Source organism: Terrabacter aeriphilus, assembly GCF_039542985.1.
In the GTDB taxonomy this organism is placed as follows: Bacteria; Actinomycetota; Actinomycetes; order Actinomycetales; family Dermatophilaceae; genus Terrabacter; species Terrabacter aeriphilus.
In genome coordinates, this window is sequence record NZ_BAABIW010000017.1 from 56216 (window position 1) to 169505 (window position 113290).

General features: G+C 72.5%; 98 protein-coding genes, 7 tRNA genes, 1 other RNA gene and 1 riboswitch (1 of these 107 only partly in view). Of the genes, 62 read left to right on the forward strand and 44 right to left on the reverse strand.

Going from position 1 to position 113290, the window contains the following annotated elements; genetic code table 11:
* The first annotated feature begins 90 nt into the window (after nt 1-90).
* Nucleotides 91-1002, forward strand: a complete 912-nt coding sequence (locus ABD979_RS13290; protein ID WP_345507969.1) for a LysR family transcriptional regulator — start codon at nt 91-93, stop codon at nt 1000-1002.
* Here the strand turns inward: ABD979_RS13290 and ABD979_RS13295 are convergent.
* Both ABD979_RS13295 and ABD979_RS13300 read right to left on the reverse strand, forming a co-directional pair.
* On the reverse strand, nt 984-1805 hold the full coding sequence (locus tag ABD979_RS13295) for an oxidoreductase (protein ID WP_345507970.1): 822 nt from the start codon (nt 1803-1805) through the stop codon (nt 984-986). The two genes, ABD979_RS13290 and ABD979_RS13295, sit on opposite strands and share 19 nt — an antisense overlap.
* A 139-nt stretch (nt 1806-1944) precedes the next feature.
* A complete protein-coding gene (locus tag ABD979_RS13300) occupies nt 1945-4101 on the reverse strand; it encodes an MDR family MFS transporter (protein ID WP_345507971.1) in 2157 nt (718 codons plus the stop codon).
* 74 nt (nt 4102-4175) lie between these two features.
* Here ABD979_RS13300 and ABD979_RS13305 point away from each other — a divergent pair, with 74 nt between their 5' ends.
* The gene (locus tag ABD979_RS13305; protein WP_345507972.1) at nt 4176-4784 is read left to right on the forward strand and encodes a TetR family transcriptional regulator; all 609 of its coding nucleotides are present in this window, start codon (nt 4176-4178) and stop codon (nt 4782-4784) included.
* 55 nt (nt 4785-4839) lie between these two features.
* Here ABD979_RS13305 and ABD979_RS13310 read toward each other — a convergent pair whose 3' ends face one another.
* Nucleotides 4840-5202, reverse strand: a complete 363-nt coding sequence (locus tag ABD979_RS13310) for a TraR/DksA family transcriptional regulator (RefSeq protein WP_345507973.1) — start codon at nt 5200-5202, stop codon at nt 4840-4842.
* Between the two features lie 75 nt (nt 5203-5277).
* On the opposite strand from ABD979_RS13310, the gene ABD979_RS13315 reads away from it, so the two are divergent.
* From ABD979_RS13315 to ABD979_RS13340, 6 genes are all read left to right on the forward strand, one after another.
* A complete protein-coding gene (locus ABD979_RS13315) occupies nt 5278-6744 on the forward strand; it encodes a hypothetical protein (protein WP_345507974.1) in 1467 nt (488 codons plus the stop codon).
* 65 nt (nt 6745-6809) lie between these two features.
* Nucleotides 6810-8072: an Nramp family divalent metal transporter gene (locus tag ABD979_RS13320; RefSeq protein WP_345507975.1), complete on the forward strand. Its 1263-nt coding sequence runs from the start codon at nt 6810-6812 to the stop codon at nt 8070-8072.
* Nucleotides 8073-8216: 144 nt separating this feature from the next.
* Complete coding sequence (locus ABD979_RS13325; protein ID WP_345507976.1) at nt 8217-9365, forward strand: acyl-CoA dehydrogenase family protein; 1149 nt, start codon at nt 8217-8219, stop codon at nt 9363-9365.
* Entirely contained in the window at nt 9365-10486 is a 1122-nt protein-coding gene (locus ABD979_RS13330; RefSeq protein ID WP_345507977.1) for an acyl-CoA dehydrogenase family protein, read from the forward strand. Before ABD979_RS13325 ends, ABD979_RS13330 begins: the two co-directional genes overlap by 1 nt.
* On the forward strand, nt 10483-11301 hold the full coding sequence (locus tag ABD979_RS13335; protein ID WP_345507978.1) for an enoyl-CoA hydratase-related protein: 819 nt from the start codon (nt 10483-10485) through the stop codon (nt 11299-11301). The genes ABD979_RS13330 and ABD979_RS13335 overlap by 4 nt, the downstream gene beginning before the upstream one ends.
* Before the next feature lie 104 nt (nt 11302-11405).
* Nucleotides 11406-12605, forward strand: a complete 1200-nt coding sequence (locus ABD979_RS13340) for an MFS transporter (RefSeq protein WP_345507979.1) — start codon at nt 11406-11408, stop codon at nt 12603-12605.
* A gap of 176 nt (nt 12606-12781) precedes the next feature.
* Here ABD979_RS13340 and ABD979_RS13345 read toward each other — a convergent pair whose 3' ends face one another.
* Nucleotides 12782-14524 carry an MDR family MFS transporter gene (locus ABD979_RS13345; protein ID WP_345507980.1) on the reverse strand — a complete coding sequence of 581 codons (1743 nt, stop codon included), beginning with the start codon at nt 14522-14524 and terminating at the stop codon, nt 12782-12784.
* A 1-nt stretch (nt 14525) separates the two neighbouring features.
* Nucleotides 14526-15038: a MarR family winged helix-turn-helix transcriptional regulator gene (locus tag ABD979_RS13350; RefSeq protein ID WP_345507981.1), complete on the reverse strand. Its 513-nt coding sequence runs from the start codon at nt 15036-15038 to the stop codon at nt 14526-14528.
* A 244-nt stretch (nt 15039-15282) separates the two neighbouring features.
* On the opposite strand from ABD979_RS13350, the gene ABD979_RS13355 reads away from it, so the two are divergent.
* The gene (locus ABD979_RS13355) at nt 15283-16044 is read left to right on the forward strand and encodes an ANTAR domain-containing protein (protein ID WP_345507982.1); all 762 of its coding nucleotides are present in this window, start codon (nt 15283-15285) and stop codon (nt 16042-16044) included.
* A gap of 57 nt (nt 16045-16101) precedes the next feature.
* On the opposite strand, the gene ABD979_RS13360 is transcribed toward ABD979_RS13355, so the two are convergent.
* The gene (locus ABD979_RS13360) at nt 16102-16890 is read right to left on the reverse strand and encodes a sigma-70 family RNA polymerase sigma factor (RefSeq protein WP_345507983.1); all 789 of its coding nucleotides are present in this window, start codon (nt 16888-16890) and stop codon (nt 16102-16104) included.
* A gap of 151 nt (nt 16891-17041) precedes the next feature.
* Nucleotides 17042-17905: a maleylpyruvate isomerase family mycothiol-dependent enzyme gene (locus tag ABD979_RS13365; protein ID WP_345507984.1), complete on the reverse strand. Its 864-nt coding sequence runs from the start codon at nt 17903-17905 to the stop codon at nt 17042-17044.
* 26 nt (nt 17906-17931) lie between these two features.
* On the opposite strand from ABD979_RS13365, the gene ABD979_RS13370 reads away from it, so the two are divergent.
* The 7 genes from ABD979_RS13370 to ABD979_RS13400 all read left to right on the forward strand — a co-directional run bounded on the left by ABD979_RS13370 (nt 17932) and on the right by ABD979_RS13400 (nt 27056).
* Nucleotides 17932-20034 (forward strand): bifunctional copper resistance protein CopD/cytochrome c oxidase assembly protein, encoded by a 2103-nt coding sequence (locus tag ABD979_RS13370; protein WP_345507985.1) that lies wholly within the window; start codon nt 17932-17934, stop codon nt 20032-20034.
* 327 nt (nt 20035-20361) lie between these two features.
* The gene (locus ABD979_RS13375; RefSeq protein ID WP_345507986.1) at nt 20362-21168 is read left to right on the forward strand and encodes a nitrilase-related carbon-nitrogen hydrolase; all 807 of its coding nucleotides are present in this window, start codon (nt 20362-20364) and stop codon (nt 21166-21168) included.
* Complete coding sequence (locus tag ABD979_RS13380; RefSeq protein ID WP_345507987.1) at nt 21165-23108, forward strand: NHL domain-containing thioredoxin family protein; 1944 nt, start codon at nt 21165-21167, stop codon at nt 23106-23108. The genes ABD979_RS13375 and ABD979_RS13380 overlap by 4 nt, the downstream gene beginning before the upstream one ends.
* Before the next feature lie 13 nt (nt 23109-23121).
* Nucleotides 23122-24009, forward strand: a complete 888-nt coding sequence (locus ABD979_RS13385; RefSeq protein WP_345507988.1) for a hypothetical protein — start codon at nt 23122-23124, stop codon at nt 24007-24009.
* Nucleotides 24010-24099: 90 nt separating this feature from the next.
* Entirely contained in the window at nt 24100-24411 is a 312-nt protein-coding gene (locus ABD979_RS13390) for a DUF6458 family protein (protein ID WP_345507989.1), read from the forward strand.
* 121 nt (nt 24412-24532) lie between these two features.
* The gene (locus ABD979_RS13395; RefSeq protein ID WP_345507990.1) at nt 24533-25957 is read left to right on the forward strand and encodes an acyltransferase family protein; all 1425 of its coding nucleotides are present in this window, start codon (nt 24533-24535) and stop codon (nt 25955-25957) included.
* Between the two features lie 94 nt (nt 25958-26051).
* A complete protein-coding gene (locus tag ABD979_RS13400) occupies nt 26052-27056 on the forward strand; it encodes a GNAT family N-acetyltransferase (protein WP_345507991.1) in 1005 nt (334 codons plus the stop codon).
* A 38-nt stretch (nt 27057-27094) separates the two neighbouring features.
* Here the strand turns inward: ABD979_RS13400 and ABD979_RS13405 are convergent, their stop codons facing one another.
* Nucleotides 27095-28957 carry an acyl-CoA dehydrogenase gene (locus ABD979_RS13405; RefSeq protein ID WP_345507992.1) on the reverse strand — a complete coding sequence of 621 codons (1863 nt, stop codon included), beginning with the start codon at nt 28955-28957 and terminating at the stop codon, nt 27095-27097.
* Nucleotides 28958-29180: 223 nt separating this feature from the next.
* Nucleotides 29181-29254, reverse strand: a tRNA-Gly gene (locus ABD979_RS13410).
* A 294-nt stretch (nt 29255-29548) separates the two neighbouring features.
* A riboswitch (cyclic di-AMP (ydaO/yuaA leader) is annotated at nt 29549-29694 on the forward strand.
* Between the two features lie 4 nt (nt 29695-29698).
* Between ABD979_RS13410 and ABD979_RS13415 the strand changes: the two genes are divergently transcribed.
* Nucleotides 29699-30268 carry a C40 family peptidase gene (locus ABD979_RS13415; RefSeq protein ID WP_345507993.1) on the forward strand — a complete coding sequence of 190 codons (570 nt, stop codon included), beginning with the start codon at nt 29699-29701 and terminating at the stop codon, nt 30266-30268.
* Nucleotides 30269-30366: 98 nt separating this feature from the next.
* Entirely contained in the window at nt 30367-31473 is a 1107-nt protein-coding gene (locus ABD979_RS13420; protein ID WP_345507994.1) for a fatty acid desaturase family protein, read from the forward strand.
* Nucleotides 31474-31798: 325 nt separating this feature from the next.
* Here the strand turns inward: ABD979_RS13420 and ABD979_RS13425 are convergent.
* A tRNA-Gly gene (locus tag ABD979_RS13425) sits at nt 31799-31872 on the reverse strand.
* A gap of 78 nt (nt 31873-31950) precedes the next feature.
* Here ABD979_RS13425 and ABD979_RS13430 point away from each other — a divergent pair.
* Together ABD979_RS13430 and ABD979_RS13435 are read left to right on the forward strand one after the other, a co-directional pair.
* A complete protein-coding gene (locus ABD979_RS13430) occupies nt 31951-32412 on the forward strand; it encodes a hypothetical protein (protein ID WP_345507995.1) in 462 nt (153 codons plus the stop codon).
* Nucleotides 32412-33251 carry an SMP-30/gluconolactonase/LRE family protein gene (locus ABD979_RS13435; protein WP_345507996.1) on the forward strand — a complete coding sequence of 280 codons (840 nt, stop codon included), beginning with the start codon at nt 32412-32414 and terminating at the stop codon, nt 33249-33251. Before ABD979_RS13430 ends, ABD979_RS13435 begins: the two co-directional genes overlap by 1 nt.
* Before the next feature lie 97 nt (nt 33252-33348).
* Here the strand turns inward: ABD979_RS13435 and ABD979_RS13440 are convergent, their stop codons facing one another.
* Nucleotides 33349-34911 (reverse strand): AAA family ATPase, encoded by a 1563-nt coding sequence (locus tag ABD979_RS13440; RefSeq protein ID WP_345507997.1) that lies wholly within the window; start codon nt 34909-34911, stop codon nt 33349-33351.
* 82 nt (nt 34912-34993) lie between these two features.
* Between ABD979_RS13440 and dcd the strand changes: the two genes are divergently transcribed.
* The 7 genes from dcd (at nt 34994) to rpmG (ending at nt 40243) form a co-directional block, all read left to right on the forward strand.
* Nucleotides 34994-35572 carry a dCTP deaminase gene (gene dcd, locus ABD979_RS13445; RefSeq protein WP_345507998.1) on the forward strand — a complete coding sequence of 193 codons (579 nt, stop codon included), beginning with the start codon at nt 34994-34996 and terminating at the stop codon, nt 35570-35572.
* A 29-nt stretch (nt 35573-35601) separates the two neighbouring features.
* A complete protein-coding gene (locus ABD979_RS13450) occupies nt 35602-36309 on the forward strand; it encodes a serine aminopeptidase domain-containing protein (protein WP_345507999.1) in 708 nt (235 codons plus the stop codon).
* Nucleotides 36310-36362: 53 nt separating this feature from the next.
* Nucleotides 36363-37502, forward strand: a complete 1140-nt coding sequence (locus ABD979_RS13455) for an ABC transporter ATP-binding protein (RefSeq protein ID WP_345508000.1) — start codon at nt 36363-36365, stop codon at nt 37500-37502.
* Nucleotides 37499-38140 carry an ABC transporter permease gene (locus tag ABD979_RS13460; RefSeq protein ID WP_345508001.1) on the forward strand — a complete coding sequence of 214 codons (642 nt, stop codon included), beginning with the start codon at nt 37499-37501 and terminating at the stop codon, nt 38138-38140. Before ABD979_RS13455 ends, ABD979_RS13460 begins: the two co-directional genes overlap by 4 nt.
* The gene (locus ABD979_RS13465) at nt 38137-39003 is read left to right on the forward strand and encodes an ABC transporter permease (RefSeq protein ID WP_345508002.1); all 867 of its coding nucleotides are present in this window, start codon (nt 38137-38139) and stop codon (nt 39001-39003) included. The genes ABD979_RS13460 and ABD979_RS13465 overlap by 4 nt, the downstream gene beginning before the upstream one ends.
* Nucleotides 39000-39938: an ABC transporter substrate-binding protein gene (locus ABD979_RS13470; protein WP_345508003.1), complete on the forward strand. Its 939-nt coding sequence runs from the start codon at nt 39000-39002 to the stop codon at nt 39936-39938. The genes ABD979_RS13465 and ABD979_RS13470 overlap by 4 nt, the downstream gene beginning before the upstream one ends.
* Nucleotides 39939-40075: 137 nt before the next feature.
* Nucleotides 40076-40243 (forward strand): 50S ribosomal protein L33, encoded by a 168-nt coding sequence (gene rpmG / locus ABD979_RS13475; RefSeq protein WP_345508004.1) that lies wholly within the window; start codon nt 40076-40078, stop codon nt 40241-40243.
* A gap of 63 nt (nt 40244-40306) precedes the next feature.
* Here rpmG and ABD979_RS13480 read toward each other — a convergent pair whose 3' ends face one another.
* Nucleotides 40307-42649, reverse strand: coding sequence for a S8 family serine peptidase (locus ABD979_RS13480; RefSeq protein WP_345508005.1), 2343 nt, complete (start codon nt 42647-42649; stop codon nt 40307-40309).
* Nucleotides 42650-42851: 202 nt separating this feature from the next.
* Nucleotides 42852-43583 (reverse strand): hypothetical protein, encoded by a 732-nt coding sequence (locus ABD979_RS13485; RefSeq protein ID WP_345508006.1) that lies wholly within the window; start codon nt 43581-43583, stop codon nt 42852-42854.
* A 130-nt stretch (nt 43584-43713) separates the two neighbouring features.
* Between ABD979_RS13485 and ABD979_RS13490 the strand changes: the two genes are divergently transcribed.
* From ABD979_RS13490 to ABD979_RS13500, 3 genes are all read left to right on the forward strand, one after another.
* Nucleotides 43714-44940, forward strand: coding sequence for a GAF domain-containing protein (locus ABD979_RS13490; protein WP_345508007.1), 1227 nt, complete (start codon nt 43714-43716; stop codon nt 44938-44940).
* A gap of 192 nt (nt 44941-45132) precedes the next feature.
* Complete coding sequence (gene exaC / locus ABD979_RS13495) at nt 45133-46656, forward strand: acetaldehyde dehydrogenase ExaC (RefSeq protein ID WP_345508008.1); 1524 nt, start codon at nt 45133-45135, stop codon at nt 46654-46656.
* A 13-nt stretch (nt 46657-46669) separates the two neighbouring features.
* Entirely contained in the window at nt 46670-47104 is a 435-nt protein-coding gene (locus tag ABD979_RS13500; protein WP_345508009.1) for a DUF779 domain-containing protein, read from the forward strand.
* A gap of 30 nt (nt 47105-47134) precedes the next feature.
* Here ABD979_RS13500 and ABD979_RS13505 read toward each other — a convergent pair whose 3' ends face one another.
* The 3 genes from ABD979_RS13505 to ABD979_RS13515 form a co-directional block, all read right to left on the reverse strand.
* A complete protein-coding gene (locus ABD979_RS13505) occupies nt 47135-47869 on the reverse strand; it encodes a transporter substrate-binding domain-containing protein (RefSeq protein ID WP_345508010.1) in 735 nt (244 codons plus the stop codon).
* Nucleotides 47870-47898: 29 nt separating this feature from the next.
* Nucleotides 47899-49902, reverse strand: coding sequence for a glycosyl hydrolase family 28-related protein (locus ABD979_RS13510; protein WP_345508011.1), 2004 nt, complete (start codon nt 49900-49902; stop codon nt 47899-47901).
* Between the two features lie 139 nt (nt 49903-50041).
* Nucleotides 50042-52378: a heterodisulfide reductase-related iron-sulfur binding cluster gene (locus tag ABD979_RS13515; RefSeq protein ID WP_345508012.1), complete on the reverse strand. Its 2337-nt coding sequence runs from the start codon at nt 52376-52378 to the stop codon at nt 50042-50044.
* A 220-nt stretch (nt 52379-52598) separates the two neighbouring features.
* On the opposite strand from ABD979_RS13515, the gene cysK reads away from it, so the two are divergent.
* Both cysK and epsC read left to right on the forward strand, forming a co-directional pair.
* Nucleotides 52599-53528 carry a cysteine synthase A gene (gene cysK / locus ABD979_RS13520; RefSeq protein WP_345508013.1) on the forward strand — a complete coding sequence of 310 codons (930 nt, stop codon included), beginning with the start codon at nt 52599-52601 and terminating at the stop codon, nt 53526-53528.
* A gap of 75 nt (nt 53529-53603) precedes the next feature.
* Complete coding sequence (epsC, locus tag ABD979_RS13525; RefSeq protein ID WP_425583976.1) at nt 53604-54296, forward strand: serine O-acetyltransferase EpsC; 693 nt, start codon at nt 53604-53606, stop codon at nt 54294-54296.
* An 86-nt stretch (nt 54297-54382) separates the two neighbouring features.
* Here the strand turns inward: epsC and ABD979_RS13530 are convergent, their stop codons facing one another.
* The 3 genes from ABD979_RS13530 to ABD979_RS13540 all read right to left on the reverse strand — a co-directional run bounded on the left by ABD979_RS13530 (nt 54383) and on the right by ABD979_RS13540 (nt 57888).
* Nucleotides 54383-57121 carry a multicopper oxidase domain-containing protein gene (locus ABD979_RS13530; protein WP_345508015.1) on the reverse strand — a complete coding sequence of 913 codons (2739 nt, stop codon included), beginning with the start codon at nt 57119-57121 and terminating at the stop codon, nt 54383-54385.
* Complete coding sequence (locus ABD979_RS13535) at nt 57118-57537, reverse strand: hemerythrin domain-containing protein (protein ID WP_345508016.1); 420 nt, start codon at nt 57535-57537, stop codon at nt 57118-57120. The genes ABD979_RS13530 and ABD979_RS13535 overlap by 4 nt, the downstream gene beginning before the upstream one ends.
* Before the next feature lie 63 nt (nt 57538-57600).
* Complete coding sequence (locus tag ABD979_RS13540; RefSeq protein WP_345508017.1) at nt 57601-57888, reverse strand: DUF2249 domain-containing protein; 288 nt, start codon at nt 57886-57888, stop codon at nt 57601-57603.
* A 38-nt stretch (nt 57889-57926) separates the two neighbouring features.
* On the opposite strand from ABD979_RS13540, the gene ABD979_RS13545 reads away from it, so the two are divergent.
* From ABD979_RS13545 to ABD979_RS13560, 4 genes are all read left to right on the forward strand, one after another.
* Nucleotides 57927-58715: a helix-turn-helix transcriptional regulator gene (locus ABD979_RS13545; protein ID WP_345508018.1), complete on the forward strand. Its 789-nt coding sequence runs from the start codon at nt 57927-57929 to the stop codon at nt 58713-58715.
* Nucleotides 58716-58768: 53 nt separating this feature from the next.
* Nucleotides 58769-58855, forward strand: a tRNA-Ser gene (locus ABD979_RS13550).
* A gap of 543 nt (nt 58856-59398) precedes the next feature.
* Nucleotides 59399-60382, forward strand: a complete 984-nt coding sequence (gene folP / locus ABD979_RS13555) for a dihydropteroate synthase (protein WP_345508019.1) — start codon at nt 59399-59401, stop codon at nt 60380-60382.
* Nucleotides 60383-60608: 226 nt separating this feature from the next.
* Nucleotides 60609-60812, forward strand: coding sequence for a cold-shock protein (locus ABD979_RS13560; RefSeq protein WP_013491183.1), 204 nt, complete (start codon nt 60609-60611; stop codon nt 60810-60812).
* A gap of 110 nt (nt 60813-60922) precedes the next feature.
* On the opposite strand, the gene ABD979_RS13565 is transcribed toward ABD979_RS13560, so the two are convergent.
* Nucleotides 60923-62434 carry an LCP family protein gene (locus ABD979_RS13565; protein ID WP_345508020.1) on the reverse strand — a complete coding sequence of 504 codons (1512 nt, stop codon included), beginning with the start codon at nt 62432-62434 and terminating at the stop codon, nt 60923-60925.
* Between the two features lie 195 nt (nt 62435-62629).
* On the opposite strand from ABD979_RS13565, the gene ABD979_RS13570 reads away from it, so the two are divergent.
* Nucleotides 62630-62719: transfer RNA gene (locus tag ABD979_RS13570), tRNA-Ser, on the forward strand.
* Nucleotides 62720-62947: 228 nt separating this feature from the next.
* Here ABD979_RS13570 and ABD979_RS13575 read toward each other — a convergent pair.
* Nucleotides 62948-63457 (reverse strand): DUF6328 family protein, encoded by a 510-nt coding sequence (locus ABD979_RS13575; RefSeq protein ID WP_345508021.1) that lies wholly within the window; start codon nt 63455-63457, stop codon nt 62948-62950.
* Between the two features lie 115 nt (nt 63458-63572).
* A complete protein-coding gene (locus ABD979_RS13580) occupies nt 63573-65417 on the reverse strand; it encodes a phosphoenolpyruvate carboxykinase (GTP) (protein WP_345508022.1) in 1845 nt (614 codons plus the stop codon).
* 345 nt (nt 65418-65762) lie between these two features.
* Between ABD979_RS13580 and ABD979_RS13585 the strand changes: the two genes are divergently transcribed.
* The 8 genes from ABD979_RS13585 (at nt 65763) to ABD979_RS13620 (ending at nt 74479) form a co-directional block, all read left to right on the forward strand.
* A tRNA-Arg gene (locus ABD979_RS13585) sits at nt 65763-65835 on the forward strand.
* A gap of 212 nt (nt 65836-66047) precedes the next feature.
* A complete protein-coding gene (locus ABD979_RS13590) occupies nt 66048-67700 on the forward strand; it encodes an AMP-binding protein (protein WP_345508023.1) in 1653 nt (550 codons plus the stop codon).
* Nucleotides 67701-67797: 97 nt separating this feature from the next.
* Complete coding sequence (locus ABD979_RS13595; RefSeq protein ID WP_345508024.1) at nt 67798-69072, forward strand: sunset domain-containing protein; 1275 nt, start codon at nt 67798-67800, stop codon at nt 69070-69072.
* 112 nt (nt 69073-69184) lie between these two features.
* A complete protein-coding gene (argS, locus tag ABD979_RS13600) occupies nt 69185-70945 on the forward strand; it encodes an arginine--tRNA ligase (RefSeq protein ID WP_345508025.1) in 1761 nt (586 codons plus the stop codon).
* 49 nt (nt 70946-70994) lie between these two features.
* Nucleotides 70995-71714, forward strand: a complete 720-nt coding sequence (locus ABD979_RS13605; RefSeq protein WP_345508026.1) for a flavodoxin family protein — start codon at nt 70995-70997, stop codon at nt 71712-71714.
* 113 nt (nt 71715-71827) lie between these two features.
* A complete protein-coding gene (locus tag ABD979_RS13610; protein ID WP_345508027.1) occupies nt 71828-72208 on the forward strand; it encodes an SHOCT domain-containing protein in 381 nt (126 codons plus the stop codon).
* A gap of 23 nt (nt 72209-72231) precedes the next feature.
* Nucleotides 72232-73569, forward strand: coding sequence for a DUF2252 domain-containing protein (locus ABD979_RS13615; RefSeq protein ID WP_345508028.1), 1338 nt, complete (start codon nt 72232-72234; stop codon nt 73567-73569).
* 67 nt (nt 73570-73636) lie between these two features.
* Nucleotides 73637-74479: a DUF4328 domain-containing protein gene (locus ABD979_RS13620; protein WP_345508029.1), complete on the forward strand. Its 843-nt coding sequence runs from the start codon at nt 73637-73639 to the stop codon at nt 74477-74479.
* A 12-nt stretch (nt 74480-74491) separates the two neighbouring features.
* On the opposite strand, the gene xylB is transcribed toward ABD979_RS13620, so the two are convergent.
* The 6 genes from xylB to ABD979_RS13650 form a co-directional block, all read right to left on the reverse strand.
* Nucleotides 74492-75913 carry a xylulokinase gene (gene xylB, locus ABD979_RS13625; RefSeq protein WP_345508030.1) on the reverse strand — a complete coding sequence of 474 codons (1422 nt, stop codon included), beginning with the start codon at nt 75911-75913 and terminating at the stop codon, nt 74492-74494.
* A complete protein-coding gene (locus tag ABD979_RS13630; RefSeq protein ID WP_345508031.1) occupies nt 75910-77430 on the reverse strand; it encodes a mannitol dehydrogenase family protein in 1521 nt (506 codons plus the stop codon). Before ABD979_RS13630 ends, xylB begins: the two co-directional genes overlap by 4 nt.
* A gap of 47 nt (nt 77431-77477) precedes the next feature.
* Entirely contained in the window at nt 77478-78233 is a 756-nt protein-coding gene (locus ABD979_RS13635; protein ID WP_345508032.1) for an SDR family oxidoreductase, read from the reverse strand.
* Nucleotides 78230-79063: a carbohydrate ABC transporter permease gene (locus ABD979_RS13640; protein ID WP_345508033.1), complete on the reverse strand. Its 834-nt coding sequence runs from the start codon at nt 79061-79063 to the stop codon at nt 78230-78232. The genes ABD979_RS13635 and ABD979_RS13640 overlap by 4 nt, the downstream gene beginning before the upstream one ends.
* A complete protein-coding gene (locus ABD979_RS13645; protein WP_345508034.1) occupies nt 79060-80025 on the reverse strand; it encodes a carbohydrate ABC transporter permease in 966 nt (321 codons plus the stop codon). The genes ABD979_RS13640 and ABD979_RS13645 overlap by 4 nt, the downstream gene beginning before the upstream one ends.
* Before the next feature lie 92 nt (nt 80026-80117).
* The gene (locus ABD979_RS13650; protein WP_345508035.1) at nt 80118-81485 is read right to left on the reverse strand and encodes an ABC transporter substrate-binding protein; all 1368 of its coding nucleotides are present in this window, start codon (nt 81483-81485) and stop codon (nt 80118-80120) included.
* Nucleotides 81486-81713: 228 nt separating this feature from the next.
* Here ABD979_RS13650 and ABD979_RS13655 point away from each other — a divergent pair, with 228 nt between their 5' ends.
* The 4 genes from ABD979_RS13655 (at nt 81714) to ABD979_RS13670 (ending at nt 86660) form a co-directional block, all read left to right on the forward strand.
* Complete coding sequence (locus ABD979_RS13655) at nt 81714-82724, forward strand: AraC family transcriptional regulator (RefSeq protein ID WP_345508036.1); 1011 nt, start codon at nt 81714-81716, stop codon at nt 82722-82724.
* 157 nt (nt 82725-82881) lie between these two features.
* Nucleotides 82882-84444, forward strand: a complete 1563-nt coding sequence (locus ABD979_RS13660) for a Re/Si-specific NAD(P)(+) transhydrogenase subunit alpha (protein WP_345508037.1) — start codon at nt 82882-82884, stop codon at nt 84442-84444.
* Nucleotides 84445-84450: 6 nt separating this feature from the next.
* On the forward strand, nt 84451-85839 hold the full coding sequence (pntB, locus tag ABD979_RS13665; RefSeq protein WP_345508038.1) for a Re/Si-specific NAD(P)(+) transhydrogenase subunit beta: 1389 nt from the start codon (nt 84451-84453) through the stop codon (nt 85837-85839).
* Nucleotides 85840-85943: 104 nt separating this feature from the next.
* Nucleotides 85944-86660 carry a helix-turn-helix domain-containing protein gene (locus tag ABD979_RS13670; protein ID WP_345508039.1) on the forward strand — a complete coding sequence of 239 codons (717 nt, stop codon included), beginning with the start codon at nt 85944-85946 and terminating at the stop codon, nt 86658-86660.
* Between the two features lie 50 nt (nt 86661-86710).
* Here ABD979_RS13670 and ABD979_RS13675 read toward each other — a convergent pair whose 3' ends face one another.
* The 3 genes from ABD979_RS13675 to ABD979_RS13685 all read right to left on the reverse strand — a co-directional run bounded on the left by ABD979_RS13675 (nt 86711) and on the right by ABD979_RS13685 (nt 89429).
* The gene (locus ABD979_RS13675) at nt 86711-88210 is read right to left on the reverse strand and encodes an amino acid permease (protein WP_345508040.1); all 1500 of its coding nucleotides are present in this window, start codon (nt 88208-88210) and stop codon (nt 86711-86713) included.
* Nucleotides 88211-88290: 80 nt separating this feature from the next.
* Entirely contained in the window at nt 88291-89241 is a 951-nt protein-coding gene (locus ABD979_RS13680) for a PH domain-containing protein (protein WP_345508041.1), read from the reverse strand.
* A gap of 17 nt (nt 89242-89258) precedes the next feature.
* Nucleotides 89259-89429, reverse strand: coding sequence for a hypothetical protein (locus ABD979_RS13685; protein WP_345508042.1), 171 nt, complete (start codon nt 89427-89429; stop codon nt 89259-89261).
* Nucleotides 89430-89587: 158 nt separating this feature from the next.
* Between ABD979_RS13685 and ABD979_RS13690 the strand changes: the two genes are divergently transcribed.
* The gene (locus tag ABD979_RS13690; RefSeq protein ID WP_345508043.1) at nt 89588-90568 is read left to right on the forward strand and encodes a small ribosomal subunit Rsm22 family protein; all 981 of its coding nucleotides are present in this window, start codon (nt 89588-89590) and stop codon (nt 90566-90568) included.
* 46 nt (nt 90569-90614) lie between these two features.
* Here the strand turns inward: ABD979_RS13690 and upp are convergent, their stop codons facing one another.
* Nucleotides 90615-91253, reverse strand: coding sequence for a uracil phosphoribosyltransferase (gene upp, locus ABD979_RS13695; RefSeq protein WP_345508044.1), 639 nt, complete (start codon nt 91251-91253; stop codon nt 90615-90617).
* A 17-nt stretch (nt 91254-91270) separates the two neighbouring features.
* On the opposite strand from upp, the gene ABD979_RS13700 reads away from it, so the two are divergent.
* The 3 genes from ABD979_RS13700 to ABD979_RS13710 all read left to right on the forward strand — a co-directional run bounded on the left by ABD979_RS13700 (nt 91271) and on the right by ABD979_RS13710 (nt 92829).
* Complete coding sequence (locus ABD979_RS13700) at nt 91271-91774, forward strand: nucleoside deaminase (protein ID WP_345508045.1); 504 nt, start codon at nt 91271-91273, stop codon at nt 91772-91774.
* Between the two features lie 10 nt (nt 91775-91784).
* A tRNA-Ser gene (locus tag ABD979_RS13705) sits at nt 91785-91874 on the forward strand.
* A gap of 118 nt (nt 91875-91992) precedes the next feature.
* Nucleotides 91993-92829: a helix-turn-helix transcriptional regulator gene (locus ABD979_RS13710; RefSeq protein WP_345508046.1), complete on the forward strand. Its 837-nt coding sequence runs from the start codon at nt 91993-91995 to the stop codon at nt 92827-92829.
* Nucleotides 92830-92833: 4 nt separating this feature from the next.
* On the opposite strand, the gene ABD979_RS13715 is transcribed toward ABD979_RS13710, so the two are convergent.
* On the reverse strand, nt 92834-93130 hold the full coding sequence (locus ABD979_RS13715; RefSeq protein ID WP_345508047.1) for a hypothetical protein: 297 nt from the start codon (nt 93128-93130) through the stop codon (nt 92834-92836).
* A gap of 189 nt (nt 93131-93319) precedes the next feature.
* Nucleotides 93320-94918, reverse strand: a complete 1599-nt coding sequence (locus ABD979_RS13720; RefSeq protein WP_345508048.1) for a helicase HerA-like domain-containing protein — start codon at nt 94916-94918, stop codon at nt 93320-93322.
* A gap of 50 nt (nt 94919-94968) precedes the next feature.
* Here ABD979_RS13720 and ABD979_RS13725 point away from each other — a divergent pair, with 50 nt between their 5' ends.
* Both ABD979_RS13725 and ABD979_RS13730 read left to right on the forward strand, forming a co-directional pair.
* On the forward strand, nt 94969-95265 hold the full coding sequence (locus ABD979_RS13725) for a type II toxin-antitoxin system VapB family antitoxin (protein ID WP_020145941.1): 297 nt from the start codon (nt 94969-94971) through the stop codon (nt 95263-95265).
* A 45-nt stretch (nt 95266-95310) separates the two neighbouring features.
* A complete protein-coding gene (locus ABD979_RS13730) occupies nt 95311-95847 on the forward strand; it encodes a LytR C-terminal domain-containing protein (protein ID WP_345508049.1) in 537 nt (178 codons plus the stop codon).
* A gap of 119 nt (nt 95848-95966) precedes the next feature.
* Here the strand turns inward: ABD979_RS13730 and argF are convergent, their stop codons facing one another.
* Complete coding sequence (argF, locus tag ABD979_RS13735) at nt 95967-96974, reverse strand: ornithine carbamoyltransferase (protein WP_345508051.1); 1008 nt, start codon at nt 96972-96974, stop codon at nt 95967-95969.
* Between the two features lie 93 nt (nt 96975-97067).
* Between argF and ABD979_RS13740 the strand changes: the two genes are divergently transcribed.
* A tRNA-Ser gene (locus tag ABD979_RS13740) sits at nt 97068-97152 on the forward strand.
* 51 nt (nt 97153-97203) lie between these two features.
* Here ABD979_RS13740 and ABD979_RS13745 read toward each other — a convergent pair.
* Nucleotides 97204-97713, reverse strand: coding sequence for a hypothetical protein (locus ABD979_RS13745; protein WP_345508052.1), 510 nt, complete (start codon nt 97711-97713; stop codon nt 97204-97206).
* A 117-nt stretch (nt 97714-97830) separates the two neighbouring features.
* On the opposite strand from ABD979_RS13745, the gene ffs reads away from it, so the two are divergent.
* Nucleotides 97831-97927, forward strand: an RNA gene (gene ffs, locus ABD979_RS13750) — signal recognition particle sRNA small type.
* A 23-nt stretch (nt 97928-97950) separates the two neighbouring features.
* Here the strand turns inward: ffs and ABD979_RS13755 are convergent.
* Nucleotides 97951-99033 (reverse strand): LacI family DNA-binding transcriptional regulator, encoded by a 1083-nt coding sequence (locus ABD979_RS13755; protein WP_345508053.1) that lies wholly within the window; start codon nt 99031-99033, stop codon nt 97951-97953.
* 73 nt (nt 99034-99106) lie between these two features.
* Here ABD979_RS13755 and ABD979_RS13760 point away from each other — a divergent pair, with 73 nt between their 5' ends.
* A complete protein-coding gene (locus tag ABD979_RS13760; RefSeq protein ID WP_345508054.1) occupies nt 99107-100321 on the forward strand; it encodes an MFS transporter in 1215 nt (404 codons plus the stop codon).
* Between the two features lie 177 nt (nt 100322-100498).
* Here the strand turns inward: ABD979_RS13760 and ABD979_RS13765 are convergent, their stop codons facing one another.
* The 6 genes from ABD979_RS13765 to egtB form a co-directional block, all read right to left on the reverse strand.
* Nucleotides 100499-101686, reverse strand: a complete 1188-nt coding sequence (locus ABD979_RS13765; protein ID WP_345508055.1) for a GNAT family N-acetyltransferase — start codon at nt 101684-101686, stop codon at nt 100499-100501.
* Nucleotides 101687-101741: 55 nt separating this feature from the next.
* Nucleotides 101742-103154: a hypothetical protein gene (locus tag ABD979_RS13770; RefSeq protein WP_345508056.1), complete on the reverse strand. Its 1413-nt coding sequence runs from the start codon at nt 103152-103154 to the stop codon at nt 101742-101744.
* Nucleotides 103155-103168: 14 nt separating this feature from the next.
* Entirely contained in the window at nt 103169-103825 is a 657-nt protein-coding gene (locus tag ABD979_RS13775) for an ABC transporter ATP-binding protein (protein ID WP_345508057.1), read from the reverse strand.
* A 111-nt stretch (nt 103826-103936) separates the two neighbouring features.
* The gene (locus ABD979_RS13780) at nt 103937-104398 is read right to left on the reverse strand and encodes a DUF3817 domain-containing protein (protein ID WP_345508058.1); all 462 of its coding nucleotides are present in this window, start codon (nt 104396-104398) and stop codon (nt 103937-103939) included.
* Between the two features lie 109 nt (nt 104399-104507).
* Nucleotides 104508-105488, reverse strand: a complete 981-nt coding sequence (gene egtD / locus ABD979_RS13785) for an L-histidine N(alpha)-methyltransferase (RefSeq protein WP_345508059.1) — start codon at nt 105486-105488, stop codon at nt 104508-104510.
* The gene (gene egtB / locus ABD979_RS13790; RefSeq protein WP_345508060.1) at nt 105485-106774 is read right to left on the reverse strand and encodes an ergothioneine biosynthesis protein EgtB; all 1290 of its coding nucleotides are present in this window, start codon (nt 106772-106774) and stop codon (nt 105485-105487) included. The genes egtD and egtB overlap by 4 nt, the downstream gene beginning before the upstream one ends.
* A gap of 197 nt (nt 106775-106971) precedes the next feature.
* Between egtB and ABD979_RS13795 the strand changes: the two genes are divergently transcribed.
* The 4 genes from ABD979_RS13795 to nicT all read left to right on the forward strand — a co-directional run bounded on the left by ABD979_RS13795 (nt 106972) and on the right by nicT (nt 112474).
* Nucleotides 106972-109788 (forward strand): DNA polymerase III subunit gamma and tau, encoded by a 2817-nt coding sequence (locus ABD979_RS13795; protein ID WP_345508061.1) that lies wholly within the window; start codon nt 106972-106974, stop codon nt 109786-109788.
* Between the two features lie 82 nt (nt 109789-109870).
* Nucleotides 109871-110629 (forward strand): class I SAM-dependent methyltransferase, encoded by a 759-nt coding sequence (locus tag ABD979_RS13800; RefSeq protein WP_345508062.1) that lies wholly within the window; start codon nt 109871-109873, stop codon nt 110627-110629.
* 23 nt (nt 110630-110652) lie between these two features.
* Nucleotides 110653-111327, forward strand: coding sequence for a lysophospholipid acyltransferase family protein (locus ABD979_RS13805; protein WP_345508063.1), 675 nt, complete (start codon nt 110653-110655; stop codon nt 111325-111327).
* Nucleotides 111328-111373: 46 nt separating this feature from the next.
* Nucleotides 111374-112474, forward strand: coding sequence for a Nickel transporter NicT (nicT, locus tag ABD979_RS13810; protein WP_345508064.1), 1101 nt, complete (start codon nt 111374-111376; stop codon nt 112472-112474).
* 25 nt (nt 112475-112499) lie between these two features.
* On the opposite strand, the gene ABD979_RS13815 is transcribed toward nicT, so the two are convergent.
* Nucleotides 112500-113290, reverse strand: partial view of an aminotransferase class I/II-fold pyridoxal phosphate-dependent enzyme gene (locus ABD979_RS13815; protein WP_345508065.1) — the 3' portion only. It continues 430 nt past the right edge of the window; 791 of the gene's 1221 nt are visible here — the last part of the coding sequence; its start codon lies beyond the right edge, outside the window; it ends in the stop codon at nt 112500-112502.

Below are 113290 nucleotides of genomic sequence, written 5' to 3' on the forward strand. Positions count from 1 at the left end.
CGCGTGCAGCACGGGTCCGCGGTAGCCGTCGCCTGCGCATTCATCCATATCGATCGGATATGCCAGGGCGGCACGTCATATGCTCAGCGCATGTCTCGCCCGTGGCCCGACCTCGCCGTCCTGGCCGTGCTCGTCGGCGTCGACGACCTCGGCAGCCTCGGTGCGGCTGCTCGCCGCGAGGGCATGGCCCAGCCCAACGCGAGCCGGGCGGTGCGTCGGCTCGAGGCTGAGCTCGGCGTGCCGCTGCTGCGGCGGGGTCCGCGCGGCTCGCTGCTCACCCCGCAGGGCACCGTGGTCGTGCACTGGGCGCGCGAGGTCCTCGCCGGCGCCGGCCACCTGCTCGATGCGGCGGAGGCGTTGCGCGAGGAACACCGTTCGGAGCTGTCGGTCGGTGCGAGCATGACCATCGCCGAGCACCTCGTCCCGGGCTGGCTGGGGGAGCTGCGCCGTCGGCACGACGGGCTGCGCATCCAGCTCCAGGTGCACAACTCGCGCGAGGTCGTCGAGCACGTCCTCGCCGGCCGGTGCCACGTCGGCTTCGTCGAGTCCCCGAGCGTCCCGCGCGGGCTGCACAGCGCGACGGTGGCTCACGACCGTCTGGTCGTCGTCGTCACGCCCGAGCACCCGTGGGCCCGTCGACGTCGGCCACTTCGGGCCGGGGAGCTGGCCGCCACGCCCCTGGTCGTGCGGGAGCCCGGCTCCGGCACCCGCACCACCCTCGACGAGGCCCTGCGCGACCTCCCGCGGCCCGAACCCCTGCTCGAGCTGTCGAGCGGCGCCGCCGTGCGGGCGGCGGTGCTCGCCGGCGTGGGCCCCGCGGTCGTCAGCATCCTCGCCGTGCGCGAGCAGGTCGAGGCGGGAACGCTGCGCGTCGTCGAGGTCGAAGGCCTTGTGCTGGCCCGCCGCCTGCGGGCGGTGTGGCGTGAGCCGCGTCGGCTGACCGGCCCCGCCGGCGACCTGGTCGCGACGGCGCGCCGGCGCGGTCAGCTCGTGAACGCCTGACGCACGACGAGGTCCATCGCCCGGTCGGGCAGCAGGCGACGGGCCACCACGGCGGCGCGGGCGCCACGTCCGGCGGGGTAGCGCGCGGCCGGGTTCGTCGCCTCGAGGGCCTTGAGCACCTTCTCGGCCACCGCCTCGGGTCCCGAGGTCATCCGCGAGGTGTCGACGCGCTCGAGGAGCACGGCCATCCGCCGGGCCGCGTCCTCGTAGACGGTGCCCACCGACCGTTCGACGAGGCTCTCGCGTGCGATGGTGTTCCACTCCGACAGGATCGGCCCGGGCTCGACGATGACGACGTCGATCCCGAAGGGCGCGAGCTCGATGCGCAGGCTGTCGCTGAAGCCCTCGACCGCGAACTTCGTGGCGTGGTACCACGCGCCCAGCGGTTCGTAGATCTTGCCGCCGATACTGGAGATGTTGACGATCCGTCCGCGCCGACGGGTGCGCAGGTGGGGCGTGACGAGCTGGGTGAGCCGTGCCAGGCCGAAGACGTTGACCTCGAACTGGCGGCGCGCCTCGTCGATCGGCACGTGCTCGACCGGTCCGTAGGAGCCGTAGCCGGCGTTGTTGACGAGGGCGTCGATCTGGCCCTGCTCCTCGATGATCCGGTCGATGCCGGCGACCATCGAGGCGTCGTCGGTGACGTCCATCGCGAACGTCGTGACTCCGCGTGCGGCCAGGCCGGCCATGCGGTCGACCCGGCGGGCGACGGCATGCACGGTCCACCCCGACTCGACGAGGTGGACGGCGATGGACTCACCGATGCCGGACGACGCGCCGGTGACGAGGGCAACCTTGGTCATGCCGACACCGTATGCCGCGCCGCTCCCCACCGTCGAAAGGCCATCCCTTGCGGGTGCGCCAACGTCGAAGGGCCAGAACTCGTCACGAGTTCTGGCCCTTCGACCTGGCGAGACCCACGAGAAGTGGCCTCTCGACGGGTCAGCGGATGGCGGCCTCGGCCCGCTCCGCGACCCGGGCGTTCTGCCGGTCGACGAGGTAGGCGGCCGTCAGGTCGTCACCGACGGCCGCGAGCAGGCGGATGTCGACGGCTTCGTGCCGCTCGGCCACCGTGGGCTCGCGGGTCGCCATGACGGTGTCGGCGTCGCGCTCGGCGACGGCCGTCGTCAGCTCGCGCTTCAGCTCCTCGTCGAGGATGCCGCCGGCCACCTTGGCGCGTGCCGCCACCTCGACGGCGAACCGCTCGGTCTCCGCGGCGAGCGCGGCGTCCTCGGTCGTCAGCATCCGCGAGGTGCGGTGCAGCAGCGCCGCGCCGGCGTCGAGGTCGCCCTCGCCGAGCCGGGTCACGGCCCGGGTCAGCAGCGGGCGGTCACCACGGAGCGCGGAGTCGGCGAGCAGGCCGAGGCGAAGGCCGAGCAGGCGCTCGTGGGTGCGGGTGTTGCCGGTCTCGCGGCCGAGCGGCACCTTGAGCTCGTCGTCGACGGCCGACTGCGACATCGTGTCGAGCAGCTCGATGCCGGCCTCGTCGGGCGTGTGCACGGTGTCGCGCAGCGGCACCTCCTTGATGAAGAGCGCGGCGAGCAGGGCGAACGCGAAGGGCACGAGGCCCCAGACGAACACGGTGTGGAGCGAGTCGGCGAGACCCTGCTGCACGCCGGTCGCGACCTGCGGGGGCAGCTTCGCGAGCGCCGACGGGTCGAGCACCGAGCCGGCGCTGACCTGCTGGCCCGAGGCCTGCATCTGCTGCACGACCGAGGCCGGCAGGTGCGAGGCGATGTTGCCGGCCAGGCCGCTCGTCATGATCGTGCCGAACACCGCGGTGCCGACCGTGGAGCCGACGTTGCGGAAGAACTGCGTCGACGCCGTGGCGACGCCGAGGTCCTTGCGCTGCGACGAGTTCTGGATGATGAGCGTGAAGACCTGCAGGGCCATGCCGAGGCCGACGCCGAAGACGATCATCGACAGCGTGAGGTCGAGCTGGCTCGAGCCGTAGTGCAGCTGCGTGAGCAGCCAGAAGCCGACGCCCATGATGAGGATGCCCGCGATGGTCTGCAGCTTGTAGCGGCCGGTCTTGGTGATGACGAGGCCGGAGATGATCGACAGGCCGATCATGGCCACCGACATCGGCATGAGGATGAGGCCCGAGTTCGTCGCCGACGCGCCGAGCACGCCCTGTGCGTAGACGGGCAGGTAGATCATCGCGCCGAACATCATGACCGAGACCATGAAGGCCGCGATGTTCGAGAGCGTGAAGAGCGGGCTCTTGAAGAGGCGGAGCGGCAGCACCGGCTCGACGGCCCGGCGCTCGATGGCGATGAAGACGCCGAGCAGGACGAGGCCGGCGACGTACATGCCGATGATGGCGGGGGAGCCCCACGCGAGCGTCGTGCCACCGAGGGAGGTCGGCACGAGCAGCAGGATGAGCGTCATCGACAGCGCGGCGATGCCGGCCTTGTCGACGACGGTCTCGCGCGGCGTGTGCTCGAGGTGGAGGAAGCGGCTGATGCCGAAGAAGGCGAAGACGCCGACGGGCAGCGTGATGAAGAAGAGGTAGCGCCAGCCCCAGTTGTCGGTGACGAAGCCGCCGACGAGCGGGCCGAGGATCGAGGCGAGCCCGAAGACGCCGCCCATGAGGCCCTGGTACTTGCCGCGCTGACGCGGCGGGATGATGTCGCCGATGATCGTCTGCGACAACGGCATCAGGGTGCCCATGCCGGCACCCTGGATGGCGCGGGCGGCGATGAGCCACCAGAAGTTCTGCGCGAAGCCGGAGAGGATCGAGCCGGCCATGAAGACGACGAGCCCACCGAGGTAGAAGCCGCGGCGGCCGTAGAGGTCGCTCATCTTGCCGACGATCGGCACGGTGATCGCGCTGACGAGCATCGCGGCCGTCGCGAGCCACGAGTAGTGGTCGATGCCGCCGAGCTCGGCGACGATGCGCGGCATGGCGGGCCCGACGATCGTCTGGCTGATCGAGGCGACGAGCATGCCGAGCATGAGCGCGATGAAGATGTTGCGCGTCGGGCGGTCGAGGCCGGGGGCCTTGGCCGCGTGCTTGGCCTCGTGGCGCGCACTGCGGGTCTGCGTGGTGGGGTCGCTGGCGGAGTTCGTGGCTACCCCCTGGGTCGTCTGTGGCATGCGGGCCACGGTACGCCGATTGTGCAGTGACTGCAAAATTGCAGTCCATGCAGTGAGCGTGTCACCATGGGTGCATGAGCACGGACCTGCTGACCGACGAGTCCTGCGGCCTGCGGGAGCGCAAGAAGCGCGAGACGCGCCGCGCGCTCAACCTCGCGGCCCTCGACCTCGTGGAGGAGCGCGGCTTCGCGGCCGTCACCACCGAGGAGATCGCCACCCGCGCCGGTGTCAGCGCCCGCACGTTCTTCAACTACTTCCCGTCCAAGGAGGCGGCCGTCATCGGCACGACGGCCGAGGAGCTCGAGTCGTATGCCGCCGCGCTCGAGGAGGACGTGGAGGGCGAGTCGCCGCTCGACTCCCTCCGCCGGATCCTCGCCGGCATGCTCGCGCCGGCCTCGATCGACCGCGAGCTGCGGGCCAAGCGTCGCCGCATCCTGCTCGGCGAGCCCTCGCTCGCGCCCGCCCTCGTGGGCAACAACATCCGCATCGAGAACGCGCTGACCGCCGCGCTCGAGCGACGTACCGGCGTGCGCGCCGGCGCCTCCCTCGAGCCGCGCCTCACCGTCGCGGTGGCCATCGCCGCGGTGCGCGCCTGCATCGAGCACCAGCAGAACGGTGGCTCCGGCCGCCTCGAGCGCAACATCGACCAGGCCTTCGACCGCATCGCGGCGGGCCTGCGCTGAGCCGCGGCCCCGGTCGCTGCCGCGGCCGACAGGCGCAGCGCGGCGGCCGAGGAGCTCAGCGGCGCAGCGCCGACCCGGCGTGCGCGACGCAGGTGCGTGCGGTCGGCCGGGCCTCGAGCCGCTCGGCGGGGATGTCGTCACCGCACACCTCGCAGCGCCCGTAGGCGCCGTCCGCGAGGCGTGCGAGAGCCGCGTCGATCTCCGCCAGGTGCGCCTCCGCCTGACGGATGAGCGCGTCGATCTGGGTGCGCTCGTAGGCGATGGTCGAGCCTTCCGGGTCGTGCTCGTCGTCAGCGATGTTGGCCTCCGAGGCCTCGACGACCTCGTCGAACTCCCGGCGCAACCCGGCGATCCGCTCGACCTCGTCGGCGCGGTCCCGGGCCAGGTCTGCCGCGTAGGCGGCCGTCTGCGTGCTCATGCCTCCATCGTCCTCCGGTTGCCACGGGTCGGCGGCGGCGAGTGGCGCACCCCACCCCTCGGGCAGGATGGGCGCATGAGCGACCCCAGCGGAGTGGTCTTCCCCCTCGACCCGGCCTCCGGGCGCCGGAGCACGACCGCGACCGGACGGGCCGTCGTGGCCGACGCCCTGCGCGCGGTCGACCCCGTCGGTGCCGCCTCGGCCCAGCGCGAGACGAACTGGCGCCAGGGCTACCTGCCGCACTTCCGCCGTCTCGTCGAGGCCGGGCTCACCTCCCCCGCGTCCGCCCGCACCATCGCCCACGACGGGCTCGACGCCCTCACCTCGCGGATGCGGTGGGTGGGCCCCGGCGGTGAGGAGCGCCCGCTCGACGACGCCTTCGCGCCGGCCGGCGGCGCGCCCACCCTCGGCTCCGAGACCGTGCGCGGGCGCGGCCGCCCCGACCGCACGCTGACGATCCCGTATGCCGGTCGCCGCCTCGCCGGCGACGAGCTGCGTCGGCAGCTCGACCGGTGGGTCGAGTCGGGCGTCGTGGAGCCGTCCTGCGCGGTCGCGGTCGGGCTCGTCGTCGACAACCCCGACTGGCTCGACCTCTCCGACCGGACCGTCGTCGTGCTCGGCGCCGCCGCGGAGATGGGCCCGCTGCGGTCGCTGCTGCGGTGGGGCGCCGACGTGGCGGCTGTCGACCTGCCACGGAAAGAGCTGTGGGACAGGCTCTTCACCGACACCGCCCACCTCGCTGGGTCGATCACCGTGCCGGTCCGGCGGGGCGACGGTCCCCTCGTCGAGCGGGCCGGCGGCGACCTCGTGCACGACGTGGGGGCCGTGGCGCGGTGGGTCGCCGCGCTCGAGGGCCGGCTCGTGCTCGGCAACTACGTCTACGCCGACGGCGAGACGAACGTGCGCGTCTCGACCGCCGTCGACGCGCTGACCCGCCACGTCGTCGGCGCGAAGGGCCGCGACGACGTGGCCCTCGCCTTCCTCGCCACCCCCACCGACGTCTTCGCCGTGCCGGGGAGCGCCGTCGCGCGCTCCGTCGACAGCTACGCGCACCGGCGCACCTCGAAGGTGCTGCGGGTGCCGCTGCGCACGGTGAGCGGTGGGCGGCTGCTGCGCCGCAACTACGTGCCCGGGGAGGACCCCGGCATCAACGACAGCGTCGTGCTCCAGCAGGGACCCAACTACCTGCTGGCCAAGCGGCTGCAGCGGTGGCGGGCGACGGCATACCGGCACGGCGGCGGTCTCGTCTCGTTCAAGGTCGCGCCGCCGACGCGCACCCGGTCGGTCGTCAAGAACCGCGCGCTCGCCGCGGCGTACGCGGGCGCGCACCGCTTCGGCATCGAGGTCTTCGAGCCGGGCACGGCCAACACGCTCATGGCGGCCCTGCTCGTGCACGACCTGCGCACCGGCGCCCCCGCCCGGACGGCTCCGTGGGAGGACGAGGCGCACGCCGCCGCGCACGGCGGGCTGTGGACGACGGCCTACGACCCGCGCAGCGCGCTGGGGCTCGCGGCCCTGCTGGGACTCGCCTCGGCGCGCTGACCCCGACCGCGGGCGGCTCACCCGCGGAGGTGGCGCTCGCAACCGGGAGGCTCGATGCTGTCCCCATGGACGAGCAGGTGGCGCAGCGGCCGCGCCGCACGGACGGTCGGCCGGCCCAGCACCGCCTCGGCGGCACGCTGCGGGCACCCCGCACGCTCGTGCCGGCGCTGCTCGCGGCGATCGCCTACGTCGACCCGGGCAACTTCGGCGTCAACATCAGCTCGGGTGCGCAGCACGGCTACGCCCTCGTCTGGGTCGTCGTCTTCGCGAGCGCCTCGGCCATGGTCATCCAGTACCTCGCGGCCAAGCTCGGCATGGTCACCGGCAAGAGCCTGGCCGAGCACAGCGCCGAGCGGTTCCCCGGCGTCGGCCGGCTGCTGCTCTGGGGCCAGGCCGAGCTCGTCGTCGTCATGACCGACCTCGCCGAGATCGTCGGCGGCGCCATCGCGCTCCGGCTGCTCTTCGGCATGCCGCTCACGGCGGGGGCCGTGTGCGTGACCCTCTTCAGCCTCGTCGTGCTCGCGCTCAAGGTGCGTGGGCGCAGCCACTTCGACTCCGTCGTGCTCGTGCTGCTCGTCGTCATCATCGCGTCGCTGCTCTGGCAGGTCCTCGTCGCCGAGGTCGACAGCGCGGCGCTGCTCGCCTCGGTCGTGCCCGGGCCGCTCGACGCGTCGGCCGCGCTGCTCGCGGTCGGCATCGTCGGAGCGACCGTGATGCCGCACGCCCTGCACTTCCACTCCGCCGCGTCGCGGGGCCACGACGACGGCTCGGCGCCCGCCAGCCAGGCCGACCGCCTGCGGAGCGGCCGCCGCACCGTGCGCAGCGTCGTGCTCGCGATGACCGTGGCCGGCTGCGCCAACGTCAGCCTCGTCGTCTTCTCCGCCGCGCTGCCCGCCGAGGCGGGCGCGAGCATCGAGAGCGCGTACGCCGCCCTCGGCGCCCACGCGGGCCAGCTCGCCGCCACCATGCTCGCCGTGGCGCTGCTCGCCTCGGGCCTCGCGTCGACGCTCGTCGGGGTGCAGACCGGCGACGTCGTCATGCAGGGCTTCGGCCGGCGTCCCATCCCGCCCCTGCTGCGCCGGCTGCTCGCCGTCGTGCCCGCCCTCGTCATCCTGGGCCTCGGGGTGGAGCCGACGTCCGCGCTCGTCTGGAGCCAGGTCGTGCTCTCCTTCGCCCTGCCCGGCACGCTCGTGCCGCTGCTGCTCTTCACCCGCGACCGCACCGTCATGGGGGTGCTCGTCAACCACCGGCTCACCACGGCCGCGGCCGCCGTCATCACCGCCGTCATCGTCGGCCTGTGCGGCTACCTCGTCGCCACCGGTCTCTGAGCCCGGTCCCTGGACCCCGGTCCCTGGGCTCCGGGGCCCGGACCCGGGGCCCGGGGCCCGGACCCGGCCGGTGTGGCGGCGCGGGCTCCGACGCCGTGTGGGAGAGTGGCGCACGAACTGCTGCGACGTCGCGAGGGAGTGGGAGTGGACCACCGTCTGGTGCCCCCGGTGGCGACCGAGGGGCCGGCCCTGGCCGAGCTGCGGCTCGAGGTGCGGGCCTTCCTCGCCGAGCAGGTGGCGGCCGGCGTCTTCGTGCCGCACGTCGACACCTGGCTGACCCGGTGGGACCGCGACTTCACGCGTGAGCTCGGCCGGCGCGGCTGGCTCGGCATGGTCATCCCGACGGAGTACGGCGGCCAGGGCCGCAGCTACGTCGAGCGGTTCGTCGTCACGGAGGAGCTGCTCGTCGTCGGGGCGCCCGTCGCCGCGCACTGGGTGGCCGAGCGGCAGATCGGGCCGTCGCTGCTGCGCTACGGCACCGAGGAGCAGAAGCAGGCCTTCCTGCCCGGCATCAGCCGCGGCGAGGTCGTCTTCGGCATCGGCATGAGCGAGCCCGACTCGGGATCCGACCTCGCGAGCGTGCGCACGCGGGCCGAGCGGGTCGAGGGCGGGTGGCGGCTCACCGGCACCAAGGTGTGGACGTCCGGGGCCCACGAGGCCGACGCCTTCTTCGCGCTCGCGCGCTCGGCGCCGCTCGACCCCGCACACCGCCACGACGGCCTCAGCCAGTTCATCGTCGACCTGCGCGCGCCCGGGGTGACGATCCGGCCGATCATCTCGATGGGCGGTGACCACCACTTCAACGAGGTGCACCTCGACGGGGTCTTCATCCCCGACGACCGGGTGCTCGGCGAGCTCGGTGACGGCTGGTCGCAGGTCACCTCCGAGCTCGGCTTCGAGCGCAGTGGCCCCGAGCGCGTGCTCTCGACCTTCCAGCTGCTCGCAGCCGCCGCGCAGGCCATGGGCGACGCCCGGCTTCCCACCGACCCGGGCCTGGGCCGGCACGTCGCGCGTGTCGCGGCCCTGCACCAGATGTCCTTCGCGGTCTCGACGGCGCTCGAGGCGCACGAGAACGCCGACACCGCGGCCGCGGTCGTCAAGCTGCTCGGCACGACCGAGGAGGGCGACATCGCCGACTACGTCGACACCCTGACGGCGAGCGGGTGGGCGCTCGACGACGACCTGTCGCAGCTGCTGCACGCGGCGATCCTCCAGCGGCCCGGGTTCACCCTGCGGGGCGGCACCAACGAGGTGCTGCGCGGCGTCGTCGCCCGAGGCCTGGGGATGCGCTGATGACCGACCAGAGCCGACGCCCCGACCACCCCGACCACCTCGACCACCCTGGTCACCTCGCCGCGCCGACCACCGCGGACCCCGACCTCGTCGACCTGCTCACCGGGCTCTTCGCCGACCACCGCGCCTCCCGGCCGACCCCGACCGCGGTCGTCGACCTCGACCGGGCCCTCTGGGGCCGGCTCGAGGAGCTCGGCCTCACCCGGCTCACCGGCTCGGAGGCGTCGGGCGGCAGCGGCGCCGGCTGGGTCGAGGCCGCCGCGCTGCTCGGGCTCGCCGCCGGTGCGGCCGCGCCCGTGCCGCTCGCGGAGCACGACCTGCTCGGCGGGTGGCTGCTCGAGGCCGCCGGGCTGCCCAACGACGGCGGCCTGCGCGCCGTGTGCCGCCCCGACCCCTCCGGCGTCGCCCTCAACGTGACGTGGGCCCGCGACGCGAGCAGCATCGTCGCGCTCTGGGAGGACCGGGACGAGTGGCGCGTCGCCGACGTGCCGGTGGGCCGGGTCGGGCTCGAGGAGCGCCGCAACCTGGCCGGTGAGCCGAGCGACACCGTCGAGTTCGACCTCGCCGACCTCGAGGCGGGCGTCGTCGTCGACCACGCGATCGGTGAGCAGTTCCACCTGCGCGGTGCCCTCGCCCGGTGCGCGCAGGTGGTCGGGGCGATGGAGCGGATCGTCGAGATCACGCTGACCCACGCGAACGACCGCGTGCAGTTCGGCCGCCCGATCGCGCGCTTCCAGGCGGTGCAGCACCTCGTCGCCGACATCGCCGCCGAGACGGCGCTCGCGCGCGCGGCCACCGACGCCGCCGTCGCCCGGGCCGCCGCCTCCGACTGGCAGGACGGCGGCATGCTGTTCGCGGTCGCGGTGGCCAAGTCGTGCGTCGGCCACTCCGCCTCCGTGGTCGTCCGCGGCGCCCACCAGGTGCTCGGCGCCATCGGCACGACGCTCGAGCACGAGCTGCACACCCTGACCAAGCCGATCCTCGCCCGTCGCACCGAGTTCGGGTCGCTCCACGAGTGGGACGAGACGCTGACCGCGCTCGCGACCTCCGCGGGGCACGACCGGCTCTGGAACCTCATGACCACCGGACGAGCCACCTCGCGAAGGAGACCCGCCGAATGAGCGACCCGACCCCCACCACCCCCGATCCCCGCCCCGACGCCGACGCGGACTCCCGCGACGAGGTCCGCGACGAGGTCCGCTACGAGGTCCGCTACGAGGTCCGCGACGGCGTCGCCCTGCTGACGCTCGACGCCCCCGAGCGGCGCAACGCGCTCTCCGTGCCGATGTCGCGCCAGCTCATCGACGCCGCCCGCACGGCGGAGGCCGACCCCGGCGTCGGGGCGGTCGTCGTGACGGGTGGCGCGCACTTCTGCGCAGGCGCCGTGCGCTCGGTGCTCGCCGACACCGGCCGGGACCCGGTCGAGGACGACGCCTACCGCAACCTCGAGACCGTCTACGCCGCGTTCACGACCGTCGGCTCCATCGGCGTGCCGACCATCGCCGCCGTGCGCGGCGCCGCGGTCGGTGCCGGGCTCAACCTCGCGCTCGCCACCGACCTGCGGATCGTCTCCCGCACGGCGCGGCTGCTGCCCGGCTTCGCCCAGATCGGCATCCACCCGGGCGGAGGCCACTTCACCCTCCTGCACCGCGCGGCCGGCCGCGAAGCCGCTGCCGCGCTCGGCCTCTTCGGCGAGGAGGTCGACGGCGAGCGCGCGGTCGCCCTGGGACTGGCCTGGGCGGCATACGACGACGGTGAGGTGCAGGAGCGCGCCCTCGCGCTCGCCGCGCGCGTGGCGGCCGACCCGCCGCTCGCCCGGCGCACGGTCGCGAGCTTCCGTCGCGAGACGGCTCCCGGAGGGGTGCCGTGGGACGTCGCGGTCGAACTCGAGCGCTCGCCGCAGATGTGGTCGTTGCGCCGCAAGCACGGCGCCTGAGCGGAGCGCGCACCGGCCGTCCACCCCACCCGCCGCCTCGGCATCACGCGGCCCGTGGTGCAAGGATGGGGAGGTTGACCGGCCCCCACCGAGAAGGAGATCCCGTGCTGGCGTCCTACCGACCTCTCTTCGAGGTGCCGGGCGCCCGTGTCTTCATCAGCGGCGGGATGATCGCCCGCTCGGCGGGCTCGATGTTCGCCGTCTCCGTCGTGGCGATGGTCTCGGCGCGCACCGGCTCCTACGAGACGGCAGGCGCCGTCGTCGCCGTCGGGATGGTCTCGCTGGCGCTCTTCGCGCCGTTCCTCGGCCGCCTCGTCGACCGCTACGGCCAGCGCCGGATCGCCATCCCGTTCTTCCTGTGGTCGGGCTTCTGGGCCGTCATGACGGTGCTCACCTCGCTCCGTGGCTGGCCGACCTGGCTGCTGTTCATCACCTTCCCGCTCTGTGGCGCCATCCCGAACCTCGGCACCATGGCGCGGGCGCGGTGGTCGCACATCTTCGCCGACGACCCGCGCAACCTGCACTCGGCGATGTCCTTCGAGCAGGTCATGGAGGAGGTCACCTTCGTCATCGGGCCGGTGCTCGCGATCTGGCTCTCGACGACGCTCTTCCCCGAGGCGGGCTTCGCGTTCGCGACGCTGGCGTATGCCGTCGGCGTCCTCGTGTTCATCTCGGCCCGCTCGACCGAGCCCCCGGTCGTGCCGCACCACGAGCGGCCCACGGAGCACGCCCACACCGTGCCGGGCCTCGTGCCGCTCGCCTTCATCATGGTCATGACCGGCGCGATCTTCGGCGTCAACGAGGTCGTGACGCTGGCCGTCTCGCAGGAGGCGGGTGCGGCGAGCGCCGCGGGGGCGATCCTCGCCCTCTACGCCGTGGGCTCCGCCGGCGCGGGCCTCGTCTTCGGCCACGTCTCGCACGGGCGCAACCTCGTCAAGCTGCTCATGGTCGGCACGCTCGGCATGGCGGTGCTCGAGCTGCCGGTGCTCTTCGCGAGCAACCTCTGGGCGTTGGCCGGGCTCATGCTCGTGGCCGGCATGGCGACGGCCCCGACGCTCATCACGACGATGAACCTCATCGAGCGGATCGTGCCCAGGGCCCAGCTCAACGAGGGCATGACGATCGTGCTGACCGGGCTCATCGTCGGCATCGCGGCCGGCTCGGCGGTCTCGGGCGCGGTCGTCGACCGCGTCGGGGCCCAGCACGGCTACTGGGTGGCGATCATCGCGGGGTCGTTCGCCTTCGTCATGGCGCTCGGCACCCGCGCCTTCCTCACCCGCCGCGAGCTGCACAACCTCCGCTGACCCCCCGCGCGCCGGCGCCGCGCCGCGCGCGGGAGCCCCCGGCATACGCCCCCCGACAACCGTCGAAAGGCCACTTCTCGCGGGTGCCCCCACGTCGAAAGGCCACTTCTCGTCACGAGAAGTGGCCTTTCGACGCCGCGGGAGCCACGAGAAGTGGCCTTTCGACGGTTGAGGGGTCAGTGGCCGGCGGGGACCGCCGCCACGTCGTCGCCCTTGTCGGCCTCCTGGCCCGGCTTCGGGCCGAGGTCGACGTGCGGGAGGAAGAGCGAGGCGATGAAGGCGAGCACGAGCACGCCGGCGGCCACCATGAAGACGACCGACATCGCGTCGGAGAACCCGACGAGGAAGGGCCGGGCGAGCTGCGGGTCGAGCTGGTTGATGAACGAGCTGTCCGACAGCGCCGAGGAACCCGCACCCGCACCCGAGCCACCCGCCTGCTGCGAGGCCTGCAACTGGCTGATGAACGCCTTGTTGGCCGCGGGGTCACCGCCGGTGGGGTTGCGCAGCGCTGCCTGGAAGGCGGGCGACGGCGCGATGCTGGCGAACGCGTCGGAGATCTTCGAGCCGGCCTGCGAGAAGAGGATCGACAGGAAGACCGCGGTGCCGAGCGTGCCGCCGATCTGGCGGGTGAAGGTCGCCGAGCTCGTCGCGACGCCCATGTCGCGGCGGTCGACGGCGTTCTGCACGGCGAGGGTCAGCGGCTGGAAGTTGAAGCCGAGGCCGATGCCGAAGAAGAACATCCCGATCATCGTCTTCCACAGCGGGGTGTCGGCACCGACGAAGTGGAAGCCGTAGAGCGCGAGCACGAGGATGGCCGCGCCGATGATCGGGAACTTGCGGTAGCGACCGGTGCGGCTGATCATCTGGCCGGAGAAGATCGAGCCGCTCATGACGCCGAGCGTCATCGGCAGCAGCTGGAGGCCCGCCTCCATGGGCGAGGAGCCCTTGACGATCTGCAGGTAGAGCGGGATCGCGGCGAGGCCACCGAACATGCCCATGCCGATGAAGACCGAGCTGACCGACGCGGCGGCGATGGTGCGGTTCTGGAAGAGGCGCAGCGGGATGAGCGCCTCCTCACCCATCGAGCGCTCGATGACGAAGAACGAGACGAGGCCGACCAGGCCGATGGCGTAGCAGGTGATCGACGTCGCGGAGCCCCAGCCCCACTCGCGGCCCTGCTCGGCGACGATGAGGAGCGGCACGAGCGCGACCGACAGGCTGAGCGCGCCCCAGTAGTCGACGCGGTGGTCGAGGCGGGTGTGGCGCAGGTGCAGCGTGCGCGTCACGACGACGAGCGCCGCGATGGCGATCGGCACGTTGACGAGGAAGACCCAGCGCCAGCCGGTGATGCCGAGGATCGAGTCCTGGTCAGAGAGGATGCCGCCGACGACGGGGCCGATGACGCTCGAGGTGCCGAAGACGGCGAGGAAGTAGCCCTGGTACTTCGCGCGCTCGCGGGGCGGCACGATGTCACCGATGATCGCGAGGGCGAGCGAGAAGAGGCCGCCGGCGCCGATGCCCTGCACCGCGCGGAACGCGGCGAGCGACGGGATCGACCAGGCGAGCGTGCAGAGCATCGAGCCGATCGTGAAGATCGAGATGGCGAAGATGAAGAGCTTCTTGCGCCCGTAGATGTCGCCGAGCTTGCCGTAGAGCGGGGTCGCGATGGTGCTCGTGATGAGGTATGCCGTCGTCACCCAGGCCTGTCCGGCGAGGTCCTTGAGGTCGTCGGCGATGACCCGCATCGCGCTGGCGACGATGGTCTGGTCGAGCGCCGCGAGGAACATCCCCATCATCAGCCCGACGAGGATGGTGATGATCTCCTTGTGGGAGAGGGCCGGGTGGCCGTCGGGACCCGCGGCCGGCGCCGCGACGCCGGAGGGTGCGGCGCCTGACGGCTCGGCGGTGGTGTCGGACATGTCAGTCCTCTTTCTGGTGCTGGTCTCGCATGGACGTGAAGGGCATGGGGGGCGTCGCTGCACCCCGGGCCCGGAGGTTGGCGTCGAGCGCGTCGCCGAGCTCGCGCAGTCGGGTCACGAACTCGGCCGTCGCGGCGGGCTCCCAGTCGGCCAGCAGGCCCTGGAACCACCGTGACCGGTTGGTCTGGATCTGGTCGAGCACGGTGCGGCCGCGCTCGGTGAGCGAGACGACGAGGGCCCGCCCGTCGCTCGGGTCGGCGCTCTTGTCGAGCAGTCCGCTCGTGACGAGGGCGCTGACCTGGCGGCTCACCGTGGAGACGTCGTTGTGGAGGGTCGTGGCGAGTTCGGAGATGCGCACGGTGCCGGCCCCCGCCACGACGAAGAGCACGGGGTAGGCGGCGACGTCGACACCCTCCTCGAGCCGTGGGGCGGCGTGCTTGGCCGCCACGAGCAGCTTCTGCACGCGCAGCAGGCCGAGGAAGAGGTCGTTCGCCTCGTCCAGGCTGACGGCCATGGCTGCCCCTCTCCCTCGCCCGGCGAACTCGTTGTTTGCAGCAAGCAAGTATTTGGCTGGAACGAGGGTCTTGTCAACCGGCGTGTCCAGCCTTGGGGCGAGACACGAGGTGCCCGGGTTGGCCCTGGCGCGCGATCGTGTGGTTCTCTGTGCTCGCGCCCCTCGGGGGAGGTGCGAGGATGACTGACGCGCAGGTCCGGGCCCACAGGTGACCGGACCGGCGAGCCCGAGCCGCAGGAGTGCCATGTCGAGCAACGAACAGATCGACCCGACGGTCAACGATGCCTTCCGCCAGCTGTCCGCACTGATCTATGCCGGTGCCGACGCGGGCTCGATCCACCACGCGCTCGTGGAGGCCTCGCGGCGCCTCGTCGGCGGTTGCGACCGCGCGTCGCTCCTCGTGCGCACGCGCGACCGGTTCGTCACGGCCGCGAGCACCGACGACATCGCCCGGCGCATCGACGAGATCGAGATCGAGGTCGGCGAGGGTCCCTGCGTCGACGCCATCCGCGACGAGGCCTACCAGCACGACCCCGACCTCACCGACGCGCACACCCCCTGGCCGCGCTTCACCGAGCGGATCGTCCGGGAGACCCCGGTGCGCTCGGCCATCGGCTACCGGCTGCTCCTCGACGGCGACAAGGTGGGAGCCCTCAACCTCTTCTCCGACACCCCGGGCGGCCTGACGAAGGCGTCGGCCGACGTCGGTGCGGTCATCGCGTCCTTCGCCTCGGTCGCCCTGATGGCGATGCGCTCGCGCGAGCAGGCCGCGACCCTGCGCCAGGGCCTGCAGAGCAACCGCGAGATCGGCAAGGCCGTCGGCCTGCTCATGGCCGCGCACCACGTGAGCGGCGACGAGGCGTTCGAGATGCTCCGCTCGACGTCCCAGGAGCTCAACATGAAGCTCACCCAGGTCGCCTCGCAGATCATCGAGGGCCAGGAGTCGCAGTTCGGTGGCGGGCGCGACGCGCGCGACCGAGACCGCGACGAGGCGCTCGAGGCCTGATTCGCGGGACCGCCCGGCCCCTCCCGTGGAAGGAGCCCGGCGGCCCGCACGCGGAGGTCAGGCCGAGGCCATGCCCTCCGCGGAGAGCTGCGTGCGCAGCTCGTCGAGCACGCGGCGCAGCAGGCGACTCACCTGCATCGCCGACAGGCCCATCGATGCGGCGATCTCGGCCTGGGTGAGGTCGCCGCCGAAGCGCAGCTCGACGAGCTCCTGGTCGCGGGCGGGCAGCCGGCGCAGCGCGGTGCGCACGACGATGCCCTCGTCGAGGGCGGGGTCCGACCCGCCGTCGGAGTGGGACTCGAGCAGGTCGAGCACCGGCCGACCACCGTCGGCGGTGGTCGCGTCGAGCGAGGCCGGCCGCAGGTTGGTGGCGGCCACCTGGGCCTCCCGCACCGCGCCCGGGGTCATCTCGAGCTCGCGCGACAGCTCGTCGACGTCCGGGTCGTGGCCGAGTCGCTGCTCGAGCCGCGAGCGGGTGTCGGTGACGAGCTGGCGGCGCTCCTGCAGCTCACGCGGCGGGCGCACGAGCCAGCCGTGGTCGCGGAAGTGGCGTCGGAGCTCACCCGTGATGGTCGGGGTGGCATACGCCCCGAACTCCGTGGGCTTGGCGAGGTCGAAGCGGTGGATCGCCTTGAGCAGGGCCAGGAAGGCCACCTGCTCGAGGTCCTGGCGGTCGAGGCCCTTGCCGGAGTAGCGGTGGGCGAGCGAACGGGCGAGGGGCATGTGCAGCACGGTGACGGTCTCGAGCGCCCGGGCGCGCACCGTCTCGCTGTCGGACGTGCGCAGCTGCTGGATGAGTTCTCTGGTCCGCGCATCCTTGCGCGGACCCGTGGATGGGTCGGTCATGGTCACTCCGATGGATCGGATCCCCGATGCGGCACTGGCTTGACCGACTTCTCTCGACGCTAGGCGCTCGGCCCCCGATGCACAAGATGGCGTCGATCAAACGTTCGACAGCCGCCGGGTGCATCACGCGTGCCCGTGGTCGCGCCCCCGCTCAGTGCGTGACGACCACGAGCGCCTCGAGGACGCGGCGGGCGGTCTCCTCGTCGCCGGTCACGGAGTAGTGGATCTCGTCGACGGGGCGACGGCCGGCAGCCCGCCGCGTCAGGGCGTCGGTCGTCAGGTGGATCGACGTGACGTCGAGCTGCTCCTCACCCTCCGGGCGGTCGTTGCCACTGAAAAGTGCTTCGCCGTAAGGCCGCCCGTCCTCGCCCGTGACGATCCGCACCCCGCCGCGCGCGAGCACCGGGCCGGTGGCGTCGATGACGACGGCGTGCCCGGGACCCACGCCGGCGACGCGCGCGATGATCCGCGGCAGCGCCCCCAGGATCTCGGCGGTGAACACCGAGGCCCCCGCGGAGTCGAGGTTGCCGGGGCGGTCGAGGGCGGCGCGGAGGTCCTGCTCGTGCACCCAGGCGTCGACGATCCGGCGGCGCAGGTGCTCGCCGAAGGTGGTGTCCGGTCCGAAGAAACCACCCACGACGGTGTCGACGTCGGCGTCCGTGGCGCGCAGCTGGGCCATCCGCTGCGGGTGGAACTCGGCGAGCTCGGCGACGATCTGACGGCCGGTGACACCCCGCCGCGCCTCGACGTCGACCTCGACGAAGCGGGCGTAGTCGTTGGTCAGGTGCGGGTAGTCCGGCACCGCGACCGGAGGGCGGGCGATACCGGCGAACGACTTCTCGGCCCCCACGACGTGGGCGATCTGGTCCTTGACGGTCCAGCCCGGGCACTCGGTCTGCACCTCGAAGTCCTCGTCGCGGCACGAGTAGCCGAGGTCGATGATCGACTGCACGCAGAGGTCGAACGCGTCGATGAGTCCGTTGCGGTCGTCGGGGGCGGTCGGGTGCATGGGCATGACGCCACACTACTTACCCTTGGTGCATGGCAACCCTCGAGCGAGACGGTCTCGTCGGCCCCCGCCGCGACACGGGCGGCACGGGCGGAGCGGTCGTCACCGCCGGGGTGGCCGCGGCCGGCGCCGTGGTCGTGGGGCTGCTGGCCTGCGTGGTCGCGGCCCGCTTCACGGGCGCGGCCGACCCGCTGACCGGCGGCCTCAGCGACGCGGGGCCCGTCGTGCGCTGGTCGCTGCCGCTCGTCCGCGTGGTCCACGACCTGGCGGCGTCGCTGACGATCGGCGCGCTGCTGCTCGCCGGGACCATGATCCCCGGGCGCACGCGTGAGGAGAGCGCGGCCCTCGACGAGCCCCGCCGGGCCGCTGCGTTCCGGCTCGCCACGACGTCGGCCTTCGTCTGGGCCGTGGCCGGGGCGGTGGGCGTCGTCTTCACCTTCGCCGACGCCGCCGGTATGCCGCTGGGCGACCCGGCGTTCGGCGCCAGCCTCGCGAACTCGGTGTGGGCCATCGAGCCGCTCCGCGTCGGGCTGATCAGCGCGGTCGCGGCTTTCGTCGTGGCGTCGGTGGCCGCGGTGTCGCGGGCCCGGTCCGTGGCCGTGGCCCTCACCGTGGTGTCGGCGTTCGGGGTGCTCGTGCTCGGTCTCGCCGGCCACGCGGGCGGTTCGTCCGACCACGAGACGGCGGTCAACGCCATCGCCGCCCACCTGCTCGGCGCGACGGTCTGGGTCGGTGGCCTCCTCGCCCTCGTGCTGCTCCACCGCCGCCTCGGCGGCGCGCTCGCCGTCGTGGCCCGCCGCTACTCGGCCGTGGCGCTCTGGTGCTTCGTCGCCCTCGGCCTCTCCGGCGTCATGTCGGCCTCCACGCGGCTCGGCAGCTGGTCGGACCTCACCAGCCCCTACGGCGTGCTCGTGCTCGTCAAGGTCGCGGCCTTCGTGGCGCTCGGTGCCGCCGGCGCCTGGCACCGCCGCACCACCCTCGACCGCATCGACGCCATCGACGCCACCGCCGGCCGGGCGTCGCGCGGCGATGGCCCTCCGGACGGCCGCGGTCGTCTCTTCCTGCGCCTCGCGACCGCCGAGACCCTCCTCATGGGCCTCGCCGTCGGTGTCGCGACGGCCCTCGCCCGCAGCGAGCCGCCGGTGCCCGAGACGGTCGCCGACCCGAGCCCGGCGCTGGCGCTCACCGGCTTCCCGGCGCCGCCCGCACCGACGGCGATGTCCTGGCTGACCGCGTGGCAGGTCGAGTGGCTCTTCCTCGCCACGGCCGTCGTCGCCATCGGCGTCTACGTCGCGGGCGTGGTGCGCCTGCGCCGCCGCGGCGACGCCTGGCCGGTGCTGCGCACGGTCGGCTGGGTGAGCGGATGGCTGCTCTTCGCGTATGCCACGAACGGCGTCCTCGGCATCTACGGCCGGGTCGCCTTCTCGTGGCACATGACGCTGCACATGACCGAGGCCATGGTGGTGCCCATCCTGCTCGTGCTCGGCGCCCCCGTCACCCTCGCGCTGCGCACCGTGCGACCCCGCCGGGACGGCACCCTCGGGCCGCGCGAGATGATCCTCGCTGCCGTGCACTCGCCGCTCTTCCGCGTGCTCGGCAACCCGATCTTCGCGGCGGCCTTCTTCTTCATGAGCCTCGTCGTCTTCTACTACTCGGGCCTGTTCGAGCTCGCCCTCTCCACGCACACCGGTCACCTGCTGATGACCGCCCACTTCGTGCTCACCGGCTACCTCTTCGCGTGGGTGCTCGTCGGCATCGACCCCGGCCCCAAGCGGTGGAGCCCGCCCCTGCGCCTCGTCGTGCTCTTCGCGACGGTCTCGTTCCACGCCTTCTTCGGCGTGGCGATGATCAGTGGCACGACGATCCTCGGCGGCGACTTCTTCCAGACGATCCGGATCCCGTGGGTGGGCGACGTGCTCGCCGACCAGCGCTACGGCGGCGGCGTCGCCTGGGCCATCGGCGAGCTGCCCAGCCTCGTGCTGGCGCTGACGGTCGCCCTCCAGTGGTTCCGCACCGATCGTGCGGAGTCGGTCCGCTCCGACCGGCGCGCCGACCGGGACGGCGACGTCGAGCTGACGGCCTACAACGCACGGCTCGCGGCCATGGCGCGCCGGGACGAACGTCCCACCTCCTGACGGCCGCATGGTCCGGACCGACTACTACCTCGTGTAGTATTGACGGCGGAGGAGGGGACATGCCGCAGAGCCCGCCGAGACCCGTCGCCCCACCGGGGCCGGCGTGCCGGGCGCGCCGTGCCGTCCCGGAGCACGCGGCCCGCAGGACCGCGGTCGCGTCCCCCTCGTCCGGAGCGATCCGCAGCCGCGCGGAGCACGAGGCGCACAGCCCCGGGTCCCGCTGCGCGCGGGTCGGCTGACCCGGGCGTGGTCCGTCGACCTTTCCCCTGGGGTCGAGGGCCAGGCCCGGTGTCGCGGCTCCGGCGGCCGGCGTGTGAGAGTTGGTCCATGAAGGTGGCGCTCATCCAGCTGGCCTACGGCGACGACGAGACGGTGCCCGCCCGCACCGAGCGGGTCGTCGACCTCGTCCGTGCCCAGGCCGGCCACGACCTCGTCGTCCTGCCCGAGCTGTGGGCGCCCGGCGGCTTCTCCTACCGCGAGTGGGCGGGCCGCGCCGAGGCGCTCGACGGCCCCACGGCCCGTGCCCTCGCGGCAGCCGCGCGGGAGGCCGGGGTCACCCTCCACGGCGGCTCGATCGTCGAGCACGGTGCGCCGTCGTCCCCCGACGGGCGCGGCCTGTGGAACACGAGCCTCGTCTTCTCCCCGACCGGTGACCTCGTCGCGACCTACCGCAAGATCCACCGCTTCGGCTTCGGCGAGGGGGAGCCGGCGCTCATGGATGCCGGCGACGAGACGGTCGTCGTCGACGTGCCGGTCGCCGGCGGCGGCGTCGTGCCGGTGGGGCTGTCCACGTGCTACGACCTGCGCTTCCCCGAGCTCTACCGCCGCCTGCTCGACCGGGGCGCCGAGGTCTTCGTCGTGCCGGCCGCGTGGCCCGCCCGCCGCGTCGAGCACTGGACCCTGCTGGGCCGGGCGCGGGCGGTGGAGGACCAGTGCGTCGTGCTCCAGTGCAACACCTCGGGCACCCACGCCGGTCACGAGATGGGTGGCCACAGCCAGGTCGTCGACGCGAGCGGGAAGGTTCTCGCCGCGGCCGGCCTTGACGAGGACGTGCTGAGCATCGAGATCGACACCAGGGCCACGACGCGCTGGCGGGAGGACTTCCCCGTCCTGTCCGACCGGAGGCTGTCATGACGGCCCCCACGACGCCGGCCTCCGCCGCGCCGGTGGCGGGCGACGCGCCCCCGTCACTGCGCTCGCGCGTCCGGGTGCGCGCCCCGGAGCTCGTGGGCCGCGGCTGGCTCAACACGGGAGGTCGTCCGGTCACGCTCGCCGAGCTGCGCGGCCGCGTCGTCGTGCTCGACTTCTGGACCTTCTGCTGCGTCAACTGCCTCCACGTCCTCGACGAGCTGCGGCCCGTCGAGGAGCAGTTCCCCGACGCGCTCACCATCGTCGGGGTGCACTCCCCGAAGTTCGAGCACGAGGCCGACCCCGACGCGCTCGCGGCCGCCGTCGAGCGGTATGCCGTGCACCACCCCGTGCTCGACGACCCCGACCTCACGACGTGGCGGGCCTACGCCGCGCGGGCCTGGCCGACGCTCGTCGTGATCGACCCCGAGGGCTTCGTCGTCGCGTCGATGTCGGGCGAGGGGCACGGCCCCGGCCTCGCCGCGCTCGTCGCCGAGCTCGTCGAGGAGCACCGCGCCAGGGGCACCCTCCAGCCGGGCGGCGACCCGTACGTCGCGCCGCCCGCGCCCGACACGGCGCTGCGCTTCCCGGGCAAGGCGGTCGGCCTGCCCGACGGGTCGTTCGTCGTCTCCGACACGGCCAACCACGCCGTCGTGCACCTCGAGGCCGACCTCGAGACCGAGCGCGCGCGCTGGGGAGGCCAGGGCGTGCTCCACGAGCCGCAGGGCGTGCTGCTCGCCACCCCGGACGTGGCCGCGCGGCTCGAGGTGGACCTCCTCGTCGCCGACTCGGTCGACCACCAGCTCAAGGGGATCCGCTTCTCCGACGGGGCGGTCCGCGTGCTGGCCGGCACCGGCTCGCAGCTGCGCGAGCGCTCCGGTGGTGGGCCGGCGCTCGAGCAGGCTCTCTCCACCCCCTGGGACCTCGCCTGGCTCGGCGACCGCGTGCTGCTCGCGATGGCGGGCACCCACCAGCTGTGGGCGTGGACGCCCGGCGCGACGCCGGAGGACGGCGTCGTCGAGGTCGTCGGTGGCACGACGAACGAGGGCCTGCGCGACGGACCCGCCCCCGAGGCCTGGTTCGCCCAGCCCTCCGGCCTCGCCACCTCCGCCGACGGGGCCCGGGTCTGGGTCGCCGACTCCGAGACCTCGGCCCTGCGCTCGGTGACGACGGGCGACGACGGCGCGCTCGTCGTCGAGACCCACGTCGGCACGGGCCTGTTCGACTTCGGCCACCGCGACGGCGACGCCGCGCAGGCGCTCCTGCAGCACCCGCTGGGCGTCACGGTGCTGCCCGACGGCTCCGTCGCGATCAGCGACACGTACAACGGCGCCGTGCGCCGCTACGACCCGTCGACCGGCCAGGTGTCGACCCTGGCCCAGGGCCTCGCCGAGCCGAGCGACGCCGTCGTCGAGCCCGACCCCGTGACGGGTGAGACGCGCCTCGTCGTCGTCGAGTCAGCGGCCCACCGGCTGACCCGCGTCGCCCTGCCCGCCGACGCGCAGCGCGTCGACGGCCCGGCGAGGCGCACCCAGCGCCCGGCCACCCCACTGGCCCCCGGGGCGGTCGAGCTGGAGGTCACCTTCGTGCCCCCGGCCGGCCAGAAGCTCGACGACCGCTGGGGCGACCCGACGATGCTCGACGTCTCGGCCAGCCCGGAGGGCCTGCTCGTCTCGGGCGGCGGCCGCGCGCGCGGGCTCCGCCGCACCCTGACCCTGGCGGACGGCATCCGGACGGGGACCCTGCACGTCTCGGTGCAGGCGGCCGCCTGCGACGGCGACCCCGACACGGGGGAGGTGCCGGAGCACGCCGCGTGCCACCTCTTCCAGCAGGACTGGGGCATCCCCGTCACGGTGGAGCCGGATGCGCCTGCCACACTGGGGCTCGACCTGCGTGGGGTCGTTCCCGGCGCGCCCGGCCCGGCCACCGGCTCCGCGGAGGCGTGACGAGGAGGCAGCCATGGTGTCGCAGCGTCCCGGAGGTGCCGGCCGCTCCGTCGTGTCGAGCCTGTGCGGTGTCCTCGCCGTGGTGCTGCTGCCGGTCGCTCTCGTCGCCTTCTGGGCGTCGGTGCTGCTGACCCGGACCGACGTCTTCGTCGACGAGCTGGAGCCCGTCGTCAGCACGCCGCAGGTGCAGGAGGCGCTGACCGACGGCATCGTCGACGGCGTCCTCGGCGTCGTGCAGCTGCGACCCGTCGTCGAGCAGGCCCTCGAGGGTCCGCTGCGCACGCAGGCCGCGACGGTCGTCGCGAGCCCACAGGTGGCCGCGGCCTGGACGAGCGCGATCCGTGCCGTCCACACCCAGCTCCTCGCCGTCATGGAGGGCCGCGCCGACACGCAGCTCGACGCCGACGGCCGGGTCGCCGTGCGGGTCACGATCCCCGTCCCGGCGCTCACCTCGACGCTCGAGCGGTTCGGCGTCCCCGATGCCGCCTCCATCGCTCCGGTCGTGACGATCCCGCTCGTCAAGGCCGACGACCTCCGCACGGTGCGGCAGGTCTACCGGGTGGCCGACGTCGTGGGGCCGTGGGCGCCCGCGGCCGTGGCCGTCCTCGCGCTGCTCGCCGTCGCGCTCGCCCGGCGCCGGCGCGCGGTGGCGGCCGCCGTCGGTGCGGGCTGGATCGTGCTGGCCCTCGGCCTCGCGCTCGTCGTCATGGTGGCGCGCGAGCCGCTCATGCGCCGCGTGACGCCACCCGTGGCGCGCACGATCGCCGACACCGCCTACGGCCTCGCGGCCCGCAACCTCGACGCCGAGATCGGCGTCGCGGTGGGTGCCGGCCTCGTCCTGCTGCTGCTCGCCGGCGTCAGCGGCGTGGTCGGGCGACGTCGCGCCGGCCGACCCGCCTGAGCCGTCGGACACCCGGGGAGTGGGCCGGTCCCCGGCGGGTATGTCCCGCCCAGGCGCGCGACGTGGCGTGCCCCCAGTCAAGGAGCGGTCATGGGAATCGGACTCGGCATCTTCCTGCTCGTGGTCGGCGCCATCTTCTACTTCACCAACGTCGACAGCAGCGTGCTCGACCTCTCGCGCAGCACCGGCAACACGATCGGGCTCATCCTCATGGTGGGCGGCGCGCTCGCGATCGTGCTGGCCCTCGTCATGAACGCCCAGCGCACCCGCACGCAGCACACCACCGTCACCGAGCGCCGGGGTGCCCCGGACGTCGTCGAGCGCCGCGTCGAGCGTCGCGTCGACGGTGACGGCGACGAGGTCGTCGAGCAGCGCGTCGAGCGGCGCGACGGCACCCTCTGACAGGCCCGAGCCGCGCTGCCGGCTGGACCGGCGCGTGGTGCCGCCGTAGGCGATCGGGTGGACGACGGCCTGAGCAGGCGAACTCACCTGCGCGGGCCGTCGCCCGTGCTTCGATGGGTGGGTGAGCCAGACTCGCCCCCGGCCCCGCTCGTCGGGCCCCGCGCGCGCCACGCCCCGGTCGGCCGACGCGATCGCCGCGGCGACGCCGGAGGGGCGCGACCGCTGGGTCGACCTGATGCGGGTCGGCTCCCTGTTCGTCGTCGTCCTCGGGCACTGGCTCATGGTCGACATCACGCCCGACGGGCGCATCGCCAACGCGCTGGCCGAGGTCCCCGCGCTGCAGCCCCTCACCTGGCTGCTGCAGGTCATGCCGCTCTTCTTCCTCGTCGGCGGCGTGGCGCACGCGCACACCCTCGAGTCGCTCGAGCGCCGTCATCCCGACGGCCCCGGCCGGTATGCCGCGTTCTTCCGGGCGCGCGCCCTGCGGTTGCTGCGCCCCACCCTCGCGTTCCTCGTCGTCTGGGCGGCGATCGGCGCCGCGGCCCACCTCACGGGACTGACCTCCCGGCCGGGCGACGTCGGCCGGATCGCGCGCGAGGCGCTCGTGCTCGTGCCGCAGCTGCTCTGGTTCGTCGGGATCTACCTGGGGGCGTGCGCCTTCGCGCCGCTGATGCGCGACCTGCACCGGCGCTGGGGGCTGCGCGTCGTCGCGGCGCTCGTCACCGCGGCGTGCCTCGTCGACCTGGTGCGGTTCGGGGGAGGACCCGAACTCGTCGGCAACCTCAACTTCGCCCTCGTGTGGCTCGCCCTCCACCAGCTCGGGTTCGCTTGGCGCGACGGCCTGCTCACGACCCGACGCGGATGGGCCATGGCGATCGGCGGGTTCGCGGCCATGGGCCTGCTCGTCGGGCTCGGGCCCTACCCGGTCTCGATGGTCGGCCTGCCCGGTGAGGCCGTCTCGAACATGGCGCCGCCGACCGTCGCCCTGCTCGCCCAGGGGTTCGGCATCTGCGGCCTCGCCGTGCTGCTGCGCCCGCCGATGACGCGCGTGCTCGCGCGGCCGCCTGCCTGGCGCGCCGTGGTGGTGGCCGGGCCGTTCGCCATGACGGCGTTCCTCTGGCACCTGACCGGGCTCCTGACGGTGCTGCTCGCGGCGCGGGCCGTCGGGGTGTCACAGCCGGTGACGGGCACCCTGGCGTGGTGGGTGACGCGGCCGCTGCTCTTCGCCGTGCTCGCGTCCGTGACGGCCGTGCTCGTCGCGGTGTTCGTGCGGTTCGACCGCAGCCCCCGGTCGGCGAGCCCGGCGAGCCCGTCCAGCCCAGCGAGACCGGCGCCCCGGTGGGTCGACCCGCTGGCTGTCGTGTCAGCCGTCGTGCTCTTCTTCGGCATCCTCGTCGTCTCGATCGTCGGGGTCGACGTGCTCGGCAACCGGCCCGTCTTCTTCCTCGTCGGTGACGTCACACCGCTCGTCGGTTTCGCCGTGCTCGGGGTGGGCCTGCTCCTGCTGCGGGCGACCCGACCGCAGGGTGGGGCCCCCGCCCGGTGACCCCGCCCGGTGACCTCGCCCGGTGACGTCGGGCCGTGACGACGGGAGCCGAAACTCGTTGGTGCTCCGAGGATCCGGCCCCTACGGTCAAGGCATGGAGACGATCCCCGTCGACGTCCACGACGACGCCGTGTGCGCCCGCGCCCACGAGGTGCTCTGCGCCAGCAAGGGTCACGAGCGACCGTGGAACGAGCCGCCCTCACTGGCCGAGACGGTGGTCGAGTGGCGGCATGTCGACACCTCGCAGCCGATGGAGATGTGGGCCGCGGTCGACGAGGGGAGGGCGGTCGGCATCGCGACGCTGTGGCTGCCGATGGAGGACAACACGACGATGGCCTGGGTCGACGTCGCGGTCGACCCGGCCCACCGGGGTCGCGGGGCGGGCACGGCCCTCGTCGACCGCCTGATGGCGCGGGTCCGCGAGGAGGACCGCTCGACGGTGATCGTCGACTTCCTCGTGCCGCCGGACTCCGACGGCCACCCCTCCCGGCGGTTCGCCGAGGCGCACGGCTTCTCGCTCAACAACACCGAGATCATGCGCCACCTCGACCTACCGGTGCCGGACGACGTGCTCGACGGGCTCGCCGAGCGGGCGCGCGCGAGGTGGGAGGCGGCATACGTCCTCGAGACCCACGTGGGCGGCGTGCCGACCGCCCTGCGCCCCTCGCTGTGCGCCCTCATGAACCAGCTGGCGGTCGACGCGCCCACGGGCGACATCGACTTCGAGGAGGAGTCGCTGACGCCGGCGCGCTACGAGGAGCACCTCGAGGTGTTCCGGGCGCAGGGGCGGGTGCGGCTGACCACCGTGGCCGTGCACCGGGCGAGCGGGGAGGTCGTCGCCTACACCGACCTCGTGCTGCCCTCGGGCGCGCCCGGAACGGCTTGGCAGTGGGGCACGCTCGTGCACCGCGACCACCGGGGCCACCGCCTCGGCATGGCCGTCAAGCTCGAGAACCTGCGACGACTGCAGGCCGACCACCCGGGGCGCAGGCGCGTCGTGACCGGCAACGACGACACGAACGCCTGGATGGTCTCGATCAACGAGGAGCTCGGCTTCCGCGTCGTCGAGCTCAGCCCCTCCTACCAGCGCACCCTCTGACCCGCCCCGGCCCCGGAGCCGGGGCCGGGGCGGGCCTGTCAGAAGGCCGATTCGGGCACGTCCATGAGGTCGTTGTCGGTGGCCTCGGCGATGGCGCGCTCGGCGGCGAGCTTGGGCAGCACGTTCTTGGCGTAGAACGAGGCCGCTGCCACCTTGCCGCGGTAGAAGTCGGCGTCCTTGCCGGACGCGCCGCGCTCGAGCGCCGCCTGGGCGACCTCGGCCTGGCGCAGCAGCAGCCAGCCGACGACGAGGTCACCGGCGGCGAGCAGCAGGCGCGTGGTGTTCTGGCCGACCTTGTAGAGGTTGGCCGCGTCACCGCCCATGCGGGGGTCGCTCTTGACGAGGTCGCCGATCATGTGGCCGACGATGCCCTGCACGTCCTCGACCGCCCGGCCGAGCAGCTCCCGCTCGGTGTCGAGCGAGCCGCCGAGGTTCTTGGCGAACTCCTGCATCTGCCCGGCCACGTGCTGCAGGGCCTGGCCCTTGTCGCGCACGATCTTGCGGAAGAAGAAGTCGAGCCCCTGGATGGCGGTCGTGCCCTCGTAGAGCGTGTCGATCTTCGCGTCGCGGACGTACTGCTCGATCGGGTAGTCCTGCAGGAAGCCGGAGCCGCCGAAGGTCTGCAGCGACTCGGTGCCGAGCAGCACCCACGCCCGCTCGGAGCCGAGCCCCTTGACGAGCGGGAGCATGAGGTCGCTGAGGCGGTTGGCGAGCTCGGCGTCCGAGCCGCGCTCGAGCGCGACCGTGGGATTGCCGGCCTGGGCCTGGTTGACGGTGTCCTGCTGGCTCGCGGTGTAGAGCACGAGCGCGCGCAGGCCCTCGGCATACGCCTTCTGGAGCATGAGCGAGCGGCGGACGTCGGGGTGGTGGGTGATCGTCACGCGCGGGGCGGACTTGTCGGTCATCTGCGTGAGGTCGGCGCCCTGGACGCGCTCCTTGGCGTACTCGAGCGCGTTGAGGTAGCCGGTCGAGAGGGTCGCGATCGCCTTGGTGCCGACGAACATCCGCGCGTTCTCGATGACCTTGAACATCTGCGCGATGCCGTCGTGGACGTCGCCGAGGAGCGTGCCGATGGCGGGCTCGTGCTCGCCGAAGGTCACCTCGCACGTCGTGCTGACCTTGAGCCCCATCTTGTGCTCGACGTTCGTCACGTGGGCGCCGTTGCGCTCGCCGAGCTCACCGGTGTCGAGGTCGACGTGGAACTTCGGCACGATGAAGAGGCTGAGGCCCTTGGTGCCGGGGCCGGCACCCTCGGGGCGGGCGAGCACGAAGTGCACGACGTTGTCGACGAGGTCGCTCTCGGCCGAGGTGATGAAGCGCTTGACGCCGGTGATGTGCCACGTGCCGTCGGGCTGCTGCACGGCCCTCGTGCGGCCGGCGCCGACGTCGCTGCCGGCGTCGGGCTCGGTCAGCACCATCGTGGTGTGCCAGGCCTTGTCGACGATGTGCCTGGCGAGCTTCTTCTGGTCGTCGGTGCCGAGGTGGAAGAGCAGGTTGGCGAAGGAGTAGCTCGCCGTGAACATGTGGACGGCAGGGTTGGCGCCACAGACCATCTCGGCGACCGACCAGCGCAGCGAGGCCGGCACGACCATGCCGCCGAGCTCGGCGGGCACGTCGAGGTTGCCCCACTCGCCGTCGACGTAGGCGCGGAACGACCGGTGGAACGACGGCGGCATGGTGACCGTCTGCGTGGCCGCGTCGTAGACCGGCGGGTTGCGGTCGCTGTCGAGCAGGCTGTCGGCCAGCTCGTGCTCGGCGAGGCGCGAGACCTCCGCGAGGATGTCCTTGGCGGCGTCGACGTCGACGTCGGCGTAGATCCCCCGGCCGAGCACCTCCTGTCGGTCCAGCACCTCGAAGAGGTTGAACTCGAGGTCGCGCACGTTGCTCTTGTAGTGGCCCATGGGGACCCTCCGCGTTCTGTCTCTCGTCGTGCGTCCGCGCGTTCCGGCCGCGGGCGCGTCACGTTACTGGCCGGTCACTTCCATGATGCTACCGGCCGGTAACGAAGGCAAGGCGGCGCGGTCACGAATGCGGCACGCGCCCGGAGACGCCGCGAGGGTGGGCCCCGTGGCGCCCCGGGGACGGCAGAAGGGCCCGGTCGCGGTGACCGGGCCCTTCTGCATCTGGAGCAGGCGGCACGAATTGCACGTACGTCTTCCCCCTGGAAGAGGGCTGTTCTGCTACTGAACTACGCCTGCGAGGCGTCGCCCACCGTAGCAACACGGGGGCGTCCAGGTCCAAAACCGACGCGCCCGACACCGACCGCCGTCTGCGGGGTCCACCGCACGGCCTCCGCCGGGCCCGCGAGACGGCCCGGATCCGTGGCACTGTCTGTCGATCAGGAGCGGTCCCGTACCCCATTGGTTGGGCAACTGTTGCCAACATCTGTCATTTCGCGGCCTTCTCGTGACCAATCTGTCACCGTCTGTGGGATGGTCATCGCCCCGGGCACCCCCGGGGTGGCCCACCGGACGCCGAGTCCTGTCCACCGGTGGGGCAGCCCCCTGCAACACGTACGGACAGGAGTGGGGGACCCACTTCCGGGCCGGTTCGCCGGTCCTCGGGGTGAAGCCGCATCTGCGGCCGGGCATCTTCCGCCCGAACCCGACAGCTCACCTCACAGGCGTGGGAAGGACTTCACCATGCCCATTTCTGCCCTCGCCCGACGGATCCCCTGGCAGTCCCTGACGGTCACGCCGCTGCTCGCAGCGGCCCTGGTCCTCGGGACGGGCGGCGCGCCGACGTCGTCGGTCACCGACTGGGGGGCGTCGCAGGCGGCCGCCGCAGGTGCCGAGGCCTCGGGCCCCGTCACCATCGACGCCGCACCCGTCGCCTACACCACCCCGGCCCAGCGCGCGGCCCGCGGTCGCTACGCGGTCAACATCGCCGCCGCCCAGCAGGGCGACCCCTACCGCTACGGCGCCGCCGGCCCGTCCGCCTTCGACTGCTCCGGACTCATCTACTACACCTACCGCACCCGTCTCGGCGTCGGCGTTCCCCGCACCGCCAACGCGCAGCGGCTCGCGGCCGTGGCCGTCAGCAAGTCGCGCATGCAGCCGGGCGACCTCATCTTCTTCATGTCGGGCGGCCGGGCCTACCACGTCGGCCTCTACGCCGGCAGCGGCAAGGTGTGGCACTCGCCGAAGCCGGGTCAGCGTGTCCAGCTCTCGAAGATCTGGACGACGAGCTGGGTCGCGGGCCGGATGGTCTGAGCAGCGCACGAGCGTACCCCCGGCACGCTGGGGGTACGCTGGTCCCACAGCGCGCCCCAGACCCCGGTGCCCACCGTCTTCGAGGCCTGGGGTCAGTCATGAACAACAGCCACGTGCCGGCGCCGGGGTCGACGCCCGTCGCCTCCCCGCCATCTTCGCCGGCGAGCTCGTTCACGCCGCTCGCGCGGCGCGTGGCCGAGATGGGGCTCATGCGCCGGCGGTACGGCTACTACTGGACTCGGCTCGCCACTGCGCCTTTGCTCGTCGCGGCCTGGGCGGTCGTCTTCGTCCGGGTCGGCGACAGCTGGTGGCAGCTGTGCTCCGCCGTCGTGCTCGCCGTGCTCATGACGCAGATCGCCTTCCTCGGCCACGACGCGGCACACCGCCAGATCTTCCGGTCCGGTCGGTGGAACGACTGGACCAGCCTGTTCGTGGCGAACCTGCTGGTCGGGATCAGCTACGGCTGGTGGCAGCGCAAGCACACGAGGCACCATGCCGGCCCGAACAAGGTGGGCACCGACCCGGACATCGAACCCGGGGTGCTCGCCTTCGTCCCGGTGGCGGCGTCGCGGCACGCCTGGCTGCGCTGGCTGCGCGCACACCAGGGGTGGTACTTCGTCCCCCTCCTGCTGCTCGAGGGCCTCTCGTTGCACTGGGAGGGCATCCGCCGGGTGACCTCCCGGGCCCCGGTCGACCGACGCTGGGTCGAGCTCACGCTGCTCTCGCTCCGGCTCGGCGGCCTGCTCGCCCTGGTCCTCGTCGTCCTGCCGCCGGCCAAGGCCGTGGCGTTCCTCGCCGTCCAGGTCGGGTTGTTCGGCCTCTACCTCGGCTCGGCCTTCGCCCCCAACCACATCGGCATGCCGCTCGTCTCGCCGACCCTCAAGCTCGACTTCCTGCGGCGCCAGGTCCTCATGAGCCGGAACATCCGCGGCGGCTGGCTGACGTCGGTCCTCATGGGCGGGCTCGACCGGCAGGTCGAGCACCACCTCTTCCCGTCCATGGCGCGTCCGCACCTCCGGCGTGCCCAGCCGTTCGTCATCGCCCACTGCGACGAGCTCGGGGTGCCCTACACGCAGGTCGGGTTCTGGACGGGGTACCGCGACGTCATCCGCCACCTCAACGTCGTCGGCCTCGAGGGCCGCGACGTCTTCCTGTGCCCGCTCGTCGCCCAGCGCCGCGCCCTGACCGACGTCCCGCGCGGGTGAGCCGGTGGTGCGTCGCGGGGAGCCGACCCGTCCGATCCGCCCACCCCGGACCCGGTGGCCTCACACCAGCTGCTGAGGACGGCGCTGGGCAGGGGCTTGCTCGACGACCAGCGTCAGGTGGCCCGGAGCGCGTGCGTCGACGACGCCGTGCGGCAGGGGTGGGCGGACCTGCAGTCGGACCGACACCCCGACCGGCATCCCGGCGGGCGCTCGCCGATGCGGTCACGAGGCCGCGGTAGGCGGGGTCGGTAGGCGGAGTCGGGCGCGCCCCCCGGTCGCCGACGGCGCCCGGCCGGGTCGGTGCCCGGCCGGTCGCCCGGTCACGTGGAGCGAGCGACGGGAATCGAACCCGCGTATCCAGCTTGGGAAGCTGGCGCTCTACCATTGAGCTACGCTCGCACGGGCCGCCGGAGGATGCCCGCGAGGGACCTGCACGGTGGCACGCGGCGTCAGTGTAGCCGACGCCCAGCCGACGCAATGACCGCGACCCCAGGGGCCGACACCTTCATGGACCACGCCAAGCAGACCGCCTTCGTCGAGCACGTCCGGGGCCGGGGTGGAGCGAGCGCCCAGGTCGCCGTCACGCTCGAGCAGTTCTTCGACGGGAACGACTGCGAGTGGTGCATCGCGCCGAACCGGCCCGAGGACGTGCCGCTCGAGGCGGTGCGCCGGGTGCTCTTCGACCTCCGCTCGCACCCGGAGGTGCACGACGTGCGCATCGAGCTCGACGTCCTCGAGTTCGACGCCTTCCCCGACGACGAGTGGCCGTATGCCAGTGGCGCGGCCGTCGTGACGACGCTCCTTCCCGAGGAGGTCGACAGCCTGACGATCGAGGCGGACACCCAGAGCAGCGGGGGCCCGGCGGCCGGGGCCGACTGGCTCGTCGACGCCCCGGGCGTGCCGACGGGGCACCACTACGTCGGGGTGTGGTGGGACTGATGCGCGCGGAGCAGCTGACCGACGCGCTCTGCTACCACGGCGAGGGACCGGTCTGGGCGGATGCGTGGGGCGGGCTCCGGTGGGTCGACATGCTCGCCGGTGACGTGCTGACGCTGCGGGCCGACGGCTCGGTGGACCGCCTGCACGTGGGCGACGTCGCGGCGTTCGTGCGACCGCGCACGGCCGGGGGCTGGGTCGTGGCCACCGAGCGCGGGCTCGCCCGCGCGGACGAGGCGGACGCGCCGCCGACACCGTGGTTCGACCTCTGGGACGACCCGTCGGTGCGGATGAACGAGGGCGGGGTCGACGGCGAGGGCCGCCTGTGGGCCGGCACGATGGGCTACGACCGCGTGCCCGGCAGCGCGCGGCTCTTCCGGGTGGATGCCGGCGGTGGCGTCACCACCCTGCTGCCGAGCGTGACGATCTCGAACGGCATCGATCTCTCGCCCGACGGCCGGCTCGCCTACTACGACGACACCCCGACCGGCCGCACCGACGTCTTCGACGTCGTCGACGGCGAGCTGGTCGACCGACGGCCGTTCGTCACGCACGACGTGGGCCACCCGGACGGGCTGACCGTCGACGCCGCCGGCAACGTGTGGGTCGCACTCAACGGGGCCGGGCGGGTGCGCTGCCACGCGCCCGACGGTGAGGTCGTCGACGAGGTCGAGCTGCCGGTGCGGCTCGTCACCGCGTGCACGCTCGGCGGCCCCGACGGCCGCGACCTGTTCGTCACGACCTCGCGCGAGGACCTCGACGACCCGGAGCCGGCGGCCGGCGCCCTCTTCCGCGCCCGCGTCGCCGTCCCCGGGATGCCGGTGCGCGCCTTCGCCGGCTGAGCCGAGCGACGAGTCCGACGAGGCCGACGAGGCCGACGAGGCCGACGAGGCCGACGAGGCCGACGAGGCCGACGGTGGTCCGGCGCCGACGGCGACGTCAGTCCGGGTGGATCGATCCCGAGGACGGCGAGTAGGCGAACCAGCCGGGCGAGCGGGACGCGCGCCCGGGACGCCCGAGGGCGCCGACGGGCACCCCGTCGTCAGGGCCCCCGGCGTCGTCCCCGTGGGCCTGCACGCCGAGCAGGCTCCGGGTCAGGCGCTGCGCGTCGGAGAGCAAGCCGTCAAGCGCCACGCCGAGGTGGTCGTCGCCCGGGGGCTCGTCGGCGAGCGCCGCCGCGAGCACGGCCCGGCGCACCAGCTCCTTGGCGAAGGACGCCGTCGTGCCCTCGGCACGGGCGGCGGCCGCGGACATCGCCTCGTCGCCGAAGAGGTGGCCGCCGTAGAGGCGGAGCAGCTCGAGCCGGCCGTCGGCATCCGGCAGCGGCACCTCCGCGGCGAGGTCGACCCGGCCGGGGCGCTGCGACAGGGCCACCTCGAGGTCCTCCACGCGGTTGGTCGTGAGGACGAAGGCGACGTCGGCGTCCGAGTCGAGGCCGTCGAGGGCGTCGAGCACCTCGAAGAGGAGCGGCGAGCTGCCCATCCCGATCGACCGGTCCTCCGCGACGAGGTCGCAGTCCTCGAGCACGACGATCGCCGGCTGGTGCGCGCGGGCCACCTTGGCGGCGGCGTGGATGTGCATGAGCGCGCCCCCGCTCAGCAGCACGGCGGTCGTGCCGGGCGTCGCCGACAGCAGGTGGCGCACCGTGTGGGTCTTGCCCGTTCCCGGGGGGCCGTAGAGCAGCACGCCGCGCTTGAGGTGCTGCCCGTGCGCGAGCAGGCGCTCGCGCTGCTCACCCATCCCGATGACGTGGTGGACGACCCGTTCGAGCACCCCCTCGGGCAGCACGACCGACTCGGCGGCGACCTGGGGCCGCTCGAGGAAGGTGAGCCCGGCCATGCCCCGGCCGTAGGGGTCGGCGCCGAAGGTCAGCACCTGGCCGCGCAGCACGCTGCGGGCGTCCATGAGCTCCTGGACCCGGCTGATCAGCGCGTCGGCGACCTCGCGGTCGACGGCCAGCACCTCGACCGCGCCGGTCTCGCGGCCGAACTGGGGGTTGGCGCCCTGCTGGCGCACCGCGACGGGGACGCCGTCGAGGTGGAAGAGGCGCAGGCCCGAGGTGACGACCTGCCGCCGGTCGTCGGGGCCCGGGCCGGTCGGCATCCGGTCGTAGTCGACCTGGCCCACGAGCGAGCCGAAACCGTGCCGCTCGTGCACGAGGTCGCCCAGCGTCATGTGGTGCCGGGAGTCACCGGCGATGCCGATGACCTCGGCGTCGGGGTCGACGGCGCTGACCTCCGCGAGGGCGATGTCGGCGTCGACGAGCCGGTGCAGGGGGACGGGGAACCCGACGACGGCGAGCTGGTGCGGCTCGGTGCCGAGGTGGCGGGTCAGGGCGTCGACGAGCAGCGGCCCGCCGTCGGGCGCGGGCATCTCGTCGATGAGCCGTCGCACGAGCGTCCGGAAGTCGGTGAGGAGACCGCTCGTCCCGTCCGCCCCGTCCGTCCCGTCAGCCCTGCCGTCGCTGCTGCCCGCCGTGCGGCCGTCCGTCGTCGGATCCATGGAGCGACGATAGGGCGGCGCGGCGACATCCGGCGGGCAAGCGGCCGAGGCTCTTCTCCGGCGCGCGTTATAGCCTCGTCCCGTGCTGCTCTCCGACAAGGACATCCGGGCCGAGATCGCCGCCGAGCGGGTCGTGCTCGAGCCGTGGGACCCCGCCATGGTCCAGCCGTCGAGCGTCGACGTCCGCCTCGACAAGTTCTTCCGGCTCTTCGACAACCACAAGTACCCCTACATCGACCCGGCCGCCGAGCAGCCCGACCTGACGCGACTCGTCGAGGTCGGCCCGCAGGAGGACGGCTTCGTGCTCCACCCCGGTGAGTTCGTCCTCGGCTCGACGCTCGAGGCGGTCACCCTCCCCGACGACCTCGCCGCCCGTGTCGAGGGCAAGAGCTCGCTCGGTCGGCTCGGGCTGCTCACCCACGCGACGGCCGGCTTCGTCGACCCCGGCTTCTCGGGGCACGTGACCCTCGAGCTGTCCAACGTCGCGACGCTGCCGATCATGCTCTACCCGGGCATGAAGATCGGCCAGCTCTGCTTCTTCCGCCTCAGCTCGCCGGCCGAGAACCCTTACGGCTCAGCGGCATACGGCTCGCACTACCAGGGGCAGCGGGGGCCGACGGCCAGTCGGTCGTTCGCGAACTTCCACCGCACCCCGGTGTGAGCGCGCTGCACACGGCACCGGAGGCCGACGTGGACCGGACTCCGGTCGCCTCCCTGGTGTGGGACGCCGAGCCGGCCGTGGCCGCCGCGGTCGTCCTCGTCCTGCACGGGGGCGCCGTCGAGGGCCACGAGCCGAACCGGCCGTGGTCGCACAACGTCGCCCGGCTCGTCCCCTTCGCCCGCGCGCTCAAGCGGGTGCCGGGCCCGCTGGCGGTCGCCCGGCTGCGCTTCCGGGTGCGGGGGTGGAACGGCGACGCGATGCCCGTCGAGGACGCCCGGTGGGCGCTGGGACAGGTGCGGGCGGCATACCCCGGCGTGCCCATCGCCCTCGTGGGGCACTCGATGGGCGGGCGCGTGGCGATGCACGTCGGTGACGAGGCCGACGTGCGGCTCGTCGTCGGCCTCGCGCCGTGGGTCGAGCCCGGCGACCCGCGGCCCGGTGCCGGCCGGCGCACGGTGCTCATCCACGGCGACCGGGACGTCATCTGCTCGCTCGCGCGCACCCGCGAGGCGGTCGAGGCCATGCAGCGCGACGGGCTCGACGCCTCCCTCGTGCGCGTCGCCCGCGCCGACCACGCGATGCTCGTGCGCGCCCGGCTGTGGACGGCGCTCGTCACGGAGGTGGTGGCGGCGACCTTCGCCCGCGAGCTCGGCGGCTCGGGCGAACCCCGTTCGGGACCCGTCGGGGCCGTGGTCGCGCAGGTCGTGCACGGCGGGGGCACCACGATCGACATCTGACCGTGAGGTCGGAGGCGTCTGCTGCGTCGGCCCGGGCGGGTACGTTGATGGGCATGATCCGCTTCGAGGGCGTGACCAAGCGCTACGGCGACCCGTCCGACTCCGACCCGGGGCAGGGATCCGTCGCCGTCGACGACCTCACGCTCGAGGCTCCGACCGGCCGCATCACGGTGCTCGTCGGCCCGTCCGGCTGCGGCAAGACGACCACCCTGCGCATGGTCAACCGGATGATCACCCCGACCTCGGGCACGATCTCCATCGACGGGCGCGACACCGCCTCCTTCGACGTGGCCGAGCTGCGCCGGGGCATCGGCTACGTCATCCAGCACGCCGGGCTCTTCCCGCACCGCACGGTGCTCGACAACGTCACGACGGTGCCCCGCCTGCTCGGCACCGACCGCCGCACCGCGCGCTCGCGCGCCATGGAGCTCATCGAGCGGGTCGGCCTCGACCCCGCCCTCGCGCGGCGCTACCCGGCCCAGCTCTCCGGCGGCCAGCAGCAGCGCGTGGGCGTCGCTCGCGCGCTCGCGGCCGACCCGCCGGTGATGCTCATGGACGAGCCGTTCTCGGCCGTCGACCCCGTCGTGCGCGAGCAGCTGCAGAACGAGTTCCTGCGCCTGCAGTCCGAGCTCGGCAAGACGATCCTCTTCGTCACCCACGACATCGACGAGGCGGTCAAGCTCGGCGACCAGGTGGCCGTGCTCCGTGTCGGCGGCGTGCTGGCCCAGCTCGACTCGCCGGCCAAGCTGCTCGCCGACCCCGTCGACGACTTCGTCGCCGGCTTCGTCGGGCGCGACCGCGGCTACCGGGCCCTGTCGTTCGCCGCGGCCCCCGAGCTGAGCCTCACCGACGAGCCGACGGTGCGCCTCGGCGCGACGGCCGCCGAGGTGCAGGCGCTCGGCAGCGTCTGGGTGCTCTGCGTCGGCGACGCGGACGAGCCCCTCGGGTGGGTGCGCGCGGCCGCCGTCGACCGCGAGGTGACCCGCGAGGTGCTCCACCGGGGCGGCACGGTGGCCGCCACGAACGGGTCGCTGCGCGAGCTGCTCGACGCGTCCCTCTCCTCGCCGAGCGGCCGGGGCGTCGTCGCGGACGCCGACGGCCGGCTCGTCGGCACGATCCGGGCCGCCGACGTCGTGCCCGTCATCGAGGCCCGGCGCGACCGGGCCCCGGCCGAGGGGGCGACCTCGCGGTGACCTGGGCCCTCGACCACCTCGGCGACATCCTCACGCGCGCCGGGCAGCACGCCTGGCTCGCGGGGCTGCCGCTCGTGCTCGGGCTCGTCCTGGCCGTGCCGCTCGGCTGGCTGGCGAGCCGCCAGCCGCGGCTGCGCACCGTGCTCCTGACGACGACGGGGCTGCTCTACACGATCCCCTCGCTCGCGCTGTTCATCCTGCTGCCGTCGCTGCTCGGCACGAACATCCTCGACTCCCGCAACGTCGTCATCGCGATGACGATCTACACCGTGGCGCTGCTGACCCGCACCGTCGCCGACGGGCTCTCCTCGGTCGACGGCTCGACCCGGCAGGCGGCCATCGCGATGGGCTACGGGCCGGTGGCCCGCTTCCGCAGCGTCGACCTCCCGCTCGCGGTGCCGGTCATCGCGGCCGGCCTGCGGGTCGCGGCGGTGAGCAACGTCAGCATCGTCAGCGTCGCCTCCCTCATCGGGATCTCGCAGCTCGGCTACTTCCTCACCGACGGCTACGCCCGCACCTTCCCGACGGAGGTCTGGGTGGGCATCATCGCCTGCCTGGTGCTCGCCCTCCTCTTCGACCTCGTCATCCAGCTCGCCTCGCGGCTGCTGACGCCCTGGACCCGGGCGGTGGCCGCATGACCTTCGACAAGATCTGGGGCTGGTTCAGCGACCCGGTCAACTGGCAGGGCGCCGACGGCGTGCCCACCCGCGTGCTCGAGCACCTGCGCTACACCGGGATCACGCTGGCGATCGCCCTCGTCATCGCGGTGCCGCTCGGCGCGTGGGTCGGGCACAGCGGCCGCATGCGGTGGCTCGTCACGGCGGCCAACGCGGCGCGCGCCGTGCCGTCGCTCGGTCTGCTCTTCGCCGTCTCGATGGTCGTCGGCCCACTGATCCAGAGCGACCTCGCCTTCGTCATCCCCAGCATCGCCGTGCTCGTGCTGCTCGCCGTGCCGCCGCTCCTCTCGGGCACGTATGCCGGCATCGAGAGCGTCGACCCGGCCGCCCGTGACGCGGCCCGGGGCATGGGCATGACGGGCTGGCAGGTGCTGACCCGGGTCGAGGCGCCGTGCGCGCTCCCGCTCTTCCTCAGCGGCCTGCGCAGCGCCGCGCTCCAGGTCATCGCGACGGCGACCATCGCCGCCTCGGTGAGCCTCGGCGGGCTCGGCCGCTACCTCATCGACGGGCTCGCCTCCCGCGACTACCTCCAGATGCTCTGCGGCTCGATCCTCGTCGCCGTCCTCGCCCTCGTGGCCGACGGCGCCCTCGCCCTGCTCGAGACCCGGGCCGTCTCGCCGGGAATCTCCGGGCGGGCCGCGGGCGTTGCCCGAGCACGCCACCACACGCCCCCCGGTTCGGACACCCGGTCCGACCCCGACCCCGACGGCGAGCACCACGACGACCCCGACCCGCGGCGTGCCGCGCTGGTCGGCTCCGGTGGCGCCGTCCCCGACGAGGCGCCCGCCTCGGCGGGCACCCCATCCGAAAGGGACCGAACATGACACGCACCCGCTTCCTGGCCGCGGGCCTGCTCCTCGCCGCCGTCGTCCCCCTCGCGGCCTGCGGGGGTGGCAGCGACCCGCTGGCCCCCGCCACCGGCGCCGGCGGCGGCTCGACGGGCGGGTCGACGGGCGGCTCCGCCGCCGGATCGGTCAAGATCGGCTCGGCCGACTTCCCCGAGTCGGCCCTGCTCGGCGAGATCTACGCCCAGGCCCTCGAGGCGAAGGGCTCGACGGTCGCGCGCCAGTTCAACATCGGCAGCCGCGAGACCTACCTCAAGGCGATCAGCGGCGGCGAGGTCGACGTGCTGCCCGAGTACACCGGCTCCCTGCTGACGTACTACGACAAGGCCTCCACCGTCACGCAGCCCGACGAGGTCTACGCCGCGCTCCAGAAGGCCGTGCCGCAGGGCCTGACGGTGCTCGACAAGTCGGTGGCCGAGGACAAGGACTCGATCGCCGTCACCAAGGAGACCGCGTCGCAGTGGTCGCTCAAGGCGATCCCGGACCTCGCCGCGCACCAGGGCGAGCTCACCCTCGGGGCGCCCCCGGAGTTCAAGACCCGCCAGCGCGGCCTCGTCGGCCTCAAGTCGGTCTACAACGTCGTGCCCTCGCAGTTCCGCCCGCTGCAGAGCCAGGCGACGGTCGAGGCCCTCAAGAACGGCCAGATCAAGGCCGCGAACATCTTCACGACCGACCCGTCGATCGCGGCCAACGGCTTCGTCGTGCTCGACGACCCGCAGAGCCTCTTCGGCTCCGACAACGTCGTGCCGCTCGTCCGGACCGACAAGGCCGACGCGCTCAAGGCGACGCTCAACGCAGTGTCGGCCAAGCTCGACACGCCCGCCCTGGCCGACATGGTCAAGCAGGTCGTCGTCGACAAGAAGGACGCGAGCGAGGTCGCCAAGACCTGGCTCGCGAGCAGCGGTCTGGCCTGACCCGCCGACTGCCCGCACGCAGCGGAGCCCCCGTCCCGAAGGGCGGGGGCTCCGTCGCGTCCGGGAATGCCGACGACCCGAGAACGGTTCTCATGGGTGTCGCGCATCGTGCGCGATCCCAGACCCGAGGAGCATGCATGGCCAAGCGCACCGACCTGCGACCCGTCGTCACCCTGCAGTCGACCGCCGGCACCGGTTTCCGCTACGTGACCACCAAGAACCGCCGCACCCAGCCCGACCGGCTCGTGCTGCGCAAGTTCGACCCGGTCGCCCGGGAGCACGTGGACTTCCGCGAGACCCGCTGACGCCACGGCGTCCCACCCGGCCCGCCACCCTGCACGTGCAGGGTGGCGGGCCGGTTCGCGTGGTCAGCCGATCAGGGTGAAGGCGTCGACGTCGACCTTCGGCCGCGTCGCGGTCGCGTCGACGACCACCTTGATCGTGTGGGTGCCCGGCGTGGGCCAGTAGTAGGAGACCACCACCGACCGCGCGAGCGTGCTCGCCGCGTAGAGGTCGACCGTGCTGCGCAGCGTGCCGTCGAGGTAGACCCGCGCCTGACCCCGGGTCGTGGCCCGCGTGCCGACCCAGGCCACCGAGCTCCCGGTGAAGGTGAACGACGCCGAGGCGTTGCGCGTGCCGGACACGTTGACGAAGCCGCCCGAGCCGGAGGCGTATGCCGCCCGCAGCCAGCCCGCGCTGTAGGTGACGAACGACGAGTTCTCCTGGAACACGGCGGCGCGGAACACCGGCGAGTAGCGGTAGGGGCTCCAGTTGCCGGCGCGGTCCCGAGCCGCCACGGCGATCCGGTACGTGCTGCCGGGCGTCAGCAGCCACTGCTTGCTCGTCGCCGTCGCGCTCGACAGCGTCTGCGGCGCCCACGCACCCCCGTTGGTGCTGACGTAGACCTTGTAGGCCGAGATGCCGCCGGCGTCGGTCGCCGACCACGCCCCGGTGACGTTGACGGTCGTGCCGAGCTGGCTGCCGAAGGACGCGTAGTAGCGGGGAGCGGCCACGGTGGGCGGCGTGGTGTCGGCCCCCGTGCCGAGGGCCGCGATGGCCGAGCGGAGGTTGGGCAGCGGACCGATGGAGCCCGACAGCCCCGCGGTCTGCGGGGTGCCCGTCGCCTGCAGGCGGGCGCGCACGTCCTGCGGGGTGAGCAGCAGGCCGCGCGACTTCGCGACGCTCGAGAGCGCGGCGGCCGCGCTCGCCACGATCGGCGAGGCGCTCGACGTGCCGGCGAAGGTGGCGGTGTACCAGGCGTTCGACCCGCCGTTGAAGAGGTCGCCGTAGCCGGTCGTCGTGACGCACTCGCCCCAGCCCTGCAGGTTCACCCGGCGGCCGTAGTTCGAGAAGTCGAGCCGGGTGCGGGCCCCGTGGCAGCCCGGGGCGCCACCGGCCCCGACGATGATCGCGCCGGAGTCGGCCTTGCCCTGGGGGAAGGTCGTGCCGTAGATCGACGAGTCGAGGTTCTGCCACCCGTTGCCGGCCGCCTCGACGACGACGATCCCCCGGGAGGTCGCGTTGCGCACCGCGTCGTAGACCGAGGGGATCCACTCGAGGGCGACGCAGCCGACCTGGTTGTCGTCGCAGCCGTTGGGCCCGCCGGTCTGCTGCTCGATGAGCATGACGTCGCCGGGGCGCAGCACGGACGTGGCGACGGCGATGGCGCTGGCCGGGGTGTAGCCGGCCGTGCTCGAGGCGTTGGTCACCTGCATCGTCGCGGCCGGCACGAGCCCGGTGACCCCGAAGGCGTTCGAGTCACCGACGATCTCGCCGACGACCGCGGTGCCGTGGTCCTTCGAGTGCAGCCCCATCGAGCCGGCGAACGGGTCGACGGCGGTGCCGTTGGCGTAGAACGCCGTGCGCAGCTTCGTCAGGTCCTCGTGCGTGCCGTTCCACGAGTACTCGATGTCGTGCACGCGCACGTTGACGCCGGTGCCCCCGGCGACGGTCCACGCGTAGTTGGCGTCGATGCCCGACAACGACGCCGGCGAGTGGTAGCCCTGCCGGGAGCGGTAGTCGGGGGTCACGGGCGGTCGTACGGGGAGGGGAGCGGCATACGCGATCTCGACGACGTCGAGGGCGTTGAGGGCGTCGATCGTGGCGGCGGCGTCGGTGCCGGGGCGCAGCGTGATGCGGTGCCAGAGGTTGAGGTCGGACTGGGCGCCCGTCGCAGCGCCGGCGCTCCGGGTGGCGGCGGCGTCGAGGTCGGCCGCGCTCGTGGCCATGAGCCGCCGGATCGTCGCGCCGCGCGGGACGAGGACGGCCTGCACCCTGGCGATGTCGGACGCGCTGGCCGCCGGGCCGCGCCGCTCCAGGCCAGCCGGGAGACGTGACGGCGCGAGGCCGACGAGGGCGCCGCCGAGCAGGCGCAGCCCCGAGCCCTCCCGGAACTTGACCTCGATCTCGGTGCGAGAGCTGCCGGGTGGGACGGTCGCGTGCGCCGGCTTGGGCGTCCGCGTCGTCCCGGTCGCGCCGGAGGGCGCCGGTGGCGCAGGCGGGGCCGGCTGGGCGGACGGTGCGGTGGCGACGGTGGCGACGGTGGCGACGGTGGCCACGTTGGACACGAGCGGCGGGGGACTGACGGCTCCCGGCGGTGACGCGAGGGACGGCGCTCCGCCCACCGTGAGGAGGGCGGTGACGGCCCCGGCGGTGAGGCCGGCGCGCGTGAGGCGGAGGCGGCGGGCGTGGGTGCGTTCCGGTGCTGACATGTGACCCCCATCGGCGAAGACCCTGCGTTCGCAGTATCGCGACCTCAGGAGGTCGGCGTACGACGAACGCGGATAGTTCGATCTCTCTGGGGCACAAAGCAACTCGCCCATGTCGTGGCGGCGGACGACATAGCGGCATATGCGATCGCAGCAAGGGCGCGCGTGCGCCGGGTCGCACCGGCCCCCGCGCGGCCGGTGGGCCTCAGGCCAGGGGCACCCGGGCGGGGCTCGCCTCGGTGGCGCGGGCGCGGTGGGCGTCCGCCCGCGTGCCGGTCGTCGGCTGCTCCACCGGTGCAGGGGTCAGCGAGTCGAACGTCGCCACGACGTCGATGCCGTCGCGCAGCAGGGCGACGAGCCGGTCCTCGGTGTCGTCGACGCAGGCCCGGGAGATGCCGTCGACGGCGAGGGCGACGATCTTGGCCGCGTGGGCGGGCCGGGTGGCCATCGCGTTGAAGCCGGTGCGGGCGAGGTGCACCCGCGCCCAGCGCTCGGCTGCCGGCGCCGTGGCGAGGGCGGCCCGCGAGGCGTCGGACAGCTGGCCGGGGGCGCGGCCGTCCTGCTCGACCAGCACTCCTTCGGCGTTGAGGATCGCGAGCGCCATGACGTTCTGGCGCTCCTCGGCACAGATGGGCAGTGCGGCTCGCGCGGCCGTGAGCACGAGGGCGGTGCCGACGCGGCGGTCGTCCGGGTTCAGCCCGACGACCTCGGGGATCATCGTCACGAGGCGCTGGCGCTGGGTGTCGTCGAGCAGGTCGTTGACGCAGCGGGCCATCGTCGCGAGCACGGGGTGCGTGCACGCGGGGTGGTCGCTCCAGCGCTCTCCGGCGAGGAAGGAGGCCATCTCCATGAAGCAGGCGCCCTTGCGTGCACTCCGGTGTCGGCCTCGCGACAGGACCGGCACGCCGTCGGGCACGAAGGGGGCTCGTCGTGACATCGTCGATCCTCGGACTTTCCCTCGGGAACCAGTGGGCGGGGTCCCTTCATGGTGCGCCTCATCGCCGCACTTGACCACCCCTTCGTCCAACCCCGTCCACCGCCGGTCCGTCCGTGTGCACAATCAGCACATGCCTGCTGACGCCGAGAGCACCGGGGTCCGTGCCCACGTGGCCGACTCGTGGCTGCGGTCGGCCGCGGCCGGGGTGCAGGTCGACGCCGTCGACGCCCCGATCACGCTGCCCCCGGACGCCCTGCGCGACCACCGCGAGGCGCACCCGCTGGCGCAGGTCTTCCCGCTGCTCGACGACGTGCTCGGCCAGGCGGCCCGCGACTGCGACGCGGTGATGGCGGTCTCGGACGCGGCCGGCCAGCTGCTCTGGGTCTGCGGCACCCCGAGCGTCCTGCGCCGCGCCGAGGCCATCGGCTTCGTCGAGGGCAGCAACTGGGACGAGCGGCTCGCGGGGACCAACGCGCCCGGCATGGCCCTGCGGCTCGACCGCTCGGTCAACGTCGTCGGCGCCGAGCACTTCCGGCGGTCGGTGCAGCGCTGGAGCTGCGCCGCGACGACGATCCACGACCCCTCCGACCACAGCGTGCTCGGGGTGCTCGACATCACCGGCGGCGACGACATCGTCGTGCCGCAGACGACGGCCATGGTGCGGGCGGCCGCCCGGATGGCCGAGTCGGAGCTGGCGCGCGAGCTGCTCGTGCGGAGTGGCTCGGGGCAGGCGCCCGCGCCGTCGGCACGGGGCCTGTCGGTGCTCATCGAGGCGCTCGGCCGCACCGATGCCCTGCTCACGGTCGACGACGGGCGCGGGCACCGCCGCACGGTCCGGCTCAGCCCGCGGCACAGCGAGATCCTGCTGCTCCTCGCCTCCGCCGCCCGGGGTCTCTCCGGAGACGAGCTCGCGGTGCTGCTCTACGAGGAGGACAGCAGCGCCTCGACCCTGCGCGTCGAGATGGGCCGACTGCGTGGGCTCCTCGGCGACGACCTGCTCGTCTCCCGGCCCTACCGTCTCGTGGCCGAGCTGGCCGGCGACTGGCTGGGGGTCGAGGCGCACCTCGCTGCCGGTGACGTGGCGAGCGCCATGCGGTCCTACCGCGGACCGCTCCTGCCGCGCTCGAGCGCGCCGGGGGTCGTGCGCCTGCGCGAGAGCGTCGAGGGCACGCTGCGGCGGGCCGTCCTGACGAGCGGGCGGGCCGACCTCATGTCCGCGTGGACGCGCTCCGCGTCCGGCACCGACGACTACGACATGTGGCAGGCGCAGGCCCGGCTGCTCGGCCCGGGCTCACCGCTCATGCCCCTGGTGCAGAACCAGCTGCAGCGCCTCGACCGAGAGCTCGGCGCCCCCTGACCCGCAACGGCTGACCCCTGAACCGTCGAGAGGCCATCTTGTGTGGGTCCTCGACCGTCGAGAGGCCAGGTTTCGTATGCCGCCCGGCGCCGTTCCCTCGCCCGTGACGCAACGTGGTTGCAACGTTGCCCTGCCTACGGTCTGGCCAACCCCCTCGGCAGAGGGGACCACCAAGGACGTTGGGAGAACGCCATGACCGTCTACGCCCCGCCCGGCTCGCCGGACTCGCTCGTCACCGTGCTCGACCGCTACGGCCACTTCATCGGCGGCAACTGGGTCGACCCGAAGAAGGGCCTGTGGTTCGAGAACGTGTCGCCGGTCAACGGCAAGCCGTTCTGCGAGGTCGCCCGCGGCACCGAGGAGGACATCGAGGCCGCGCTCGACGCCGCGCACGCCGCCGCACCCGCGTGGGGCCGCACGAGCCTCGGTGAGCGCTCGCTCGTGCTCAACCGGATCGCCGACCGCATCGAGGAGAACCTCGAGGCGCTCGCCGTGGCCGAGTCGTGGGAGAACGGCAAGGCCGTCCGCGAGACGCTCGCCGCCGACCTGCCGCTCGCCGTCGACCACTTCCGCTACTTCGCGGGGGTCCTTCGCGGACAGGAGGGCTCGAGCAGCGAGATCGACGAGAACACGGTGGCCTACCACTTCCACGAGCCGCTCGGCGTCGTCGGCCAGATCATCCCGTGGAACTTCCCCATCCTCATGGCCGTGTGGAAGCTCGCCCCGGCCCTCGCCGCCGGCAACTGCGTCGTGCTCAAGCCGGCCGAGCAGACGCCGTGGTCGATCCTCAAGGTCGTCGAGCTCGTCGGGGACCTCCTGCCGGCAGGGGTGCTCAACGTCGTCAACGGTTTCGGCGTCGAGGCCGGCAAACCGCTCGCGTCGTCGCCGCGCATCGCGAAGATCGCCTTCACCGGCGAGACGACGACCGGCCGCCTCATCATGCAGTACGCCTCGCAGAACATCATTCCCGTCACCCTGGAGCTGGGTGGCAAGAGCCCCAACGTCTTCTTCGACGACGTGGCGCAGGAGCGGGACGCCTTCTATGACAAGGCTCTCGAGGGCTTCACGATGTTCGCCCTCAACCAGGGTGAGGTCTGCACCTGCCCGTCACGCGCCCTCGTGCAGCGTTCGGTCTACGGCGACTTCGTGCCCGACGCCGTGGCCCGCGTCGAGAAGATCAAGCAGGGCAACCCGCTCGACACCGAGACGACGATGGGTGCCCAGGCGAGCAACGACCAGCTCGAGAAGATCCTCTCCTACCTCGACATCGGCCGGCAGGAGGGCGCGAAGGTGCTCACCGGCGGTGACCGCAACGTGCTCGACGGCGACCTGGCCGAGGGCTACTACGTCGCGCCGACGGTCTTCGAGGGAGACAACTCGATGCGCATCTTCCAGGAGGAGATCTTCGGCCCGGTCGTGTCGCTGACGAGCTTCGACGACGAGGCGTCCGCACTGTCGATCGCCAACGACACCCTCTACGGCCTCGGCGCCGGCGTCTGGACCCGCGACGGCTCCCGTGCCTACCGGATGGGCCGGGGCATCAACGCCGGTCGCGTCTGGACGAACTGCTACCACCAGTACCCGGCGCACGCGGCGTTCGGCGGCTACAAGCAGTCGGGCATCGGGCGCGAGAACCACAAGATGATGCTCGACCACTACCAGCAGACGAAGAACCTCCTCGTCTCCTACTCGCCCGACGCGCTCGGGTTCTTCTGACCGGGACGTGACCATGTCCCACGAGACGGGTCGGCCCGGTGAGCCCCCGGCTTCCCCCAGCCGGGTCGACCTGACCGGTGAGGCGGCGGACCTGCTCCGCCGCCTCACCGGCCTGCACGGGCCGCTGATGTTCCACCAGAGTGGTGGCTGCTGCGACGGCAGCTCGCCGATGTGCTTCCCGGCCGGCGACTTCCGCACGAGTGAGGCCGACGTGCAGCTCGCCGACCTCGTCGTCGACGGGCTGCCGGAGCCGGTGCCGTTCTGGATGTCGGTGGCGCAGCACGCGTACTGGAAGCACACGCACCTGACCGTCGACGTCGTGCGCGGCCGGGGGAGCGGCTTCTCGGTCGAGGCGCCCGAGGGCGTGCGCTTCCTCATCCGCTCCCGGCTCTTCTCCGACGAGGAGAGCGCGGCGGCGCTCGGTCTCGAGCCACCGCGCGTCGGCTGACGTGACCCAGGAGGTGTGCCGTCTGCGGCGTCAGGCCGGCGGGGCGACCGTCGCGCCGGCCTGGCCCGAGCGGGCCAGCGACTGCGCGACGAACCCCGTGGCCTTGAGCTCCTCGACGAGGTCGCGGAGAAAGGCGACGGTCTGCGGTGACCGTGAGCGGGTCGTGCCGACGGCCTGGCGGATCTGCATGAAGGCGCCGTCGAGCAGCCGCAGTCCGTCGTGGGCGGCGGCGAAGGCCGTGACCGGCTCGCGGATGCCGGCGCCGACCTCGAGACCCTGGGCGACGAAGACGTCGACGCCCTCGTCGCCGCGGACGAGGTCGGCGTGCTCGAGGGTGCGGGTCAGGTGCAGGTCGTAGGCCGACCCGGTCTTGACCCCGACGCGGACCCCCGCCGCGTCGACGTCCGCGACGGCGCGCAGCGGCGAGCCGTCCGGCACGACGTAGACGCCCTCGATGAGCACGTAGGGCTCGGTGAAGGCGACCTCCTCCTCGCGCGCCGGGTCGACCGCGAGGAAGCAGAGGTCGGCCGCTCCGGTCGCCATCGCGTCGTACGACCTGCGGGCGGCGTCGAAGCACAGCAGCTCGACCGGCCGGTCGAGGCGAGCCCCGATCTCGCGGGCGATGTCGACCGTCACACCCCGCGGATCCGACGGGTCGCCCTGCGCGAGAACGGGGTTGCCGAGGTTGATCGAGGCGCGGAGCACGCCGGTGGGGGCGAGGTCGGAGGCGACGGCGGCCGGGGCCGGGGTGAGGTCGGCGGTCATCGCCTCACCCTACGGCCCCGGCGCGCCCGTCAGGGGTAGTCGACGACCGTCACGGGTGTGCTCGGGTTGGCGATCGTCGAGGAGCCGCCGACGCCGTTGACGACGTGGCGGATGCCGCCCCGGCCGTTGGTCGGGTCGAGGAAGACGGTCAGCAGGTCGTGCAGGCGCACGCCCGGCGTCCGGGGAACCTCGAACGCGTTCTCGGCGAAGACGTCGACCCCCTGGTTGAAGAAGCTGTAGGAGCCCATGCCGGTGCCGGAGAAGTGCTTGACCCGCTTCGTCACGAGCAGGGCCGGGTAGCCGTCGTGGCCGGGCGCGGACCGCCAGGCCGCCTGGCTCGGCGGGTCGTAGGGCAGCTCGTTCTGGAAGAAGGTCACCTCGCCGTGCTCGCCGTTCCAGACGACCTCGGTCTTCTGGTAGTGCTCCACGAAGAGGCCGGTGGCCGTCACGTGGTCACCGTTGACGACGAGGCCGGTGTCGGCGGTGTTCAGCGTCCAGCCCACGCCGTTGCCGTGGTCGGCCCGCCAGGCCCAGATGTCGTCGAGCACGACGTGGTCGCTGTTGACGAGCAGGCTCACGGCCGCCTTGCCGAGGTAGGGGCCGCCGATGCGGAAGAAGACGTCCTGCAGGGCGGTCGGGTCGCTCGCCCGGCTCGACCGGTCGCGGTCGTGACCCTTGCCTCCGTGCCCCGACCCCACCTGCAGGAGCACCGTCGAGGAGACCGGGCCCGCGTCGAAGGTGATGCCCGCGACGTCGACCCCGGGCACGTCGGCGACGCGCATGGCGACCTGGCCGCGGGTCGGGGTCAGGCTGGCGAGCCCGAGGCCGAGCACCACCGTGCCGGCCCGGCGCACCTCGAGCGTCTGGTCCAGGTGGTAGACCCCGGGGGTCAGCAGCAGGTGCCGTCCGCGCGCCAGCTCACGGTTGATGGTGCGGGCCGAGTCGGAGGGCCGGGCGACGAAGACGTCGCGCAGCGGGACCGAGCGGCCGGGCGTCGGGCCGTCGGCCCACGTCGTGCCGCGACTCGCCGTCGCGGCGGCCGGCACGAAGACGCGGTAGGCGCCAGCGGCGTCCTGGTAGAGGTAGGGCTTCTCGCGGCTCACCGAGGTCTCGGCGACCGTGGTGTAGGGGCCGCCGCAGTCGGCTGCAGCCGGGAAGCACTCGGCCGGGGCGCCCTCGGTGCCGGCGAAGACCTGGTTCCAGACGCCGTTGCTCCACCCCGTGAGCTCGCTGTTGCGCGTGAAGAACTGCTGCTGCGAGCCGCTGATGACGGTGGCGTCGAAGCGGGAGTCGGCGATGAAGCCGCCGCTCGCGTAGGAGGGCCCGGTGCAGTAGTCCATGAGCGTCGTCTGGCCCTTGACGTGCACGCGGCGCAGCGGGGCGGCCTGCGAGACGGCCCAGAACTGGCCGGAGTAGCAACCGAAGTCGGGTGTCGTGACGTTGATCGTCAGGTTGCTCATCGAGCGCCAGAAGTTGTTGAGCGCGATGCAGCTGCCGTCGGCGCTGCACTGGTTGCGCACGTAGACCGAGCCGTTGACGGTGACGTCGCCCGGGCTCTGCCCGAGCCCGGCGACCTCGGTGTAGTAGCCGACCTGGAAGTTGAGCGGCTTCTCGGCCGACCCGTAGGTGCCGGGAGCGAAGAGCAGCGCATAGCGGTCACTGCCCATCTCGTTGCCCACCTGCCGGGCCGCGACGGCGTCGACCGTGGCCTGGATCTGGTCCTGCGGCATCGAGGGCGTGAAGACGTAGGTGTTCGGGCCGAGGTCCGGCATGCCGCCCTGGTGCCGGGCCGGGGCGGGCCGGGGAGCCGTCGTGGGTGCCGCCGCGGGCGCGGAGGCCCTCGTAGCGGGGGCGGTCGCAGCGGGGGCGGCCTCGGCGGGGGACGTGCGGGCGGGGGCCGTGCGGCCGGCGGTCGACAGGGCCGCTGCCGGGAGGGCCGCGACCGCCGTGGCCAGGGCCGTCGTCAGCGCCAGCAGGGCGAGGGGCCGGCCCGCCCGGACACGCCCGCGTTCACGATCTCGTCGATGAGTCATGAGCCGACCCTGCTGCCGCCGCGACATCCGCGTCAAGTGGTGGTGAGAGCGTTCTCACGCAGCGGCCCCGGACCGCGCGCGGCGTAACCGGGCGGGCCACCCGGCATACCTCCTCGGAGGCGGCGTGCCGGGTGGGCCCTCAGGCGGTGGGGGCGGGCTCGGGCTCGGGCGTGGCCGCCTCGGCCCGCGCGTCGCCGTCGTCGCCGCGGCGCACGGCCGCGAGGAGCATCTGCGCGACGTCGACGACCTCGACGGCGTCGGTGGCGTTGCCGTCCTGGATGGCGGCGTTGAGCCCGTCGGAGAGCATGACCTTGCAGAAGGGGCAGCCGACGGCGATGCGCTCGGCGCCCGTCGCGAGGGCCTCCTCGGTGCGGTTCGTGTTGATCCGCGTGCCGAGCTTCTCCTCCATCCACATGCGCGCGCCGCCGGCGCCGCAGCAGAACGACTTCTCCTTGCTGCGCTCCATCTCGGCGTACTCGACGCCGGGCAGGATCTGGAGCAGCTCGCGCGGCGGGGCGTAGACCTGGTTGTGCCGGCCGAGGTAGCAGGGGTCGTGGTAGGTGACCTTGGTGCCGGTCGAGGCGGCCCCGGTCAGGGTGCCGGCCGACGACGCGTCCCCGGGGCGGGCAACCGGCGTCAGGCGCTTCTCACGCACGAGGCGGTTGAGCAGCTGCGTGTGGTGCAGCACCTCGTACTGCCCGCCGAGCTGGGGGTACTCGTTCTTGATGGTGTTGAAGCAGTGCGCGCAGGTGACGACGATCTTCGTCGCGCCCACCTCGTTGAGGGTCTCGACGTTCTGCTGCGCGAGCATCTGGAAGAGGAACTCGTTGCCGGCGCGGCGGGCCGAGTCGCCGGTGCAGGCCTCGCCGTCGCCGAGCACGGCGAAGCTGACGCCGGCCGTGTGGAGCAGCTCGGCCACGGCGCGGGTGGTCTTCTTGGCGCGGTCCTCGTAGGCGCCGGCGCAGCCGACCCAGAAGAGGTAGTCGACCTCGTCGAGGCTCTCCACGTCCTGGCCGACCTGCTTGACCTCGAAGGGGAGGTCCTTGGCCCAGTCCATCCGCAGCCGCGGCGCGAGCCCCCACGGGTTGCTGTTCTTCTCGAGGTTCTTGAAGAGGCCGTTGAGCTCGGCGGGGAAGGCCGACTCGATGAGGTTCTTGTAGCGGCGCATGTCGACGATGGCGTCGACGTGCTCGATGTCGACGGGGCACTGCTCGACGCAGGCGCCGCACGTCGTGCACGACCAGAGCACGTCCTCGTCGATGACGGCGTCGGGGCCGTGCGGGTTGTAGGCCTGGAGCGGGTGGCGGATGTCGTAGCCGGTCTCGCCGACGAGCGACTCGGTGGCGACGGCGCCCTTCGTCGCGTCGCTGAAGCCCTCGGCCGACTCGATGCCGCCGGCGCGCATCTCCTCGGAGGCGAGCAGCCACGGCGACTTGGCGTGCGCGTGGTCGCGCAGCGTCATGACGAGCAGCTTGGGCGACAGGGGCTTGTCGGTGTTCCACGCCGGGCACTGGCTCTGGCAGCGGCCGCACTCGGTGCACGTCGTGAAGTCGAGCAGGCCCTTCCAGGTGAAGTCCTCGACCTTGCCGACGCCGAGCGCGGCGTCCTCGTCGAGCTCGTCGACGTTCTCGAAGTCGAGCGGCTTGCCGTCGACGCGGATCGGCTGCAGCTCGCCGAGGCTCGTGCGGCCGTCGGCGTGGCGCTTGAAGAAGATGTTGAAGAAGGCGAGGAAGCGGTGCCAGGCGACACCCATCGTCGGCTGCAGCGCGATGGTGATCATCCACGCGAAGGAGATGAGGATCTTGATCGCGGCGATGACGACGATGAGGTTCTCGACGGCGCCGACCGACAGGCCGGTGAAGAAGTTGCCGATCCAGCCGGTGAGCGGGAAGTGGAGCGCGGTGTCCATGCCGGTGCCGGTCTTGCGGGCGAGCGTCCACTCGAGCGCGCGGAGCAGGCCGATGCAGAGCGTGACGCCGAGGATCGTCAGCTCGACGTAGTAGGCCTGCCACCACGTCGACCCGAAGAAGCGGCTGCGTCGCCCGTCGTCGCCGGCGGCCGAGCGCGGGTGGTTCTTCTGCCGGATCGCCATGAGCACGACGATCGAGATGAAGCCGGCGAAGGCGAAGAAGTCGGTGACCCATTCGTAGAGGAAGAAGTGGCCGATGACCGGCAGCACGAACTCCGGCGAGAAGAGCTGGCCGAAGGCGTTGAGCAGCGTGAAGAAGAGGACGCCGAAGCTGACCATCGTGAACCAGTGCGCGATGGCGACGACCGGCAGGCGCGACATGCGCGTGTGGCCGAGGAACTCGCGCAGCAGGGTGCGCGTACGGGCGCCCTTGTCGTCACCGCGGTCCTCCGGCTGGCCCAGCCGGAACGTCGCGAGGAAGTGGTTGACCGTCCGGACGAGCAGGGCGACGGCGACGGCCGTCACGCCGAGGCAGACGACGGCGGCGACGATCTGGAGGGCACTCATGGCGGCGAGTCTACTGACGTGTGAGCAAGCGCTTAGTGATTGTGACGGCCGTCGCGACGTGACGCTCGTCCCGAACCGCCCGGATCATGGGCGCCGGTGGACGGGGATAACGAGATGTTGGAATATGCATAACGGTTCTCCGGTTGTCGCCGACAATCGGAACGTACGACCTGTCCACGACCCAGACGCCAGACACCACACGACGAGAGGGCCACCAGCCATGCCGATCCACGACGACGTCACGAAGCTCGTCGGCAACACGCCGCTCGTGCGCCTCAACAAGGTGACCGACGGAGCCGAGGCGACCGTCGCCGCCAAGCTCGAGTTCTACAACCCCGCCAACTCGGTCAAGGACCGCATCGGCGTCGCCATCGTCGACGCCGCCGAGGCGAGCGGCGAGCTGAAGGCGGGCGGCACGATCGTCGAGGCGACCTCGGGCAACACCGGCATCGCGCTCGCCATGGTCGGCGCCGCGCGCGGCTACAAGGTCGTGCTGACGATGCCCGAGTCGATGAGCAAGGAGCGCCGCGCGCTGCTGCGCGCGTTCGGCGCCGAGCTCGTGCTCACCGACCCGTCGACCGGCATGAAGGGCGCCGTGGCCAAGGCCGACGAGATCGTCGCCGAGCGCGGCGGCGTGCTGGCCCGCCAGTTCGCCAACGAGGCGAACCCGGAGATCCACCGCCGCACGACGGCCGAGGAGATCTGGAAGGACACCGACGGCGAGGTCGACATCGTGGTGGCCGGCATCGGCACCGGCGGCACCATCACGGGCGTCGGCCAGGCGCTGAAGGCCCGCAAGCCGAGCGTGCAGATCATCGCGGTCGAGCCGGAGGAGTCGCCCATCCTCAACGGCGGCCAGCCCGGCCCGCACAAGATCCAGGGCATCGGCGCCAACTTCGTCCCCGAGATCCTCGACACGGAGGTCTACGACGAGGTCATCGACGTCAACGCCGAGACCTCGGTGGCGTGGGCGCGCCGCGCCGCGACGGAGGAGGGCCTCCTCGTCGGCATCAGCTCGGGCGCCGCCATCGCCGCGGCCGTCCAGGTCGCCCAGCGCGAGGAGAACAAGGGCAAGACGATCGTCGTCATCATCCCCTCCTTCGGCGAGCGCTACCTGTCCACCATCCTCTTCGAAGGGCTCGTCGACTGACGTCGGCCCGCTGGGAGACCGCCCATGAGCACCGCCCGACCCCTGGGGCGCGACGTCGGCCACGCCGAGCCCCCGCTGACGCTCGTGCGTGACGAGCGACCCACCGAGGTGCCCGGTGCGCCACCCGTCGCCGAGACGCTCCCGGCCGCGCCGGGCGCCCAGGAGCCGCCGACGAGGTATGCCGGACCGCTCGGTGTCGTGCGCAAGGTGGCCGACCGCGTCCGCGAGGACGTCGACGGCGCCATGGAGCGCGACCCCGCGGCGGGCTCCCGCCTCGAGATCGTGCTGACCTCTCCGGGCCTGCACGCCATCTGGGCGCACCGCGGCATCCACGAGCTGTGGAAGCGGCCCGGTGGGCGACTGCCGGCGCGGGTGCTCGCCACGGCGGCCCGCGCCGTGACCGGCGTCGAGATCCACCCCGCCGCGCGGCTCGGCCGACGCTTCTTCATCGACCACGGGATGGGCGTCGTCATCGGCGAGACCGCCGAGGTCGGTGACGACGTGATGCTCTACCACGGGGTCACGCTCGGTGGGCGCTCGCTCGCGCACGTCAAGCGCCACCCGACGGTCGGCAACCGCGTCACGATCGGCGCCGGTGCCCGGGTGCTCGGGCCGGTGCTCGTCGGCGACGACGTGCAGATCGGTGCGAACTCCGTCGTCGTCAAGGACGTGCCGGCGGGGGCGGTCGCGACCGGCATCCCTGCCGTCGTGCGCTTCCCCAAGCGCGACCCCGCCAACCACTGGGTCGACCCCGCCATCTACATCTGAGCTCGCCCTCCCAGGGACCGGCCGTGATCCGGTCGGGTAGACGGCGTGCCCGGAACGCGACGTCAGGACTCTCGGGCGCCGGGAGGTCAGCGCGTCACGGCAAGCACCCCTCGGGCACCGAGCTCGGCGTCCGCCATGGCGTGGGTGACGAACGGGTACCGGCCGGGCTCGGTGGGCCTCAGCTCGACGAAGCCGCCCTGGCCCGGTGCGAGGGCGAGCACCTGCGCGCCACCGTCGCGTCCGCCGGACGGCCCGCGACCGCGGTCGAGCAGGTAGGCACCGTCGGCGTACACCGTGTCGAACTGCGACCCGACCACGTGGAAGCCGCTGCCGCGGTTCGGCCCCGCCGCGAGCACCCAGACCCGCACCCGCTCGCCGGACCGGCTCCTGAGCGGCTGGGCGGTGTACTGGTTCGCGACGCCGTTGAACGTCACGGCGTCCGGTTGGTCCGCGGCCGCAGCGTCCGCGTCGACCTCCCGTCCCGGAGCCTCCCCGTCTCCGTCGACGAAGACCTCTGACTGGACGAGGACGTAGCTGCGGTTGACGACGGGCAGGTCGGGTGGCTCGATCACGACGGTCCCGAACAGGCCCGCAGCGATGTGGGCGCTCATCGGCATGGTGCTGCAGTGGTACATCCAGATGCCGGCGCGCGCGGCAGTGAAGCGGTACGTGAGCGTGCCGCCCGGCGGGATCGTGCGCATGACGGCGTCCGGGGCGCGCTCGCCCGCGTGGAAGTCGACCGAGTGCCCGATCGAGCCACCGTTGACGAGGGTCACGACGAACGTGTCACCCACTCGCCCGTGCAGCGTCGGTCCGGGCACCGAGCCGCCGAAGGTCCACCGCTTCTGCCACCAGCCGGGCGCCACCTCGAGCTGCACCTCCTCGACCCGCAGCGTGACGCGGTGGACCCGCTCCGGGGTGAGCGGGGGCAGGGTCGCGTCGACGGCCTGGAAGCCCGCCGCGAACGCGCCGTCGAGCCGGAGCGCGGGGGTGGATGTGGCGTGGCCGGGACCCGTCGCCGTCGAGCCACTGGTCGAGTCGCTGGGAGGGGCGCCTGTCGGGTGCTGGGGCGGTGCTCCGCTGACGACGAGGTGCAGGACCATCCCCATCTGGCGGTGGCCGACGATGCTGCACCAGCCCTCCGTCGGGGCGCCGACGACGCCGACCGTCACCGTCGCAGACCGCCCAGGCATGACGCGGGGGGTGTGGGTGCCGTTGCCGAAGGTCAGGTCGTGCGGCGAGCCGACGTCGGTGTTGACGAGGTCGACCACCAGCACGTCGCCCGCGGGCACGACGATGCGAGCCGGCACGAACGCCATGTCGTGAGCCTCCACGCGTGCACGCGTGGTGTGGCCACTGGGTGCGGCGCCGCCGGCGAGGGAGACGGCCGTGGCGCCCGTGCCCCCCGCGAGCGCGGGACCGACGGCGATTCCGAGGGCCATGACGAGAGCGACGGTCGAGAGGGCGCCCGTGACCTGGCCGCCTCGCCCGTGCAGGGGGGAGACCGGGTGCCCGGCGTCAGCTCCGGCGCGGCCTGGACCGTGGACGGGGCCGTCGGCAGGGGACCGGCGCGCGGCTACGGCAGCCCGGACCGCGCCGAGCAGGAGCAGCACGAACGCACCCAGCGCCCCGAGGACGAGGACGGAGACGGCGATGCGCACCGTGGAAGGGACCGGCAGCAGGGCGATGACCAGACCGAGCTGGACGACGACGACGCGCCACACCCACCCTCGATCCAAGCGTGATGACGCGGCGCGGACGACGGATGGTCCACCGCCGAGCACCACAGGGATGAGGTGCGAGAGCGCGCCGAAGAGCAGCTGCAGCGCGAAACCCAGCGCGATGACGGCAGCCACGACGCCGTACCCCTGTGCGACCGAAGCCCATGCTTCGGCCGTGCCGATCCGCCAGCCGACGAGGATGAGTGCGACGGCTCCCCAAGCGAGGCCTGCGGTCACCGACCAGGTCGCGAAGGAGCGCGGGGGCGCCTGCCGGGAGGGCCGCGCGAGGGCCCGTCCCCACCACCACAACCCGGCGGCATACGTCATCAGCCCGACGAGGGCGATGCTACGGTTCCCGGTCAGGGCACCCGCGACGAGCACCACGAGACCGGCCACGAGGACCGGGAGCGATTGTCGCGCAAGGCGTTCCGCGCGGTCGTCCATGCGTGTGCGCAGCATCGTTGGCCACAGGGTCACCAGGGTGCCGGTCACGGTGAGCCCCAACCAGCCGAGCACCATGACCATGGAGTGGGCCACGAGCACCCTCGAGTGCCAGTCGTCGTCGAGCCCACGAGCGAGCCACGCGCCGAGGCCCGCTCCCGCCGGGACGGCCGACGCGGCGGCGAGGTAGTAGTACACGGTGACGCGAAAGCGGCCGGGCAGGGCGGAACGCAGGCGCCTCCAGAGAGCCACCCCGTGCCAGACGGCGGCGACCGTGACACCGACCGCTCCGGCGAGGGTCAGGGCCCACCATCCCGTCGGCACGCCGACGAGCACCCCGGCGGCGCCGGCGAGCAGGACGAGGATGCGACGGTTCTGCTGGGCGCGGTCGTCGAGCAGCTCCGCGGTGCGAAGGATCGCCTGGGTGAAGTGGGTGCTCCACACCATCGCCGAGTGGGTGACGGCGCCGAGCAGCACGAGGTGGACGAGCAGCCAGTCAGCCGCGGGCACGAACGGGTGGACGAGTGCCAGCACGCCCGCGACCGCGAGCCAGGCGATGCCCGGTCGATCGCGCAGCGGGAAGCGGCTCCGCGTGGCAGTGGGGCGTCCTGGCTGCGTCGCCGAGTCGTCGGCAGCAGGGGTGGGCTTGCCCGGTCGTCTCATACGGCGTGCGGGTGCTCGTGTGGGTGCCCGTGGGCCGCAGGTGTCAGGGACTCGACGCGGTCCCATTCCGGTCCGGCGAACGCGATGGCCGCTGCCGGGAAGAGCCCGTTCTCCTCCCGGTCGATGTGGTCGCGCAGCGCGCGCTCGAAGACGGGAAACCGGCGGTGCTCGCCTCGGCGGATCGCCACCAGCTGCCTGCCCAGGTCATCGTGCTCGGCGCAGAGGGTGGCCACGTGGTCGGTGAACTCCGGGTCCTCGGAGAGCACGGCGAAGATCCCGGACTCCTCCGCCGAGGTGTGCGGGTCGAGCAGGTGCCCCAGGCGGTGGGCGGCACGCTCGACGGCCGCGTCGTCGCGGCGTTCGCACGCCCGGCGCAGGTCTCCGGACGCGTTGATGATCTCGACGTGCTCGGCCATGAAGCGGCCGACCACGGTGATGGACTCGCAACCGCAGTAGGAGCACACGGTGGTCCCTGTCCCTCAGGCCCGAGTGATGGCCAGGCGCCAGAGGTCGGGGCCCTCCACGAGGTAGCTCACGGTGACGGGGCCCTCGCGGTCGACGATCTGAGCGAGCAGCGGTTTGGGGTCGTGGGGCGCCACGAGCACCAGCGTGCCGCCCGGGGGGATCGCTCCCAGGGCTCCGAACACCGTCGCGTGCCGGATGGCGTGCGGAATGGGTCGTACGTCGAGCTCGGGCGCGCCGTGCGCGGCGTCGTCGCAGCCACACGAGTGGGCTTCGGTGATGGGCAGGTCGAGTCGGGCATCCATGGGTGGCCTCCGGGAACGATATTTTATACAATGACATTGTGAAAAGTACCCCTGCTGACGGCCCGGCACCAACTCGGCTCGGTGCCGGCACCCGTCCGAGGCTCGACGCCGCCCGGGCCCGGGTGCTCACGGCCGTCCGTGACGTCGTGACCGACAGCACCGGCGGGCCAGATGCGGCCCCCGGTGAAGGGGTCACCGTCGGGGACGTCGTCGACCGGCTCGGCGGCCACCCGAACACCGTGCGTCACCACCTATCCGCCCTCCTCGAGGACGACCTCCTCGAGGTTGCGCCGGCACTCACCGGGAGGCGGGGGCGGCCGGCGACGCGCTATCGCACCACGGCGCTCGGGCAGGCTGCGGACGACGGCAGGGCGGAGCTGGTGGAGGAGTACGTCGCCCTGGCGGCCGCGTTCGCCGAGCGCTTGGCCGAACGCGGTGGCGATCCAGGTGACGACGCCCGCTCTATCGGTCACGTCTGGGGTGCGACCCTGTCCGCCCGCGAGGCTGCGCCCCGTGACCATCGGGGGCGGCGGCAGCCGGCGACAAGTCGTCGGGAGGCGGTGGTCGGCATGCTGTCCCGGCTCGGATTCTCGCCGGCCATCGAGCCCCGTGGCGCGCGGGCGCTGGACGGCGCGACGGTCCTCCTGCGGACATGCCCCCTGTTGGAGTCGGCGCGGCGCCATCCAGAGGTGATCTGTCGGGTGCACCTGGGACTCGTCGAGGGTGTCTTCGCCGGGCAGGGTGAGCCGGCGTCCGACGTCGCGCTGGAGCCCTTCGCGCGCCCCGGAGCCTGCGTCCTCACGCTCCCGCCCGAGTCGCCAGCCTGAGGTGGCCGCCGTCGGCACGTCCGCGGTGGCGCCGCTAGACTTCCGCGGACACTGGAGGGCTCGCATAGTGGCCGAGTGCGGCGGTCTTGAAAACCGCTATGGGGTCAAACCCATCGTGGGTTCGAATCCCACGCCCTCCGCGCAGGGCTCCGAGGGCGCGGAGCGCCTCGGAGCCCCAGCGGAGCTCTCTGGTCCGCACCGACGGACCGCCACGAGACGGCATACGTCGGCGGTGGCGTGCTCGGGGCCGTTCCGCGGCGGAGTTGGTGGCGGTCCGTCGGGGCGGCCGTCGGCGTCCGGGCATGAAAAAAGGGGCTCCGGAGATCCGGAGTCCCTTTCGTTCATGGTGGTCAGAGGAGGCCGAGGCGCTCCTCGAACGTCGTGCTGGAGTTGTACTGACCGACCAGCTGGGTGCGGGACGGGCGGTTCATCGCTGCGAAGAACGACACGATGTACGACATGGCGGTATTCAGTTTCCTTGCATGGCAAAGCCCCCGCCGATTCGTCGTTGGGGGCTCGGTGGTCGATCGTCATTCCGGGACGGTCAGGACCGGCAGACCGTCCGCGACCCGACCGGGAGCGTGGTTGGGCCGCGGACGAGGCCTGCTCCGCAATCATAACAGTTCTGCAACCATGCTCGAGACGCCCGTTGACCTTCGGCCGGCCGCGTGAGATACGACAGTGTGAGCAGACCCTCCGGCCCGGACCGCGGCCCGTCCACCACCGAGATCCTGGGCCGCCTGGCCCCGCTCGACCTCCCGGCGCCGAGCCCGCTGGTGCTGCGCGGCAAGCGGTTCGACGCCGGCGCGCCGGCCGTGATGGCGATCGTCAACCGCACGCGTGACTCGTTCTTCAGCGGCAACCGGCACGCCGACCTCGACTCGGCCAAGGCGGCGCTCGCCGACGCGGTCGAGCGGGGTGCCGACCTCGTCGACGTCGGCGGTGTGCGCGCCGGCCAGGAGGGTGAGGTCGTCGACGCCGACGAGGAGATCCGGCGGGTCGTGCCCTTCCTCGAGTGGGCCCGCGGGGCGCACCCCGACGTCATCCTCAGCCTCGACACGTGGCGGGCCGAGGTCGCGCTCGCCGCCGCCGGCACCGTCGATCTCGTCAACGACACGTGGGCCAGCCACGACCGCGACCTCGTCCACGTCGCTGCACGCATCGGGGCGGGCTACGTCATCTCGCACACCGGCGGGCTCCCGCCCCGGACCGACCCCGTCGACGTCAGCTACGGCGACGACCCCCTCGACGTCGTGCGCGACGTCGTGCGCACGCTCGCGGAGGGGGCGCGGGCCGCCGAGCGAGCCGGCATACCGAAGGAGCGCATCCTCGTCGACCCCACCCTCGACTTCGGCAAGACGACCGCTCACTCGCTCGAGGTGCTGCGGCACACGGCCGACGTCGTGGCGCTGAACTACCCCGTGCTGCAGGCGATGTCGCGGAAGGACTTCGTCGGCGAGACGCTCGACCTGCCGGCCGAGGAACGGCTCGAGGGCTCGCTCGCGGCGACGGCGGTGGCGGCCTGGCTGGGGGCCACGGTGTTCCGCGCGCACGACGTGCGGGCGACCCGTCGGGTGGTCGACATGGTGGCCACGATCCGCGGCGACCGGCCGCCCCGCCTGGCCCTGCGGGGGACCTCTCGAGGGGCCGGGACCGAGCCCGCCTGAGCGGTCGAAAAAGGCGGCCGTCGCACCTCACCGCGGGCTGTATTCTGCTAGGTTCGTCGCGGTTGCAGTTGCAGTTCCTAGCAGTCGAGCAGGCGCCCGTCATCAGCAACGGTGACGGGATTTCTTTTCGACGTCGGTGGGTCCGCCCGTCGAGTGGAGTCACGGCGGCAGCTTGGGAGGCGCGAGGTGCGTTGTCCCACACGCTAGAGAAGGAAGAGTCACCCGTATGGCACAGGGCACCGTCAAGTGGTTCAACGCTGAAAAGGGCTTTGGCTTCATCGCCCAGGACGGCGGCGGCCCCGACGTTTTCGTCCACTACTCGGCCATCCAGTCGAACGGCTACCGTTCGCTGGACGAGGCGCAGCGAGTCGAGTTCGAGGTCACGCAGGGTCCGAAGGGCCCGCAGGCCGACGCAGTTCGCCCGCTCTGACACTCGAGATCCACAGCAACGAGCGACACCAATCCCGTCGTTTGTGACGAAGCCCCCGGCCGTCGGCCGGGGGCTTCGTTCGTCACCGGGGCCCTGCCCGGCGGCGCGACTCAGCAGGTCTCGTACGCGTCGGCCTCGGAGGTCGTCGACGTCGTCGGGGTGCTCGTCTTCGACGGCTTGGGCGTCGCCTTGGGCGGCGCGATCCCCTTCTGGACGAGCTTCCGGATGAGGTCGTAGTCCGGGTCGCCGGACTGGACCCCCTGAGCCTGCGTCAGGGCGACGCTGTTGATCTTCGACTTCTGCACGCGCTCGACGAGGTCGACGAAGGCGGGCAGGTTCTGGCCCGGGATGTCGGTGTAGATGTTGTTCTTGAGGATGCTGGCGATCTCGGGGTACTTCGTGACCATCGAGGCGGGGTTCACCTGGTTGACGATCGCCTGCACGACGCAGCGCTGCCGCATCTGGCGGTACGTGTCGCTGTCGGCCGCGCGGGTCCGGGCGTACCAGAGCGAGTGCCAGCCGTCGAGGTGCTGACGGCCCGGCTCGAAGTAGCCCTTGACGCCGTAGAGGCGCCCCGACGCGTCGTGCGCGCCGCCGATCGTCAGCTTGGTGCCGTAGCCGCTCAGCTTGACGTTGATGTCGAGGCCGCCCATGGCGTCGATGAGCTGGGAGAAGCCCTTGAGGTCGATGACGACCATCTGGTCGACCTTGAGGCCGGTGATCTCCTGCACCGCGCCGCGGATCTCGGTGCGCCCGGGCTCCTCACCGGTCGGGTAGGAGCCGGGGTGGCTCTTCGCGTACGTCTCGGCCTCGACGTAGAGGTTGGTGAGCATGCACTGCCCGGGGCCCTGCGAGCACGTGCGGTTGGGCTGGCCGAAGTGGCCCGACGGGTAGCGGGCGAGCAGCGGGCTCTCGGGTGAGAGAGGCGCGTTGAGCAGGTTGCGGGGCATGGAGATCAGGGCCGTGCGACCTGACTTCGTGTCGATGCTCGCGAGGATCATCGAGTCGGTGCGGATGCCGATGCGGTCGGCGCCGGCGTCGGAGCCGAGCAGCAGGATGTTGACGCGGGCCTGGTCGGCCCACGGGTCGTCGCCCTCCGCGACCTGCGCGCCCACGCCGGGCTTGATCGGGGTCGTGCCGAAGACCTGGGCGACGGTGGTCTTGGTGATCGTCGCGTACTCCGCGAACTTGAACGAGGAGCCGGCGACGAGGAACACCATGAGCGTGGTGAACGCGGCGAGCAGGCGGGTGCGCGTGCTGTCGAGGCGGGCCGGGCGCGACTGCACCGCCGTGAGGATGATCGAGCCGCACCAGAGGATGCCGCCGACGACGAAGAGGATCGCGAGCACCTGCAGCAGGGTGGGGCGCGAGACGATGGTCAGCGCGGCGTTCGTGGCGCCCGTGCGCAGGACGTAGTACGCGCCGACCCCGAGGGCGAGGACCGCCAGCACGAGGATCGTCCAGCCGGCCTTGCGGCTGCGCGTCCGGGTCAGGCCCGCGCCGGGTACGACGGTGCCCAGAGCGGTGAGTCCGACGGCACGACGGAAGCCCGACCTGAGCTCACGACGCAGCGTGTCGCGGGTCTGGCCGGCAGCCTGACCTCGCGCGTTCGGGTTGGTCATGGAGTCCTCTCTCATCCGCTCGCGCGCACGAGCCGACATGACATTGTGCCCCGGATCCTCGCGTGATACCGCATCGCCCCCGGCGTCGCCGCGTCGGGGTGCCGGAGGGACCCGGTTTGGGCGGGGCGCGCTCGTGCCGGTAGCCTGTGTCCGCCCGTGCATCCGACGCCGCCTCGGCGGTCTCGATCCGGGCACGGAGGCGTCGCATAGTGGCCTAGTGCGCCCGCCTGCTAAGCGGGTTGAGGATAAAACCTCTCGCGGGTTCAAATCCCGCCGCCTCCGCCAGCACATGACAGAAGGACCCCGACACGCTTTTCGTCGGGGTTCTTCTGTCATGTGCTGACCGAACGCGTGGTCTTTGGGAGGAGCTCACGAGGCCCCGAGGAACGAGGGGCCTCGTGAGCGACGGCGTCCCGCCGCCTCCGCCCGGTGGGCGGCCCGCAGATCATGGCCTCTCGACGGTGCCGGACCCGCAAGTAGTGGCCACTCGACGGTTTCGGGCGTGTCGGCGGCTCAGGCGGGGGTCTCGCTGCCCGCCTCGACGTTGCGCCGGGCCAGGTCGCGCTTCGAGAGCGGCACGGCCACCCAGAGCGCGAGGCCGAACACGAGCAGGGCCCCACCGATCCACAGGGCGGCCGTGTGCGACAGGAGCACGTCGAGCACGAGCACGACGCCGCCGACGATGCCGAGCCCGAGCGTCAGCAGACCCACCATCATGAGCCGGTCGGTGTAGGTGACGAGGAAGTCCTTGAGGCCCTTGCGGAAGAGCGTCCGGTGCATGGCGACCGGCGCCGTGAAGGTGATGACGCTGACGGCGAGCGCCAGCAGCGTGCCGACGTAGATGGTGCGCTGCAGGTCCGTGAGGATCGTGAAGCGCTGCTGGAACGGCACGGTCAGCAGGAAGGCGAAGAGGATCTGCACGCCCGCCTGGGCGATGCGCAGCTCCTGCAGCTGCTCTCCGAAGTTGCGGTCGATCCGCTCCGCCTCGGACTCGTCACGCGTGTAGGCCGTCTGGTCGCTCATGGGTGACACGTACCCCGCTGCACGTGGCAGGGCCCGGCACCGCAACGGTGCCGGGCCCTGCATCACGTCGTCCGCGCCGGTGCGGCGGCGGGTGGAGCGATCCTCGGTGGTCGGGTCAGCCCTGGCCGACCCGCGCCTTGAGGGTGTCGAACTCGGCCCACAGCTCCGCGGGGAGCTGCTCGCCGAACTTGTCGAACCACTCCTGGATGAGGGGCAGCTCCTTGGCCCAGTCGGCCGCGTCGACCCGGATGGCCTTGGCGACCTGCTCGGGCGTCATGTCGAGCCCGTCGATGTCGATGGCGCCCTCGGTCGGCACGAACCCGATCGGGGTCTCCACGGCATCGGCGTCGCCGTCGAGGCGCTCGATGACCCACTTGAGCACCCGGCTGTTCTCACCGAAGCCGGGCCAGAGGAAGGAGCCGTCCTCCTCGTCACGACGGAACCAGTTGACCCCGAAGATGCGGGGCAGCTTGGACGCGTCCGCGCTCTTGCCGATCTCTAGCCAGTGGTTCATGTAGTCACCGGCGTGGTAGCCGATGAAGGGCAGCATCGCCATCGGGTCGCGGCGCACGACGCCGACGGCGCCGGTGGCCGCAGCCGTCGTCTCGGACGACAGGGTGGCGCCGATGAAGGTGCCGTGCTGCCAGTCGCGGGACTCGTAGACGAGCGGCACGGTCGTCTTGCGGCGGCCGCCGAAGAGGATCGCGTCGATCGGCACGCCGTCGGGGTTGTCGTACTCCGGCGCGATCATCGGGCACTGCGACGCCGGCGTGCAGAAGCGGCTGTTCGGGTGGCTCGAGAGCGTGCCGGCCTTGCCGTCCTCAGGCGTCCAGTCGTTGCCGTGCCAGTCGGTCAGGTGCGCCGGCGGCTCGTCGGTCATGCCCTCCCACCACACGTCGCCGTCGTCGGTCAGGGCGACGTTGGTGAAGACCGAGTTGCCCTTCTCGATGGTGGCCATCGCGTTGGGGTTGGTCGAGGCACCCGTGCCCGGGGCCACGCCGAAGAGACCGAACTCGGGGTTGACGGCATACAGCCGCCCGTCCTCGCCGAAGCGCATCCACGCGATGTCGTCGCCGACCATCTCGGCCTTCCAGCCGGGCACGGTCGGGGTGATCATCGCGAGGTTCGTCTTGCCGCACGCGGAGGGGAAGGCCGCCGCGACGTAGTGCACCGAGCCCTTCGGCGACGTGAGCTTGAGGATGAGCATGTGCTCGGCCATCCAGCCCTCGTCGCGCGCGATCGCCGACGCGATGCGCAGGGAGTAGCACTTCTTGCCGAGCAGCGCGTTGCCGCCGTAGCCCGAGCCGTAGCTCCAGATGGTGCGCTCCTCGGGGAAGTGCACGATGTACTTCGTGTCGGAGCACGGCCACGCGACGTCGGCCTGGCCGTCGGCGAGCGGGGCGCCGACCGAGTGCAGCGCAGGCACGTAGTCGGCGTTCGTTTCCTCGATCTTGCGCAGGACGGCGTCGCCGCAGCGCGCCATGACGAGCATGGAGACGACGACGTAGGCCGAGTCGGTGATCTCGACCCCGAACATCGGCACCTTGGCGTCGAGGTGGCCCATGACGAACGGGATGACGTACATCGTGCGGCCCTGCATGCAGCCGCGGTAGAGCTCGGTCATCCGGGCCTTCATCAGCTCGGGTGCCATCCAGTTGTTGGTGGGCCCGCAGTCCTTCTCGTCGACCGAGCAGATGTAGGTGCGGTCCTCGACGCGCGCGACGTCGGTGGGGTCGCTCGCGCAGTAGAACGAGTTCGGCTTCCGGCTCTCGTCGAGCCGCGTGAACGTGCCGGCGTCGACGAGCTGGTCGGTCAGCTCCGCCCACTCCTCGGGGGTGCCGGTGATCCAGCGGATGTCGCGCGGCTGAGTCAGCTCGGCGACCTGCTCGACCCAGGCGGCCAGGCCCGCGTGCGTCGTGTGTGTCTGTTTCTCGTGGGTCGTGGTCAACTCGGGGCCCATCCCTTCGCGCGCGGTGCCGCCCGGCACCACGTCGTGCCGGTTCGAAGCTGTCCCCCACGTGGCCCGGCGCGAGCCCGGATGGGGCTGCAGGTGTCCACATGCTGAACAGATGACGTGATGAGTTCAAGGTACGCGCCGGCACCGGTGCCTTTGGCCGCTACCGGACCGGGCGGCGGTGAGACGGCTCACACCGGGTGGTGACCGCAAGAATTTCGACGACGGGCTGCCGTTTTCTTGCAGTCCTTGCAGTCGCCGTCGGTCGCGCGCGGGGGCCGATTTCGTCTCTGCCGACCCGACCCGCTAAGGTAACTCTTCGTTCCTCCGGACACGTTCCGGAACGGATCTGCACCCGTAGCTCAACGGATAGAGCATCTGACTACGGATCAGAAGGTTAGGGGTTCGAATCCCTTCGGGTGCACTCTGTGTTGAGACAGAAGAAGAACGGTCCGCCCTGCGAGAGCAGGCGGGCCGCTCTCGCTTTTCCGGGGTGCGCGCTGGGTGCCGGCGGGGTGCGGAGCAGAGGGCCGCGTGACGCGGCCGACACCCGGGTGGGGGCGGAACGCCTTGCGCAGCGGCCGTGGCGGGGGTTGGGTGAGACCGTCCGTCCACCGCCGCACGTCCGGAGACCCGATGACCGTTTCGCCGTCCGCCACCGCGACCGACCTGGACCCGACGCTGTCGCACACCCGCGGCGAGACCGAGCCCGCGCTGCTCGAGACGACGATCGGCGACGACTTCGACGCCACGGTCGCGCGATTCCCCGACCGCGAGGCCCTCGTCGACGTCGCGCAGGGCCGGCGGTGGACGTATGCCGAGCTGCAGGCCGACGTCGACCGGCTCGCCCGCGCCCTGCTGGCCGTCGGCGTGCGCACCGGCGACCGGGTCGGCATCTGGGCGCCCAACTGCTCGGAGTGGACGCTCGTGCAGTACGCGACGGCCAAGATGGGCGCGATCCTCGTCAACATCAACCCGAGCTACCGCTCGCACGAGCTGAAGTACGTCCTCGAGCAGGCCGGCATCTCGACCCTGGTGGCGGCGGAGTCGTTCAAGTCGAGCAGCTACCGCGACATGGTCGACGAGGTGCGCGAGGAGGTCGAGACGCTCGAGCGGGTCGTCTACATCGGGACCGCCGACTGGGATGCGCTCGTCGCGCGGGCCGACGACGTCGCCGCGAGCGAGCTGGCCGGCATCCAGGCGGGCCTCGCGAACACCGACCCGATCAACATCCAGTACACCTCGGGCACGACGGGCTTCCCCAAGGGTGCGACCCTCAGCCACCGCAACATCCTCAACAACGGCTACTTCGTCGGGGAGCTCTGCGACTACACGGAGGAGGACCGGGTCTGCATCCCGGTGCCGTTCTACCACTGCTTCGGCATGGTCATGGGCAACCTCGCGTGCACGACGCACGGCGCCTGCATGGTGATCCCGGCGCCCGGCTTCGACCCCGCGGCGACCCTGCGGGCCACGCAGGACGAGAAGATCACCTCGCTCTACGGCGTGCCCACGATGTTCATCGCCGAGTGGAACCTGCCCGACTTCGCCGACTACGACCTCTCGAGCGTGCGCACCGGCATCATGGCCGGCTCGCCGTGCCCGGCGGAGCTGATGAAGAGCCTCATCGCGGCCGGCATCGAGGAGATGACGATCTGCTACGGCATGACGGAGACGTCGCCGGTGTCGACGCAGAACCGCACCGACGACACGTTCGAGCAGAAGGTCGGCACCGTCGGCCGCGTCGGGCCGCACCTCGAGATCAAGATCGTCGACCCGGTGAGCGGTGAGACCCTGCCGCGCGGCCAGGCCGGCGAGTTCCTCACCAAGGGCTACTCGGTGATGCTCGGCTACTGGGAGCAGCCCGACAAGACGGCCGAGGCGATCGACGACGGCTGGATGCACACCGGCGACATCGGCGTCATGCACGACGACGGCTACGTCGAGATCACCGGGCGGATCAAGGACATGGTCATCCGCGGCGGCGAGAACGTCTACCCGCGCGAGATCGAGGAGTTCCTCTACACGCACCCGGACGTCCTCGACGCCCAGGTCATCGGGGTGCCCGACGAGAAGTACGGCGAGGAGCTCTGCGCGTGGGTCCGGATGAAGGACGGCGCCGAGCCGCTCACCGCGGAGTCGCTGCGGGCGTTCTGCACCGGCCGGCTCGCCCACTACAAGATCCCCCGCTACGTCGAGATCGTCGACGAGTTCCCCATGACGGTGACGGGCAAGATCCGCAAGGTCGAGATGCGGGAGGAGACCGCCCGTCGGCTCGGGCTCGGGTAGGCCGCAACGGTCGGTCGGGGTGCGTCCCGGGCAGTAGGTTTTGCGGTGAGGCCGCTTGGGTCGGCTCTCGACTCGATCGACTCGACAAGGGGATGCAATGTCCGACACGGGCAAGACGGTGCTGTGGATCGCGGTGGCGGTCGTCGTCGTCGTGGTGGTCGTCTGGTGGTTCGTCGCCGCAGGGCGTCGCCGCGAGCACGAGGCGCGCCGCTTCGAGGCCGGCGAGCTGCGCGCGAGCGCCGACGAGCGTCGCGCCGAGGTGCGCAGCCGGGAGGACCGCGCGTCGGTGACCGGCGAGATGGCGGCGGAGGCGCGGGCGGAGGCCGAGCGCAAGGCCGCCGAGGCCCGGCGGCTCGAGGACCAGGCCCGCCGTGACCGCGAGGCGGCCACGGCCGCGGCGGCCGAGCAGCAGCGGCTCGCCCGCGAGGCCGACCGCATCGACCCCGACGTGCGCACCGACGAGCAGGGCCGCCGTCTGGACGCCCCGGCCACGAACGGGCCGCTCGGCGCCGACGAGGACGAGGACGACGACCTCGCCGACGCCGTCAACCCCTTCGCGCCGCCCGCCGACCTGGCGGCCGACGAGAGCGTCGGCGGGACGCGTGAGGCCCCGGTGGGTACTGAACGGACGACAGCGGCGTCGACCGACACCGGGAACGGCACCGGGACCGACACCGAGACCGCCAGCGAGGGGACTCCTGCCATGGCCCAGAGCACACCCAGCACGGACGGGGCGGACGCCACCGAGCCGACCACGCCCACGACCGGGGAGACAGCCGCCGAGCCGATCGAGGAGCCGGTCCCTGTCCCGGCCGACGAGGTCGACGAGGTCGACGAGGTCGACGAGGTCGACGTACCGGCGCTCGCCGACGCGGACGACGTCGTCGTGGCCGGCGGCACCCCCGACAACGACCCCGGCGACCACCGCGGCCAGCCGTGGGCGACGACCCCCGGCCAGCCCGGTCTGGACGACGGCGACGAGCCGGCGGACGAGGGGGTCGACGTCGACATGGCGCCGCACTCCCACGCGAGCGACGAGACCGACGAGGTCGCCGAGGCCGTCGGCGACGACGCCGCGGGTGACCGGGTGCCTGACGACGACGCGGACGGCACGGGTGCGGACTCCGGTGCGCAGGCGGGCTCGCGCCGGGTCTCGGAGTTCGACGAGGTCGTCGACGGTGGCTTCGGCCTCGGCTCGGCCGCGCCGATCCACGACGGCGCCCAGCCGCTCGGCCACGCCGTCAAGGGCCGCCGCGAGGCCATGACGTTCACCGGCCCCGGCGACGAGGGCTACGACGACGCCGAGCCGGACGTGTGGTTCTACAACGAGGAGGCCGCCCGCCGCGCCGGCTTCCACCGCGACGGCGAGTGACGACCGCCTGACCACGGACTGACCACCGCCTGACCGCTCGATCGCAGGAGCGCACCCGCGCCCGGGGAAACCCGGGCGCGGGTGCGCTCTTCGCGCTCATAGACTGGCCCGCATGGTTTCACCGCTCGTGGCGATCACGCCCAAGGTCCAGTCCGCGATCGCCGCCGCTCTCGGCGACGACTTCCGCGAGGCCGACCCGGTGCTGCGTCCGTCGCAGTTCGCCGACGTGCAGGTCAACGCCGCACTCGCGCTCGCCAAGCGGGTCGGCATGCCGCCGCGCGAGGTCGCGGCCAGGATCGTGGCCGCCCTCGAGCTCGACGGCGTCTGCGAGGGCGTCGAGGTGAGTGGCCCCGGCTTCATCAACCTCACCTTCTCCGACGCGTGGCTCGCACAGCTGCTCGCGCAGGTCGCGGGCGACGAGCGGGCCGGGGTGCCGCTCGAGGAGACGCAGAACATCCCGATCGACTACTCCGCGCCCAACGTGGCCAAGGAGATGCACGTCGGCCACCTGCGGACCACCGTCGTCGGTGACTCGATCGCCCGCACGCTCGAGCACCTCGGCCACCACGTCATCCGGCAGAACCACATCGGCGACTGGGGCACCCCGTTCGGCATGCTCATCGAGCACCTCCTCGAGGTGGGCGAGGGATCGCCGGAGTCGGAGCTGCTCGTCACCGACCCGAACGCCTTCTACCAGGCCGCGCGGGTGAAGTTCGACGCGGCGGAGAAGGCCGAGCCGGCCGGCAGCGCCGGCGACTTCAACGTGCGCGCCCGCTCGCGCGTCGTGCTGCTCCAGGCCGGCGACGCCGAGACGCTGCGGCTCTGGAACGAGCTCGTCGACCTCTCCAAGGTCTACTTCAACAAGCTCTACTCGACGCTCGGCGTCACCCTGACCGACCTGCACCTCGCCGGCGAGTCGATGTACAACGACGCGCTGCCCGGCATCTGCGAGGAGCTCGAGTCTCGGGGCATCGCCGCGGTGTCGGAGGGCGCGCTCTGCGTCTTCCTCGACGGCTACACCGGCCGGGAGGGCAAGCCGGTGCCGCTCATCATCCGCAAGTCCGACGGTGGCTACGGCTACGCCACGACCGACCTCGCGACGATCCGCTACCGCGTGCGCGACCTCGGCGCCCACCGGGTGCTCTACGTCATCGGTGCCCCGCAGTCGCTGCACCTCAACATGGTGTGGGACACCGCCCGCAAGGCCGGCTGGCTGCCCGACGACGTCGAGCCGGTCCACGTGCAGATCGGCAACGTGCTCGGCGAGGACCGCAAGATCCTCAAGACGCGCTCCGGGGCGCCGCTGCGGCTCATGGCCCTGCTCGAGGAGGCCGTCGACAAGGCCCGCTCCGTCATCGACGAGACGCGGCCCGACCTCGACGACGACGTCCGCGCCACCATCGCGCGCCAGATCGGCATCGGCGCCGTCAAGTACGCCGACCTGTCCGTCGCGCACGACAGCGAGTACGTCTTCGACCTCGACCGCATGGTCGCCCTCACCGGCAACACCGGCCCGTACCTGCAGTACGTCGTCGCGCGGATCCGCTCGATCTTCCGACAGGTCGCGCTCGACCCGGCCGACCAGCACGCCGCGCTCGTGCTCGGCGAGCCGCACGAGCGGGCCCTCGCCCTGCACCTGCTCGGGTTCGGCGACGTCGTGGCCGAGGTCGGCGCGACCTACGAGCCGCACCGGCTCGCCGGCTACCTCTTCGACCTGGCCCAGGCGTTCTCGGCGTTCTACGAGAACTGCACGGTGCTCAAGGCCGACCTCGACGAGGTCAAGGCGTCGCGCCTGACCCTGTGCGCGCTCGTGCTGCGGGTCATGACGACCGGACTCGACCTGCTCGGCGTGGAGGCACCCGAGCAGATGTGACCGGTTCGACCCGTTGTCGATCCGACTGCGGGAGAGGACAGTCGGTCGCATGAGCGAGACGAGCGGGTGGGACTTCAGCGGCCTCAGGGCCACGTACGTCAACTGCACCCTGAAGAAGAGCCCGGAGACGAGCCACACCCAGGGTCTCGTCGACGCGAGTGCCGCCATCATGCGCGAGCACGGGGTGCGCGTCGACGAGATCCGTCTCGTCGACCACGACGTCGCGACCGGCGTCTACCCCGACATGCGCGAGCACGGCTGGGAGACCGACGCCTGGCCGGACCTCTACCCCGGCATCCTCGAGAGCCAGATCCTCGTCGTCGCGGGCCCGATCTGGCTCGGCGACAACTCGAGCGTGACGAAGCGTCTCATCGAGCGCATCTACGCGTTGAGCGGGATGCTCAACGACAAGGGCCAGTACCTCTTCTACGGCAGGGTCGCCGGCTGCCTCATCACCGGCAACGAGGACGGCATCAAGCACTGCGCGCAGAACGTCCTCTACAGCCTCCAGCACGTCGGCTACACGATCCCGCCCAACGCCGACGCCGGCTGGATCGGCGAGGCGGGGCCCGGCCCGAGCTACCTCGACCCGGGCAGCGGCGGACCGGAGAACGACTTCACCAACCGCAACACGACGTTCATGACCTGGAACCTCATGCACCTGGCGCGGATGCTCGACGCGGCGGGGGGAGTGCCGGCATACGGCAACCAGCGCTCGGCGTGGAACTCGGGCGAGCACTTCGGGTGGCACAACCCCGAGTACCGCTGAGCTGAGCGGCGCCGGCGCCCGAGTCACCCCGCGGGGATGATGCCGCCCGCGGGCGGTGGTCCGGACGATGGGAGGGGCACCAGAGCGGTGCTGCCTTCGAGAGAGGTCGGCCCATGTCGTTCTGGGACATCATCTGGTTCATCATCGTCTTCTTCGCGTTCGCCTCCTACCTCATGGTGCTCTTCTCGATCGTCGGGGACCTCTTCCGTGACCCGTCGGTGTCGGGAGGCATGAAGGCCGTGTGGGTCGTCTGTCTCGTCTTCTTCACCTTCATCACGGCCGTCGTCTACCTCATCGTGCGCGGCCGCGGGATGAACGAGCGCTCGGCCAAGGTCTACGAGCAGGCCCGTCAGGCGCAGGAGAACTACGTGCGATCGCTCGCCGGCTCCGGCACCTCGGCGCCCGAGCAGATCGCCAAGGCCAAGGAGCTGCTCGACTCGGGCGCCATCTCCGCCGACGAGTTCGCCACCCTCAAGCAGAAGGCGATGGCCTGAGCGGCCAGGGGCCGAGGGCCGCGGTGGGTGTCCCTCCCGGCCTGCCCGGTCTCGGCGAGCACGCGCGGCTCGTCGTGCCGCCCGGTCAGGACCCCGTCGCGATCCTGCAGGAGCAGGGGAGCAGCCGCATCGAGGAGCTGCTGCCCGTGCGCTACGGCCGGATGCTCGCCTCGCCGTTCGCCTTCTACCGCGGTGCGGCCGCGATCATGGCCGCCGACCTCGGCGCCGGCCCGCGGACCGGCCTCGACGTGCAGCTCTGCGGCGACGCCCACATCTCGAACTTCGGCCTCTTCGCCTCGGCCGAGCGACGGCACCTCTTCGACCTCAACGACTTCGACGAGACGTGGCCCGGCCCCTTCGAGTGGGACGTCAAGCGGTTCGCCGCCAGCCTCCACGTCGCGGCACGCGGCAACGACGTCGGGCGGAGGCGTCGGCGCGCGATCGTCGTGCAGGCGGTGGACGCCTATCGGCGCAGCATGGCCGACTTCGCGGGCCGCTCGACGCTCGAGGTCTGGTACGCCCACGTCGAGCTGCAGCCCGGCCTGCCGCAGCTGAAGAAGGCGCTGCCGAAGCCGGCCCGGTCGTCGGCCCGCAAGGTGGTGACCGCCTCGCGGGGGCGGGACTCGACGCGGGCCGCGCGCAAGCTGACCGTCACCGTCGACGGGCAGCCGCGCTTCCGCAGCGACCCGCCCCTGCTCGTCCCGATCCGTGAGCTGGCCCCCGACCGGGTCGCGGCGCTCGGCGAGTGGCTCGACCGCCTGCTCGACCAGTACCGCGAGAGCCTCCAGTCCGACCGGCGCGTGCTGCTCGACCGGTTCCGGCTCGTCGACGTCGCACGCAAGGCGGTGGGTGTGGGCAGCGTCGGCACCCGGGCCTGGCTGCTCCTCCTGCTCGACGAGGGCGGCGAGCCCCTCGTGCTGCAGGCGAAGGAGGCGGTGCGCTCGGTGCTGGCCGACCACGCGCCCGCCGTCGGCCCGGGCAACGAGGGGCAGCGGGTCGTCGAGGGACAGCGCCTCATGCAGGCGAGCAGCGACCTGCTCCTCGGGTGGCAGCGCACCGCGGGCGACGACGGCGTGACGCGGGACTACTACGTGCGCCAGTTCCACGACTGGAAGGGCGGCTACGACGTCGAGTCCCTCGACGCCGACAACCTCGAGCTGCTCGCCCGGATCGCGGCCTGGACCCTGGCGCGCGCGCACGCCCGTTCCGGCGACCGGCGCGCGCTCGCCGCCTACCTCGGTGACACCCTCGAGTTCGCGGAGGCGGTCGCGGACTTCGCCGAGGCGTATGCCGACAAGAACGAGCGCGACCACGCGGCCCTCGCGGCGGCGGCGGCCGAGGGACGGGTGCCCGTCGCCTGAGTGGCGCGGCCGGGCTCGCCCGGCGATGCGCTAGATTCCGGCTGCCGACTCACAGGGGAGAGACCACATGAGCTACCAGCCGCCCACCACCTCGGGCACGCCCGACGTGCCGCCGACACCGGACGCCCGCGAAGCCGGCATCCCGGTCCCGACCGCGCCGCAGCCCGTCGCCGGCACGCTGCCCGCGCCAGTCGGGCAGCCGTATGCCGCAACGTTCCCCGCGACCGCGAGCGGGACGGCGAGCGGCCCGGGTGCCGGGGTCCACGTGCGCCCGTGGCGCTCGTCCAACGACGTCATCGCGATCATCGCGCAGGTGCTCCTCGGCCTCACCGCCCTCGTCAACCTCGCCGTGGCGTTCACCGACGTCAGGCTGGCCGGGCTCGTGCGCGAGCGCGACTTCGACCGGGTCGTCGAGCTCGCCACGTCGGCCGAGTCGACCTACCGCCTCGCGATGCTGCTCGCCGTGCCGACCGTCATCGTCTTCGTCGTCTGGGTGCACCGCCTCTGGACCTCCGACCGGTCGGCGCACGCCGTCTACACCCGGAGCACCCGTCTCGCCGTGGGTGGCTGGTTCATCCCCGTCGCCAACCTGCTGCTCGGTGGGCGGGCGCTGCGCGACCTGTGGCACGGCACGGCGGCGGCCCGGGCCGGCGTCGACCAGGGCCCGGGTGTGCGCAGCACGCCCCGACTGCTCCTCGGCTGGTGGGTGGCGTGGTGCGTCATGTTCGTCACCACCCTCGCCAGCCGCGGTTCGCAGGCGGGGGTCGACCGGGCCACGTCGCTGACCGAGCTCGTGTCGGCGCTGGAGTCGGCGATCAACGCCGAGGTCGCCGCCTGCACGATCTCGGCCGTGGCCGCCGTGCTGCTCGCCCTCGTCATCCGCCGCATCACCGGCTTCACCCGGCGCTGAGCGGGGCGGTCGTCAGCGACCGTGCGTGCGCGCGAGCAGGTCGCGGTAGCGCGCGACGACCGAGGCCTGCTCCTGCTCGGATCCCGGCACGACCTCGTGCTCGGCCTCGATCCCGGCCTGCCAGGTGGGCGGCTCGGCCGCGCCCGAGAGGGCCCACGCCGCCTGGCGGGCCGCCCCGATGCCGACGTACTCACCGGGCGCGGGCACGGCCACGGGTGCGCGGAAGAGGCCGGGCGCGAGCTCCCGGACGGCCCGCGACGCGGAGGCCCCACCGATGAGCAGCACCCGGTCGACGCGCACGCCGTGGTCGCGCAACGCGTCGACGCCGGCGACGAGGTTGCAGAGCATGCCCTCGACCGCGGCCCGGGCGAGGTTCTCCGGCGTGGCGTTGGCGCGGGTGAGCCCACCGAGGGTCCCCGTGGCATCCGGCAGGTCCGGGGTGCGCTCGCCGTCGAGGTACGGCAGGAGCGTCAGGCCGTCCGCTCCCGGTCGCGCCTGCAGGGCGAGGCGGTCGAGCTCGGCGAGGTCGACCCCGAGCAGGGCCGATGCCGCGCCGAGCACCCGGGCGGCGTTGAGGGTGCACATGAGGGGCAGGTGGTGGCCGGTCGCGTCGGCGAATCCGGCCACGGCGCCGCTCTCGTCGCGGATCGGCGTCTCGCTGCGGGTGAACACCGTGCCACTCGTGCCGAGCGAGACGACGACGTCGCCGGGGGTCGTCGTCAGACCGAGGGCCGCGCCCATGTTGTCACCGGTGCCGGCCGCGACGAGGACGCCGCCGGCCGTGCGTCCCGCCGCGGCCGCGGGCGAGAGCACCTCGGGCACCTCGAGGACGCGCCCGAGCGAGAGCTCGAGCAGGTCGAGGCGGTAGTCGTTGGTGGAGGCGGACCAGTAGCCCGTGCCCGAGGCGTCGCCGCGGTCGGTGCTCCACCGCTCGAATCCCTTGCCCTCCTTCAGGATGCGTCCGGTCAACCAGTCGTGCGGCAGCACGACGCGGGCCACCCGGCGGGCGGCGTCGGGCTCGTGCTCGGCCAGCCACCGCAGCTTCGTCACGGTGAAGCTCGCCACGGGCACGCTGCCCACGGCATCCACCCACGCCGCCACACCACCGAGCTCGTCCACGAGGTCGCGGGCGGCGCCGGCGCTGCGGGTGTCGTTCCACAGCAGGGCCTCTCGCACGACGACGTCGTCCTCGTCGAGCGTCACCATGCCGTGCTGCTGACCGCCGACGGCGAGGGCCGCGACGCCGTCGAGGACCCCGTCACCGGTCGCCTCGACGTATGCGTCCCACCAGCGGTCCGGGTGCACCTCGGTGCCGTCGGGGTGGGGCGCGCGGGAGGTCCGCACGACCTCGCCCGTGTCGGCGTCGCAGACCACGACCTTGCTCGACTGCGTCGAGCTGTCGACCCCGGCGACGAGGGTGCGGCCGTCGGTCATGCGCCGACCTTGCTGCTCCAGCTCTGCAGCGTCGCGCGGGCGCCCTGGTCGTGCAGGGCGGCGAGCGCCTCGGAGTACGCCGCGGTGAACCGGGGGTCGTCGGCGAGGCCACCGAAGAGGTCGCGGTCGCGCAGGAAGGCGAGGGGGTCCTGTCGCTGCCGTGCGGCGGCGGCCATGACGCGGTCCTTGATGCGGTCGACGACCTCGATCGGCTCGCCCTGCTCGTCGACGCCCTCCGCGTAGCGGGCCCAGGAGGCCACGACGAGCGCGGAGCGCTCGACGTCCCCGCCGGTCTCGAGGTTGCGCACGATGACGGGCACGAGCCACTTCGGGATCCGGTCGGAGCTCTCGGCGCAGAGGCGGGCGAGCGTGTCACGCACCTCCGGGTTGGCGAAGCGCGCGATGAGCTCGTGTCGATACGCGTCGAGGTCGACCCCGGGCACCTCCGGCAGGGTGGGGCTGCCCTCGTGCTCCATGTAGCCGAGCAGGAAGTCGACGAAGAGGGGGTCCTGGCACACCTCGTGCGCATAGCGGTAGCCGGCGAGGTAGCCGAGGTAGCAGAGCGCCTGGTGGCTGGCGTTGAGCAGGCGCAGCTTCATCAGCTCGTAGGGCACGACGTCGTCGACCAGCTGCACCCCCGACTCCTCGAGCGGAGGACGCCCGTCGGTGAAGTGGTCTTCGAGCACCCACTGGGTGAACGGCTCGCACACGACCGGCCAGCCGTCCGCGATGCCGAACTCCGTTGCCAGACGGTCGATGTCGTCTGTGGCGGTGACGGGTGTGATCCGGTCGACCATGGCGTTGGGGAACGACACGTGCTCGTCCATCCAGTCCGCGAGAGCCGGGTCCTTGAGCCGCGCGAAGGCGGTCATCATCCGTCGCGCGACGTCGCCGTTGCCGGGCAGGTTGTCGCACGACATGACGGTGAACGGCGTCTCGCCGGCCGCGCGGCGGGCCTGGAGACCCGCGACGACGTAGCCGAACACGGTCCGGGGCGTCGCGCCCGGCTCGAGGTCGGCGACGATCGCGGGGTCCGTGGCGTCGAACTCGCCCGTCACCTGGTTGACGAGGTAGCCGCCCTCGGTGATCGTCAGCGAGACGATGCGGGTGCGCGGGTCGGCGAGGCGGTCGACGACGGCCTGCGGGTCGTCGGGGGCGAAGAGCATCTCGACGATGCTGCCCACGACCTGGGCCTCCCGATGACCGTCGGGGTGCTTGACCACGAGGGTGTAGAGGCCGTCCTGGGCGTTCAGCGTGTCGACGATCCGCCGGTCCTGGGGGAGTGCGCCGACACCGCAGATGCCCCAGTCGAGCCCGTGGCCGGCGTTCATGAGCCGGTCGACGTACATCGCCTGGTGCGCGCGGTGGAAGCCGCCCACACCGAAGTGCACGATGCTCGCCGTCACCGCACCGCGGTCGTATGCCGGTCGCCCCACCCCGGGCGGCAGGGAGGCGAGGCTGCCGGCGGTGAGCTGGACGGGCTGGGCCGTGGGGGCGGAAGGGGGCGTGCTGGACATGGGTCCTCCAGGTGTCTCGAAGGGCGCGGCGACGGGTGGGGGCGGCTTCAGTGGGCCTCGGACATGCTCCACATCGTCCACAGCTCGGTGCGCATGCGCCGCGGCTGGGTCAGCGTGTAGCCGACGGCCCTGGCGATGTCGCCGGGCTCCATGAAGTCCCCGTCGGCCGGGTCGCGGTCGCCGAAGCGACCGTCGGCGGCCGCGAAGGGCGTGTTGACGCCGGCGGGGGCGATGGTCGTCGTGCGGATCAGCTCGGAGCGCAGCTCGCGGTCGAGGGCGTAGCCGAGGTTGATCTGCGCGGCCTTGGTGGCGGCGTAGACGGCCTCCTTGCCGCCGCCGATGAGCAGACCGGCGACCGACCCGATGATGACGAGGTCACCGCCGCCGCCCTGCTCCCGGAACCGGCGCACGGCCGCGCGGGCCAGCCACACCGTGCCCTTGACGTTGACGTCGACCATGAGCGACACCTCGTCGGCGGAGTAGTCGAGCACCCCGCCGTAGAAGCCGACCGCCGCGTTGGCCACGACCGAGTCGAGCCGGCCGAAGGAGCGCACCGCGGTCGCGACGAGGTCGTCGGCGGTCGACTCTCTCCGCACGTCGCCGACGGCGAGGGCGAGGCGGTCCTCGCCCCAGTCGGCCCGGAGCCCGGCCAGCGCCTCGGCGCGCACGTCGCCGGCCACGACCCGGCCACCGGCCTCGAGCACGAGGCGGGCGATCGCGCCGCCGATCGCGCCGCCGGCGCCGGTGACCGCGACGACCGTGTCGGTGAGGTCACGGGCGTGCCCGGTGGAGTCTGCCGTCACTTGATCGCTCCCATCGAGAGTCCGCGCACGAGCTGCTTCTGGGCGACCCAGCCGGCGACGATGACGGGCAGCGCCGCGATGGTCGCGGCGGCGGAGAGGACGGCGAGGAACTGGCCGCGCCCGTCGACGAAGCTGCCGAGGAAGGGCGGGGTCGTGCGTGCCGACGAGCTCGTCAGCAGCAGCGCGAGGAAGTACTCGTTCCAGGCGAAGATGAAGCTGATGAGCGCCGCGGCCGCGACTCCGGGGAGGATGAGCGGCAGGACGATCCGGACGATCTCGCGGAACATCCCGGCGCCGTCGACCCGGGCGGCCTCGATGATCTCGAACGGCACCTCGAGCAGGAACGACCGCATCATCCACACCGTGACGGGCAGGTTCATCGCGCCGTAGACGATGGCGAGGACGTAGATGTTGTCGAGCAGGCCGACCGTCTTGAAGATCATGAAGAGCGGCAGGACGATCGCGGCGAGCGGCATGAACCGGGTCGAGATGAAGAAGGACAGCGAGCCCTCGACGTTCTTGACCCGACGGATCGACAACGCGTACGCGGCCGGGATCGCGAGCAGCACCGAGATGACCGTCGAGGTGACGGCCGCCGTGAGCGAGTTCTGCAGGTAGCCGGCCATGCCGCGGTCCATCGCGAGCTGGTAGCCCTCGGTGACCGGCTGGAAGAAGAACGTCGGGTTGATCGACGAGGCGAGTGACTCCGGCTTGAACCCGTTGAGGAACATCCACAGCACGGGGAAGAAGAAGACGAGGACGAGGATCCAGGTGACGAGGGTGGTGAGCGCTGCCCGGGCCGACCGGGGTGAGCGGGTCGAGCTGTTCATCGGCTTCCTCCTGCCATGAAGACCTTGAAGACGCTCTTGAGCGCGATGGTCGCGACGATGATCGTGAGGACGACGGTCACGACGCCGTAGGCCGCGGCCTGCCCGACGTCGAGGCCGATGAAGGCTCGCTCGTAGAGGAGGTAGGCGAGGGTCTTCGTGCCGCCGGTGCCCTTGGTGAGGATGGCGATCGGGTCGAAGACCTGCAGGATGATGACCGAGCCGAGCAGCACGCCGATCTCGATGTACATCCGGAGGTGGGGCAGCGTGATCCAGGTGAAGGTGCGCCACGTGCCCGCACCGTCGACCTTGGCAGCCTCGAGGATGCCCTGGTCCTGACCCTGCAGCCCGGCCAGCAGGATGAGCATCATGAACGGCGTGAACTGCCACGTGAGGACGATGATGACCGTCATCAGGGGGTGCTCGGTGCTCCACGACACGACCGGCAGGTGCAGCGTCCGGAAGAGCCAGTTGAGCATCCCGATGTTCGTGTCGAACATCGAGTACTTCCAGATGAGCGAGGCGGCCGCCGGCATGATGAGGAAGGGCGTGATCATCAGCGTGCGGGCCACCGCCCGCCCGCGGAAGTCCCGGTTGAGCAACATCGCGAAGAGCAGCCCGAAGAGGAGGGCCAGGACGACCGAGATGGCCGTGATGAGGACCGTGGCGACGATCGAGGGCCAGAGGTCACCCGAGGTGAGCGCGCTCGTGTAGTTGTCGAAACCCGCGAAGGCGCGGTCGTTCGGGTAGAGCAGGTTCCACTTCGTCAGCGAGAACCCGATGGTCGTCAGGAACGGGATCTGCGTCAGCAGGATGAGGAAGATGACGGCCGGGAGCAGCAGCCCCCGGTTGCGCCAGAGCTCCTTGCGCTGCACGCGACGCTTGTCGGTCGCCGCGAGGGCCTGGACATCATCGAGCTCGGACGGCGTGGACGGGGTGGGCGGTGTGGTCGTGGTGGTCGTCATGTCGGCACTCCCTCGTGCGACTACGGGTGGGCGGAGGGTGGTGGTGCCGGGGCCGGTCGGGGCCGGCCCCGGCACCACGGGTCACGAGGCGGTCACTTGTTCTTGTGCTTGTCGCCGGCGGCCTGGGCGATGCTCTGGCACTTGCCGAGGGCGTCGTCGACGGTGCCGCGGTTGGCGAGGTAGTCCGCGACGAGCTGCGCGCACTGGTTGCCGACGTCCTGGAACTCGGGGATCGAGACGTACTGGATGCCGACCCAGCCCTGCGGGTTGACGCCCGGCTGCTTGGGGTTCACCGAGCTCATGACGTCGAGCGTGATCGGCGCGTAGGCCTTGGCGGCGTCCTTGTACTCCGGGATCTCGTACGTCGAGGTGCGCGAGCCCGGGGGCACGTTGGACCAGCCGATCTTCGTGCCGACGAGCTTGATGTAGTCCTTGCTCGTGGCCCACTTGACGAACTTCAGCGCCGCGTCCTTCTGCTTCGTCGACGAGGGGATCGCGAGGTTCCAGCTCCAGAGCCAGCCCGACTCCTTCGTCTTGACGACGGGCATGTGGGCGTAGCCCATCTTCCCCTTGACGGGCGAGTCGGCTGCCTCGAGCATCGACGCCGCCACGGAGGCGTCGGCCCACATCGCGGCCTTGCCCTCCTTGAGCGCCGTCAGGCACTCGTTGAAGCTGTACGAGACCGGGTCCTTCTCGCCGGAGGTGTCGAGCATCGTCTTGTAGAAGCTGACGGCCTCCTTCCACTCCGGGGTGTTGACCGTGGCGTTCCAGTCCTTGTCGTACCAGTTGCCGCCGAAGGTCTGCACGACCGTGGTGAGCGGCGCGAACAGGTCGCCCCAGCCCGGCTTGCCGCGCATGCAGATGCCGGCCATGTCGGCCGAGTTCACCTTCTTGGCCGCGTCGGCGACCTGCTGCCACGTCGGGTTCTGCGACAGGGTGACGCCGGCCTTGTCGAGAACCTCCTTGTTGTACATGAGGATCGAGGACTCGCCGTAGAACGGCACGGCGAACAGCTTGTTGTCAAAGGTGTTGACGTCGCGCACCGGCGGGAGCAGGTCGTTGACGTCGTACGACGAGTCGGACTGGAGGTCGGGGGTGAGGTCGACGAGCCACCCGTTCGCGCCCCACTGGGGCGTCTCGTAGGCGCCGATGGTGACGATGTCGTACTGCCCGGCACCACTGGCCACGTCCGCGGTCACGGCGGCGCGGAGGTCGCCCTCCTCCATGACCTGGAAGTTCACCGTGACGCCCGGGTTCGCCTTCTCGTACTCGGACTTGAGCTTCTCCATGTCCTTCATCTGGCCGTTGTTGACGGTGGCCACCTTGAGGGTCACGGCGCCCCCCGCCGCGCCCGTCGACCCGTTGCCGGACTGCACTGCCCCGGACGAGCAGGCGGTCACCGTCATGGCCACGGCCACCGCCCCCGTCCCGAGTGCGAGCATGCGCTTGTTCGCAAGCATTCCTAACTCCTTTGGTAGGCAAACTCTCGTTCCACGGCCCGAGCCCGGGCGACGACGTCCTTGACTGGAACTTGCCGGAACGGTAATGACGCGGCGGTCGCGCCAACAAGGACCATGAGCGCCCTGTCGTTGATACGATTTTTCCGGGAGGCTCGGCCGGCACGACCGCATCGGCGGCTGTCACGCACGAGTCGGCGACGACGGGGTCCGACACCGGCAGGGGACGGGATGAATTCGTATCGATCGGGTGAGCTTCCCGGACGTGGAACGGCCGCTCCGGGCGAGCCGAGTACCAGTGCCCCCACCTCCGCCCTCCAGCTGGGTGCACCGATCCGGCGCGAGGTCATCCCGCCCCACCCGCAGGCCTCGGTGCGCGTGCTGACGCACGACTTCCCGAGCGAGATCTGCGGCTGGGGTTACCACCCCGAGTACGAGATCCACCTCATCACCAAGACGCGCGGCAGCTTCATCGCGGGCGACCACATCGGCACCTTCGCGCCGGGGCACGTCAGCATGCTCGGCCCCAACCTCCCGCACGATTGGGTGAGCGACCTCGCGGACGGGCAGGTCGCCGTCGACCGCGACGCCGTGATCCAGTTCAGCGACGAGTGGCTCCGCGGTGCGATGGAGCTGCTGCCCGAGCTCGCCGAGGTGACCGAGGTGCTGCAGCGCTCGACGCGCGGCCTCGTCTTCTCGGGCGCGACGGCGTGGCGGGCGGCCGAGACGATCCTCGCCTGCGTGCACAGCCACGGCGTCGAGCAGCTCGGCCACCTCTTCAAGCTGCTCGCCCTCTTCGCGCACGCGCCGGCCGACGACTACGAGCTGGTGGCGAGCGAGTGGGTCGGCCGCCCCACCGACCCCGCCTCCCGGGACGCGGGCGAGGCCGGCCTCAGCTACATCCTCGAGAACCTCACCGGCGACGTCCGCCTGTCCACGGCGGCGCGCCTCGCCTTCATGTCGGAGCCGACGTTCTCGAAGTACTTCAAGAACGCCACCGGCATGACGTTCTCGAACATGGTCAAGAAGCTGCGGATCGCCTACGCCCGCCGCCTGCTCGACACGACCGAGGACTCCGTGGCGCAGATCGCCGAGATGAGCGGCTACCACAACATGGCCAACTTCAACCGGCAGTTCCTCGCCGAGGTGGGCACGACGCCGAGCGCGTACCGCCGGCTCGAGTCCGACCAGAAGCCGCCGCCCGAACTCTTCAGCCTCGGGCTGCGCGCGCCGTCGCACTGAGGTCGCCCGGACACGGTGGGCTGCCCACCATCAGAGACGGACGGGGTCCGGTTGCGTGTCATTTGTGTGACGTGACCGGCAGGGGCTGCCGGAGGGCGAGGTGGTGCTCTAGGTTCGGGAGCCAGTGCCCCCGGCCGCGAGAGCGAAGGAGCCCAGCGTGCAGATCGGTGTCCCCCGTGAGACCCGCGCCCGCGAGACGCGTGTCGCCGCCACACCCAAGACCGTGGAGCAGCTCGTCGGGCTCGGCTACGAGGTCGCCGTCGAGCGTGGCGCCGGCGAGCGCGCGAGCTTCTCCGACGAGGCGTATGCCGCCGCCGGCGCCCACGTCGTCGACGCCGACCGGGCCTGGGGCTCGGACGTCGTGCACAAGGTCAACGCACCCTCGGACGAGGAGGTCGCGCGGCTGCGGCCCGGTGCGGTGCTCGTCTGCCTGCTCGCCCCGGCGCTCGCGCCCGAGCTGGTCGAGAGGCTTCGGGCCGCCGGGGTGACGGCCATGGCGATGGACGCGGTGCCACGGATCAGCCGTGCCCAGTCGCTCGACGTGCTCTCGTCGATGGCCAACATCGCCGGCTACCGGGCGGTCGTCGAGGCCGCGCACGAGTTCGGGTCCTTCTTCACCGGGCAGGTCACGGCCGCCGGCAAGGTGCCACCCGCCCGCGTCCTGGTCGCCGGCGCCGGCGTGGCCGGCCTCGCCGCCATCGGCACGGCCCGCTCGCTCGGCGCGGTGGTGCGCGCGACCGACGCCCGCGCCGAGGTCGCCGAGCAGGTCGAGTCGATGGGCGCGGAGTTCCTCGCCGTGCAGCTGCCCGAGGTCGACGACGCGGCCCGGTCGAGCGACGGCTACGCCAAGGAGATGGGGGAGGAGTACAACCGGCGCGCGGCCGAGCTCTACGCCTCCCAGGCGCCCGAGGTCGACATCGTCGTCACGACGGCCCTCATCCCGGGACGCCCGGCGCCCCGGCTCATCACCGGCGAGATGGTCGCCTCCATGAAGCCCGGCTCGGTGGTGGTCGACATGGCCGCGAGCAACGGCGGCAACGTCGAGGGCTCCGTGGCCGACGAGCTCGTCGTCACCGCCAACGGGGTGAAGATCATCGGCTACACCGACCTCGCGGCCCGGCTGCCGACGCAGGCGTCGCAGCTCTACGGCACCAACCTCGTCAACCTCATGAAGCTGCTCACCCCCGGCAAGGACGGCCAGGTCGTGCTCGACCTCGACGACGTCGTCCAGCGCACCATGACGGTCGCCCGCGACGGTGAGCTGCTGTGGCCGCCGCCCGCCATCCAGGTCAGCGCCGCCCCGGTCGCGCAGACCGCGAGACCGGTCGTGGCCCAGGAGCCGGAGCCACCGAAGGACCCGCGGCGGAAGTACGTCGCGATGCTCGTCGGAGCGATCGTCTTCGGCGTCGTCGCCGCAGTCTCGCCGGCGAGCTTCCTCGGGCACTTCACCGTCTTCGCGCTCGCGGTCGTCATCGGCTACTACGTCATCGGCAACGTCCACCACGCCCTGCACACCCCGCTCATGTCGGTGACGAACGCGATCAGCGGCATCATCGTCGTCGGGGCCCTGCTCCAGATCGGCTCGGCCGCATCGACGGGCGGGACGAGAGGCTCCGTCATCCTCGTCCTGGGGTTCGTCGCGGCCCTGCTCGCGAGCATCAACATCTTCGGTGGCTTCACCGTGACCCGCCGCATGCTGACGATGTTCCGGAAGGGCTGAGCGCACATGGACATCGCACTCATCTCGGCGGCATACATCGTCGCGGCCCTGCTCTTCATCCTGTCGCTCGCGGGCCTCTCGAAGCACGAGACGGCCCGGGACGGCAACGTGCTCGGCATGGTCGGCACGGGCCTCGCGCTCGTGGCCACCCTCTGGCTGTCGCTGCGCGGGGCCGCGTGGTCGGCGTGGGTCCTCATCGCCGTGGCCATGGCCATCGGGGCCGTCATCGGCATCACCCGTGCCCGCAAGGTCGAGATGACCGGCATGCCCGAGCTCATCGCCATGCTCCACTCGTTCGTCGGGGCGGCGGCGGTGCTCGTCGGCCTCAACACCTTCGTCGCGACCTCGGGCGTGGTCGGGCTCGAGGGGGAGGCCGTGCACCTCGTCGAGATCTTCCTCGGCGTCTTCATCGGCGCGGTCACCTTCACCGGGTCGATCGTCGCGTTCCTCAAGCTGTCGGCACGCATCTCGAGCAGGCCGCTCATGCTGCCGGCCCGGCACTGGCTCAACCTCGCCGCCCTGCTCGTGTCGGCCGGTCTGCTCGTGTGGTTCGTGGCCGCGCACTCGATCGTGCCCCTGCTGGTGATGACGGCGGTCGCGCTGGCCTTCGGGTGGCACCTCGTCGCCTCCATCGGCGGTGGCGACATGCCCGTCGTGGTCTCGATGCTCAACAGCTACTCGGGCTGGGCGGCGGCCGCGGCCGGCTTCATGCTCGGCAACGACCTGCTCATCGTGACGGGCGCCCTCGTCGGCTCCTCCGGTGCCTACCTCTCCTACATCATGTGCCAGGCGATGAACCGCTCGTTCGTCTCGGTCATCGCGGGCGGCTTCGGCTCCGACGGCACCGTCAGCGACGCGGACGTCGACTACGGCGAGCACCGCGAGACGACGGCGACGGAGGTGGCCGAGCTGCTCAAGAACGCGTCCTCGGTCGTCATCACGCCCGGCTACGGCATGGCGGTCGCGCAGGCGCAGTACCCCGTCGCCGAGCTGACGTCGAAGCTGCGCGAGCGCGGCGTCGACGTGCGCTTCGGCATCCACCCGGTCGCCGGTCGGCTGCCCGGGCACATGAACGTGCTGCTCGCCGAGGCCCGCGTGCCCTACGACATCGTGCTCGAGATGGACGAGGTCAACGACGACTTCCCCGACACCGACGTCGTGCTCGTCATCGGTGCCAACGACACGGTCAACCCGGCCGCCGCGGAGGACCCGACCTCACCCATCGCCGGCATGCCGGTGCTGCAGGTCTGGAACGCCCACGACGTCATCGTCTTCAAGCGATCGATGAACGCCGGCTACGCGGGCGTGCAGAACCCGCTCTTCTTCCGCGACAACTCGGCCATGCTCTTCGGCGACGCCAAGGAGCGCGTCGAGGACATCATCAAGGCGCTCTGAGGCCGGGCCGGAGCACCCCCGGCTCATCGCATCCTGCTCCGCATTCCGGAGCAGAATGCGAGTCGCAGCGGCAGGAGTGAGGGAGCTCTTCTCCGGTGGGTGACATGCAGCGGCAGGGGCCGGCGGGGGACGTCGGCGGCGGGGCGGGCGAGGAGGTCTTCGACGGCGCGCGCTTCATCGTCCGGACGCGTCGGATGGCAGACCTCAGCCAGCGCGAGCTGGCCGAGGCGATCGGGGTCTCGAGAGCGACGGTCGGGCGCCTCGAGTCAGGAGCGGCGCGCGTCGAGACCGGCACGCTCTCGGTCATCCTCGCGCTGGCCGGTCTGCGGCTCGCCGTCCTGGACGGTGAAGGGACCGAGATCGCGCCGGTCCCCGTGGACGTCCTGCGCGACCGCGCGGACCGGCGGTTCCCCGGCCACCTCGACGCGCGGCCGCCGGTGGACGCGCCCTCGGATCGGGTCCACCCTCGGCGCGGTGCTCCCGAGCCGAAGGGGTGGTACCACCAGCGTCCGTCCCGGGCCCGTCGACGCGTGCTGACCGGCACCCCGGCCGACCACCCCACCGTCAGCGGCCTGCGCGAGGCCTGCCGGGCGGCGTACTGGCAAGGAGTCGCGCAGGCGGAGGCCCGTCGCGGCGCCGAGCCCGAGCCGGAGTGCCGCTGCCTCGACGGCTGCTTCGAGCTCGCCTGCCTGGACGACTGCCCCTGCCAGTGCGAGCCGGACCGTCGGGGTGCCCTGCACCGGGAACCGTACGTCGACGACGTCTGGACCGTGCCGGGCGGCGCGGCGGGCAGGCCAGGAACGCGCGCAGCCCGCCCGTGACGTCACGGGCGGGCTGGGTCGTGCTCGATCCGACGAGCGCGGTGGGTGGGTCAGCGTTCGCTGAGCACCTCGGGGGCGCCGCGGGTGCCTTCCTCCTCCTCGCCGGTCGCCAGCTTGCTGTGGTGGCGCGAGTAGAAGAAGTAGATCGCGAAGCCGATCGCCATCCAGACGACGAAGCGGATCCACGTCTCGATGGAGAGGTTGAGCACGAGGTAGAAGCAGGCGAGCGCCGACAGGTAGGGCACGACAGGGTTGCCCGGCACCTTGAAGGCCCGCTTGAGGTCGGGGCGACGCTTGCGCAGGATCGGGATGGCGAGCGAGACGAGCATGAAAGCCGTCAGCGTGCCGATGTTGACCATCTCCTCGAGCTTGCCGATCGGCGTGAGCGAGGCGATGAGGGCGACGACCGTGCCGATGATGAGCGTCAGCTTGATCGGGGTGCCCGTGCGCTCGCTCGTGCGGCCGAGGCTGCCGGGGATCAGGTGGTCGCGGCTCATCGCGAAGGTCACGCGGGTGGCGCCGATGATGAGCGTCATGACCACGGTGGTCAGACCGGCGACGGCGCCGGCGGAGATCAGCGTGGCGAAGCCGTCGCGGCCGACGTTCGTGAACGCCGTGGCGAGCGCGGCCTTGGGGTCGATGTCCTTGTAGTTCTGCATGCCGGTGATGACGAGCGTCACGGCGACGTAGAGGACGGTGCAGATCGCGAGCGAGCCGATGATGCCGCGGGGCAGGTCGCGCTGCGGGTTCTTCGCCTCCTCCGCGGTCGTGGCGACGACGTCGAAGCCGATGTAGGCGAAGAAGACGATGGCCGCGCCGGCCATGATGCCGAGCACGCCGTAGGTGGCCGGGGTCATGCCGGTGATGACCTGCAGGAGCGGGGTCGTCAGGCCCTGCGCGGCCTCACCCGGCTGCGACGGCGGGATGAAGGGCGACCAGTTGTCGCGGTTGATGAACTGGATGCCCGCGAAGATGACGAAGAGCACGATGAAGAGCTTGACGCCGACGAGCACGAGGTTGACCCGCATCGACTCCTTGATGCCCTTGGCGATGAGCAGCGTCAGAGCGGCGATGAGCACGAAGGCCGGCAGGTCGAAGACCGACCCCGGCCCCACCGATTCCGGCCAGGTCACGCCCAGCTGGTCGAGGAGTGTCACGAAGTACTGCGACCACCCCTGCGCGACCACGCTCGCACCGAGCATGAGCTCCAGCAGCAGGTCCCAGCCGATGATCCAGGCGACGAGCTCGCCGAGGGTCGCGTAGGAGAAGGTGTAGGCCGAGCCGGAGATCGGCACGGTCGACGCGAACTCCGCGTAGCAGAGGGCGGCGAGGCCACAGACGATGGCGCCGACGACGAACGACAACGCGATGGACGGGCCGGCGTAGTCCTTCGCGGCCCTTCCGGTCAGCGTGAAGATGCCGGCGCCGATGATGACGCCGATGCCGAAGACGGTGAGGTCGAGCGCGCTCAACGTCCTCTTCAGCTTGTGGTCGGCGTCCTCGGCCGAGGCCATCGAGGCCTCGATCGACTTGGTGCGGAACACGCTCATGCTGACCTCCGAGCGGGTCGGTGACGGGCGGATCACCACAAACTAGCGGGGGACGGGCCTCCCGGCGAGCCCCGTTCCGGTCAGTCTCGGGACGGGGGCCAGATCGGGCCGGTGTCCGCGCCGCGCCGGCGGCGCTTGATGTCGTCGCTCTCGTAGACGGTCTCGCCGTCGGCGACGTCCCGCCCCGGCCGGCGTGCGCCGCGGGCCGGCCGCGTCGGCCGCTGGACGGGCACGGCCCGCGAGTAGGAGTCGAGGCGGTCCTGGATCGGGTTGTGCGTGCGGTGCACGTCGGGGAAGCTCCCGCCGGACCGCGTGACCGGGCCTCCTGACGCGGAGGAGGGACCCTCGGGGCCGCCGGACCCGCCGAAACCGCCCGACGCGCCGAAACCGCCCGAATCGTCGGAACCGCCCGACCCGCCGAAACCGCCCGACCCGCCGGGCCCCCCGATGTCGCCGACGTCGTCGAACTCGTCGGGGTCGTCGAAGCCGCCGCGGTCGGTGGGGCCCGAAGGGCTGCTCGGCGGCGCGGTGTGGAAGATCTCCGCGCAGATGTCGCGGTAGGTCTGGTCGGGCTCCGGCACCCACTTGATCTCACGGAGGGCCTGGTCCTGGCCGGCGCTCTCGAGGACGAACTTGCCGTAGCCGAGGAACTGCCCCGGGATGGAGCGGACGTAGCTCATGTCCGTCACCTTCTGCAGCGGCATCATCGCCACCTTGTGGCTGATCAGGCCGTAGCGCAGCAGCAGGCGCTTGTCCGTCGCGACGAACCAGTGCTGGCTCCAGTCGATGACGCACCAGACGAGTCGCGCGAGCAGCGCGAAGAAGAGCCACCAGACGATGGTGCCGACCACCTGCGTCGAGCGCGTGACGTTGGAGTCGACCCAGACGGCCACGACGAAGCCCGCCAGCAGGGACGCGACCGGCTCGGCGAGCTTGGTCCAGTGGGCGCGCACCGCGGTGACGAGGCGCTCCCCGGGCAGCATGATCGGCGCGAGCCCCGTCGGGACCTCGAGGCTGCGTCGGGCTGCCATGGCGTCGGCCGGGACCGTCAGCGGTTGAGCAGCGAGTTGAAGAACCTCAGGATCGCGTTGAACCCGTCGACGATGACACCCCAGATGTTGCTGACGATGTCCGCGGCCTTGTCCGGTGAGGTGAAGACGGCGTAGACGAAGAACGCGAGCACGAGGATCAGGATGATCTTCTTGGCCTTGGGGCCCATGGGGTGTCGCTCCTTGGAGGAAGGTGGGCCGGGCCGCGCGGACGGCCTGGTGGCACAGGTGTGCGACCAGTGTGCCGCACGGGGCGGGTGGGGTCGCGCACCCCCGCCCGCGTGTCCGTGCCGGGAGGGCGGCCCGGTCAGCGGCTACGCTCCGTCGCGTGTCGCGAACCCCGCCGTATGCCGCCGACCTCCGGGCCGCGCTCGCCCGGGTCTCGCGCGGGGTGGACGAGCGCGAGCTGGCGCGCGCGACCGAGGCGCTCGTCAGCCGCTACCGCTCCGTCGCCCCGGCGAACGCGCCGATCCTCGCCTCGGACGCGCACGTCGCGGCGTACGCGGCCTACCGGATGCCGGCCACCCACGCGGCCCTCGGCCGGGTGCTCGGCGAGCTGGCCGACCGCCGCCTCGCCCCCCGGACGATGCTCGACCTCGGTGGCGGCACCGGCGCCGCCGCCTGGGCGGCCTCCGGCGCCTTCGACACGCTCGAGCGCGTCACGGTGCTCGACCAGGTGGAGGCCGCGCTCGCGCTCGGCCGTCGGCTCGTCGAGGGCGCGGCGGCTCCCGCGCTCGCCGAGGCGACGTTCGCCCGCGCCGTCGCGGGTCGCTGGCCCGAGGCCGACGTCGACCTCGTCACCGTCTCCTACGTGCTCAGCGAGCTCGACGAGGGCGAGCAGCAGACCCTCGTCGCCGACGCGATGCGGCGAGGCCGTTGCGTCGTCGTCGTCGAGCCCGGAACGCCCGACGGCTACGCCCGCGTCATCCGTGCACGGGACGCCCTGCTGGCCGCCGGCTGGCACCTCGTCGGCCCCTGCCCACACTCGGCGGACTGCCCTCTGGCGCAGGGGGACTGGTGCCACTTCGCCGCGCGCGTCAACCGCTCGGCCGAGCACCGCCGGCTCAAGGGCGCCGAGCTGTCCTACGAGGACGAGAAGTTCTCCTGGGTGGCCGCGGTCGCCCCGGACGTGCCTGCCCCCGAGGCCCGTTCGGGTCGCATCCTCCGCCACCCCTTGAAGCGCAAGGGATTCGTCGAGTTCCAGGCGTGTCGGCCCGACGGCACGGCCGGCCGCGAGGTCGTGTCGAAGAAGGCCGGCGAGCGCTATCGCGAGGCGCGCGACGCCGAGTGGGGCGACCTGCTGCCCTGAGCGGACGGCATACGGCGACGGCGTGCGGGCGGGGGGCCCCGACGGCTCAGACGACGCCGTAGAGGCGGTCGCCCGCGTCGCCGAGGCCGGGCACGATGTAGCCCTTCTCGTTGAGCTTCTCGTCGATGGTGCCGAGCACGACCTTGACGGGGATGTCGCTGTCGGCGAGCTCGTCCTCGAGGTGCTTGATGCCCTCGGGGGCCGCGAGCAGGCAGACGGCCGTGATGTCGCGCGCGCCCTTGGCCGTCAGGTAGTCGATGGCCATGACGAGCGTGCCGCCGGTGGCGAGCATCGGGTCGAGGATGAAGACCTGGCGGTCGGTGAGGTCGTCGGGCAGGCGGTTGGCGTACGTCGAGACCTCGAGCGTCTCCTCGTTGCGGATCATCCCGAGGAAGCCCACCTCGGCGCTCGGCAACAGCTTGACCATGCCGTCGAGCATGCCGAGGCCCGCGCGGAGGATCGGGACGATGATCGGCTTGGGGTTCGAGAGCTTGATGCCGGTCGTCGGGGCGACCGGGGTCTCGATCTCGAAGGGCTCGACGCGGACGTCACGCGTCGCCTCGTACGCGAGCAGCGTCACGAGCTCCTCGGCGAGGCGCCGGAAGGTCGGGCTGTCGGTCCGCTTGTCGCGCAGGTAGGTCAGCTTGTGGGCGATGAGCGGGTGGTCTGCGACATGGACGTCCATGGGTGGAAACTTATCGCGTGGCGAAGCGATCCGACTCCCCCGACGAGCGTGCAGTGCCCACGCCCGAGACGTATGCCGCCTGGATGGGCCAGGCCCTCGAGCTCGCCGCCGCCACGGCGCGCTCGCAGGACGTCCCCGTCGGCGCGCTCGTCGTCGCGCGCGACGGGGCCGTCGTCGGGCGCGGCCACAACGTGCGGGAGGAGCGCGGCGACCCCACCGGGCACGCCGAGGTCGTCGCCCTGCGCGAGGCGGCGGACCGGCTGAACACGTGGCGGCTGGACGGGTGCACCCTCGTCGTGACGCTGGAGCCGTGCGTCATGTGCGCCGGCGCGGCCATGGCGGCGCGGGTCGAGCGGGTCGTCTTCGGCGCCTGGGACCCCAAGGCCGGGGCGTGCGGCTCCGTCTGGGACCTGACGCGCGACCGGCTCGCCACGCACGCCGTCGACGTCGTCGGGGGGGTGCGCGCCGAGGAGTCGGCGGCCCTGCTCGTCGATTTCTTCGAGGGCCGCAGGCTCGGGTAAGGTCTCTCCCGGTGGCGTGTCCGAGCGGCCTAAGGAGCACGCCTCGAAAGCGTGTGTGGGGGTGACTCCACCGTGGGTTCAAATCCCACCGCCACCGCCAGATCGACGAAGGACCCGACATGCTTCACCGTCGGGTCCTTCGTCGTTCTCGGCCGCCGTGGGATGCGGGAAGGTCCGCGAGGCGTGGACACGGTCGCCGCACTGGCAGGATGAGCGCCATGACCACGGACGTCCCCCTCAGCGTGCGCACGCCCTCGCCCCTCGGTGAGTTCCTGCGCGCCCGGCGCCACGAGCTCGCCCCCGAGGAGGTCGGCATCAAGCGCGCGAAGGGCCGCCGCCGGGTCGGGCTCAGCCGCACGGAGGTCGCCGAGCTGGCCGACATCTCCGTCGCCTACTACGACATCATCGAGCGTGGCCGCGACCTGCGCCCGAGCAAGAGCGTGCTCGACGGCCTCGCCCGGGCACTCCGGCTCAACGCGGACGCGCGCGCCCACCTGCACGCCCTCGCGAGCGGCACGCCGTCGCGCCGGCCCTCGGAGCAGGAGGAGCTCTCGGAGGAGCTCGAGGAGATGCTCGACGCCCTCGACCCCAACCCCGCCTACGTCGTGGGCGCCCGGTGGGACGTGCTCGGCGCGAACCACACGGCCTGCCAGCTCTTCACCGACTGGGAGGGCAAGCGCGCCAAGCGGGAGCGCAACCTCCTGTGGTTCTACTGCTGCGACCCGGCCGCGCGCACCCTCTTCGTCGACTGGGAGCAGGAGGCGGCCGACCAGCTCGCCCTCTTCCGCGAGGCGTATGCGCGCCACCCCGACGACCCGTCGTTCACGCGGATCCTCGACGAGATCTTCCGCGCGAACCCCGCGACGGTGGAGTGGTGGGAGCGGCACGACACCGACCCGACCCGGGGGCGCACGAAGCGGATCCGCCTCGCCAACGGCGAGGTGGTCCAGCTGCGCCAGCTCGTGCTCCAGGTGCTCGACGAGCCCGACATCCGGATCATCAGCTACTTCGCCGACGTCGACGGCGACCTCGACGACGTCGAGCTCGACGCCTGACCGTTCAGTCGATCGTCTCCGAGGGAGTCTCGGTCGAGGGGTGCGGCACGTCCGTCACCTGGGCGGCGTGCGACGAGACGACGTAGGCGTTTCCCTGCGCGATCTCGTCGGCGACCGCGTCGAGCCACGGCTCGGGCCGGGTGCCGAGGCCGTCGCTCTCGATGGCCGCGGTCAGGGCCTGAACGACCTCGGGCTGCGACCGCCCGCCCTCGCGGACGAGGTCGTTGATGATCGTCTGGAGGCGCGCCTCCCGGGAGCGCGCGACGTCCTCGAGGTCGCGCTCGCTCGGCATGTCCGTCATGGCAGTCCTGTCCCGGCAGCCACGAGGGGCACCGGTGCGTGCCCAGCGGTCGTGGCCGCGTCTGTCTAGTCGCGTACCCGTCCGTGCCGCCGCGTCGGCGGCCTGTCGAGGGTCGGAGCCGACCAGCGGCCCGCGAACCGCTCGCCACTGCTTGCCGATGCGCCCCGCGGACGCTCTCGCAAGATGGGCTCAGCGCCTGCGGGTGCCGAACAGGCTGCGGGTGATCTCGCGGCCGATGACGGTGCCGGCCGAGCGCAGCATCGAGCGGAAGGCGGAGCTGCCCGCGACCTGCTGGAGCAGGCCCGGCTCCTCCTTGGGCGCCCGCGGCGCGCGGGGCTCCGGGGCCGGAGCGCTCGGGCCGGGGACAGGAGCGGGCGCGGGGGCGCTGGGAGCCGGCGTCGCCGGGACCGCCTGCAACCGCTGCGCGAGCAGCTCGTAGGCGGACTCGCGGTCGACGACCGCCGCGTACTTGCCGGCGATCGCGGAGGCGCCGATGACGGCATCCATCGTCGGGGTGGGGGAGGGGTCCATGAGCGAGTTGGGCGCCTTCATCCGCGTCCACGCGACGGGCGTGGGCACGCCCCGCTCGGAGAGCACGGTCACGACGGCCTCCCCGATGCCGAGGCTCGTCAGCAGCTTCTCCATGTCGTACGCCGTGTGCGGGTAGGTCGCGATCGCCTGCTTGAGCGCCTTGGCGTCGTCGGGGGTGAAGGCGCGCAGCGCGTGCTGGACGCGGTTGCCGAGCTGGGCGAGCACCCCGGCGGGCACGTCCTTGGGCGACTGGGTCACGAAGAACACGCCGACGCCCTTGGAGCGGATGAGCCGCACCGTCTGCTCGATGGCCTGCAGGAACGCCTTGCTCGCGTCGTCGAAGAGCAGGTGCGCCTCGTCGAAGAAGAAGACGAGCTTGGGCTTGTCGACGTCACCCTCCTCCGGCAGGTCGTGGAAGAGGTCGGCGAGCAGCCACATGAGGAAGGTCGAAAAGAGCTGCGGGCGGTCCTGCACCTGCGGCAGCTCGAGGCACGAGATGATGCCGCGCCCGTCGGCCGCGGTGCGCAGCAGGTCGCTTGTCTCGAACTCCGGCTCACCGAAGAAGTCGCCGGCGCCCTGGTCCTCGAAGGTGATGAGGTTGCGCAGGATGACCCCGGCGGTCGCGCTCGAGAGGCCGCCGAGCTCCTTGAGGTCGGCCTTGCCCTCGTCGGACGTCAGGTGGCTGATGACGGCGCGGAGGTCCTTGAGGTCGAGCAGCGCCAGGCCGTTCTTGTCGGCGTAGTGGAAGATCAGCCCGAGGCTGCTCTCCTGCGTGTCGTTGAGGCCGAGGACCTTGCTGAGCAGGGTCGGGCCGAAGCCGGTGATCGTCGCGCGGATCGCGATGCCGTCGCCCTTCCCGCCGAGGGTGAAGAACTCGGTGGGGTATGCCGTCGCCGTCCACGCCATGCCGACGTCGCTCGCGCGGGCGGTGATCTTCTCCCCGCCCTCGCCAGGCGTCGCGAGCCCGGAGAGGTCGCCCTTGAGGTCGGCGAGGAAGACGGGCACGCCCTGCTCGGAGAGCTGCTCGGCCATCAGCTGGAGGGTCTTCGTCTTCCCGGTGCCCGTGGCGCCGGCGACGAGGCCGTGCCGGTTGAGCACGCTGAGCGGGATCTGGACGGGCGCGTCGGCGTGCGCCACCCCGTCGACGACGGCCGCGCCGAGCTTGAGCACACCCCCGTCCCCGAAGGCGTAGCCGGCGCGGATCTCGTCGATCTGCGTGCTGTCAGGGCTCTCCGGTGATGCCGCGCTCTGGGTCACGGCTCGACTCTAGTCGGCGCCGTCGCGCCGGGGCTGTCTATGCTGACCCGGTGATTTTCAAGGCCGTCGGTGACTCCCGCCCCTACCCCGACCATGGGCTCGAGACGACGAAGGACTGGTCGAACGTGCCGCCCCGGGTGGTGCAGCTCGGCGAGCTCATCACGACGAAGAGCACGCTCGACCTGCGCGGCCTGCTCGCCGACGACTCGACCTTCTACGGCGACCTCTTCCCGCACTGCGTGGAGTGGGAGGGTGAGCTCTACCTCGAGGACGGCCTGCACCGGGCCCTGCGCGCCGCGCTGCAGCAACGTCCTGTCCTTCACGCCCGAGTCCTCGTACTCTCCTGACACGAGGCGGCGCGACCGTGGCTGCCCAGGACCGAAGGAGGGCGGATGCCGAACGCCGGTGACGCCGACGAGCGCCGCTACGGCGTGCGACGTCAGCGCCGATCGACGATCGTCATCGCGATCGTCCTGCTCAGCCTGGGCGGCGCGTTCTACTACGCGTCGACCTACTTCCGCGACACCACGCCCCAACCGGGCCCGTGCACGACGGTGCCGCCCGTCGACCCGCTGCGCCCCGCCGACGTCAGCCTCAACGTCTACAACTCGACGAACCGCCGCGGTCTCGCGGCCGCGGTCGCCAAGGGTGCTCGCACCCGCGGCTTCACGGTCAAGGCGATCGGCAACGACCCCAAGGACGCCGGCGTCAAGCAGGTCGCGCAGATCCGGTTCGGCCCGGAGGGGGCGGCCTCGGCGCGCCTGCTCAAGACGCACGTGCCGCAGGCCGTCTACGTCAACGACAAGCGCAAGGGCGACACGGTCGACCTCGTCGTCGGCCAGGCGTGGAAGAGCTTCGGGAAGGTGCCGGTGGTGCCGGCGCCCACCCAGACGCTGCGCCAGTGCCCGACGATCACCGTCGAGGGCTGATCCCTCGAGGCGGTTCCGCGCCACGGGTCGTGCTCGGTCCGGCCGTGCGGGTTCGGTCCCGCGACAGGTCACGGGACCGAACCGCGGTCACGGGACCGAACGCATCACGCGGGACCGGGTCAGAGCTGGACCATCGTAGCGACCATGAGCGCCTTGATGGTGTGCATCCGGTTCTCGGCCTGGTCGAAGACGACCGAGGCGTCCGACTCGAAGACGTCGTCGGTCACCTCGAGCTCCTTGATCCCGAAGCGCTCGTGCACGTCGACGCCGACCTTCGTCTCGAGGTCGTGGAAGGCGGGGAGGCAGTGCATGAAGCGCACCGAGGGGTTGCCCGTCAGGGCGAGCAACTCGGCATTGACCTGGTAGGGCATGAGCAGGTCGATGCGCTCGGCCCAGACCTCGGCCGGCTCGCCCATCGAGACCCAGACGTCGGTGTGCACGAAGTCGACGCCGCGCACCCCCTCCGCCACGTCCTCGGTGAGCGTGACGCGCGCGCCGGTCTCGGCGGCATACCTCCTCGCGACGGCGACGACGTCGTCGGCGGGCCACAACGACCGCGGCGCCACGATGCGCACGTCCATCCCGAGGATCGCGCCCGTCACGAGCAGCGAGTTGCCCATGTTGAAGCGCGCGTCGCCGACGTAGGCGTAGGCGATCTCCGCGTCGGGCTTGCCGGCGTGCTCGCGCATCGTCAGGGCGTCGCAGAGCGACTGCGTCGGGTGCCAGTCGTCGGTCAGGCCGTTCCAGACCGGCACGCCGGCGTGGGCGCCGAGCGTCTCGACGACGTCGTGGCCCGACCCGCGGTACTCGATGCCGTCGTAGAAGCGGCCGAGCACGCGCGCCGTGTCCTTGGCCGACTCCTTGTGGCCCATCTGCGACCCGCTCGGGTCGAGGTAGGTCGTGCTCGCGCCCTGGTCGGCGGCGGCCACCTCGAAGGCGCAGCGGGTGCGCGTCGAGGTCTTCTCGAAGAGCAGCGCGACGTTCTTGCCGGAGAGGCGCCGCTCCTCCCGTCCCTCGCGCTTGGCGGCCTTGAGGTCGGCGGCGAGGTCGAGCAGCGCCCGGAACTCCTCCGGCGTCAGGTCGATCTCCTTGAGCAGGTTGCGGCGGTGGAGTGCGGCGAGCGACATGACCGGATGCTTTCAGGCGCGGTCGGCGCGCGGCAATCCGGTCTCAGGTCGCCGATTTCTTGGGCGGGCCCTGACTCGGGTAGCCTCCCCCACGGAGGATTCGCATAGTGGCCTAGTGCGCACGATTGGAAATCGTGTTGGGATAAAACCCTCGGGGGTTCAAATCCCCCATCCTCCGCCCGAGACGGCCCCCGTCGCGCCCAGCGCGCCGGGGGCCGTCGTCGTCCCGTCACTCGTGCCCGAGGAGGACCTCGCCGAGCACGAAGGCGAGCACGAACGTGGCGCCGAGCAGCGGCAGCACGATGACGGCGAGCGAACGCTCCCGCTGCCGGGCCACCGCTTCGAGCCCGGCGACCCCGGCGACGAGTCCGAGACCGAGGCTGATCACGGCGACGGGTGTCGCGAGCAGGACCGCGCCGGTGGCGAAGCAGGCCAGCGCGACCCACCCGGCCCGGCTCGTCGGCAGCGCCGAGAGCCGGTCGCCGCGCCGGTGGACCGTGCCCACGACGGCGACGACGAGCGCGACGAGGACGAGCGTGAAGCCCGCGGTCCAGCAGGCTGCCGCGACGTCGGCGTCCGACACGACGAACGTCGCGGCGGCGACGAGCAGTCCGGTCACGCCGGTGCCGACGGGAAGCAGCCACCCCGGCGCACGGGCGGGCTGCGTGGCCGGTTCGGCGGGAGCGGCCGGAGTGGAAGGGTCTGGGGGTTCGGAGCGGTGCTCCTGCACGGTCGACATGGCGACCTCCTTCGGCTCCTCCACCCTCGCCGGGACCCCGGACGCCCGCCAGAGGCGAAGGTCCCGCCGCGCGGCCGGGCGGATTTCCGGCTGACGGAGCCCCGGCATATACTGGCCGTCGGCACCCCGCGTGGTGGTACCTCTCCGAACTCCCCCAGGGCAGGAATGCAGCAAGGGTAGGAGAGCTCTTCCAGGTACGCGGGGTGTCCCTTTTCCCCCGGATGCCGGCCTATGCCGTCAGGCCCCGTCGCGCGGTGGGGCCGTCGTGGTGCCCTCGCGGAGCGTCACCGCGGAGGTGGTGCTCCGCGGCCGCGTGCCGTCGAGGCGCCGCCGCACGAGGGTGCCGATGAGGCGCCCGCGCGCGCGACCCTGCTGATCCATCGTCGTGATGCGGTGCGGGAGCCAGGGCAGGTCGACGCCGTCGAAACCGGTGACGCTGACGTCAGTGGGCACCTGCAGGCCGAGCTCCTCGGCCGCGACGATGACGCCGGCGGCGATGACGTCCGACTGGGCGACGACGGCGGTCGGGCGTTCGGCAGCCGGCACGTCGAGCAGGGCGCGGCCCATGGCGATCCCGCCCTCGACGGACGAGCCGTCGCCGGTCTGCACGACGGGGGCGTCGGGGCCGAAGACGTCGCGGAAGCCGAGTGTCCTGCCGATGCTCGGGATCTGGACGTCCGCCTCGCGCACGCGCTCCTCGCGGATCGGGCCGGGCTCGCCCATCGGGCCGAGCGGCATCGCGACCGACGCGACCCGGCGGTGCCCGAGGGACCGGACGTGCCGCGACACCTCGGCGAACGCGGCCCGCTCGTCGATGCGCACCTGGGTCACGCGGCGGTCGGCAGGCACGCCGGTGCTGAACATCGGGATGCCGCGCGCGGCCAGGTGGTCGACGGCCGGGTGGTCACCCGGCCCGCAGAGGGAGAAGACGACGGCGTCGAGGGCGAGGCCGGCGAGCTGGGGCACGACGGCGTCGACGTCGTCGCTGGGTTGGGCGAGCAGCAGCATGCCGGTCGGCACGCGCTCGAGCTCCTCGGCGAGCCCGTCGAGCACGGCGACGGCGAACGGGTCGCGGAACGCCGCCTGCAGCCGGCCCTCGACGAGCACGCCGACGGCACCGGCGCGGCCCTGGCGCAGCGAGGAGGCCAGTGGGTTGGGGCCGGTGAAGCCGAGGTCGTCGGCGGCCGCGCGCACCCGCTCGGCCGTGGCGGTCGCCACCGGACCCTTGCCGCTGAAGACGAGCGACGCGGTCGACACCGAGACGCCCGCGCGGTCGGCGACGTCGCGGAGCGTCGGGCGGGCTTGACCGTGGGCGACCATGGGAGGCATGCTATCGAAACGTTTCGAGTCGAATCGATTCGAAACCGGTTCGTCCCACTGAGAGGCTTGTCGCATGTCCGCCGCCGCCAGCGCCCCGCCGGCACCCGTCGTCCGCACCGCCCGCAACGCCGTCTTCACGGCCTTCGCCGTCAACGGGGCGGCCTTCGCGGCCTTCGCCTCCCGCGTGCCGGACCTCAAGCACGAGCTCGGCCTCTCCGCCGGCGAGCTCGGCGTCACGCTCCTCGCGGCGTCGCTGGGGTCGGTGCTCGGCCTGCCCCTCTCGGGGTGGATCGTCCACCACCTCGGCGCGGCCCGCACGCTCCTCGGGGCCGCCGCGGTGCAGAGCGTCGGCCTCGTCGGGGTCGGCATCGGCGTCGACCTCGTGCACGAGCGCGCGGTCGTCATGGCCGGGCTCTTCCTCGTCGGCATCGGGGTCGGCGTCTTCGACGTCGGCATGAACCTCGAGGGCGCCTCGGTCGAGCGGCTGCTCGGCCGGGCGATCATGCCCCGCTTCCACGCGGCCTTCAGCGGCGGCACCGTCGTCAGCGCGCTCGTCGGCGCCGGTCTCTCGGCCCTGCACGTCTCGATCTTCGCCCACCTCGTGGGGGTCGTCGTCATGGTGCTCGCCGTGACGCCGTGGTTCCTCCGCGCCTTCCTGCCCCGCTCGGTCGAGGTCGACGAGTCCGGCGCCGAGGTCAAGCAGAAGGCCGGCATCGCGTCGGCCTGGCGCGAGCCGCGCACGCTCCTCATCGGCGTCGTCGTGCTGGCGGCCGCCTTCACCGAGGGCACGGCTAACGACTGGATCGGCGTCGCGCTCGCCGACGGCTACGGCCTAGAGCGCTGGGTCGGCGTCGTCGGGTTCGCCGTCTTCCTCACCGCGATGACGGCCGGCCGGCTCGTCGGCACCCGCGTGCTCGACAGCCGCGGCCGGGTGCCCGTGCTGCGGGTCCTCTTCGTCGCCGCCGTCGTCGGCTGCGTCCTCGTCGTCTTCGGCGGCCCGGTGCTGGCCTTCGTCGGTGCGGCGATCTGGGGCGTCGGGGCGAGCCTCGGCTTCCCGGTCGGCATGAGTGCGGCCGCCGACGACCCGGCGCGCGCCGCCGCCCGGATGAGCGTCGTGTCGACGATCGGCTACACCGCCTTCCTCGCCGGCCCGCCCCTGCTCGGCTTCCTCGGCGACCACGTCGGCATCCTGCGCTCGCTGCTCGTCGTCGGGGCCATGGCCGTCGTCGCCCTCCTCGCCCTGCCGTCGGTGCGCGAGCCCCAGACCCGGGAGCACGCCTCCGCCTGACCGGTCGGTTCCCGCCGCCCCTGGTTCGAGGTGTACGGCCGTGCCGGGCAGCGAGATCCCACCTCGACCCGCTGGGGTCGGCTGTGGGTCGAGGTGTGCCGCCGCGCCGGGTGGCGAGATTTCACCTCGACCCGCTGCGGCGGCGTCCAAGAGGCGGCCGCCCAGGAGGGCGGCGGCTCAGAAGTACTCGGTGATGTAGGGCGTGCAGGCGAAGACGGCGTCGAGGGCGGCATCGCCTGCGGCGGTGCCGCCGGTCGCGAGCCCGGCCTGCCGGAGCCGCGAGACCGACCAGCCGCACCACAGCGCCGAGAGGCCGCGAGCCCCGACGTGCAGGGCCGAGCCGGCAGCCTGGTCGCCGGTGCGGGTCGCCGTGCCCCGTCCGTGCCGGACCTCGAGGTGCCAGGCGCCGGCGTTGGCGGGTGCCTCGGCGTCGTCGACGACGAGCTCCGCCTCCGCCACGAGGGGGGCCGCGAAACCACGGCCGGCGACGGCTGCGGCCAGGTCGATGACCCGGCCCATCCACGGGACCTGGCGCACCTCGGCCGCCGGGAGGCCGCCGAGGGCGAGCGCCACCGGGTCGCGCGGGTCGAGGTGGGTGTGCACGGTCGGGATGGCCGACGAGCCCGACCCGACGACGCCCCAGAGCGCCGCGGCCGTCGCGGGCGAGCCCGCCACGAGCTGCTCGACCGTCAGGGCGTCCTCCGACAGGTCGTAGACGACGAAGCCGTCGTCGACGACGTAGCTCGTGAGCTCGCCCCCACCGAGCTCCTCCGCCAGCCGTGCCACCGAGGGCAGCATCGGGCCGCTCACGGCATGCCGCGACTGCGCCTCGCGGGCGAGCGCGTGGAGGGCCGCCGCATCGTCCGGTGTGGCGCTGCGCACCGTGGTGTCGCCACCCGAGCGCCCGCCGAGGGCGCCGAGGGAGCGGAGGTGGTGGCCGGCATACGTGGTGCGGGTCTGGGTGCCGCCGACCTCGAAACCCGAGCGGCGGTAGAGCGTGGCGGTCGTCGGGAAGAGGCACGAGACGACGTCACCGAGCTCGCCCATGCGCGTGATGAGCGCGCGGGTCAGCGCGGTGGCGACGCCGCGGCCCCGGGCGCTCGGCTCGACGTAGACGCCGGCCACCCCGCCCATGCGCAGGTGACGGCCGCCCCAGGCCTGCTCGAACGGCCGGATCCGCCCGGCCCCGAGGATCGTGTCGTTCTCGTCGACGACGGCGATCATCCGGCCGCCCAGCGTCTCGGCCGAGACCCGCTGCCACCACGTGTCGCCCCCGCTGCCCAGCGGACCGAACGAGCGGCCGCGGATCGTGAGGACGGCAGGCAGGTCGGACTCGACGACGTCGCGGGTGCGCAGCTCGCTCATGCACCCGAACCTAACGAGTGGCCGCCCGCGGCCGCGACCGGGATGTCGCGCGCGCTCAGGCGCGGTGCTCGAAGGTGAGCCGGCGCACCCGCGAGACCGCCCACGCGAGCACGGCGTAGACGATCCAACTGACGGCGGAGAGCCACGTGTAGCTGCCGGACTTGGTGAACACCGCCACGAGCGAGCCGAGGACGACGACGGTGAGGGCGGGAACGGCGTACCAGGTGATGACGACCTGGGGTCGCAGCATGAAGGTCGGTGACCCACGGAAGGCGGCGAGCACGTTGCCGGCCACGACGAGCACGAGCACGAGCCACAGCGACAGGAGGGTCGTCACGGTGAGCGTGCCCGACGCCGCGGCGACGGCGAGCCAGCCGCCGAGCACGACGGCCGTGAGGACCGTCGGCACGACGGCGTGGGCCACGGCCTCGGTCACCTCGCCGGTGCCGAGCAGCGAGGGCGTGCCGACGTTGTCGGCCTGCAGGCGCAGCCCCTCGGCCCACGCCCCGAAGCCGAGGTAGAGCGGCAGCAGGCCGATCGTCGCGGCGATGCTCGGGGCGGCCGGCTGGGTGAACGCCCACGTGACGATCGCGGCGCCGAGCAGGGTGAGGCCGAGGCCCGAGAGGAACGCACCCGGCGTGCGGCGCAGCCCGAGGACGTCGCGGCGCACGAGCACGCCGAAGGGTCGGCCGCCGCGCAGCCGGGCCGACCGGCCGTGGTGGACCGGGCGGGTCAGCGCGAGCCGGGCGGTGCGCAGGTTGCCGGTGAGGGCCGACCCCGCCACGGTCGAGGTGTTGGCCGAGTGCGCGCGGAGCGACTCGGCGTGCAGCTCGCGCAGGGCGTCGGGCACGCGCCAGAGCAGGGTGAGGCTGCGGTCGGGGCCGGGCCAGGAGCGCACCTGCGACCACAGCCAGAGCCGGACCGTGAGCACGCCGAGCGCGGTGCCCACGAGGGTGGTGACGACGATCGTGCCGATGCCGGCGAGCTGGGCGAAGGCGAGCCCGGCGCCGATCGTCAGGCCGCTGAGCGCCCCGCCGAAGAGGCCGCCGACGGCGGCATAGCGCCACCAGCGCCGCAGCGCGAGCGCCCGGTCGAGGGGTGCGGCGAGCACGAGGTCGATCCACGGCATCGGCGGCACGACCGGGCCCCGGAAGCGGCCGGCGAAGACGACGGCGCCGAGCAGCGCCGCCACCGAGGCGAGCAGGAGCGCGATCGCCACGGGCGAGCGCAGCTGCTCACCGAGCGAGCCGGCATCGGTCGTGCGGAACACCGTCTGCACGATCGGCAGCCCGTAGACGAGGGCGCCGAGGAAGAGGACGTAGCCGGCATAGAGCCCCTGCTGGCGTGCCTTGCGCGCGGCCTCGCCGCCGATGACCCAGTCGGCCTGGCCGAGCAGGTCGTGGTCGTCGTACTCGGCGAGAGCGACGCCGTCGGGCTGGTCGGGGTCCGGCTCGGTGGGGGAGCTCATCGCGGGCGCCCCGGTCACCGGGCCGGCACGACGTCGACGACCCGGGTGGCGAGGCTCGCCGTGAGCTCGGGGTCGTGGCACGCCATGACGACCGTGGCGCCCGCGGCCGTGCGCTCGCGGAGCAGCTCGGCGACGACCTGGCGCTTGGCGGTGTCGAGGCGCTGCTCGGGCTCGTCGAGCAGCACGACGCTCGCGGGGCGGGCGAAGGTCAGGGCGAGGCGGAAGAGCTGCTCCTGGCCGGAGGAGAGCTCGTGCGGGAAACGGTCGTCGAGGTGGGCCACGCCGAGGCGGTCGAGCAGGGCCATGCCGCGCTCGTCGGAGGTCGCGGGCTCCGCGCCCCACGTCGAGTCGATGAGGACGAGGTGGTCGATGAGGGTGAGGTCGCGATACGTCGTCGGGGCGCCGAGCAGGGCGGCGACGGCGGCGCGCACCGCGCGGTCGCGCTCGTCGGCGTCGCGGCCACCGATCGTCGCGGTGCCCGTCGTCGGCGCGAGCAGGCCGCCGATGATCCGCAGCAGCGTCGTCTTTCCCGACCCGTTCGGCCCGCGCAGCACGACGCACTCGCCCGGGTCGGCCGTGACGTCGGTGGGCAGCAGCAGGGTCGTCTCGTCGATCGTCTTGCCGACGCCCACCGCCCGCACCTCGCCGGTCAGCACCGCGACCGCAGCCATCCACCCGTCCCTTCGTCGTGCTCCTCGATCCGGTCGAGCTCCCACGTCACCGTATGCCGTGTGCCTCCGAGCGCGCTGACCGGCTGGGGCGCCGGCCCCCTCGGGGAGTGGTCAGCCCTGCTTGCCGACGGGCGGGCCGACGACGAGGGCCACGCCGGTCAGGGCGAGCACGGCCACGATGCCGACGCCCACGGCCACGAGCGGGCGCGCGAGCAGCGCGGCCACCACTCGCTCGGCGGGGTTGCGCGGCGCCTCGCCGTCGCGGCCGAGGCGCCAGCCGCCGTCGAGCCGACCCCGACGCTCGAGGCGGCGCTCCCACCACACGGTGAGGAAGGGCGGGACGGCGCTGAGCAGCCCGAGCACGCCCTCGCGGGCGCTCCAGCGCTGGTTGACCCAGAGCAGCACCGTCACGAGGCAGAAGGCGATGAAGACGACGCCGTGCACGAGGCCGAAGACGCGCACGCCCAGGTCGGTCGTCCTCGTCCCGTACTTGAGCACCATGCCGAGCAGGAGCAGGGCCCACGTCACGACCTCCGCGAGGGCGAGGCGGCGGTAGAGGGTGCGAGGGGTCATGCGGGCGTCTCCTACGTCGTGTCGTACTCGAGTCGCACCAGTCTCGCCCACGCCTCGCCCGATCGCCCAATCCGCCCCCCTCCGGAGGGCGACCCGGCTGGGGGGTGGGCTAGGGGAGTCGGCGGGCCAGGGTCAGGGCGAACTCGTCGGCCGGGTCGGTCCACGTGCGCTCCGCCTCGAAGCCCGCGGCGGCCAGCTCGTCGCGCAGCCGCTCCGGGCGGAACTTCGTCGAGATCTCCACGCGGATCTCCTCGCCGTGGGCGAGGTCGACGACGAGGTCGGCACCCGGGATCGTCACGCGGTGCGGCATGTCGGCCCGCAGGCGCAGGTCCATCCGCTCCTGGCGCGGGTCCCAGAACGGCACGTAGGAGAACGCCTCGACGTCGAAGTCGGCGCCGAGCTCGCGGTTCAGCACGTGCAGGGCGTTCGTCACGAACGCCGCCGTGACGCCCTCGGCGTCGTCGTACGCGGCGATGAGCCGGTCGGTGCTCTTGACGAGGTCGGTGCCGAGCAGGAACCAGTCGCCCGGCTCGAGGCTGTCGTGCAGGGCCCCGAGGAAGGCCGCGCGCTCCTCGACGTAGAAGTTGCCGATCGTGCCGCCGAGGAAGGCGACGAGCCGGCGTCCACCGCGGGGCAGGTGGCCGAGGTGCAGGGTGAAGTCGCCCACGAGCGCCTCGACCCGCACGGCAAGATAGCGCTCGGACAGCATGGCGGCGGCATCGCGCAGCGTCTGCTCCGAGACGTCGACGGGGACGAAGCGCTCGAGGCTGCCGGCCGCCGCGAAGGCGTCGAGCAGGGTGCGCGTCTTGTCGCTCGTGCCGCTGCCGAGCTCCACGACCGTCGTCGCGTCGCAGGCGGACACGATGTCGTCGGCGTGCTCGCGCAGGATCGCCCGCTCGCACTCGGTCGGGTAGTACTCCGGCAGCCGCGTGATGCGGTCGAAGAGGTCGGAACCGGCGTCGTCGTAGAGCCACTTCGGCGGCAGCGTGCGCGGCTGCGACCCCAGGCCGCGGCGCACGTCGGCGACGAGCGCGCCGGCCGCCCAGTCGGGGTCGAGGGCGACGGTGACCACGGGCTCGGGCCGGCTCACCGGCGCGCACCGCCGTCGGCGAGGCGCACGCCGCTCAGGGCCCAGCGCGAGCCGGGCGGGAAGAAGTTGCGGTAGCTGAGCCGGGCGTGCCCGGGCGGGGTCAGTGCGCACCCGCCGCGCAGGACCATCTGGCCCGACATGAACTTGCCGTTGTACTCACCGATGGCGCCGGCCGGCGGGTGGTAGCCCGGGTAGGCGAGGTAGGCCGAGCTCGTCCACTCCCAGCAGTCGCCGAAGACCTGGCGCAGGTGGCCGGTCGCCGGACCGGCCGGGCGCGGGTGGAAGGTCGTGCGGTCGGCGAGGTTGGCGGCCTCCGGCGACGGCTCGACCTGGCCGTCGGCCACCACCGCGTGCTCCCACTCGCCCTCGGTGGGCAGCCGCTTTCCGGCCCACGTCGCGTAGGCGTCGGCCTCGTAGTGGCTGACGTGGCTGACCGGCAGTCCCGGGTCGACCGGCCGGGTGCCGCTCAGCGTGTGCTCGAACCAGACGCCGTCGACCTCGCGCCAGTAGAAGGGCGCGCGCCAGCCCTCGTCGCGCACCTTCCCCCAGCCGTCAGAGAGCCACAGCTCGTGGCGCTCGTAGCCCCGGTCGGCCATGAAGTCGAGCCACTCGCCGTTCGTCACGAGCCGGTCGGCGAGCCGGTATTGCTCGAGCCACTGCTGGTGCAGGGGCAGCTCGTTGTCGAAGCCGAACCCGCCCCCGCGGTGCCCCACCTCGACGAGGCCGCCCTCGACGTCGACCCAGCCGAGCGCGTCGGGCGCGGACGGCGCGAGGGGGGTGCCGGCATACACGGGCTGGAGGGGGTTGACGGAGAGCACGTGCTTGATGTCCATGAGGAGCAGCTCCTGGTGCTGCTGCTCGTGGTGGAAGCCGAGCTCGATCGTCGGGGCGAGCTTCTCGAGCGAGCCGCCGTCGAGGGTCGTCACGAGGTCGCGCACCCGCGCGTCGACGTCGGCGCGGTAGAGGCCGACGTCGTGGGCGCCCGGGCGCGTGATGTGGCCCCGCTCGGCGCGGGCGTACCGGGGCCCGACGCCCTCGTAGTAGCTGTTGAAGAGGAACCAGTACTGGTCCTGGAACGGCGTGAACGACGGCTCGTGCTGCGCGAGCACGAACGTCTCGAAGAACCACGTCACGTGGGCGCGGTGCCACTTCGTCGGCGACACGTCCGGCATCGACTGGACGGTCTGGTCCTCGGGCGAGAGCGGGGCGGCGAGCGTCTCGGTGTGGGCTCGCACCTCGTCGTAGCGGGCGACGATCGTGTCGGCGTCCCAGGTCGGGCCGGGCATGGGGTGACCTCCTCCATGGGCCGCAGGCGCACGGTGCGCTGCGAACCGGTACATCGAGCCTAGGCATACCCGCTGACAGCCGCCTCCTCGACCTGCGGCCCGTAAGAACCTGTTCACCTGCCGGCGTCCCGGCTGCCGGTCCGATGTGCCGCTCGGCCGCGTTCCCGGCGTCGGCCCCGACGGTTAGGGTTTCGGGCATGGCCACCGCCCTGTACCGCCGCTACCGGCCCGAGAGCTTCGCCGACGTCATCGGCCAGGAGCACGTGACGGAGCCGCTCATGCAGGCGCTGCGCACGGGTCGGGTCAACCACGCCTACCTCTTCAGCGGCCCCCGCGGCTGCGGCAAGACGACGAGCGCGCGCATCCTCGCACGCTGCCTCAACTGCGAGCAGGGCCCGACGCCCACGCCGTGCGGCACGTGCGACTCGTGCGTCGCCCTGGCCCGCGGCGGGTCGGGCTCGGTCGACGTCATCGAGATCGACGCGGCGAGCCACGGTGGCGTCGACGACGCGCGCGACCTGCGCGAGCGGGCCAGCTACGGCCCGGCGCAGAGCCGCTTCAAGATCTACATCATCGACGAGGCGCACATGGTGACGCCGCAGGGCTTCAACGCGCTGCTCAAGATCGTCGAGGAGCCGCCGGAGCACGTGAAGTTCGTCTTCGCGACGACCGAGCCGGAGAAGGTCATCGGCACCATCCGCTCGCGCACGCACCACTACCCGTTCCGCCTCGTGCCGCCGGCCAAGCTGACGAGCTACATGGAGCGCCTCCTCGAGTCCGAGCACGTCGCGACCCAGCCGGGCGTGCTCAGCTTCGTCACGCGGGCTGGCGGCGGGTCGGTGCGCGACTCGCTCTCGGTGCTCGACCAGCTCATCGCCGGGTCGGGTCCCGAGGGCCTGACCTACGACGGCGCCGTGTCGCTGCTCGGCTTCACCGACGAGGAGCTGCTCGACAGCACCGTCGACGCGCTCGCGGCCGGCGACGGCGCCGCGACGTTCCGGCAGGTCGACAAGGTCATCGAGTCGGGTCACGACCCCCGCCGGTTCGTCGAGGACCTCCTCGAGCGGCTGCGTGACCTCATCATCGTCGCCGCCGTGCCCGAGGGCGTCTCGCAGGTGCTCCGCGGGGTGCCCGAGGACCAGCTCGAGCGGATGCGCGTGCAGCAGTCCGCGTTCGGGCCCGGCGCGCTCTCCCGCGCCGCCGACATCGTCAACACCGGGCTCACCGAGATGACCGGGGCCACCGCCCCCCGCCTCCAGCTCGAGCTGATCTGCGCGCGCATCCTGCTGCCCGCTGCCTCCGGGGAGCAGGGGTATGCCGCCCGCCTCGACCGCCTGGAGCGCCGGCTCGACGTCGGTGGGGTCCCCAGTGCCGCCCGCGGTGACGTGGCACCGGCCGCTCCGCCCGTCGGTATGCCGCTGAGCGCACCTCCGGCCCCGCCCGCCACGCCCGCTGCGGCCCCGGGTGGTCCGGTCGTCTCGGCTCCCGCGCGCACGGTCGCCGACTACACGCCGCCCTCCAGCGGTGTGACCCGTGGCGACGGTCCGGCCCTCTCGGCCGGTGGCATGGGCGGTGGCGGGCGCAGCTCGGCCGTCCCCGCCACCGAGGGTGCGACCGCACCCGCGGGTCCGGTGGGTCCCACCGCACCCGGCGGATCGGGGGGACCCGGCGGACCCGGTGCATCGGGCGGACCCGGTGGACCCGGTGACGCCGGTCGCGTCGACGCGGCTCGCGCCGAGGTGGGGGCGCCACCGGTCGTGGCACCCAAGGAGTCGGTCGGCGGTCCCTCGGCGGTCGACGAGCCCGGCGTGACCGCCACCCACCTCTCCGGCGCCGCGCCGGAGGGTGAGCCCGAGGCGTCCGGCGGGCCGTCGGACGCACGGTCTGGCGCAGTGGCTGACGCCGGGCCCGACACCGCACCGGGTGCCTCCACCGGCACTGCCACGGGCACCTCCACGGGCACCTCCACGGGCGGGGCCCCGGCGGCGCCCGTGGGCGGCATGGACACCGACGCGATCCGCCGGGCCTGGCCGAACGTGCTCGGGCGGATCTTCACCATGCGCCGGCTCACCTGGACCTTCGTCTCGCAGAACGCGCAGGTCACGGCCTTCGACGGGCGCACCCTGACCCTGGGCATCGCGACGGTCGGGCTGACGCAGACCTTCCGGGCCGGCAACCACGCGGACATCGTGCGGCAGGCGCTCATCGACGAGCTCGGTGTGGACGCCGTCGTCGACGGCGTGCACGTCGAGGCGGTCTCGCAGCAGCACCCCGTGGCGCCCCCGGCCGGGTCGGTGCCGCCCGGCCCGCCCGACCCGCCGACCAAGGGCATGCCCGCGGAGGATGCCGGACAGCCCGGCCCGGCGGCCGCGTCGCCGGACGGCGGTGGCGCCCGCCCGTCGTGGGGCGACGCCGGGGCAGGGCACGAGTCAGGCCCCGCGGGCCCGTCGGGCTCGTCGGGCCCGGGGGTGGGGGCGTCCGGCCCGAACGCCTCCCACGGCCCCGGTGCAGGCCGGAGCAGCGGCCAGAGCAGCGGTCCGAACGCCGGTCCGGCCGTGTCGGGACGCGGTGGCAGCGCCGGCCCGCGGGGCGCCACGGCGCTCGCGGACGCCGGGCTCAGCCCGGTCGCCGGTCGCTCCCTCGAGGACAACGCCGGCTGGGGGTCGGCCACGGGCCCCGCCCCCGACTGGGCGACCGCACCGGCTCCCGACGCGACCACGCCGCCTGCCGCCGCGGACGCGACCGGCGCGCCGGCAGCAGCGCCCGCACCGACGGACGAGGCGCCGACCCACTCAGCCGTCCGCGGCGCGAGCGCCGTGCGGCAGTCGTTCGCCGCGGCCCGCTCCCGCTCGGCCGGGACCCGGCCCAGCGACGACGACGAGCCGCGGGCCCCGATGACCGACGACTCCGCCGTGAGCGACGACGACGAGGACATCGAGCAGTCGGGCGACGTCGGCCGGGCCGTCATCGAGAAGGTGCTCGGCGGCCGCGTCGTGCAGGAGCTCGGCGACTGACCCGCGGGTTCCCGGTCGCGGACGGCGTTGGGACCTCGACCATTTCGCGTCGGTGCCCGACGCCCGGCGGTAGCGTCTCAGCGTGACGTTCGAGGTTGCGGCAGAGGCCTACAACCGTTTCATGGGGCGGTACTCCGGCCCGCTCGCCACGCGCTTCGCCGACTGGTCGGGCGTGGCCCGCTCCGGTCGGGCGCTCGACGTGGGCTGCGGGACGGGCGCGCTCACCCGGGTGCTCGTCGACCGGCTGGGCGTCGACGGGGTGTCGGCGGTCGACCCCTCCTCGCACTTCATCGCCGCCCTGCGCCGCAGCTTCCCGACCCTCGACGTCCAGACCGGGGTGGCGGAGCGGCTGCCCTACCCGGACGACCTCTTCGACGTCACCCTCGCCCAGCTCGTCGTGCACTTCATGCGTGACCCCGTCGGGGGACTGCGCGAGATGGGTCGGGTCACCCGGCCCGGGGGCACCGTCGCGGCCTGCGTCTGGGACCTCGCCGGGGACGACGGGCCGCTGCACACGTTCTGGCAGGCGGCGCGCGACCTCGACCCCGACGCCACCGGCGAGGGCGACCTGCCGGGCGCCCGCGAGGGGCAGCTCGCGCAGTTCTGCGACGCCGCCGGCCTCGTCCTCGTCGAGGACTCCCTGCTGACCGTGGTCGTGAAGCACGACACGTTCGAGGACTGGTGGGAGCCCTACACCTTCGGCGTCGGCCCGGCCGGCGACTACGTGCACGGCCTCGCCGAGCCCGCCCGCGCGGCCCTGCGCGACCGCTGCCGGCAGCTGTTGCCACCCGCGCCGTTCGAGGTGCGCGCGTCGGCCTGGGCGGTCCGCGCCCACGCCTGAGCCCGGGCCCTAGGCTGTCAGCCATGTTCTACAGCCTCGGGCGGTCCGCGCTCTACCCGCTCACCCATGCGCTGTACCGGCCGACGATCGAGGGCAAGGAGAACATCCCCAAGGAGGGCGGCGTCATCGTCGCGAGCAACCACCTGTCGTTCATCGACTCCTTCGCCATCCCGCTCGCGTCACCGCGCCAGGTGCGGTTCCTGGCCAAGGACGAGTACTGGACGGGCAAGGGGGTCGGCGGCTTCCTGCGCAAGGGCTTCTTCACGGCGGTCGGCATGGTGCCCGTCGACCGGCACTCGCCGACGGCCGCGCAGGAGAGCCTCGACACCGCGCTCGAGCTGCTCCGCGACGGCGACGCGTTCGGCATCTACCCCGAGGGCACCCGCTCGCGCGACGGGCGGCTCTACCGCGGTCGCACCGGTGTGGCGTGGCTCGCGCTCACCGCCCAGGTGCCCGTCGTGCCGGTCGGGCTCATCGGCACCGAGGACATCCAGCCCGTCGGCGCGCGCTTCCCCAAGCTGGCCAAGGTGACCGTGCGCTTCGGCGCGCCGATCGGCGTCGAGGAGTATGCCGGCATGCCGGCGGGCAAGGCCCGGCGCCTCCTCACCGACCGCGTCATGGCCGCCATCGCCGAGCTCAGCGGGCAGGAGCGCGTCGACGCGTACAACGAGGTGCCGGTCGCCGAACCAGGTGTCTGATTGATCCTGTTGCAGATGCGACCCAGTCGCATCTAGCGTGGGCAGGGTGACGCTGACACCGACCCGGTCCCGCCCCACCCTGCTCCAGCGACTGAGCCGTGGTGAGCGTCGCAGCCTGCTCGGCATGGCCGCCTTCGTGCTCCTGCTCCACGTCGTCGGGTGGGGCCTGCTCGTCGGCGTCGTCGCCCCGCACGAGTACCGGGTGGCCGGGCAGCTGTTCGGCGTCGGCCTCGGCGTCACCGCCTACACGCTCGGCATGCGCCACGCGTTCGACGCCGACCACATCGCCGCCATCGACAACACGACGCGCAAGCTGATGAGCGAGGGGCAGCGCCCGATGAGCGTCGGCTTCTGGTTCAGCCTCGGCCACTCGTCGGTCGTCTTCATCATGGTCGCGGTGCTCGCCTTCGGCGTCCGGGCCCTCGCCGGCGCGATCGAGGACGACGGCTCCACCCTGCAGCAGGTCACCGGGGTCTGGGGCACGAGCGTCTCGGGCCTCTTCCTCGTGCTCATCGGCCTCATCAACCTCGTCGCGCTCGTCGGCATCCTCAAGGTGCTGCGCCGCATGCGCGCCGGCCACTACGACGAGGCGGAGCTCGAGCGCCAGCTCGACAAGCGCGGGCTGCTCAACCGCGTGCTCGGGCGCGTCACCCGGACCGTGACGAAGTCGTGGCACATGTATCCCGTGGGACTCCTCTTCGGCCTCGGCTTCGACACGGTGACCGAGGTGGGGCTGCTCGTCATCGCCGGTGGGGCCGCGGCCGCGGCCCTGCCCTGGTATGCCGTCCTCACCCTTCCCGTGCTCTTCGCCGCCGGCATGTCGCTCCTCGACAGCATCGACGGGTCGTTCATGAACTTCGCCTACGGGTGGGCGTTCAGCAAGCCGGTGCGCAAGATCTACTACAACCTCACCGTCACGTCGCTGTCGGTGGCCGTGGCGCTCGTCATCGGCGGCATCGAGCTCGGTGGCCTGCTGGCCGAGAAGCTCGACGTCACGGCGGGGCCGCTCGCCTGGGCGGCCTCGATCGACCTCGGGCAGGTCGGCTTCTGGATCGTCGGGCTCTTCGTCGTCACCTGGCTCGTCGCGCTCGCCGTGTGGCGCTTCGGGCGCATCGAGGAGCGGTGGTCGGCGGCGCTCCCCGACTGAGGGGACATGGCGCAGCCGGCGCGCGTCAGACCCGGGCGGCCCGGATCGCCGCGTCGAGGTGGGGCATGGCCGCCTCGAGCGAGTCGGCGGTCGCCGTGAGGCAGATCCGGAACCAGCCGGGGGTCTCGAAGAGGGCGCCGGGCATGACGAGCACCCCCCGACCCGAGAGGTCGCCGACGAACGCCTCGTCGTCGGCGACCGGGGAGCGCACCCAGAGGTAGAAGGTGCCCTGCGGCACGTCGAGCTCGTAGCCCATGGCCCGCAGGGTCGACACGACGTGGTCGCGCTTGGCCTCGAGCGCCGGCACGTCGAAGGCGAGGCGCTCCAGAGCGGGCACCGCGTGCTGCATGACGGCGTTGGGGAAGAGCCAGCCCGCGGCGATCTGCATGAGGTCGACGGCGGCGAGCAGCTCGGCCCGCTCCGGGAGAGTCGGCGGCACGGCGAGGTAGCCGAGGCGTTGGCCGGGCGCGAGCAGCGTCTTGCCGTAGGAGTAGCAGACGAGGGTGTGGCGGTAGAACTGCGCGGGGCTGTGGAACGTGCTGCCCGAGAAGACGATCCGGTTGTAGGGCTCGTCGGAGACGATCCAGATGCGCCGACCCCAGCGGTCCGAGGCGCGCTCGAGGATCGCGGCCAGCGCCTCGAGCGTCTCGGGAGGGTAGATGCGTCCCGTGGGGTTGTTCGGGGTGTTGACCACGACGATGCGGGTGCGCTCGGTCAGGGCGGCGGCGATGGCGTCGAGGTCGAGGTCGAACGAGGGCAGGCGTGCGCGTACCTTGACCGGCACGAGCCCCGCCTCGAGCGCCAGCGGTTCGTAGA

Bases quoted from the DNA above. Each gene is read 5' to 3' on its own strand.
- ABD979_RS13685 (WP_345508042.1), bottom strand. From the start codon at position 89,429: ATGGGCCCCAAGGCCAAGAAGATCATCCTGATCCTCGTGCTCGCGTTC.
- ABD979_RS13760 (WP_345508054.1), top strand. From the start codon at position 99,107: ATGTCCGCCGCCGCCAGCGCCCCGCCGGCACCCGTCGTCCGCACCGCC.
- ABD979_RS13510 (WP_345508011.1), bottom strand. From the start codon at position 49,902: ATGACTCATCGACGAGATCGTGAACGCGGGCGTGTCCGGGCGGGCCGG.
- ABD979_RS13505 (WP_345508010.1), bottom strand. From the start codon at position 47,869: ATGACCGCCGACCTCACCCCGGCCCCGGCCGCCGTCGCCTCCGACCTC.
- ABD979_RS13315 (WP_345507974.1), top strand. From the start codon at position 5,278: ATGAGCGACCCCAGCGGAGTGGTCTTCCCCCTCGACCCGGCCTCCGGG.
- ABD979_RS13400 (WP_345507991.1), top strand. From the start codon at position 26,052: ATGGAGACGATCCCCGTCGACGTCCACGACGACGCCGTGTGCGCCCGC.
- ABD979_RS13565 (WP_345508020.1), bottom strand. From the start codon at position 62,434: ATGACCAACCCGAACGCGCGAGGTCAGGCTGCCGGCCAGACCCGCGAC.
- ABD979_RS13490 (WP_345508007.1), top strand. From the start codon at position 43,714: ATGCCTGCTGACGCCGAGAGCACCGGGGTCCGTGCCCACGTGGCCGAC.
- ABD979_RS13350 (WP_345507981.1), bottom strand. From the start codon at position 15,038: ATGGCCGTCAGCCTGGACGAGGCGAACGACCTCTTCCTCGGCCTGCTG.
- ABD979_RS13330 (WP_345507977.1), top strand. From the start codon at position 9,365: ATGACCGACCAGAGCCGACGCCCCGACCACCCCGACCACCTCGACCAC.
- ABD979_RS13415 (WP_345507993.1), top strand. From the start codon at position 29,699: ATGCCCATTTCTGCCCTCGCCCGACGGATCCCCTGGCAGTCCCTGACG.
- ABD979_RS13620 (WP_345508029.1), top strand. From the start codon at position 73,637: ATGAGCTACCAGCCGCCCACCACCTCGGGCACGCCCGACGTGCCGCCG.
- ABD979_RS13795 (WP_345508061.1), top strand. From the start codon at position 106,972: ATGGCCACCGCCCTGTACCGCCGCTACCGGCCCGAGAGCTTCGCCGAC.
- ABD979_RS13745 (WP_345508052.1), bottom strand. From the start codon at position 97,713: ATGTCGACCGTGCAGGAGCACCGCTCCGAACCCCCAGACCCTTCCACT.
- ABD979_RS13420 (WP_345507994.1), top strand. From the start codon at position 30,367: ATGAACAACAGCCACGTGCCGGCGCCGGGGTCGACGCCCGTCGCCTCC.
- ABD979_RS13755 (WP_345508053.1), bottom strand. From the start codon at position 99,033: ATGGTCGCCCACGGTCAAGCCCGCCCGACGCTCCGCGACGTCGCCGAC.
- ABD979_RS13440 (WP_345507997.1), bottom strand. From the start codon at position 34,911: ATGGATCCGACGACGGACGGCCGCACGGCGGGCAGCAGCGACGGCAGG.
- ABD979_RS13390 (WP_345507989.1), top strand. From the start codon at position 24,100: ATGGGAATCGGACTCGGCATCTTCCTGCTCGTGGTCGGCGCCATCTTC.
- ABD979_RS13295 (WP_345507970.1), bottom strand. From the start codon at position 1,805: ATGACCAAGGTTGCCCTCGTCACCGGCGCGTCGTCCGGCATCGGTGAG.
- ABD979_RS13770 (WP_345508056.1), bottom strand. From the start codon at position 103,154: ATGAGCTCCCCCACCGAGCCGGACCCCGACCAGCCCGACGGCGTCGCT.
- ABD979_RS13300 (WP_345507971.1), bottom strand. From the start codon at position 4,101: ATGCCACAGACGACCCAGGGGGTAGCCACGAACTCCGCCAGCGACCCC.
- ABD979_RS13580 (WP_345508022.1), bottom strand. From the start codon at position 65,417: ATGGGCCCCGAGTTGACCACGACCCACGAGAAACAGACACACACGACG.
- exaC (WP_345508008.1), top strand. From the start codon at position 45,133: ATGACCGTCTACGCCCCGCCCGGCTCGCCGGACTCGCTCGTCACCGTG.
- ABD979_RS13380 (WP_345507987.1), top strand. From the start codon at position 21,165: ATGACGGCCCCCACGACGCCGGCCTCCGCCGCGCCGGTGGCGGGCGAC.
- ABD979_RS13465 (WP_345508002.1), top strand. From the start codon at position 38,137: ATGACCTTCGACAAGATCTGGGGCTGGTTCAGCGACCCGGTCAACTGG.
- ABD979_RS13805 (WP_345508063.1), top strand. From the start codon at position 110,653: ATGTTCTACAGCCTCGGGCGGTCCGCGCTCTACCCGCTCACCCATGCG.
- ABD979_RS13320 (WP_345507975.1), top strand. From the start codon at position 6,810: ATGGACGAGCAGGTGGCGCAGCGGCCGCGCCGCACGGACGGTCGGCCG.
- argS (WP_345508025.1), top strand. From the start codon at position 69,185: ATGGTTTCACCGCTCGTGGCGATCACGCCCAAGGTCCAGTCCGCGATC.
- ABD979_RS13780 (WP_345508058.1), bottom strand. From the start codon at position 104,398: ATGACCCCTCGCACCCTCTACCGCCGCCTCGCCCTCGCGGAGGTCGTG.
- argF (WP_345508051.1), bottom strand. From the start codon at position 96,974: ATGTCGCTCGCCGCACTCCACCGCCGCAACCTGCTCAAGGAGATCGAC.
- ABD979_RS13650 (WP_345508035.1), bottom strand. From the start codon at position 81,485: ATGCTTGCGAACAAGCGCATGCTCGCACTCGGGACGGGGGCGGTGGCC.
- pntB (WP_345508038.1), top strand. From the start codon at position 84,451: ATGGACATCGCACTCATCTCGGCGGCATACATCGTCGCGGCCCTGCTC.
- ABD979_RS13670 (WP_345508039.1), top strand. From the start codon at position 85,944: ATGCAGCGGCAGGGGCCGGCGGGGGACGTCGGCGGCGGGGCGGGCGAG.
- ABD979_RS13500 (WP_345508009.1), top strand. From the start codon at position 46,670: ATGTCCCACGAGACGGGTCGGCCCGGTGAGCCCCCGGCTTCCCCCAGC.
- ABD979_RS13305 (WP_345507972.1), top strand. From the start codon at position 4,176: ATGAGCACGGACCTGCTGACCGACGAGTCCTGCGGCCTGCGGGAGCGC.
- ABD979_RS13485 (WP_345508006.1), bottom strand. From the start codon at position 43,583: ATGTCACGACGAGCCCCCTTCGTGCCCGACGGCGTGCCGGTCCTGTCG.
- ABD979_RS13610 (WP_345508027.1), top strand. From the start codon at position 71,828: ATGTCGTTCTGGGACATCATCTGGTTCATCATCGTCTTCTTCGCGTTC.
- ABD979_RS13370 (WP_345507985.1), top strand. From the start codon at position 17,932: ATGGCAACCCTCGAGCGAGACGGTCTCGTCGGCCCCCGCCGCGACACG.
- cysK (WP_345508013.1), top strand. From the start codon at position 52,599: ATGCCGATCCACGACGACGTCACGAAGCTCGTCGGCAACACGCCGCTC.
- upp (WP_345508044.1), bottom strand. From the start codon at position 91,253: ATGGACGTCCATGTCGCAGACCACCCGCTCATCGCCCACAAGCTGACC.
- xylB (WP_345508030.1), bottom strand. From the start codon at position 75,913: ATGACCGACGGCCGCACCCTCGTCGCCGGGGTCGACAGCTCGACGCAG.
- ABD979_RS13765 (WP_345508055.1), bottom strand. From the start codon at position 101,686: ATGAGCGAGCTGCGCACCCGCGACGTCGTCGAGTCCGACCTGCCTGCC.
- ABD979_RS13535 (WP_345508016.1), bottom strand. From the start codon at position 57,537: ATGGCCGAGCACGTCGAGATCATCAACGCGTCCGGAGACCTGCGCCGG.
- ABD979_RS13540 (WP_345508017.1), bottom strand. From the start codon at position 57,888: ATGGATGCCCGACTCGACCTGCCCATCACCGAAGCCCACTCGTGTGGC.
- ABD979_RS13345 (WP_345507980.1), bottom strand. From the start codon at position 14,524: ATGTCCGACACCACCGCCGAGCCGTCAGGCGCCGCACCCTCCGGCGTC.
- ABD979_RS13405 (WP_345507992.1), bottom strand. From the start codon at position 28,957: ATGGGCCACTACAAGAGCAACGTGCGCGACCTCGAGTTCAACCTCTTC.
- ABD979_RS13680 (WP_345508041.1), bottom strand. From the start codon at position 89,241: ATGGCAGCCCGACGCAGCCTCGAGGTCCCGACGGGGCTCGCGCCGATC.
- ABD979_RS13730 (WP_345508049.1), top strand. From the start codon at position 95,311: ATGCCGAACGCCGGTGACGCCGACGAGCGCCGCTACGGCGTGCGACGT.
- ABD979_RS13365 (WP_345507984.1), bottom strand. From the start codon at position 17,905: ATGCCCATGCACCCGACCGCCCCCGACGACCGCAACGGACTCATCGAC.
- ABD979_RS13455 (WP_345508000.1), top strand. From the start codon at position 36,363: ATGATCCGCTTCGAGGGCGTGACCAAGCGCTACGGCGACCCGTCCGAC.
- ABD979_RS13335 (WP_345507978.1), top strand. From the start codon at position 10,483: ATGAGCGACCCGACCCCCACCACCCCCGATCCCCGCCCCGACGCCGAC.
- ABD979_RS13480 (WP_345508005.1), bottom strand. From the start codon at position 42,649: ATGTCAGCACCGGAACGCACCCACGCCCGCCGCCTCCGCCTCACGCGC.
- egtB (WP_345508060.1), bottom strand. From the start codon at position 106,774: ATGCCCGGCCCGACCTGGGACGCCGACACGATCGTCGCCCGCTACGAC.
- ABD979_RS13655 (WP_345508036.1), top strand. From the start codon at position 81,714: ATGAATTCGTATCGATCGGGTGAGCTTCCCGGACGTGGAACGGCCGCT.
- ABD979_RS13560 (WP_013491183.1), top strand. From the start codon at position 60,609: ATGGCACAGGGCACCGTCAAGTGGTTCAACGCTGAAAAGGGCTTTGGC.
- ABD979_RS13710 (WP_345508046.1), top strand. From the start codon at position 91,993: ATGACCACGGACGTCCCCCTCAGCGTGCGCACGCCCTCGCCCCTCGGT.
- ABD979_RS13530 (WP_345508015.1), bottom strand. From the start codon at position 57,121: ATGAGACGACCGGGCAAGCCCACCCCTGCTGCCGACGACTCGGCGACG.
- ABD979_RS13775 (WP_345508057.1), bottom strand. From the start codon at position 103,825: ATGGCTGCGGTCGCGGTGCTGACCGGCGAGGTGCGGGCGGTGGGCGTC.
- ABD979_RS13435 (WP_345507996.1), top strand. From the start codon at position 32,412: ATGCGCGCGGAGCAGCTGACCGACGCGCTCTGCTACCACGGCGAGGGA.
- ABD979_RS13385 (WP_345507988.1), top strand. From the start codon at position 23,122: ATGGTGTCGCAGCGTCCCGGAGGTGCCGGCCGCTCCGTCGTGTCGAGC.
- rpmG (WP_345508004.1), top strand. From the start codon at position 40,076: ATGGCCAAGCGCACCGACCTGCGACCCGTCGTCACCCTGCAGTCGACC.
- ABD979_RS13605 (WP_345508026.1), top strand. From the start codon at position 70,995: ATGAGCGAGACGAGCGGGTGGGACTTCAGCGGCCTCAGGGCCACGTAC.
- ABD979_RS13290 (WP_345507969.1), top strand. From the start codon at position 91: ATGTCTCGCCCGTGGCCCGACCTCGCCGTCCTGGCCGTGCTCGTCGGC.
- ABD979_RS13640 (WP_345508033.1), bottom strand. From the start codon at position 79,063: ATGAACAGCTCGACCCGCTCACCCCGGTCGGCCCGGGCAGCGCTCACC.
- ABD979_RS13645 (WP_345508034.1), bottom strand. From the start codon at position 80,025: ATGACGACCACCACGACCACACCGCCCACCCCGTCCACGCCGTCCGAG.
- ABD979_RS13360 (WP_345507983.1), bottom strand. From the start codon at position 16,890: ATGACCGACCCATCCACGGGTCCGCGCAAGGATGCGCGGACCAGAGAA.
- ABD979_RS13630 (WP_345508031.1), bottom strand. From the start codon at position 77,430: ATGTCCAGCACGCCCCCTTCCGCCCCCACGGCCCAGCCCGTCCAGCTC.
- ABD979_RS13575 (WP_345508021.1), bottom strand. From the start codon at position 63,457: ATGAGCGACCAGACGGCCTACACGCGTGACGAGTCCGAGGCGGAGCGG.
- ABD979_RS13430 (WP_345507995.1), top strand. From the start codon at position 31,951: ATGACCGCGACCCCAGGGGCCGACACCTTCATGGACCACGCCAAGCAG.
- ABD979_RS13515 (WP_345508012.1), bottom strand. From the start codon at position 52,378: ATGAGTGCCCTCCAGATCGTCGCCGCCGTCGTCTGCCTCGGCGTGACG.
- ABD979_RS13470 (WP_345508003.1), top strand. From the start codon at position 39,000: ATGACACGCACCCGCTTCCTGGCCGCGGGCCTGCTCCTCGCCGCCGTC.
- ABD979_RS13595 (WP_345508024.1), top strand. From the start codon at position 67,798: ATGTCCGACACGGGCAAGACGGTGCTGTGGATCGCGGTGGCGGTCGTC.
- ABD979_RS13355 (WP_345507982.1), top strand. From the start codon at position 15,283: ATGTCGAGCAACGAACAGATCGACCCGACGGTCAACGATGCCTTCCGC.
- ABD979_RS13715 (WP_345508047.1), bottom strand. From the start codon at position 93,130: ATGACGGACATGCCGAGCGAGCGCGACCTCGAGGACGTCGCGCGCTCC.
- ABD979_RS13375 (WP_345507986.1), top strand. From the start codon at position 20,362: ATGAAGGTGGCGCTCATCCAGCTGGCCTACGGCGACGACGAGACGGTG.
- ABD979_RS13675 (WP_345508040.1), bottom strand. From the start codon at position 88,210: ATGAGCGTGTTCCGCACCAAGTCGATCGAGGCCTCGATGGCCTCGGCC.
- ABD979_RS13590 (WP_345508023.1), top strand. From the start codon at position 66,048: ATGACCGTTTCGCCGTCCGCCACCGCGACCGACCTGGACCCGACGCTG.
- ABD979_RS13310 (WP_345507973.1), bottom strand. From the start codon at position 5,202: ATGAGCACGCAGACGGCCGCCTACGCGGCAGACCTGGCCCGGGACCGC.